This is a genomic window from Collinsella sp. AF36-3AT (assembly GCF_003475205.1).
Lineage (GTDB): Bacteria > Actinomycetota > Coriobacteriia > Coriobacteriales > Coriobacteriaceae > Collinsella > Collinsella aerofaciens_AF.
The window spans coordinates 355156-470498 of the sequence record NZ_QROZ01000001.1 but is presented as its reverse complement, the minus strand read 5'-3'; the positions used below and the strand labels follow the sequence as shown (position 1 = coordinate 470498).

Below are 115343 nucleotides of genomic sequence, written 5' to 3'. Positions count from 1 at the left end.
AAACATGCCCTGCGCAATGGTCGTTGCTTTATGGCGAACGAATACGGGATTACTATGACCTGCGTTCCCGATTGGAATAGCGTTCGCGCGTCAAAAACGGTGGCCGCCGTGCTCCTGGGCGAGCTCTCGATTGGCACGCCCCGCGAGGCTGGTACGCGAGCGGCTGCCGAATATCTCGATTGCCCTCTCGTGACGATTCCGGGCGCGCATAACGGTCTGCGCGATCGCCCGGCAGCGGCTGCCCGGGCTGTCCGTGGCATCCTGGGGCTCTAACACCCGCAATGGCCAAAGCAGGCTTCACCCGCAAACGTTTCGGCCGTGTTAACAAATGTGCTCAAAACCTCACGTCTGCGACTTCAATCGCGCCGCCTGCCAACTCATAAAAATGTAACAGCATTCACGTACTTACCTGCATCGACAAGGTGTTACCCTTGTACCATTTGGAACCCACCGCTACCATGCGAAACTATCGAAAGGGCCCCATATGCTCAATAATCACGAGGTCAATCTAACCGATGAGGAGGCTGCCGCCGAGGTCGCCCGTGTCGCGAAGACCTACCCCGTGGTACGTTTGCTGTCGGCCGATCAGATTAAGAGCGAGCCTAACTGCCTGCTCGCCGGCGATCGCTGCCCTTGTCTGCGTCAGTCAAGTCTTGAGGCCTTGGCAGACTCCGATGAGGTGTCGGAGCAGCTGCTCAATGATGGTACTGAGTACCGCGCTCGCCTGCGCCCTCTGAAGGTCGAGGGCGAGCCTCATGTCCTGCTGATGGTGCGTCCGATCGATGAGCAAGAGGCCGCAGAAGAGGACCTTGTCTACACCGACGTGCTGACGAGTGTGCGCAATCGCCGATATTACGAGGAAAAGCTCCGAAGCGTCCGCATGAATGCCGGCGTTGCGATGATCGACCTTGATGATTTTAGGGTCTTCAACGATACATGTGGCCGTCATGCCGGCGACCTTGCGCTCGGTGCTGTGGCGACAGCCATACGCAGCGGAATCCGTTCGACTGACGAGCTTGTGCGCTATGGCTGCGACAAGTTTGTGGTTGTCATGCCCAATACTCCCTCCGATGACTTCACCCGTCGCCTGCATCAGGTGTCCGATGCCGTTCGTTCCACGATTATTCCGGGCCATGAGTACGTGAGCTTGACGGCATGTGTTGGTGGTGTTCGCATTCATGGCGAGACGGTCGATGAGGGCGTTGGCCGCGCTGTCCAGTTATTGAGCCGCGCTAAGGCAAAAGCCGGTACGGTCGTGACCGACGCCGATTCCATCGAGGCTTTCCAAAGCGAAAAGCCTTTGGTGCTTATTGTCGATGACTCCGAGATGAACCGAGTCATTCTCAACGAGATGCTCAAGGACGAGTATTGCATCCTCGAGGCCGACAACGGTCGTACGGCACTCGACATGGTCGACCGCTATGGCGATGAGTTGTCGCTCGTGCTGCTGGATATTGTCATGCCGGGCATAAGCGGCTTTGAGGTACTGGCCGATCTGTCGCGCCGATCGGGCATCGACAATCTGCCTGTCATCATGATTTCGAGTGAAGATTCCGATGATATGGTTCTGCGCGCGTACGAGCTGGGCGCCTCAGACTATATCAACCGCCCGTTTGACTCCCGTATCGTGCGCCGCCGCGTAAACAACACCATCCGCCTGTACGCCAAACAGCGCCGCCTGACGAGCCTGCTGTCCCAGCAGTACAACGAGCGCGTCAAGAACAGTCGCATGCTCATCGACATCATGGCTGGCGTCATGGAGCTTCGCAACGGCGAGAGCGGCAGGCACGTTACGAACATCGAGAAGCTGACCGAGCTGCTGCTTGGCTGTCTGGTCCAGCGTAGCGGCACGATCTTCCTCGACAATGAGGAACGCTCCACGATCGCCCTGGCTTCGGCGCTGCACGATATCGGCAAGATGTCGATTGACGATGCGATTCTCAACAAGCCCGGACGCCTTACGCCCGAGGAGTTCGAGATCATGAAGACGCATACCACGATCGGCGCCGATATGCTGCTTGAGCTGGGTAGCCATCACGCCGGCAATGCGCTTATGGAATATGCGTACCAGATTGCGCGTTGGCATCACGAGCGCTGGGACGGCAAGGGTTATCCCGATGGCCTCAAGGGCGACGATATCCCCATCGCCGCGCAGGTGGTTTCGGTGGCCGACGTGTACGATGCACTGACGAGTGTGCGCGTGTACAAGGACGCTATCCCGCACGAGGAGGCAATCCAGATGATCCTGGACGGTAAGTGCGGCACCTTTAACCCGCTGCTGCTCGATTGCCTGCTCGAGGTGCAAGACCAAATTGCCGAGACGTTGGCACGCCCCGCCGACGTCGTCGCGTTTCCCACGATTTAGTTTGATCAAAGGAGTTTTTAATCCATGATTTCCATGCGTGAGGCGTATGAGAAGATCGGCGCTAATTATGACGATGCGTGCGCTCGGCTGATGGGCGAGGAAATGCTTGCCCGCTTTGCCCTCAAGTTTTTGGATGACGAGAGCATGGACAAGCTGGAGGCTGCCATGGCGGCAGGAGACGCCAAGAGTGCGTTTATGGCAGCGCACACGCTCAAGGGCGTGAGCCAGAACCTGGGATTCAACAATCTGTACGAGCCGGCGGTCGTGGTGACGGAAGCGCTGCGCGGCGCCGATGCCGTTGACGGCGCTCGCGAGGGAATGCATGCGCTGCAGCAGCAATATGCGGCTACGATGTCGGCCCTGCGCGAGGCGGCCGAGTAAGAGGCTGTGAGCCTTGATGACTATGAGCGTGGATAATCTCCCGTTTTAGGCCCGGTGGCGGCCTCAAAGTGGGAGATTATCCACGCTCGTTCGATACGTGTCCAAAAATCCACGCTCATCTCTTCTGATTAGTGAATGGCCTATGCGCACTGGCGGGGCTTTCCGCATGCAATCCATATCGTTGTTCGATAAACTGTTCGAATAACGATAGAGTCGATGAGGGTGAGTGTATGTCCAACAGCGTTCAGCGTATGGCCAAGGCGGGCGAAAAAATCAGGAAGCTTGGTTTTTGCATGGCAACCGTTTTTGCAGGGATGCTCGTCGCTTTTGCCGCGTTGGTTGTTTACGTGATCTGGTATGCGGTTGCAAACGTTGCTTCTGTCGATTCTTTCGGTGTCGTGACGCTTCTCAATGGCGGGTGCATCGTTATCCCAAGCGGACTGTGCCTGGCACTCGTCGTGGGTATTTCGCTTGTCGTTTTGTGCGGGATCAGCCGTAACATCTCGCGAGGCGTCTCGCCCTTTACCAAGACGCATGTGCGGCTTATCCGTGTTCTCGCGCTTGCCTTTGCTGTTAACGCCGCGGTTTCGCTTGTTGGTGCCTATGGATCGGTCAATCTCACCATTGGCGGACTGGAGCTTTACATCGTGCCTCATTCCTTCGTTATTGAGATTTGCCAAGGCGCTACCTTTGATGCGGGGTCGTTTATCGGCGCAGTTGTCTGTTTGTTTATCTCGGCGATCTGGAGTTATGCCTCGCTGCTCCAAGAGCAGTCTGACGAGCTTGTGTAGGAGGAAACATGAGCTATCTCATCATCGAGCTTGAGACGCAGCTGCTTAAGACCGGAAAGACCAGTGCTGATCTGATTCGGGCGACGGGGCATACTCCGGCTAATATTTCAAAGCTTAGAAACGGAAAGATAAAAGCTATTCGCCTAAAGACGCTCCTCGATATCTGTGATGAGCTTGATTGTCAACCTGGAGATATTATTCAGCGCGTGAGTGAGAAAGAGCTTGAGGAGCTTATTGTTGAGCGTGCAAAAAACGTTGTGAGGCAGATGCGGGACGGCGGAGGCAATGAGGCGTCGCTTCCGACATCAGTCTTTGCTGTCGATTTGAGCGACGAGTAGCTTAAGGCGAACAACTAAAACGAAATATCAGCGTGAAGGGACCCGTGTCTAACACGGGTTCTTTCTTTTAGATTATCTTGACAAATATGTGTTATCGAAAAACAATAACAATTATGTAAAACGATAAAGTAAAGAAGGAACGATATGAGCGGTTTTGCTATCAAGCGGAACGGGAGGCCAATGAACGCATCAACGATAAGGCTATCAAGGGTGTCAAAGCGCTACGGGAAACGGCGCGTTTTGCATGACGTTTCCTTCGAGGTGGATCAGTCTGAGCTTTGTGCCCTTGTTGGTGCAAACGGGGCGGGCAAAAGCACGCTTATTAAAATAGTGCTGGGCCTCTGTGAGCCATCGTCGGGGAGCGTGGAGCTCTTTGGAGGCAAGTCGAAAAAAGAGCTGAGCCTGATGCGGACGCGTGTCGGCTATGTGCCAGATTCCTGCGGAGCATACCAATCTCTCAGTGCGGCTGAGAACCTTCGGATCCGATGTGCGGAATGGGGGCTCGATGAGAAGCGTGAGGTTCCTCGCGTCTTGGGCCTGGTCGGGCTGGACGTCGATGAGAAAAAGAGCGTGAGCAGTTTTTCTCTGGGAATGAAACGGCGACTGGATATAGCTACGGCTTTATTGGGTGACACTGATCTGCTTATTTTTGATGAGCCAGCAAACGGGTTGGACCCGCTGGGCATCGAGAGTATATGGGCCCTTATCGGTCGATTGAATCAAGAACAGGGCAAAACCATGCTTATTTCTAGCCACGACTTGGATGAGCTGGCATCGGTTGCAACATGCTGCCTGTTTCTTCATGACGGCGAACTGCTGAAAAAGGAATCGATGGACATCATAAGGGATGAGGCGTCGTCCTTAAAAGAGTATTACAGGCGCTTGATGAAGGCGGTCTCGCTATGAAGCGGGCGATCCATCCCATAAAGGCAGATATGATGCGTTTGTACAGGATGTTTCCGGCGAAGCTTGGTCTTGCGCTTATGCTGGCGTTCGGCCTTCTCTTCGGTGTCTTTCTAAAAAACGGAACAACGTTGCTCGCCTTTGGCAATAGCGTTTTTGGGGAGGATATTGGTTTCTTCTGGAATGTAATCGATCCTTCTGCACCCGATGAGTCCCTTGTGCGCAGTGCTTTTGCCGGCACCTCTCTGTTCGTTCCACTCATCGTTTGCCTGGCGATTTTACAGGAGCACGGCTATGAAGAGGGATACCGAATTTCTTCAGCAAGAGGTCTTACCCGCTTTTATGGGGCTCTAGCTCATGCGCTTTCGTCTGCTTTAATAATTGGCGCAGCATATAGTGCGCTTTGCTTTCTTCTGTTTGCAATAGCCATAATACGTGGAGGGCATAGCTACGCGCATGGCATGCTGGCTGCATTTTTGCCTGCAATGATAGTCAACACCGTATTGGTGATATCGGTTGCGCTGGAGACGGTGACCATCTATCGGATTACAGGCAGCGCTGTATTGAGCGGGGCTGCAATAATAATCGGATTTGTCATGAGCTTGACGCTCTACGGAGCCTTCCTTCAGGCACCTATACCATCCTTGCGATGGATCTTCTTCCTTCCTGGGCCGTACCTTGGAGTCGGATGCGCCCTTGGGTATAGCGATATGGGGCAACTGGCGCTTCTGGGCTATGGCGTGGCAGCCAGCTGTTTATCGGTATTGATTTACGCTCTCGTGAGCTTTCGTGCTGGGGGTGTGCTCAATGGCTCGTCAGATTAAAAGATTCCTCCATTCAGAATTGAAGCACGTGAGTAAATGGACGTACGCCTTAATCCCGGTAATTTATGCGTGCATGGTGGTATTGCAGCTTAATTCTTTCCCGATGTGGTTCTGCAGCCTCCGTGAGAACAGTTTCTTGGGCTTCTTCCCAGACCCGACGCTTCGGCTATCGGCGGAGGATGTCCTTCTATTTGGTAATGCAGAGGTTTTTCGCGGTCTGCTGTTCAACGTAGCCCCGTTGGCTCATGCATTGTTCTTTCCGTTCATCGCGGCTTGTATTGTGCCGCGCTTTGTCAGTTCGGGCTTTGTCGAGGAACCGTGGGGGCTGTCGGAGGCTCGGGGAGGGAAGCGGGCGTGCGTTACCGTTGCGCGAGCGATGCTGTCTTCTTTCGCCCTATTGGGCGCGTTTATCCTGTCAAGTGTCGTTTTGTACTGTCTTAACTGCGCAATCGTTTTGGATGCTCAACAGTATTTCAACCTGAATATGTTTTGCGATCGACTTCTTCTGGCGAGTGCGGTCTGCCTTGCATACGTGGTCTCTTGCGTGATCGTTGTTTCCTATTTTGGATCCGGCTTCGGTCCTATTGGCATGCTGTTGCTTGTCAACGTCGTAACGATCTACATACAGGTCGGAGCCAATTCCATGCTTCCGTTTCCGTCCTCGATGCTCATGTGGATTTGCGGCGTGACCCCGTTGGAGGATAGTCAATGCACCTCGATTTTAATTGACTGCCTGATTAACGTAGCAAGCGTTCTTGCCATTTGCTTGACCGTCGACCAATTGCGGTCGAGATTTCTTTGATTGTTTGTGAGGGATGAACATACCGAGCGTATCAAATACAGGGGGCGGGCACCGTAGTTGGTGTCCGCCCCCCCGGCTTAGGAGGCTTTAACCTGAGTGGTTCGCGAGCTAGCGGGCCTGCTTTACCTTAGCTGCTGCCTCGACAAACGACTTCCACAGGTTAAAGTCGGTCTCGAGCGTTTGCCAGGTGTACTCGGGGTGCCATTGCACGCCCAGGCAGAACGGCTGGCCCTCGACCTCGATGCACTCGGGTACGCCATCGGTTGCCTTGGCGACCAGGCGCGTGCTCTTGCCCAGGCGGTCGACGCAGCAGTGATGTGCCGAGTTGGTCTGGATGAGCCTGTGCCCGCCAACCGCGCGCTCCAGCAGCGAGCCCGGCACGACCTCGACAGGATGCACGGGGTCGTTGAGCACGTGGGTATGGCGCCACTGCGTGCGGCCCTCGCGAGCGCCCAGGCTCGGCACGTCCATGCACAGGGTGCCGCCAGTGGCGACGTTGAGCAACTGCGTGCCACGGCAGGTGGTAAAGAGCGGCTTTTTGGCGCGGAGCACCTCGTTAACCAGCTTAAACTCAAAACGGTCGCGAATCTCGCAGCACAGCGTGGGATCGTAAGGACGCTCGTCGCCCCAGCGTTTGGGATTGACATCGGGGCCGCCGGGAATGGCGATGCCGTCGGCGATATCGACGTAATGGCGGATGACCTCAATGTCCTCGGTGATGGACATCTGCAGCGGCAGGCCGCCGGCGGCAAGGATGGCATCGACAAAGACACTTGCGATTTCCTCGTTGGGGGAGAGCGTCTCGCTTAAAAACGGCTTCGCCTCTTCCCAGCGCGGCGCGACGAGGATGAGCGGGCGGTCGGCGGGATCGACGTCGACGTGCGGGGTGTAGGACGATGAAGTGCGAGTTCCGATCATAGGTGCTGCTTTCGAGTTTGGATGGTCATGGCGAGCGGATATGGCAATTGGGCTAGTGGCCCTTGATGGAGTTGAGGAAGTCCTGGGCACGCTTGGTCTGGGGATGGTCGAAGAACTCGTCGGGCGTGCCGGTCTCTACAATCTGGCCATCGGCCATAAACACGACACGGTCGGCCACGCGGCGGGCAAAGTTCATCTCGTGCGTAATGACGATCATCGTCATGCCCTGCTGCGCCAAGCGCACCATGACCTCGAGCACCTCATTGATCATCTCGGGGTCGAGGGCACTTGTGGGCTCGTCAAAGAGCATGGCCTTGGGCTGCATCGCGAGCGAACGGGCGATGGCCACGCGCTGCTGCTGGCCGCCCGAAAGCTGTGCGGGAACCTTGTCGGCCTGCTCGGCCACGCCTACGCGGCTCAGCAGGTCCATGGCGCGCTCGCGGGCCTCGTCCTTGGAGACGCCCAGCACATCGACCGGTCCCAGCATGACGTTCTGCAGTACCGTCATATGTGCAAACAGGTTGAACTGTTGGAACACCATGCCCAGCTCGGCACGCATGCGGGCAAGGTCTCTGCCTTCCTGCGGCAAGGGCTCGCCCTCGATGAGGATCTCGCCCGAGTCGATGGTTTCCAGGCGATTGATGGTGCGGCACATGGTCGACTTGCCCGAGCCCGAGGGGCCGATCACGACGACGACCTCGCCGCGGTCGACCGAGAGATTGATGTCGTTGAGGACGTGCAGATCGCCGTAGTGCTTATCGACGTGCCTGAGCTCGATCAGCGGCTGATTGCCGGTGAATGAGGTGCTCTGTGCCATGATGCTCGGCTCCTTATGACTCGAAATGGTAAATCGTTAGCGGATGATGGTCGCGCCGGTCTTGTGCGAAACGTAGACGGCGGCCTTGTTGATCGCGACGTTGATGAGGATATAGATGACCGCGATCACCAGGTAGACCGACACGAGGGCATCGTAGTTGGTAATGAGCACGCGGGCATTTTGCATGAGGTCGGGGTAGCTCACCACGTAGGCGACGGTGGTGTCTTTGACGACGACCACAAGCTGCGAAATCAATGACGGAATGATAAACCGAATAGCCTGCGGCAGCACGATTTTAAAGGTGATTTTAGCTTTGGAGAGACCGAGCGCCTGGGCGGCCTCGACCTGGCCGCGCGGCACGGCGTTGACGCCGGCACGGAAGATCTCGGCCAGTACGCCGGCCGCAGCGAGCGCGACGGGAAGCGTGAGCATCCAAAACGACGGCAGCGCGATCTTGTACTGGGGCAGCACCAAAAAGAAGAAGTAGATGAACAGCAGGCTCGGCACGCCGCGGAAGAAGTCGGTGAGCACGCGGCAGACCAGCTGTAGCGGTTTGATGTCGCTGGTGCGGCCGAGCATAAGGGCCAGGCCCAGCACCAGCGCGATGGCGCCGGCGGTGAGTGCGACTTTAACGGTGCCCTCAAAGCCGGCAAGCAGGAACTTCCAGGTGGTGAGGTGCGTAAAGAAATACCAATAGTGAACCGAAAGCTGGCCGGTCACATAAAAGCGCTGCAACACAAGGGCAACGAGTGCGACGACGGCAACCAGCGAGATGGCGGTGCCGATGCGAATCTTGGCGCGCATCTTGGGGCCGGGAGCCTCGTAGAGCGCATCGCGCATGGTGAGCGCGGGAGAGGAGTGCTTGCTCATCGGAGGATCCTCACCTTCTTATCGATGTAGTTGCCAATGTGGCTCACCACAAAGGCCGTGCCCAGGTAGCCGAGCGCCGAGATAAAGAACGCGGCGACGCCGCCGAGCGAGCGCGTGTTGATATAGCTCACCACGCCGGTGAGCTCCTGCGGTTTAAGCGGCACCTGACTACCGAGCGCGGTGGTGAGCATGACGGCGATAAAGAGGTTGGTCATGGGCAGCACGCTCGAGCGCAGTGCCTGCGGAATCACGATCTTGGCGAGGATGCGGTTGAAGCTCATGCCCAGCGAGCGGGCGGCTTCCACCTGGCCGACGCCGACGGTGTTGATGCCGCTCATAAAGTTCTCGGAGCCAAAGGCAGAACCCAAGAGCACTGTGGCGACGATAACGCAGGTGCGATAGGGCAGGACGACCTTGAGCGGCGGCAATGCGTAGACGACGATGATGAGCAACGCAATGCCGGGGATGTTACGGAAGACCTGGACATACAGGTCGCCAAAGACGCGCAGCGGCTTGAGCGGCGACACGCGCATCACGGTGACGGCGACGGCCAGCACCATGGCGATGGCAAACGACTCAAGCGTCATGCCCCAGGTTGCGAGCAGCGCGTCAATGTAGTTCTGGCCATAGAGCGACCAGAGCTCGGAGAGACTCATGCGGACCTCCCGCCGATAAGGAAAGGGGCTCCCGTGTGTACGGAAGCCCCGACAACTCAGTGAAGAAACAGTTTAGCGCAATAAAGCGCACCGTGCGTTTCCGTATGGTTTCGTTGCGGCCGTTACTAGGCGCGTTGCCTAGGCGCCGATCTCGGGCAGCTCGGGAACATTGGTGTCACCCGTGCGGTCACCGATGCAGATCTGCCACAGCTCGGTCCAGGTGCCGTCGTCCTCAATCTTCTTAAGGAAGTCGTTAACGAAGGCGACGCCGTCGGAATCGAGCGGCAGGCCGATGCCATAGGGCTCCTTGCTGCCGAAGGGCTTGCCGGCGATCTTATACTTACCGGGCTCGCGGACTAGGGCGCTCTGCTGCATGTTGTTGTCGATGACGTAGGCGTCAACGCGACCCTGCTGGAGTGCCTGGCGGGCCTCCTCGTCGGTCTTGAACTCCTGCTGGCTGGCCTTGGGAGCGAGCTCCTCCAGGATGGCAGGGCCGTTGGAGCCGGACTGGACGGCGACGTTCTTGTCGGCCAGGTCGTCGACGCTCTTGATGTCGTCGTTGTCGGCGAGCACCAGGATGGCCTGCTGGGTGTAGTAGTAGGGACCGGCAAAGGAGACGAGCTTCTTGCGATCGTCAGTGATGGTGTAGGTGGCAAAGACGGCGTCGACCTGGCCGTTCTGCAGGACGGACTCGCGCGTGTCCGAGGTCACCTGGGTGATCTCGACCTTGTTCTCGCCCAGAATGTAGTTGGACAGAAGCTGTGCGATACCGGCATCGAAGCCGCGGGTCTGACCGTCTTTCTCGTTGAGGAGGGAGAAGAGCGTGGAGGTCTGAACGCCACCGATCTTAAAGACACCGGCGTCCTTGACGGCCGTGGCCCAGGTGCTGGCGGCGATGGCATCGTCATCGGCCTTGGGGCCGTTGTCGACGAGCTTGTCGAATGCCTTAGCGTCGAGCGTGGTGGAAGCCTCGGCATCTTCGGAGCTCTTGGAAGAGCCGGCGGCGGAACCCTTGTCGGCCTCGGCGCTGGTGTCGGAGCAGCCGGCAAGACCAAGGCCGGCGACGGTTGCGAAGGTGGCGGCGACGAAGCCGCGGCGGTCGAGAACGACCTGCTGGGAGAGGTTCTTGCTCATGGTAGAACACCTTTCTCAATAAAATCCCTAGCGGTTGAGTAGAGTTATACCCTATCGCGCTCAAATGGGTCAACACGAAATAACTCAGAAACATACTTACCTTATGGGTTATTCAACCTACCAAAAAGGGACAGGCACCTTTGTGGTGGTTCTGGCCGATGCAGCGGCATGCCTTGCTGTTTTGTCTCGATCTGTAACATCTGCAGCCATTTTTGCCGAGTAACTGTTACAGATCGAGATCATCTCCTTAGGGGGATTCGAATGTCTCGATCTGTAACAGTTAGGCGGACAAAAGCTCCCTTTCTGTTACAGATTGAGACAAAGGTCAGGGGCAAAGACGGTTTGTCTAGATCTGTAACAGTTAGACGGGAATTCGGGCCCTAGATGTTACAGATTGAGATAATCGCGCCGCGAAAATAAAAACCTCCGCAGGGGTGCTTCCCTTGCGGAGGTTTTTTACTCGTTAAGTAGCCTAACGGCTTCGGCGGCCATGTTCTCGGCCGTCATGCCGTTCTGAGCGAGCAACTCGTTGGGGTCGTAGCGGTCGGGGAAGCCCTTGGCGATGCCAAAGGTGCGCGTGCGCACGGGCGTGCAGGCCAAGTAGCACGCGACGCGCTCGCCCCAGCCGCCGTCCAAGATGCCGTCTTCGAGGGTGACGACAACGCGATGCTTGGCGGCAAGGCTGTCGAGGAACTCGCGGTCGAGCTCGGTTGCATAGCGCGGGTTGACGAGCGTGGCCTCGATGCCGTACTCGGCAGTCAGACGGTTTGCCACGCGCTCGCCCAGCTCAAAGAAATCGCCAAGCGCGAGCACGGCCACGTCGCGACCCTGGCACACCACGTTGTAACGAACGGCGCCGTAATCGGCGTCCTCGGCAGGCGCAAGATCGGGGCGGCTTACCAAGCCAATGCCCGGCACGCGAATCGCCACGGGATGCTCGCGGTGGTCGAGCGACCAGCTCAGCATGGATAGGTATTCCTCCATGCAGGAAGGCGCCAGGTAACGCATATTGGGGAGAGCGCCCAGCATAGAAATATCAAAGAACGAAAGATGCGTCTCGGATGTGGTGCCAAAGATCGATGCGCCAAACACCAGGATGGTTGCGGGGACATCGTTGAGGCACAGGTCGTGCCACAGCTCGTCGTAGGCGCGCTGCAAAAACGTGCCGTACACACCAAAGACTGGCTTGGCACCCGAGCGCGCAAGCGCGGTGGCAAAGGTCACGGCGTGCTCCTCGGCAATGCCCACATCGACGAACTGTTTGCCGGCGGCGGCGCGAAGCTCGGGTGTAAAGCCCATGATGTAGGGCGTGGCGGCCGTGATGCCCACGACCTGCGGATCGTGCTCGATGGCGGCGCTGAGCGCCTCGCCCGTAATGTCGGCATAGGTGCGCGGCGCAGGCTCGCTCGGATGGCCCGGGCAGAGCTTGCGCCCAGTCGCCATGTCAAACGGACCCACATGATGCCAGCGCTCGGGGTCGCTCTGGGCTGGCTCAAAGCCCTTGCCCTTTGCGGTGGAGACGTGCAGCACGATGGGATGATCGATATCGCGCAGCTCCTGCAGCGTGTCGACCAGGGCCAACACATCGTTGCCGGTGTCCAGATAGCAGTAGTCGAGCCCCATCGCGCGGAAAACGTTGCGCTCACAGGTGCCGTTGCTGGCGCGTAGCTCGGCCAGATTGCGATACAGGCCACCGTGGTTTTCGGCGATGGACTGGTCGTTATCGTTGACGATGATGATCAGGTTGCTGTCGAGCTCGGCGGCATTGTTAAAGCCCTCAAACGCCAGACCGCCCGAAAGCGAACCGTCGCCAATGATGGTGATGACGTTGTACGCATCGCCCGCCAGGTCACGAGCGTGCGCCAAGCCGCAGCCCAGGCTCACCGACGTGGAGGTGTGGCCCATGGCGAACAGGTCGTGCTCGGACTCGTCAGGATTGGCAAAACCAGAGGCCTCGCCGTAGCGTGCCGGGTCGATATAAGTGTACGCGCGCCCAGTCAGCGCCTTGTGGGCGTAGGTCTGGTGCGAAACATCAAAGACAATCTTGTCGATGGGGGAGTTAAACACGCGATGGAGCGCAACCGTAAGCTCAACGACGCCCAGGTTGGGGGCAACGTGCCCGCCGACGGCGGCGGAGCTTTCGAGGATGGCGTGGCGGATCTCGCCGCAGAGCAGCGGAAGCTCGGCGCGATCGAGAGCCTTGACGTCCTCGGGCGTTGTCGTTTGCGTAAGCAGCATCGTTGTGGGTTACTCCATGCGAATCGTGCGCCGGCACTCCCTCGGCCGGCACAATTGCACAAGACAGTCTCGCACATTTTGGCGTTTGATATGTGACGGCGGCGCGGTAATTCGCCAACTGGTGGGGCAAAACGTTTTGTCCGATGCCATACTGGTAAATTCGATGATGATTTTATTCATTGCGCGCAGGCCGCGGCTTGCCGCCGAGCGCCGCTGGAAGGAGGCAGCATGTCTGATGCCGTTCGTGCCGAGAAAATCGCGCACGAGGTCGACTATGCCGCCCGTCAGCTGGCCCAGGCGGGCCGCTTGGACCTGACGCACGAGTTTATCCAGCATGGCGACGTGACGGTGTATGCGCATGTGATTTCGGTGGCGCGGGCGAGCCTGTCCTTTGCCGAGTGCTTGGGCCGTGCTGGCATTTCGGTCGACCGTGCCTCGCTGTTGCGCGGGGCCCTGCTGCACGATTACTTTCTCTATGATTGGCACGACCCCGATCCGAGCCATCGACTGCACGGATTTCGGCATCCATTTTTTGCCCTGGCGCGTGCCGAGGAAGATTTTGAGCTGACGCCGCGCGAGCGGAATATCATCGTGCGCCATATGTTTCCGCTGGTACCGGTTCCACCGACGTGTCGCGAGGCATGGATTGTGTGCCTGGCCGATAAATGGTGCGCTCTGTGCGAGACAGTCGCCGGCCGTCTGCCGCGCAAAGGCGGCGCGAACGATTTGAACGAGGGCACGAGTGACGGTTCGAGCAAAGATTCGAGCGAGAAGAGGAGAGGGTAGACGGTGGAAACCGCGATCGACATGGCATTTGACGGCGCGACGCTTGCCGCCTGTCCGCTCTCGGCGCTGATGCTCTCGTTTGCCTTCTACGGTTTTTGCGGCTGGGTGTGGGAGTCGACAGTCTGCGCCATGCTCAACCACGGACGCTTTGCCAACAGCGGTTTTTTGCTGGGGCCGTGTTGTCCTATCTATGGTGTGGGCGGCATAGCCTGCTGGCTTTTGCTGCGTGGGATTCCGGATGCCTCGAGCCAGTTTGTTGCCGCGGCGCTCGTATGCAGCGTGATTGAGTACGGCGTAGGCGTTTTGTTGGAAAAAACAACAGGTGCGCGCTTTTGGGATTACTCGCACCTGCCGTTTAACCTGCACGGACGCATCTGCCTGTACTGGGCCTGCGCGTTTGGCTTGGGCGCGTTGTGCATTTGCCGTTTAGTGGAGCCGGCATTGCTGGGGTTGCTTGGCCATCTGCCGGTGCTGATTGTGCGGTTGTCCGCCTTTATCGTCGCGGTCGCGATGATGGTTGACGCGGTGTGCTCGTTGGCGAGCTGGCGGCGTCTGTCCGATCAGCTGGAGCGCGTGCGCGCCGACCTTGCCGACCGCATCAACGAGTCGCTTGCCGATGCCTCGGACTCAATGCTCGAGCGCATTCCCGAATCGACGATTGACTCGGTGACACAGACGCACATCCGCAGCCGTGCCGTTAACGCGTGGCTGGCCGAGCTGGGTGACGCCGCGCTCGATGCCCTGCGCGAGAAGGCTTCGATGCCGACGTTTATCGCGGATGGTGCTCGCGGCCTGGCACTCGCTGCCCGCCGCGTGGCCGATGCCGCGCCGAGCATGCCGCGTCCGTCACTCAGTCGTCGCCTTGCCGGCAAGCGCATGAGCCGTCCGGTGCCGAGCGTGTCGCTCAGCCGTCGCGACCTGCGCTTCTTTAATGCCTTCCCGCGCTTGCGCATCAACCGCTACGAGGGCGTCATCCGAGCCACCGACCTTCGCGACCGAGCCCGCGAGCTGTTCCGGCGCTAGCTGGGACGGGCGCGCTCACGGCTCCCTTGCTTGCGTATTTCCCGTTCGTTTCGCGCCCGTTGCCGCGCCGTTTCCAAGATTGCGGCACCGTTTCCATTCGACAACGCAGCGTTTAACAACGCCGTATCTGGTCTACACCAGTTGCCCCTCGGCCGCATTATGGGCGCCGACAACGTCCATGCGACCAAGGGGGAGCGAATGTACGATACGGGATCGACAACGTTTATGCTCATCTGCACCATGCTCGTGTTTTTAATGACACCGGGTCTGGCGTTTTTCTATGGCGGCCTGTCCAGGCGCAAAAATGTCATCAACACCATGCTTATGTGCTTTGGCGCTATTGGCCTAGTTGGTGTGCTGTGGATTGTTGCCGGCTGGTCGCTGGCCTATGGTGGTCACGCCGGGCGCGGGCTTTGTCGGGCCATGGGCAGCGCGCTCACGGGCCTGTTCTGCGTGCCGGAACTCTCGTGGACCGGTAAAGGCGGCCTGCTCTATACGGGCGACGCGTCGCTGCTTGTTTCGCAGGTCCTGGGCATTATGGTGACGGTCGCTATCGTGCTGGTGCTCGACGTAGTGATCGCCGCAGTGGTCAAGGAGCTGTTCCACGGCAGCCTGCGCGTGGACGAGGCCGACGAGGCGCTGGGCCTGGACGCGAGCCAGCACGGCGAAAGCGCATATCCATCGTTTAGTGGCTTGGATTAACAAAGGGAGTGATTTGGCATGAAAAAGATCACGGCTATCGTGCGCCAGGAAAAGCTTGAGGTTCTCAAAGACGCACTATTTGCTGCCGATGTTCGCGGCATGACCATCAACCAGGTGCAGGGCTGCGGCGCACAGCATGGCTGGAAGGAATACGTGCGCGGCAACGAACTGCTCGTCAATACCATCCCCAAGGTGCAGTTCACCCTCATCTGCGCTGATGAGCACGTTGACGGAATTGTCGACATCATCTGCAATGCCGCCCGCACCGGTGCCGTCGGCGACGGCAAGATTTGGGTCGAGCCGGTCGAAGAAGTCATCCGCATTCGCACCGGCGAACACGGCCCGGCCGCGGTGTAGAATCGACCGTCTGCCATCCGCAACGTTAAAATGCTGCAATGAGGCATAAGGCTTGCGTTGCGGATGGGCGGATTATGGGTCGCAATAAATATCCCGAGGAGACGGTCGCGAAGATTCTCGACGCGGCACTGGAGCTATTCTGCGCACAGGGTTATGAGGGGACGAGTATTCAAGATATCGTTGACCGTCTCGACGGCATGACCAAGGGCGCTGTCTATCATCACTTCAAGAGCAAAGAAGAGATTTTCAACGCCGCGTTTGATCGGGCGATGACTCCGATTGTTGAGCACCGCCGCTCGATGCTTGGCGTCGGTAATATGACCGGAGCCCAAAAGCTCAGGCGGCTGTACGCGCCCGAGTCCGTTGTTCCGCAAATTGAGCTATGGGCACGCATGCATCCTGCGGCGGATCCGGTAAAAAGCTCGCGTCTACTGGCGATGCAGTACCAGGGCTCGTTTGACGAGTCAGCCGATGGCTGTCTCTTGCCAGTGATCGAGGAGGGCATCGCCGACGGCTCCATTGCGTGCGAATGCCCGCGCGAAGCGGCGGAGGCCGTATCGTTGCTAGCGAATCTCTGGCTGCTGCCGCTGTTCCGTCCGCTCGAGCCCAAGGAGCGAATGCTCGCTCGTGCACAATGTCTGGCGCAGATGGCCGCTGCGGTGGGACTCGATTTGGGCGAGGAAGTGCTCCAGACAACGGCACGGATTTGGGACGTATGGGACCGCGCTGGGTGGTAATATAGATACCAACGGTATGTAATTGATTTGTGAGGGTAGCCACGGCTGCCCTTTTCAAGTCATTAAATACATACTAGTGGTATGTATAGGGGGTGGGCTTATGGCTGGGCTGAGAGACGTCGGCGTCTCGTTGAAATCAAAAACAGTGCGGTCAATCAGGCTCGCGGAACTTCTGGTTGCGCAGCTGTGCACGTATTCGATGCTGTCGGCGCTGTGCTTTGCGTATCCGCTTTACTTGTTCGATTGCAGCGGATCGTCAACGTTATATGGCGCCGCCGTGGCGATAGCGTTCATACCCGGCGTACTCGCAACTCCGATTGGCGGAATCTTGGCGGATAGGGGAAGACATCGCGAGGCCCTCGTGGCCCTCGGCATTGCTCTGATGACTGCATCACTGCTGTCTATCCCCATGAAGCACTCATTGCCTCTTGCGGTCGTCGTAGTAGCGATACTTTGTGTTCAATATGGCGCTCAATCGCTGCTAAAGCCAATACTCCAAATTGAGACGGTGCGCATGGCGGGTGAAAAGAAGGTTGAGCGGGCCACTGCATTGGTTTCGCAGGTGACCATGGTGAGCAATATCTTGGGTCCTGTGGTCGGGACGGCAGTCTATGGGTGCTTTGGCATCGATGCTCTTTGCACAATCGCGTCGGTGGCGTTTGCGATTTCAGCTCTGTTGTTTGGTGGCGTACTCAAGCAAAATGCCTCATCTGAAACGATGGGAGACGGCGCGACTCGTACGACATGCCGAAACGATTTTCGGGAGTCGATTCGGTATCTGTTGCAAAATGCATCATTGGTCGCTGTGATTTTGCTTGCGGCAGTTTTGAACCTTGCGTTGGTTGGGCTAACGATTGGCGCTCCCATTATTGTTACAAAGCATCTCGGCATGCAATCGTCCTGCGTTGGGATAGTTGAGGTTGCTCTGGGCCTGGGTGGTCTTACCGGCAGTGGCTTGGTCGGCATTTGGCCGCATCGTTTTTCTTTCAATGGCATATGTCGATATGTTGCGATGATCTGTTTTGGAGTCGCACCGATCATTGTCACGCTACTGTTCGGCGCAGATGTATGCGTGTTCACCGTGTTTGCGGTTGGTTCGGCATGGGTCATGGTGTGGGCAGCCATTGCGTCGGTTGAAATCATCGCGTTTGTTCAGCGGGCAGCGCCGACTGAGCTCTGCGGAAAAGTGCTTTCGGTCGTTTACATGGTCCTTTCCTGCGCAATACCTATCGGCCAATTGACGTACGGGGCTGCATATGATCGATGGACACCGGCGATTGTATTCGCAGGCATGTTGGCGGTGCTGACGTTGACGACGGCTCTGTTTTATCGGCTGAAAAATCGATTGCGGCGATTGTCTTAACGCGCTGGGGCACCGTGAATTTGTGAAGGCGGTGGTACGCCGCGCCGGGACGGCATTGTTCGGACATGCCTCTCCTTCGTCTACAATATCGGGCAGACGAAGGAGAGGCATGTTCATGATTAAGATGTTCGCGAGTGACTTAGACGGAACGCTGCTGAACGCCCTGCATGAGGCGGATGGGACCATCCGCCGTGCCATTCGTGAGCTGACCGAGGCTGGTCTGCATGTGGTTCCCGCGACTGGACGCTCGACGTTGCCGATCGGCGAGCATGGCTTTACGGGCCTGGCGCTTGACGCCTGCTGCTCCAACGGATCCATCGTGCGCGACAGCCATGGCGAGGTGCTCAAGACTTGGACCATCGATCCGCAGGTCACTGAGGAACTGCTCAAGGCGTTCCCGGACATTTGCTTTGATTGTTCCACGCCCGATGGCATGTACTCGAGCGGTTCGTTCGAGATGCATCAGGCGGGCTTTAAAAAGGACAGCCCCATCAAGCGTATTGTGATGCGCGGTATGCGTGCACGTGGCGGGTATCACGAGGAACAGTATTTTGACCAGTCGATTGGCGACATCCTGCGCCACGATGTGTGCAAGATCAACTGTCGCGTGACCTCACCCGAGCTGGAGCGTGACCTTAAGGCATATTTGGCCGAGCGATCGGACCGCGTGGTCAACGCGCCGTTCGATCCGGTGATGTTCGAGATCACGGACGTAGCGTGCAACAAGGGCGAGAGCGTGGCCTGGTTGGCGGGCTACTACGGTATTGCCGAGGACGAGGTCGCGGTCTATGGAGACGGCGGCAACGACATCGCCATGCTCAAGCGTTTCCGCCACAGCTACGCGACCAAAAACGCTAGCGATGCAGCTAAAGCCGCCGCGAGCGCGACCATCGGCAGCTGCATGGTCCACGCCGTCCCCAAACACATGCTCGCCACCATGCGCAAGCAAAACTCCCGCACCGTCATCGAATAATGTGACAAAGGGACAGCCCCTTTGTCACAGTGGGGACTAGCTTCTTTAAACACGAACATATATTCGCATATTTAACTGCGCTTTGATAGAATTGTTGCTGTTGGCGGCAGTTCCATGTGCCGGGCAGCGCCCTCCATCTGATGGGAGGTGATGCCCATGACCGATTTGATTGATTTCGTGAGGCTCCTGACCGCATTGGTCTCGCTTCTTACGACGCTTATCGGACTTTCCGAGGCACTCAAGCAACGCTCGAAGCAACGAAAGAGGGGTCGCCGCCGCTAAGGCGTTGACCCCTTAAACCAAGCAACGGCGCTGCCCAGCTAACCACAACTTGGGCTGCCGTCGACACTATTCTACCCATGAATGCCATTTTGAACAATCGGTAATACCGCTCCAAAAGCCAGGCACAACTGGCACAACCTAGGCGGTCACTGGATGCGACAAAGGGATAATCCCTCTGTCACATCCCAAATATTGCCTTTACGTGTTGATGCACACGGTGTGCAATAATACTCGCACTGTGCAATAGCGCACGGACTGAGTAACAAGGAGGACGCTTGTCCCAGCTCGAGAAATGCGATCGCCGGTCCCTTCGCTCGCAGCGTGCCCTTCGCCAGGCACTTGCCAACGAGCTTGCCGAAAGCGGCGACCTTTCGCGCATTAATGTCGCGTCGCTCACCGAGCGCGCTGGCCTTACGCGCCGCACGTTCTATTCGCACTACCGCGATATCCCCGACTTTATCAATCAAATCGAGGACGGCTTGCTGGCCGAGATCCGTGAGCGCATTGAGCTCATCACCGCAGCTCAGTTGCCCGATCTCTATCACAACATCGATGAGCTCGAGCCGGCGCCCGGTTCGGTTGAGCTGCTGCGTTATCTTGCAGCCAACCGCGACTTAATCGGCGCGCTGCTGGGTCCGGGCGGCGACCAGGCCTTCATTAAAAGGATTATCGACACCGCGCGTGAGGCCGTAGTGCCGCGTGCGCAGACGGGCATTTTGGGCCTGGCGCTGGGCACGTTCTTTGACTACTACGTTACCTACGTCGTGAGTGCCGAGGTCGGCATGATTCAGCGCTGGTTTGAGCGTGGGCTCACCGAATCGCCTGAGGCCATGGCGCGCATTATGACGGTGCTCGCTTTTGTGCGCCCCGGTGACCTGTATGGCCAACCCATCGATATCAACGTGCCGGAATACGGCATGAAGCTATTGAACTTGCAGCTCGAGGATGCGGTCGACACCGCCGCAACCGTCGAGTCCAACAACTAAGAGGAGAGACAATGAGCAAACTCGTCGAGGGCATCAAGGACTGTGTGGTCGCTGCCGCACGCGAGGCCGCGCCCGCCGTGGTGGACGCTGCGCAGAAGGCTGCGACCGCGGCTGCCGAGAAAGTTGCCGAGGCAGTTGCCGATGCCAAGAACGTGGCAGGGGAGACGTCCGTCGTCAGCGAGCCCGCCACCGCCGCTGAGCCCGTAGCCGCCGCCCAGGCCCCCGAAGGCGCGATCTTCAACCCCGAGGCCGCCCGCGGCAACCTGCACCTGGGCATCGACGTGGGCTCCACCACCGTTAAGCTCGCTGTGCTCAACGACGACAACCAGATCGTCTACGCCAAGTATCAGCGCCACCACACCGATGTCCGTGCCTGCGCCCGCGACTTGTTCGAGGGTGCCGCGACGGTGCTGCCGACGGCCCAGATGACCTGCGCCATCACCGGCTCGGGTGGCCTGCTGCTGTCCCAGTGGCTCGACCTGGAGTTTGTCCAGGAAGTCATCGCCAGTAAGCGTGCCGTCGAGACCCTCATCCCGGCCACCGATGTCGCCATCGAGCTGGGCGGCGAGGACGCCAAGATCATCTACTTCGACAACGGCATCGAGCAGCGCATGAACGGCACCTGCGCCGGCGGCACGGGCGCCTTCATCGATCAGATGGCAACCCTGCTGCACACCGATGCCAGCGGCCTTAACGAACTCGCGGCCAACGCCACCACCATCTATCCCATCGCTAGCCGTTGCGGCGTCTTTGCCAAGACCGACGTGCAGCCGCTGCTCAACGAGGGCGCCCGCCCCGAGGACGTGGCCGCCTCCATCTTCCAGGCTGTCGTGACCCAGACCATCTCGGGCCTGGCGTGCGGCCGCCCCATCCGCGGCAACGTCGCCTTCCTGGGCGGACCGCTGCAGTACCTCTCTGAGCTGCGCCACCGCTTCTACCTCACGCTCAACCTGGACGAGGAGCACCGCATTGTGCCCCAAAACGCCCACCTGTTTGTGGCGAGCGGCGCTGCCATGGCGCACGAGTCCAACAAGCTCAGCACGTTCCCGCAGCTCATCGAGGCCATCGACAGCTTGGGCGACACGCAGGGTGCTGAGGTCGAGCGCCTGGATCCGCTCTTTGCCACCGACGAGGACTTTGCCGAGTTCAAGGGTCGCCACGACACCGAGGTCGTCCCCAAGGGCAAGCTCGACGGCTACACCGGACGCGTGTTCATCGGCATCGACGCCGGTTCCACCACCATGAAGGCCGCACTCGTGGGCGAGGACGGTCAGCTGCTGCACACCTGGTACGGCAACAACAACGGCGACATCCTGGGCACGGCCAAGGTCATCATGGCCGATTTCTACAACCACATCCCCGCGGGCTGCACCATCGGCCACGTGACCACCACGGGCTACGGCGAGGCGCTGCTCATCGAGGCTCTCAAGGCCGATTCCGGCGAGATCGAGACCGTCGCGCACCTGCGCGGCGCCAAGGCGTTCCTGCCCGGCGTCGAGTTCATTCTGGACATTGGCGGCCAGGACATGAAGTGCCTGCGCGTCAAGGACGGAGTCATCGAGCACATCATGCTCAATGAGGCCTGCTCGTCGGGCTGCGGCAGCTTTATCGAGAGTTTCGCCGTCTCTATGAACATGGACGTGCGCGCGTTCGCCGACGCCGCCATCCATGCCAAGGCCCCCGTCGACCTGGGCAGCCGCTGCACGGTCTTTATGAACTCGCGCGTCAAGCAGGCGCAAAAAGAAGGTGCCACGGTGGGCGACATCGCGGCCGGCCTGTCCTATTCCGTCATCAAGAATGCCCTGTTCAAGGTCATTAAGCTGCGCGACCCCCAGGAGATTGGCAGTCAGGTGATCGTCCAGGGCGGCACCTTTATGTCCGACGCCACGCTGCGTGCGTTTGAGCAGCTCACCGGCGTGCATGCCGTGCGTCCCGACATCGCCGGCTGCATGGGCGCCTATGGTGCGGCCCTGCTCGCCCGCGATCGCGCCGGTGCCGACGGCACCTCGACCATCCTTTCGGCCGAGGACATCGCGCACCTCACCGTGACGCAAAAGCATGTCCGCTGCGGCCGTTGCTCTAACAACTGCCAGCTTACCGTCAACGACTTTGGCGGCGGCAGGCGCTTCATTACCGGCAACCGCTGCGAGAAGGGCGCCGGCCACAAAAAGCAGAAGACCGAGGCCCCCAACCTCTTCAAAAAGAAAAACGAGCTGCTCTTTAACCGCGAGGTGCTGAGCCCCGACGAGGCCCCGCGCGGCACCGTCGGCATCCCGCGCGCGCTCAACATGTACGAGAACTACCCCTTCTGGCATGCGTTCTTTACGCGCCTGGGCTTTAGCGTGCAGCTGTCCGACCAGTCGAGCAAGAAGACCTACCAGGCGGGTATCGAGTCCATGCCGTCCGAGAGCGTGTGCTATCCGGCCAAGATGAGCCACGGCCATGTGATGAACCTTATCGACCGCGATGTCGACTTTATCTGGATGCCGTGCGTGCGCTGGGAGCGCAAGGAGGATCCGACCGCCGGCAACTGTTACAACTGCCCCATCGTCATGAGCTATCCCACGGCGTTGGCACTCAACATCGACGAGATCCGCGAGCAGAACATCGAGTTCCTGTACCCGTTTGTGCCCTATCATGACAAGACCGAGCTCAAGCGCCGTCTGTACCAGGTGCTCGCCGTCGACCGTGTGGCCGATGCGCAAGCCGGTCGCGGTCGCGTGCGTGGGCCCAAGATCACGCGCTCCGAGGTCGATGCCGCTGTCAACGCTGCCTTTGAGGCCGATGCGCGTTTCCACGAGGACATCCAGACCATGGGCGAGGAGGCTCTTAAGTGGGTCGAGGACCACGGCGGTCACGGCATCGTGCTCGCCGGTCGTCCCTACCACAACGACCCCGAGATCAACCACGCCCTGCCCGAGCTTATCTCGAGCTTTGGCTTTGCGGTCTTTACCGAGGATTCGCTCGCGCATCTGGTAAAGCCCGAGCGTCCGATTCGCGTCGTCGACCAGTGGATGTACCACAGTCGCCTGTACGCCGTCGCCCGCTTTGTGACCATGCGCAACGACCTGGACCTGATCCAGCTCAATTCCTTCGGCTGCGGTCTCGATGCCCTGACCACCGATCAGGTGCAGGAGATCCTGGAGGCCAGTGGCAAGATCTACACCGTGCTCAAGATCGACGAGGTGTCCAACCTGGGCGCCGCGCGCATTCGCATCCGCTCGCTCATGGCGGCACTCAAGGACCAGGAGGCCGAGCGCTTGGCCGAGGCCACGGCTGCGGGCAAGGTCTTTGAGCAGGGCGACGCTGCGCCGGTGGCGCCCTCCACGGATGCCCCCGCGTTCGCGAGCCGCAAGTACACGTTCGAGGCACAGCGTGAGAGCGCCTCGACCGCATGGCCCAAGGTGCCCTTTACCGAGCAGATGCGCGACGAGGGCTATACCATCCTGTGCCCGCAGATGGCGCCGATCCACTTTGACCTGGTCAAAGAGGTGTTCCGCGGTGCCGGCTACAACTTGGAGCTGCTGCCCTCGACCGACCACGATGCCGTCGAGGCTGGCCTGCGCTATGTGAACAATGACATTTGCTACCCGTCGATTCTGGTGACGGGCCAGATTATGGAGGCCATCGAGAGCGGTCGGTACGACCTGTCCAAGACCGCCGTGGTCATCAGCCAGACCGGCGGCGGCTGCCGTGCCACCAACTACATCGCGCTCATCCGCAAGGCCCTGCGCGAGAGCGGCCACCCCGAGATCCCCGTGATCTCGCTTTCGGCCGTGGCGCTGGGCGAGGACAACCCCGGCTTTAAGCTGACGCCGGCGCTGCTTAAGCAGGCAGTCTACGCGGTGCTCTTTGGCGACGTGATGATGCAGATGCTCTACCGCTGCCGCCCGTACGAGGCCACGCCTGGTGCCGCCAACACGCTCTATGAAGAGTACATGGCGCGTGCCCGCAAGCTGGCGCCCAAGTTTAACCGCCACAACTACACCAAGCTGTGCCGCGAGGCCATCCGCGCGTTCGACACCATGCCGCTCGTGGGCGAGGGCACCAAGCCGCGCGTGGGCGTGGTCGGTGAGATCTTGGTCAAGTTCCATCCCACGGCTAACAACCACGTGGTCGATGTCATTGAGCGCGAGGGCTGCGAGGCCGTGGTGCCGGGCCTGCTCGACTTCTTCCTCTACTCCATGAGCAACGCCGAGCTGCAGAAAGACGAGCTGGGAAGCTCTGCTACTACGCGCGCGGGCATGCAAGCGCTCATCAAGCTTGTGGACTGGATGCGCACGCCGGTGGAGGAGATGCTCGAGAAGTCCCGCCGCTTCGAGGCGCCCGAGCGCATCGGCACCATGGCCGACAAGGCCCGTACGGTACTTTCGGTGTGCAACAACATGGGCGAGGGCTGGCTGCTCACGGCCGAGATGCTCGACCTGATCGACCATGGTGCGCCCAACATCATCTGCACGCAGCCCTTTGCGTGCCTGCCCAACCACGTGGTGGGCAAGGCCGTTATCAAGGAGCTGCGCCGCCAGCATCCCGAGAGCAACATTGTCGCGGTGGACTACGACCCCGGTGCGTCCGAGGTCAACCAGCTCAACCGCATTAAGCTCATGATCAGCGTGGCCAAGGAAAACATGCGCGCCGGCAAGGGCTTTAAGCTCGAGAAGGTGGCGCCGCTCGCGATGGACGAGGTCACCGGTCAGATGCGTGCCCATGACGACTGCGTGAGCTGCGGGCCGGCCAGCGAGGAGGCCGTCACATCGGTCGCCAAGCGTCTGGGACGCGGCATTAAGAAGTAGCTTGCCCGCTATGGGCTAGATATGAGACAAACGGGTGGCAGCCGTGCCGGCTACCACCCGTTTTTGCTGGACATATGTTGCGTAAACGCCCCAACTATCACCCTTTGCGAACTTAGATTTCGGAAGTATGCGGCAAAATCTGAATAGGTCGAGCACACCGGATATATCCAAGCTCTGTACCTGCGGTTTTATTGGCGAAAAACCAGGATGTGCTCAAGAGTTCCGGAATTTGCCGCATACTTCCGAAAACGACGTCTCGGTGGCACCAAAAACTGCCCTCGGAACCCTGAGATAATGAACATATGTAGCCGTTTGCCGCGAAATACCGCCCGTTTATAGAACCCACCCCCAGCGCGCGTCATCCTTACGGTTGAATAAATACACATCTATGGAATTACGTAAGAGAGGACCGTTCCATGAGCTACAAGACCGTTTGTGTTGCCGGCGGCGGCGTGTTGGGAAGCCAGATTGCCTTTCAGGCTGCCTACTGCGGCTTTGATGTAACGATTTGGCTGCGCAACGAGGGCAGCATCGGCCGCACCCAGCCCAAGATCGATCACGTGCGCAAGGAGTACATCGCGGCAATCGAGGGCATGGCGGACGGCACGGGCGAGTGGTGCGCCGGTATCGCCGATGGCACCCAGCCCTTCGACAAGGAAGCGGCGCTCGCCGCCGTCGAGCGTGCCTACTCCACACTCAAGCTGGAGCTCGATCTTGCCAAGGCCGTGGCCGACGCCGACCTGGTCATCGAGTCTATGGCCGAGGACACCCAGGCAAAGATCGGCTTCTACAAGAAGCTCGCCCCGGTTCTGCCGCAAAAGACCGTCATCGTGACCAACTCATCCACGCTGCTGCCGAGCACCTTTGCCAAGTACACCGGCCGTCCCGAGAAGTACCTGTCGCTGCACTTTGCCAACTCCATCTGGAAGAACAACATGACCGAGGTCATGGCACAGGACCAAACCGACAAGCGCTACTTCGACGAGCTCGTCGACTTTGCCAACGATATCCGTATGCTTGCCCTGCCCGTCAACAAGGAAAAGAACGGCTACCTGCTCAATTCCATGTTGGTGCCGTGGCTGCTTTCGGGCCTTGACCTGTATGTTTCGGGTGTGAGTGACCCCAAGAGCATCGACCTTGCATGGACGCGGGGCACCGGCGCCCCCAAGGGCCCGTTCCGCGTATTCGACACGGTGGGTATCCAGACGGCCTACAACATCGTCATGCAGTATCAGAAGGTCCCGGGCCTGGTGAGCCCGCTACTCAAGAAGATGATGATGCCCTACAACTTTAAGGCTATGGCGTCCGTCCTCAAGAAGATGCTCGACGAAGGTAAGCTGGGCGAAAGCTCGGGCGAGGGCTTCTTTACGTACTAAAAATGATCTCTTGGGGGCGGAAGCGTTGAGGATCTACGGTAGTATGCGACAAGATCTGAATAGGTCGAGCAAGAGCTGTAGCGCGCGTTGACGTTTGCCCAATAGAACGCAAAAATGCACCGTTCGCCGATACTCCTCTCGCGAGTGGTTGCCATATGGTTTGATGTTGGAAACATATGATTGCCGACAGGCCGTAGGTGACATTCGCCATGATATCGGAGGTACCAAGTATGTTTCGTGCTCCGTTAAACAAGTATCGGGCTGGCTGACATGAGCCGCCGTTTTGTCTCGATAACCGTTGCAGTGGTTTGCCTGGCGGTGCTTCTGGGCGCTATAGGGCAGTTCGCTATAAGTCGAGAAACATCCTATATGCAGGAATGTGCTTCCGAAGGCTTTGCCATTGACGGTTACTATCGGGATGACGAAACAAGTCGGGAAACCCTGGCTTTTCTTGAGGAGGACAACTGTCGATGGCAGCTGGTCGACCAAGACGGAATCTGCACAGACGGGCAGTTTAAGCGTACGGATGACCCCAACATCCTGATATTAAAGAAGGAAAACGGCGAAGAATTCGGTACGGTCCACGTGGCGTATATTTCGCGCCGACGCGATCAGGGCTTGCTCTACCTATTTAGAGATACCAGGGTGACCCGTTTTTATCTGGTGAGTACCGGTCCGGCGTTTATAGTGGAGTCTGGCGATGTCGATGTGGAAAGTTGATTCACGGCAATAAATCAGCGAGCGGAGCGCGGCCATGGACCGCGTCACGCTATTTGCTCGTGGCCCGCGTCACGTCTGCGCCATGTCGTGACTCGCGGCTGCGCGCATCCATCCCACGTCGCGTATTACTGCACATCAAACTCCACGCGATCGAGCTCGGGCACATTGAGGTCGATGAGCTTGCGGGCTACACGGCGGTCGTGTGCCCCAAGCGCCTCGCTTGTCGTCACATGGGCGACAACCTCGCGCTCGACAAGGCCCTCCTCCTCGCCTTCGGTGGCCGAGGTCTCGACGGCAACGGTGTAATCCTTAAAGCCCGGCAGCACCGCGGCAAGCTCGCGCGTGGTTTCGGTGACGCCATAGCCGTCCTGCACGCCGGCCTGCGCCGAGCCAATGGATCCCGCGGTCATAACGATGCAGGGGATGGCAAAGATCACCGTGCCCACGATGATGCGGCGGCGCACCTTGTGTGACAGCTCATCGACCTCGGCGTTTTCCTCGGCGGTCACAATGCCGTCGCCGTTGAGGTCGCGCTTGAGCGGCACGCGCAAAAGAAGCAGCACGGCTTCGGCAGCCAGTGCGATAAAGACCACGTTGATGCCAAACTCGTAGAGGGCTGAAAGAAACAGCGACCCGCTTGCGATGGCGATGCCATAGCCCGCCGCGCACAGGGGCGGCATGAGCGCGGTCGCCACGGCCACGCCGGCGATGAGCGTGGCGGGTTCCTGGTCGCGCGAGTTGCCCAGTCCGCCCGCAAAGCCGCCGGCGAGCGCGACAGCGAGGTCCCAGACAGTCGGTGTCGAATTGTCGATAATGGCGGCCGTGGTGGTGCCAAGGGGCGAGAGCTTAAAGTACAACGTGGACGTGATTAGACAAAAGACCATCTGCAGCGCGAGGCCGGCAATTGCCTCGACGGCAATCTCGCGGTCGAGCGTGGCGATGCCGTATGCCATGGCAAGGACCGAGCCCATGAGCGGACAGATGAGCATGGCGCCCACGATGGCAATGTCCGAGTCGATATCGAGGCCGATGCTCGCGATCAACATGGCAATGATCAGGATGCATAAGTGTGAGCCAGTCAGGCGCGCCCCGTTTACAAAGCGCTTGCGAATCACGTGATAGGGCGCGCGTCCCTCGCGTATGTTGAACGCCTGCTTAAGGAAACGGGTGGCATTCTCCATGGCCTCGCTGTGTGCAGGGCGTATACCGTGACGACGATGATGACGCTCGCGCAGCCGCTTGATCTGTTGTTTGTCGAGTTCCATGCTTACCTCGTTTAGCTTCTGAGCCGCTTCTTGCGTCTGTCGTCTTTACTCTACACCGCGTTAGGCGAGGTGTCAGACAAGGTTTGTTGACCTGGAAGTCAGGACAATCGACATGGCTAAAACGCCGTGAGGATCATAAGAGTCAAATAGACAAAAAGCGCGGGGCCGGTTTGATTCCGACTCCGCGCTCTGCGCTGGTGCGTTGTTGTTCGGCCTACCCCAGCAGGCTCAGACCAACAGAGACAAACGCCAGGATAACGCCGACGATGGACTCGCCGCCGAGCAGGCCGCTGGCGACAACCAAGCCCTGCTCCTGGAAGGCGGCGTCCTTGGCGGCCTTCTCCTCGTCCGAAAGACCGGCCTCGGCATCGCGGTGGGCTGCCCACTTGTCGTAGGCGAGCTTGACGCAGGAGCCCAGGAAGGCCGTGAGCGACATGTAGAACGGCAGGTACACGCCCAGGCCGATCATCATGGCCGGAATGCCGAGCCAGTACATGACGATGCCGGCGATAAAGCCGCCTGCGAACCACGGCACGCTCGGGATGCCCGAGACCATGGTGGCGACGACGCTTGCCTGCGCGGCCACAAAGCTCTTGTCGGGGCCGAAGGCGTCCGGACCATAGGCGGTGACGAGCGCGACCATGACGGCAGCGGCGACCAGGGCGCCCACGATGCCGCCGATGGCCTGGCCGATCCACTGCGCACGCGGGTTGGTGCCCAGCACGGCGCCGGCCTTAAAGTCGTTCATGACGTCGCCCGCAAGGCCGCATGCCACGGCCACGATGCCGGCGATAAAGAACAGCTTGACCTGGGCGATCTGTGCGAAGGCAGCCACGATGAGCATGACGATGAGGCCGAAGATCTCCATGGGGTCGATGCCCGTCTGGCCGCAGCTCTGCGCGCTCATGATGGTGGTGACAAAGGTGAACAGCGTGACGATGACGGCCGGGACGGGGCCAAGGTCGAGCGCGATGGCGACGATCACGGCGATGGCGGCAGTACCCAGGCCGATGATGCCGGCGTCGAGCTTAAGCGAGCCCGAGATGAGCGACTGCTCGTCGGTGTCGCTGGAGCTGTCGGCGGCGAGGCCGCGGGCGATACCGGCGACCTGCGGCAGGATGTCCTTGAGGACGACGGCGACGCCAAAGCCCATCATGAGGCCCATGCCGAGCGATTTGACGATGCCCTGCGCAGTCACAACGTCGAATAGACCCGCAGCGGTGCCGCCCACGATGATGCCAAAGTTACCTAGCAGCGCGCCGGCAAACCAGAAGGCAACCGGGGCGAAGCCAACCAAAAAGCCGATGGAGAGCAGCATGGGCGAGTTATAGATGGCAAAGGTCACGCCGGGGATATTGAGCGTGCACAGCATGCTGGGCACCACGCCCAGAGCGTCGCGAAGTACGCTGTAGATGCCTGCGATGGCCATGGAGCCAAAGAGCTGCTTGCCGGTCTTGCCGCCGGCCTCGGTGGCGCGCAGTGTCTGAGCTGCGGCATTGCCGGTGGGAAACTCCAGCGCGGCGTCCACGATAAAGTGGCGGTGGATGAGCGCCGTTGCCAGCAGGCCCAAGATGGTGCCGACGAGTGCCACGATAAACATGTCGAGCCAGCTGATCTGGTCGGCATAGCCCAGCATCCAGGCGCCCGGGATGGTAAACGCCAGGCCGCCGGCGACCATGGCGCCCGCGGACATGATGGTGTGGGTGACGTTGGCCTCGTTGAGGCTGGCGTTGCCCATGAGCTTCAGGAAGAACAGCGAGATGACGGCAGCGAAAATAATCGGCCAGGGGAGTGCACCCATCTTGAGGGCCGTGTAGGCCGAGCTTGCCGTGATGATCACGCAGCCAAGGACGCCGATGACGACGCCGCGCAGCGTGAGTTGCCCGCGCATCGAAGCGCGGTTCGAGGGATTGCTCATATAAAACTCCTTTGCGTATATCCGCTTCCCCCGGGAGCGCCGTTACGGATACGGCGCGGGAAGTCGGGTTACCAAGGGCCGCCGCGTGAGCTCGCAAACGACCGCGCACCAGTATAGCCGCAAGCTAGCCATTTTGGGATGACTGGTTTAGGTAGGCGATATACTGCTGGGCAGACGAAAGGAGCGCCGACGATGCTTAATGGGTGCGCATATATATTGACGGTCGACGTGGGCAACACGTTCATTCGCTTTGGCCTGTTTGCAGAGGATTCGGCCGCGGCGCAGGAATGTCCGCTTGCGACATGCGAGATCACGACGCCGTCGAGCATTACGGCCGACGAGGCACGCATGCGACTTGTACAGGTCATGGGCGCGCTCGCCGCCGATGCAGGTGTGCCCGGGGTGCTTGCACCCGCCGCGGCCGTGCTGAGCTGTGTAGTCCCGGCGCTCGAGCGCCCTTGGAAGACGGCGCTTTCCCGCACCTGCACGGGGCGCGTGCTCACCGTGGGGCCGGGTCTCAAGACCGGCATGCCTGTGCACTACGATGACCCGGCCGAGATCGGTCCCGACCGCATCGCCGATGCCGTGGCGGCCCGCGCCGTCTACGGTTCGCCGTGCATCGTGATTGACCTGGGCACGACGACCAATATCGAGGTCATCGACGCGCACGGTACCTTTGTGGGCGGCGTTATCGCGCCAGGCCTGGCCCTCGGCGCCCGTTCGCTTTCGGCGGCAGCAGCGCGCCTACCCCAGGTTGAGCCCTCGGCGCCAACGCACGTCATCGGACGCAACACGCGCGAGGCCATGCGCTCGGGTGTGGTTTTGGGCGAGGTAGCCCGCATCGACGGCATGCTCGACATGGTGCTTGCCGAGATGCGCGCGACCAAGGCCGCGGGGGAGGGCAATGTGCCCATCGTCATTACCGGCGACGATGCCGAGGCACTTGCGGCGCTGGTCGGCCATAGCCTGACGGTAGACGACGCGCTGACGTTGCGGGGTCTCGCCGAGCTCTACCGCATCAACCAAAAGCCCCGCCGCGCGTAGGGCGAGGGGCTGGTGGGATAAGCGCCCCTACCTTTCACCTGCTACAATGGGCCAAACTATTGCGATTGCGGAGGTGTCTGCCATGTCGGACGATCTTCATCAAACCGCGTCGGGCAAGCGCCGCGACGTTATTAGCTGGGACGAGTTCTTTATGAGCGTGGCCATCGCCGCGCAGCGCCGCAGCAAGGACCCCAACACGCAGGTGGGAGCGTGCATCGCCAGCACCAACCACCGCATCCTTTCGGTGGGTTACAACGGCACGCCCTCGGCGCTCAACGACGACTTTTTCCCGTGGGGTACGAGCGATGACCCGCTGCAGGACAAGCACAACTACGTGGTCCATGCCGAGGCCAACGCCGTGCTCAACTACCGTGGCTCGCTCAAGGACCTCGAGGGTTCCACGGTTTACGTCACGCTGTTCCCGTGCCACGACTGCGCCAAGATCCTGGCGCAGGTGGGCGTGGGCGAGGTCGTCTACCTGGACAATAAGTATGCCGACACCGATGACGGCCGTATCAGCCGCCGCATTCTCGACTCCTGCGGCATCAGCTACCGCCAGGTCATCGTCGATGTCCAGATTGGTACCGGGGGACAGGCTCGGCAGTAGCGCGTGCCAACGCCAGCTGGCGGCAAAACAGCCAAAAGAGCCCCGTCCCAAATTGACTGCTCGTGAAAGTCGTGTCCGCACGCATGGCTGGCGCCTAAGCGGGTACATGGCTGTAGTAACATAGCCCCTGTCCGCGGGCGTGCCCGCGTTATTGTGAGAAAGGAGCCCCTGTGGCTGTTAACGAAGAGCTGCTTAAGAAGGTTCTTGAAGAGATTCGCCCCAACCTGCAGGCCGATGGCGGCGATATGGAGTATGTGGGCGTCGACGACGAGGGTGTTGTCAAGCTGGAGCTGCAGGGCGCCTGCGCCGGCTGCCCCATGAGCTCGCTAACCCTTTCCATGGGTATCGAGCGCATCCTGAAGGAGCATGTGCCCGGCGTTACCCGCGTTGAGCAGGTCAATGCTTCCGGCGAGGCCGAGGACCTGTACGACGAGTACGCGCCGTTCTAAGACGCGAAAGCTGCGGACGGTACGCTCCGCATAGACGTTATGTCCAAATATGCGGCTGCGAGCGTAAGGCCCGCGACCGCATTTGTATGTAGGGAGCAGGGGATCGATATGCTCAACGACCTCTACCATATGCTTGATCCCGTCGCGATCTCGGCGGGCCCCATCACCATCTACTGGTACGGCCTGGCCTACGTGGTCGGCGCCCTGCTCACGGCGGTCGTTATGTACCGCACGCAGCGTCGTTGGGGCTTCGACATTACGATTGATGACCTGACGAGCGTCGTGGTCGGCGCGGTCTTTGGCCTCATCATCGGCGCGCGCCTGTTTTACGTCATCTTTTACGGCGATGGCTACTATTGGACCCACCCGCTCGAGATCTTTGCCACCAACGAGGGCGGCATGAGCTTCCACGGCGGCCTGGTGGGCGGCATCTTGGGCGGCATCATCGTGTGCCGCATGTACAAGCTCGACGCCTGGACCATCGCCGACCTTGCTGTGATCGGTGCTCCGCTGGCGCTGTGCCTGGGACGTTGTGCCAATTTCGTCAACGGCGAGCTGTGGGGTAAGCCGACCGATCTGCCCTGGGGTGTGGTCTTTGGCGGCACCGCGGGCGATATGCCGCGCCATCCCTCCCAGCTCTACGAGGCGTTTCTAGAGGGCATCGTGCTCTTCTGTTTTTTGCAGGTGCTCAGCCGCAAAAAGCCACTGCTGCCCCAGGGCACGTTTATGGGCGTGTTCGTGATGGGGTACGGCATCGTCCGCTTTCTCGTTGAGTTTGTGCGCGTGCCCGATGCCCAGCTGGGTTATCTGCTGGGAGGCGTTATCACCATGGGCCAGCTGCTGAGTTTGCCGCTCGTGATCGCCGGCCTGGCGCTCATCATCTTCGCCCGACACCGCAATCGTCCCCAGCGTATCTACCTCGACGTTTAACCACCACAAAGGGGACAGGCACCTTTGTGGTGGTTTGCTGGGCAACGATGACAGAACCGTAACGTTTTCCCAGATAAAACCTGCCAAAATAAACCTGTCCCTTTTTGGCGGGTTTCTAGAAAGGCTCTTTGGACTGTGAAGGATTCCGACCTCTCCACAACGGCTGCGCGCGACGCTGCCCGCATCGTCTGGTTTAAGCGCTACCCCGCCAAGCAGACGCTCATCGCATTTCTGCTCGCGCTGTTGGCGACCACGGCGTTTTCCATCGATCCCGCGCCGGTCTCGAGCAACGCAGTCTTGGCGATTGACCCCAAAGCCTCGGGCATGCTGTACGTGTGCTACGAGGTGCTCCTCTCGTTTGCCGGCCATACCGACGCGGTCATGCTGCTTGCGCTTGCCTGCCTGCTCACTCTGCCGTTTCGCTACGTATTCTTTGGCCGCGGCGATGCTTGGCGTCCTTCGGTGATCCTTCCGTCGCTGTTCTTTGCCGTCTGCATGGTGTTTGGCCGCAGCTACGACCTCACCGATTCTGCCGAGATCGTACTCGGCGACAAGGCTCGCATCATCTGCGCCTGGATAGGCGGTGCGGGCTGGATGCTCTTGGCGGTCGTTGCCTTCTACCTGGCTTTTGAGTGTCTAGATTGGCTGAGCTCTCGGCGCATTCCGTTTTCCGAAGCGCACTTTGGCCGCGTATGGCGTGTGGCTCACGCCGTGCTCTCGGTCCATCCCTTTGCCGGGCCCTTCCTGGTGCTTATGGTCGCCTGGGCGCCCACGCTCATCGCTTCGCTGCCCGGCCTTTTTATGGGAGATACGGGTGCGCAGATTCGCCAGTGGTTCAACTACCCCAACGGCACGAGTGACTACCTGCGTCTGCTCAATCCCAATGTGTTGCTCAACGGACATCACCCCGTGGTGCACACGGCTATCATCGGTTCGTGCGTCCAGCTGGGGCTTTCACTGTTCAACAGCGCCAACGCAGGTCTTGCCATCTACACCTGCGCTCAGTTCCTCATCACGGCCGCCTGCATGGCCTATTCCATCTCGTCGCTGCGCAAGCTGGGCGTGAGTCTGCCGGTCCGCGGCGTGATCTTGCTGTTCTTTGTGTTTATGCCCATGTTCTCCAACTACGCGGCCCTGCTTACCAAAGATGTGCTGTTTGCCGACGCGTTTTTGGTGCTGTTGGTGCAGGCCGTGAAGCTCGTGGCATGCGGCCTGCCCCGTCGCGATGCCAATGCCGAGCGTGCGGGCGAACAGAGGCCCGTGCTCTTTGCGCGCCATGACTGGCTGCTGCTCGCTCTGGGCGCCATGGGTTCCACGTTTCTGCGCAACGGCGGCCTGGTGTTTCCCCTGGCGGCATGCGTAATCGCGGCGGCGTTTTGCGCATGGGACGCGCATGTGGCTCGTCGTGCGGCTAAGCAGACGGGCACCGCGGTCTCATGCGCCACACCGCGCTTCCGCTGGGTTGGCGTCCTCGCGGTACTCGCGCTCTGCCTTGCCTCTAATATGTACTTCACCAAGGTCTTTATGCCGGAGCACGATATCACGCCTGGTTCCAAGCGCGAAATCCTCTCGATTCCGTTCCAACAGACGGCTCGTTTCGTCCAAAAGCACGACGGCCTCAACTCGGGCGTCAACCCTACGGTTAAGGAGGACGGCACTATCGTGGAGGCACCCTGCGACGGTTTGGTGACCGACGAGGAGCGCGTCGTGATCGATCGCGTGCTCAAGTACGAGAACCTGGGCCGCCGCTACAACCCCGACAAGTCCGATGCCGTCAAGAACTGCTTTAACGAGTACGCCTCGCAGGAGGACATCAAGGCCTATTTTGAGGTCTGGGCGCAGATGTTCAAAAAGGATCCCGAGTGCTATATCTCGGCGCTCATCAATAACTATTACGGCTACTTTTATCCGAGTGCCCGCGATGCGTGGGTCTACAGCACGGCGCGCAGTGCCGAGATTATGGCGCGCCCCGATAATCTCAAGTACTTCGACTTCCATCCGGTCGATAGCAAGGTTGTGCGCTGGTGCGACCACCTGATCAATCTGTACCGTGTGGCGGTGCAGCGCATCCCGTTTATTTCGCTCACCATGAGCTCGGCCACCTATGTGTGGATTATGATCGCCGTGGTGGTCTACCTGCTGCGTCGTCATTCATGGCGTGCGCTGGCGATCTGGGTGCCGCTGTTGGGCGTGCTCGCCGTGTGCCTGATTGGTCCGTGCAACGGCTCGACCTACATGCGCTACCTGTATCCGGTCATCGCCTGCATGCCCTTCGCCATCGGCGCCACCGTCACCCGCAGTGACTTCCTCTGGTCCTAACCTGGTGCATTGGGGTCAGGTTTCTTTGCTGCACCAAAGGGGCCATCATCACGACGCCTTCATTTTGGGGTTTATCTTGCAGGCCAGTAGGTATATCATAACGACGTTTGTTTATATTGCCCGAGCATCTGCGCTGGGCTTTAGGTCGAAACCGATAGGAGACACGTATGTCCGGACACTCTAAGTGGGCCACAACCAAGCATCGTAAGGGCGCGCAGGACGCCAAGCGTTCCGCCCTCTTCTCCAAGCTCAGCCGCAACATCACCGTTGCTGCCCGTCTCGGCGGTGACCCGCTGCCCGAGAACAACGCCAGCCTCGCCGCTGCCGTTGCCAAGGCCAAGGCTCAGTCCATGCCTAAGGACAAGATCAAGTCCGCTATCGACAAGGCTTTTGGTTCGGGTGCTGACGCCGCCGTCTACGAGAATATCGTGTACGAGGGCTACGGTCCCGCCGGTGTCGCCGTCTACGTCGACTGCCTGACCGACAACCGCAACCGTACCGCCGCTGATGTCCGTTCCGCCTTCTCCCACGCTGGTGGCAACCTGGGCACCTCCGGCTCCGTCGCCTTCCAGTTTGAGCGCAAGGGCCAGATTGTCGTCGCCAAGGAGATCCTGGACGAGAACGCCAAGAAGGAGACCATGATCGCCAACGGTGCTGCCGGTGACGAGGATGAGTTCATGATGGCCATCGCCGAGGCCGGTGGCGAGGACTACGAGGATGCCGGCGAGGAGTGGATCGTCTGGACTGCTGCCAACGACGTCATGGCTGTCTCCAAGGCGCTCGAGGAGCAGGGCGTCCAGGTCAAGGGTTCCGAGACCACCATGGTCCCGACCACCCCGACCGAGGTCTCTGGTACCGACGCCAAGAAGGTCCAGCGCCTCATCGACCGTCTTGAGGAGCTCGACGACGTCCAGGACGTCTACAGCACCATGGACATGACCGACGAGGTCATCGCTGCCCTCGAGGAGGAGTAGCGCCAGCACGGATTGAGCCGTGCATATCTGGGCATAATGAAGCGAGCATGCAAGCCTCGTGGAGTAGATGAGCCGGATCCGCGTGCGTAGAGCACCGGACCCGGCTCTTTTATAATGATGCGAACCGTTCTGCATTTCGAGAGCCGAGATTTGAAGGGAGCGCCGCGTGCGCGTACTCAAACGAGCCCTAGCGATCGTGTATCTTGCCGCCACCATCGTGGCACTGGGTACGCTTGTCTGCCAGTTTTGGGGGCCGTATACGTATCGCTTTATGCTGCTGATGCGCGACCCCATGCCGCGCATCGTCGTGACGGCGTGCGCCGGCGTCGTGGCGATCGGCGTACTGCTGAGCTTTTTCCGCCTGATGTTCGCCCGTCGCGAACCGTCCTGCGTGCATCCGGCGGGGGAGCGCAATATCGAGGTTACCCTTGCGGCGCTTTCTTCGTGCGCCAGGGTTGCTGCCGAGCGCGACGACCGCGTGATGGTCGAGCATGTCGAGGCTCGCGTCCAAGGCCCCGACGATTCGCACGTCCGTTTTAAGGTCGAGGCTATCGCGCTTGACGATAAGGACGTGGCATCTCTGGCTACCGCGATGCAGCAGCGCATCGAAGAAGCCTGCGATACCATGCTCGGCGCGCCGGGTACGACCGCGCGCGTTCGTTTTTTGCCGTCTAAGACTACCGTCCAGACCGTGGAGGTTTCCGGTGAGTGATACCAATCAAGATAAGACCGCTCGTACGCCGCGCCTGACGATTGACCAGAGCGCCGCGCCGGCAAGCGAACCTGTTGATTCCAAAGCAGAGGCAACCGAGTTACAAGACGCGGCAGCCGTGGATTTTGACGAGGCTATGGGTCTCATCAAGGGTACGGGCGCTGCCATCTGGAGCTATGCTGTGCGTCACCCCAACACCACGCTCGGTGCCGTCGCTGGCTTTATCCTCGCCGTGTTGGTGCTCACGCTCGGCCTGTGGGACACGCTCGTCATTGCATTCTTCGTGCTGATCGGCGCTGTGATCGGCCAAATTCGCGACGGCGAGAACGGCATCGTCAACTTCTTCGGCCGTTTGTTTAGCGGCCGCTAATATGTATTCGACTGTCGCATCCGCGGCAGGCATAAGGAGGAACCATGGCTTTTAATACGAAGGTCGATGTGGCCGATACCGAGCTCGAGGCAGACGAGACCGTCACCGCCGAGGTCGAAGGCGTGACGCTCGAGGACGAGGCGCTTGTCGAGGCCGAGTCCGAAGACGAGGTTGACGAGGATGACGAGGAGGCTGACGAGTCCGAGGACTCGCTGACCTATTCCAACGGCGTGATCGAGAAGATCGTCGCCATGGCCACTCGCGAGGTGCCGCACGTCTTGGGCATGAAGGGCAACCTCATGCACTTTGTACAGGAGCAGTTTGGTGCCGAGAACCTGACCAAGGGCGTGACGGTCGAGGTCACCGATGACAACCGCGTGGTCGTCAACATTTCCGTCATTATCGAGTATGGCGCCTACGCGCCCGCGATTTTCGACGACGTTAAGGCGCGCGTGACCGAGCGCCTCGCCGCGATGACCGGCCTTGAGGTGGCAGGCGTCAACCTGCGCATCGAGGATGTCATCACCCCCGAGGAGTACGAACACCGCACCAACCAGCACGAGTAACCTGCCAAATAGGGACAGGTTTGTTTTGGCAGGTTTTATCTGCGAAAACGTTAAACGGCCGACCGCGCAAGCAAAAGCGTGGCCGGCCGTTATTTGTATGCCCCCCGATGTAGGCATACCGCTCGTCTAACTAGGGGTTGCAATCGTCGCGTTCCGCGTTACCCTAATGGGCGCATTGTTTCCAAATTGTTAACGAGGGGTTGCCGTAATGGCTGACGAGCACGAAACAGAAAGCAAGGCATGGGCGATTGAGGCCGCCGCGGCAGAGGCGGCATCGCGTGCTGCCGAGGAGGTGCATCGTCCTCCCGTGGTGCCGATGGAGCGCGTGGTTGATCGCACCGATATCGAGCGCGGCGAGCGTGCCGGTCAAAAGCGCAGCCAGGAGCCGGGCTTCCCGCGCTTTTTTGCCGAGCTCAATCTGGGCCTGATTCTTACGGCCTTCGCCATCGTTGCGTTTAAAACCCCTAATCACTTTGCTTTTGGCGGCACCTCGGGCGTGTCGGTCATTTTGTCCACGCTGTTCCCGACCCTGCCCGTCGGCGTCTTTATGTGGATTATTAACGCGGTTCTCGTCGTTTTGGGCTTTATCTTTTTGGAGCGCAAGGCAATCCTGTGGAGCGTCTTCGCCTCGTTTGCGCTGTCCGCCTATGTTTCGCTGTTTGAGCTCTTTATTCCGACCGATGTCTCGATGACGGGCGATATGTGGCTCGACCTGTGCTTTGCCGTCATCTTGCCGGCGCTCGGCAGCGCTATTGTCTTTGACATCGGCGCCTCGACGGGTGGCACGGACATTCTTGCCATGATCCTCAAGCGCCGCACGACGCTCGAGATTGGTCGCGCCCTGCTGCTGGTCGATATCGGCATCGTGACCATCGCGGCCTTTTTGTATGGCCCGCGTGTCGGTCTGTACTGCGTGCTCGGCCTGTTTGCCAAGACGCTTGTGGTCGACAAAGCCATTGAGAGCATTCATCTGCGCAAAGTCTGCACGGTCATTTGTTCCGAGCCCCTTAAGGTCGAGGAGTTTATCGTCAAGCATCTCAACCGCACGGCGACCATCAGCCGCGGCTACGGTGCCTTCTCGGGCAAGTGCGTGACGGTGATCATGAGCGTGCTGAGCCGTCGCGAGGCCGTGCAACTACGCCGCTATGCGCGCGAAGTCGATCCGGGTGCCTTTATCACGATTGTCGACAGCTCCGAGATCGTCGGCAAGGGTTTCCGCGGAACGAACTAACGCGGTCGAGCTTATCAAACAATCGAATAGCGCCCTGCGCATTGCAAATGCGTCATGTTGGAGTATTTGTCCCCACATTGGGTGATAATGATGCCAAAGACATCGTTTGCGATCCAGATGATTCGCTCAAGATACGAAGGGATGATCTCGATGTTCTGTTCGCAGTGTGGTGCCCCCATGGGCGACAACGATAAGTTCTGTGGTGCGTGTGGTGCCCCCAATGCCGGTGCCGCAGCCTCTGCCCCTCAGGGTCAGCCCCAGCAGTTTGTTCCGCAACCGCCCGTGGCGAATGCGTCCAAGGGCTGTGTGGCTCAGGCGTTTGAGGACATGACCAAGACGCCGGGCGTGCTGCAGCGCGTGTGCCAGATCGCCTTTTTGCCGGCGCTGATTTGTGTTGTGTCGGTGCTCGTGCTGTTCATTCCCGTTATCGGCGGTATCGCGGCTGCCATCGGCTTTTTGGCAGCTTGCATTGCGAGCGTGTGTGGTTCCGGCTTTGGTATTGAGTGGGGTCGCGATCTGTCGCTCAAGGTTGATGACGGTATGGATCGTCCACTCATGCGTTCCACGTCGTTTGGCCTCGGAGTCTTTTCGAGCGTTATCTCGGTCGTGCTCGAGGTTATTGCTGCCATTCCCGTTATCGGTGTAGTGCTTTCGCTGGTGGAGAGCGTGGTAATTGGCGCCGCGGGTTCGTATTCATATTACGGCTCTTATGCACTCGAGGCAGCGCTGTTCGGCTCGCTTGGCCTGCTTGTCCTGGCTATGATTGCCACGGCGGTCTTGGGGGTCTTCTTTAAGATGTTCGCCGACATTGCCGTGATGCACTTTGCGGTGACCGGTCGTGTCGAGAGCGCGTTTTCGCTCGATAAGGTCTGGGCGGCCTTTAAGCACAACAAGACCAAACTGTTCTGCGCTTCGTTCCTTCCCGAGTTTTTGACGGGCCTGGTCGCCAACGTTGTCACATGGATCCTGACGCTCGTCTTTGGCACCATTGCCTCTGTCGGTATGTATAGCTACTACTACCGTCCTTCGGCTATTGAGGCGCTTGTTACCGGCGGTGGCATCACGCTCGTATTGTTCTTGGTGCTGACGGCGTTTGTCACGGTATTCCTCACGGTCTTTGGCAAGATGCTCAAGCATCGTGCCGTTGGCTATTGGGTAGCGCGTTATGCAGCTGAATGGGCTGATGAGGATAAGGATGACGTCCTGACCTTTGTGCTGCCGTTTGAGAAGAAGTCTGCTCCGGCTGGTTTTAGCGCCGACGCAGCGCCCGTATCCGATTCCGCTGCGGCGCCCGAGTCCGAGCCCGCGCCCGAGCCCGAGCCCGCGCCTGAGCCCGAGCCTGCGCCTGAGCCCGAGCCCATGCCGGAACCGGAGCCCGAGCCCATGCCGGAACCGGAGCCCGAGCCCGAGCCTGCACCAAGCTCCGACGAGGACCCGCAGGACGAGTAGCCCTGCCGCCTGCCATTTGGGGACGGGGTAGAAACGGTAGAAATAGCGCTTGACAAATGAGCGGGGGCGGACGTGTCGAAACGTCCGCCCCCGCTTTGATATCGCGATGTGGCTATGACTGCGAGATGGCCGCGAATCGACTACTCGCCGCGCTTCTCCTCGCGGCGAGCGGCGGCACGTGCATCGTGGATGCCCTTGATCGCGGCATGGCGTGCCGTGCGGGCGTCATGGATGGCGTCGCGAGCCTCGGCGGTCGTTGCCTTGGCAGAGCGCAACTTGGCGGCCAGGTCGGGGTTGGTTTCGGCGACCGCGGCAATCGTGGGGCCGTCGAGCTCCTCTTGCGTGGGCTCGGCCAAAAAGTCGATGGCATACTGGGCGGCCACCATGGAGCCCTTTGCCAGCACAGTCTCGTCGATCTTGTAGAAGCAGGAATGTTGGGCGTACGTGGCACCAATCTTGGGGTTGCGCGTACCTACAAAGGCGAGCACGCCCGGTACACGGCGCAGGTACTCCGAAAAATCCTCGCCCGAAAGTGTGCCGCGATAATGGCCTTCGCCGGCTGCACCCAGGCACTTGACCACGGCCTGACGACAACGCTCGCTCGAGGCGGCTTCGTTTTCGACTTTGTAGTTGGCGATGGTGTAGTCGGTGAGCTTGGCTTCGGCGCCCAGGGCTGCCGCGGTATGCTCCACGATGCGGCGCATGAGCTCCGGCATTTCCTCGTGGGTCGAGTCGCCGTAGGTGCGCACCGTGCCGGCGAGGTAAGCCGTGCCGGCGATAACATTGCGCGCGGTGCCGCCATGCAGCTCACCGACGGTGATAACGGCCGGCTCGTAGGGGCTAATCTCGCGCGAGACGATAGTCTGCAGTGCGTTGACGATCTCAGCGGCAACCATAACGGCGTCGTGGCCGCGCTGGGGCATAGCGCCGTGGCACGAGGTGCCGCGGACGTCGATGCGGAACCAGTCGGTATTGGCCATGCGCGGACCGGGCTCGCAGCTTACGGTGCCGGCGTCAACCTCGCTCCAGATATGCGCGGCGTAGGCACCATCGACGCCGTCGAGCACGCCCGTGCCGATCATGAGCTTGGCGCCCTGGCCGTTTTCCTCGCTGGGCTGGAAGACGATGCGGACTTCGCCGTGGATGTCGTCGGTCATATGGCGCAGGATTTGCAGCGTGCCGAGCATCATGGCGATGTGGCAGTCGTGGCCGCAGGCGTGCATGCAGCCTTCGTTGACGCTGGCGAACTCCTCGCCGGTCTGCTCGGTGACGGGCAGGGCGTCGATGTCGGCGCGCAGCAGGATGCGGCGGCGTGGCGTGCCGTCCTCGCGATAGGCGTCGGGCGCGGTGCCGCGAAGGGTCGCCACAAGGCCCGTCTTAAGGGGACGCTCGTAGGGGATATTCATGGCGTCGAGCTGGTTGGCGATGTCAGAAGTCGTGCGCTCCTCGGCAAGGCTCAGCTCCGGGTGCTTATGGAAGTGGCGGCGCTGCTTGATGATATAGGGTTCAAACTCTGCGGCGATATCCTGAATGGCTGCGGTGACGTCGTCAGCCGCTCGTACCTCGGTTGCCGCCATAATCTGCTGTGCCTTGGTCTTCGTCATGGTCGATTTGCTCCTTGCTGTGCCATCGCGCAATTCGTACAAGCTCTCTCCAGTATGCCACCTGCCACTTGGCCTGGCAAAGATGCCGTTTGCCGCTTGGCGTTTTGTAACAGGGGCGGGGGAGTACACTCGGGAGTGTTGAATTTCCTGCCAGAGACGGGGATGCCCATGCAACATATCGATCGGATTATCCGCTCCAAGAACGTCTTTACCGCGCAAGACGGTATCGATACCGCCCGCGAGCTGGCGATTGCCATTGCAGGCGACCGTATCGTCGCGGTCGGTGCGCCCGATGACGTGATTGCCGCCGCTCCTGCCGCCACGTCGGTTATCGACTACGGCGAGCAGTTTGTCTGCCCCGGTTTCCATGACGCTCATCTGCACTTCTTCCATACCTCGGTCGGTTCCTCGCCGTACATGCTCATGGATATGGGCACGTCCGAGGCGGCGCTGGTACAACACGCGCTTGAGTTTTCCCAGGACCTGCCCGACGACGCTTGGGTTGTAACGCAGGGTTGGCGCGACTACCGCTGGGACCCGCCCGAGCATCCCACTAAGGCGTCGCTCGATGCGGCATTTCCCGATCGTCCCTGCGTTATGTACTCGGGCGACGGGCACACGCTGTGGCTCAACAGCCGCGCACTCGAGGCGCTCGGCGTTACGCGCGACAGCGAGCCTCCGGTGGGTGGCAGTTACGACAAAGATGCAAATGGCAAGCTTACGGGTATCGCCCACGAGGCGGCTGCTATGCAGCTGCTGCCGCGCTGCCTGGAGTGGCTGGGCGAGGACCGCATCGCGAGCGCTTACGCCGACCAGATGAAGCGTATGGCCGAGCAAGGCATCACCTCAATCTGCGATATGTCGCTCATGCCCATGCCGGGCTGCGACTTTATTCGCGACGATGTTTACGAGAAGCTACAGGCCTCCGGCAAGCTGGGCATCCGCGCCCATCTGTTTCCCACGCTGCTGGATGACCAGTCGCGCTTGGAAGAACTCCAGACCCGCTACGCGAACAACGCGCTGCTCTCGGCGCCAGGCTTTAAACAGTTCTTCGACGGCGTGTCGAGCGAGCATACCGCATACCTCACTGAGCCCTATACCAACCCGCGCTTCCCGGGCGACCAGGGCCGCCTGACGGTCCCTGTCGAGCGTATGCGCAAGTTGGTTTTGGCGGCAGCCGAGCGTGACCATACCGTGCGCATCCACGTCATCGGCGACGGTGCCATCCATGCCGCACTCGATATCTTTGAGGAGGCGGCAGAGCTCTACGGCTTGCCCCAGCACGGCCATAATACGCTTGAGCATTTGGAGAATCTGCTGCCCGAGGACATCGATCGTCTGCGCAAACTCAACGTCATTGCCTCGAGCCAGCCCTGTCATATCACACTCGACCCGGGTGGTCCGGAGCGCGACCTGGGCTTGGAGCGTAGCCGCATCATGTGGCCGTTTGCGACCTATAAGCAGCGCGGCATCCGCCAAGCCTTCGGCACCGATAGCCCCATCACAGCTGTTACCAGCATGAACGTGCTCTACACGGCTATTACGCGCCAAGACCCCCGCAGCCACTGGCCCGAGGGCGGCTGGTTGCCGAGCGAGCGTATCGATGCGGCAACGGCTCTGCGCAACTACACCCTGGGCAGCGCCTATGCAGCGGGCGACGAGCAAAACCTCGGCAGCCTGGAGCCCGGCAAATACGCCGATCTGGTAGTCCTGGACCAAAACCCGCTCACCGTTGACCCCCAAGAGCTCCAGGTCACCAAAGTTCAGGCCACCTACCTGGCGGGCAACATGATTTACGAGCGCTAAGTATTCATGCCGTACCGTTAAACGCGGCTCGGGCAGCCTATTTTGGGATGGCGCTCGAGCCGCGTTTGTTTGCCTATGGGGTCCGTTAGGAGCGCCCCCGCTCTGCTTGATTTGGGCGCGGGGCGGAGGCGCCGCTGCCCCGCGCTCAATTTGGACATCAGTAATGCCGTCTCTTGGTGTTTTGCATACTTCCCATTGCAGATTGCATAAAAAGGTTGGATTGATTTTTCTGGTCCTGATGTACCCCCGCCTGGGCCGTGCAAAAAACGGAGTATTCAGCACCGCAAGCCCCGCCGGTGCCGCTACAGTCAGGTAGCATCGCGGAGCTCGACGTTATTTTGCGGTCCGGTGCGGCGCGAAGCAAGCCTTTTTGTCCTGACGGGGTTTGTCTGCCGACTCAAATCGCCGGTCGAAGGCGTCCTTGGGACCAATATGGTTTGTCCGGCGCGTATGCAGCCGTCCTGGCCTGTTGAATACTCGAAAAAATGCACGGTGCTCCCCAGGGGACCCGTGTGCGCGGCGAAAACCATGCCCATGTCGCTATCCGCATCGCCATTTTGCTGCACTGACTTTTCCGAATGCCGGGCCCGAATTAGTCAACCTGGCTCCCGGGGCGGACCGGAGGGCATGAAGTTTGTCGCGAGTTCCGCACGCAAAGGAAAGCACTTAATGTGCTTTCCGTCTTGCGCAGGACTGTAGAGCAGCAAACTTCATGCCCTCCGGTCCGCCCCGGGAGCCACCGCTAAGTTATCCCCCGGCATTCAGAAAATCTAAGTGCCAAAAAATAAGATTTTTTGACTCCGTGTTGTATAACCCGCCATTCGTGGGTACCATTCAACGCGTACGCAAACAAAAAGGGTTAATTCGCGTGGCATAACCACGCGGCCCAAAAAGGAGGAGACAAGCATGTCGTCTTTGAAGCCGCTTGCAGATCGTGTTCTGGTCAAGCCCGACGAGGCCGAGCAGAAGACCGCTTCTGGTCTGTATATCGCCAGCAACGCTCAGGAGAAGCCGCAGCGCGGCACCATCGTTGCCGTTGGCGCCGGCAAGGTCAACGACAAGGGTGAGCGCATCCCCATGGACGTCAAGGTCGGTGACGTTGTCATCTACGGTAAGTTCGGTGGCAACGAGGTCAAGGTCGACGGCGAGAAGTATCTGCTGATGCGCGCCGACGACATCTACGCCGTCGTCGAGGCCTAGTCTCGTCAGAATCTCTGATTCGTCTTTGAACGCGCCCGCCGCATAGGACTCGGAAGCGGCGACGCGAGTCACATTTCTTTTGGAGGATTACCTACCATGGCAAAGAACATTACGTTCAACACCGATGCCCGCGCTAAGCTCGCCAAGGGTGTCAACACTCTGGCCGACGCCGTTACCGTCACCATGGGCCCCAAGGGTCGCTACGTTGCTCTGCAGCGCACGTTTGGTGCCCCGACCATCACCAACGACGGCGTTTCCGTCGCCAAGGAGATTGAGCTCGAGGACAACATCGAGAACATGGGTGCCCAGCTGGTGAAGGAGGTCGCCACCAAGACCAACGACACCGTGGGTGACGGCACCACCACCGCAACCCTGCTCGCTCAGGCTATCGTCAACGACGGCCTGCGCAACGTCGCCGCTGGCGCCAACCCGCTGGCCATCCGTCGCGGCATCGACAAGGCCGTCAACGCCGCCGTCGCCGAGATGAAGAAGCAGGCCAAGCCGGTCGAGACCAAGGAGCAGATTGCTTCCGTCGGTACCATCTCCGCCGGTGACCCCGAGGTCGGCGAGAAGATCGCCGAGGCCATGGAGGTCGTGGGCAAGGACGGCGTCATCACCGTCGAGGATTCCCAGACGTTCGACATCACCATCGACACCGTCGAGGGCATGCAGTTCGACAAGGGCTATGTCTCCGCTTACTTCGTCACGGATAACGACCGCATGGAGGCCGTGATGAAGGATCCGTACATCCTCATCACCGACCAGAAGATCTCCAGCGTCCAGGACATCATGCCTGTTCTCGAGGCTGTCCAGCGCGCTGGCCGTGGCCTGCTCATCATCGCTGAGGACATCGATGGCGAGGCTCTGCCGACCCTCGTCCTCAACAAGATCCGTGGCGCCCTCAACGTCTGCGCCGTCAAGGCCCCGGGCTACGGCGATCGCCGCAAGCGCATCCTGGAGGACATCGCCGTCCTCACCGGTGGCCAGGCTGCTCTGGACGAGCTGGGCGTGAAGGTCGCTGACATCACCGCCGATATGCTCGGTACCGCTAAGTCCGTCACCATCTCCAAGGACAACACCGTCGTCGTCGGCGGCGCTGGCTCCAAGGAGGCCATCGACGCCCGCATCGCTCAGATCAAGGGCGAGATGGAGAACACCACCTCTGACTTCGACCGTGAAAAGCTCCAGGAGCGCCTGGCCAAGCTCTCCGGTGGCGTTGCCGTCATCAAGGTCGGCGCTGCTACCGAGTCCGAGCTCAAGGAGATCAAGCATCGCGTCGAGGACGCTCTGCAGGCTACCCGCGCTGCTGTCGAGGAGGGCATTGTCGCCGGTGGCGGCGTCGCCTTCATGGACGCTGCTCCTGCACTCGACGCCGTTGAGCTTGACGACCCTGAGGAGAAGATCGGTGTCGACATCGTCAAGAAGGCTCTGACTGCTCCGGTCGCTACCATCGCCAAGAACGCTGGTTTTGAGGGCGCTGTCGTGGTCGACAAGGTTGCCGAGCTGCCCGCCGGCCAGGGTCTCAACTCTGCCAACGGCGAGTGGGGCGACATGATCGAGATGGGCGTCCTCGACCCCGTCAAGGTCAGCCGCGTCACCCTGCAGAACGCTGCTTCTGTCGCCAGCCTGATTCTCATCACCGAGGCCACCGTCTCCGATGTGCCCAAGAACACTCAGCTTGAGGACGCTATCGCTGCTGCTACCGCTGGTCAGCAGGGCGGCGGTATGTACTAAGGCCGACAAGGTCTAGAACTCCCACCGGGAATCCGGGGGCGTGACGGGGTTTCTCTCCGGAACGTCCTCGGACATGCAAAGAGGCTCCGCATCGCGCTTCGTGCTGCGGAGCCTCTTTGCGTCCTGCGGAATGTTCCGGAGAGAAACCCCGTCACGCCCCCGGATTCCCTGCGTTTACGGCCTTGAGGTCGGCGGGCGGAGAAGGACGTGGTTGTGGGGGATGCGTGTCCCGGTCGCTGTTTCGCGGCTCTGCCGCGAAAGGCGCGCTACTTTGGGGCGGATGGAGGACGTGGTTGTTGCGCTAACTTGTCCCTACCGCATTTCTGGAGCGTTTCCCCACCACAAATTACCCTTGGCATACTTGCGCGAACGATTGCTCGTGCTACACTTGCAAGTGCTGTTTCAGGGCGGGGTGGAATTCCCCACTGGCGGTAAATCGGGCGGTGCCAAAGGGGTGCCGCGGAGCAGGCGAGATGCCTGCGGCCGAGCCGATGAGTCCGCGACCCGTGTGTGCGTTGGTTCGCATGCCGGCTGAACTGGTGAGATTCCAGTACCAACGGTTAGAGTCCGGATGAAAGAGGCAGGTGATCTTATGTCTGAACAGTCGCAGCATATCCATTTTGAGAACACGAATAGGTGGAGCACCAAACAGCTCGTTACCATGGCGCTGATGTGCGCCTTGGGCGCCCTGTTTATGTATGTGCAGCTGCCCATCCTTCCTTCGGCGCCGTTTTTGACGTATGACCCGTCGCTGGTGCCGGCGATGGTGTGCGGGTTTGCGTATGGTCCTGGTGCCGGCACTGCTGTTGCCGCCATGGCGATCGTTATCCATGCGCTCACCACGGGTGACTGGGTCGGCGCGCTTATGAACCTGGTTGCCACGCTGGGCTACATTCTGCCCGCGGCTATCGTCTACCAGAAGATGCATACCTATAAGGGTGCCGTGATTGGCCTGGTGCTCGGCGTCATTGCCGCTACAGCGCTGTCTATGGTCGCAAACCTTACCATTGGCGTATGGTTCTGGTATGGCTCGGTCGATGTGATCGCCCCGCTCATGATTCCTGCCGTACTGCCGTTCAACCTTATCAAGACCGTGCTTAACTCGGTGTTGACGCTTGCGGTGTACAAGGCGGTCTCCAACCTCATCACGCCTAAAAAGGACCAGGTCAAAGGCCGCGCATGATTGAGTGTCGGGGCGTTTCCTTTAGCTATGACGGTGCCGTACCGGCGCTCGACGGCGTCGATCTGAATATCGAGGACGGCGAGTTTTTCTGCATTCTCGGTGGCAATGGGTCGGGCAAGTCGACGTTTGCCAAGCATCTGAATGCGCTGCTGCAGCCCGATGCGGGCACGGTACGCATCAACGGCATGGATGCGTCCGATCCCGAGCTGGTCTACGACATCCGCTCGACCGCGGGCATGGTATTCCAGAATCCCGATGACCAGCTGGTGGCAACGCTTGTCGAAGATGACGTTGCGTTTGGTCCTGAAAACCTTGGCGTGCCATCGGCACAAATTGCGCAGCGCGTACGCGAGGCGCTGAAGGGCGTGGGCCTGGTGGGCTTTGAGCGCCGCGAGACCCACGCGCTTTCGGGCGGCCAAAAGCAGCGCGTGGCGCTTGCCGGTGTGCTCGCCATGGAACCGCGCGTGCTCATATTGGACGAGGCTTCCTCGATGCTCGATCCGCGTGGACGCAAGGGCCTCATGAAGGCTTGCCACGCGCTCCACGATTGCGGCATGACCGTCGTGATGATTACGCACTTTATGGAAGAGGCCGCCGAGGCCGATCGTGTCGCGGTGTTTCGGGCAGGGCGCGTTGCCATGCTCGGTACGCCCGAGGAAATCTTGACGCGGGCGGACGAACTCGCGCGGCTGAACCTGGATATGCCGGCATCGTGCTGTCTTGGCAGGGCGCTTCGCGCGAAGGACGTGCCCATTTGCGCACGGGTGCGCGAGGCGGATATGGTCGCCGATATAGCGCAGACTTATGCCGAGCGGAGTGGGACAGGCATCGCCGGGCGGCCTTTCGCATCCGATTCTCGTATTCCCGACAACGTCTCCTCTGCAATCGATGGCGCAGACGCGCTGGAGCCCGTCATCGAGATTTCGCACCTTTCGTATAGCTATTCGCTGAGCGCCCGCGAGCGCCGTCGCTGGCGCAAGCGCTCGGCCACTACGGACGCATCGAGTAAACAGGCTCTGTGGGGCAACGATCCAAACAGCCCCTGGGCGTTGCGCAATGTGTCGCTAACGGTGCGTCGTGGTGAGTTCCTGGGCCTTGCGGGCCATACCGGTTCGGGTAAGTCGACGCTGGTTCAGCATCTCAACGGCCTGATTCGTCCCCAGGAGGGATTCGTTCGCGCGCTGGGGCTCGATCTGTCAAACAAGAAAGACGCCGCCGCGGTTAAGGCCAAGGTCGGCGTGGTGTTTCAATATCCCGAGCGTCAGCTGTTTGCCGAAACCGTGACGCAGGACGTGGCGTTTGGCCCGCACAACCTTGGCTTGCCGCAAGATGAAGTCGACCGTCGCGTCGAGTCGTCGCTCTCGCGCGTGGGCCTCGACCTTTCCACGGTCGGCGACAAGAGTCCCTTCGAGCTTTCGGGCGGTCAGCAACGGCGCGTGGCATTCGCCGGCGTGCTCGCCATGGAGCCCGAAGTCCTGGTGCTCGATGAACCCATGGCGGGGCTCGATCCGGCTGCGCGCAGGGATTTCCTTGAGCTTATCGATCGACTTCACCGCGATGGCCTGACCGTTGTCATGGTTTCGCACAGCATGGATGACCTGGCAAATTGTTGTGACCGTATTGTTGTGATGAACGAGGGCGCGGTGTTTGCCGAGGGAACGCCCGTGCAGGTTTTTGCGCACGCGAACGAGCTCAAGTCGATCGGCCTGGGCGTTCCTGCCGCCCAGCGCATGGCGCTGGCGCTCGCGCAAGCCGGTGTGCCGCTCCGCTGCGACAAGCTTTATACGGTTGAGGCGCTGGCCGACGAGCTGGCCGGCTTGCTGCTGGGCTGCGCGGACGTGCCTTTGAGGGTTCCGTGTCAGGCTGGTTCCAAGGCGCCCACGCGAGAGGAGGGCTACTAATGGAGGCGTTCTCATTTGGCAGCTACTATCCCGGGGATAGCGCGGTGCATCGCCTGGATCCGCGCACTAAGCTGCTCCTAGGTTTCGCATTTCTGATCACTGTGCTCACTGTCGGGATCTTCCGCGGGTTGGTTCCGGTCGCAATGTTTGTCGTGCTGGTCTATGTCGCAGCCCGAGTGCCGTTGCGCCGGGTCCTATCATCGATGGCGCCACTGCTGGCGATTGTCGTAGTGGTCGCGGTACTCAACCTGTTTTCCGACCAGAGTGGCCGCACCCTGTGGCAGCTTGGCTTTTTGCAGGTGAGCGAGGGCTCGCTGCGTTCTGCGGCGTTTATGGCGTGCCGTCTGACCCTGATGATGGCCGGCATGAGCGCCATTACACTCACCACGCCGACGCTCGACCTCACCGCGGGTTTTGAGCGCCTGCTCGCACCATTTGCGCGCGTGGGGCTTCCGGCGCACGAGCTCGGCATGATTATGGGTATCGCGCTGCGGTTTATGCCGCAATTTGCCACCGAGATGAAACAGACGGCGGACGCGCAGGCAAGCCGCGGTGCACGCGTAACGGGTGGCCCGCTCGGCGGCGTGCGTATGCTCGGCAGTGTGGCGATTCCACTGTTCACGGGCGTGTTCCGTCATGCCGAGACGTTGTCTGCCGCCATGGATGCACGCTGCTATCACGGCGAGCAGGGCCGCACGCGCCTGCATGCGCTTGCATTTCGCCGCGGGGATGCGCTGGCTGCGGTGGTGACGGCGCTGCTGGTGGTATGCGTTGTCGTTATCAATCTTCAATTTGTCTAAGCTCGATTCGAGCGCAAGAAAGGGGTCTCTATGACCGACATCGATCGCACGGCTCAGCTCGAGCGCGTCTGCTCGTATCTCAGGCGCATTCCGGCGTGGTATCTTGCTACGACCGATGCGAGCGACGGGCATCAGCCCCGCGTGAGGCCGTTTTCGTTTGCCATGGTCGATGACGGCAAGCTGTGGTTTTGCACGTCGCGCGACAAGGACGTGTGGGCGGAGTTGAGCGCGAATCCCAAGTTTGAGGTATCGGGCTGGAAGCCGGGGGAGTGCTGGATCGTGTTAACCGGTGAGGCCGCGCTCGAGGACGATGCAGTCGTGAGCGACAAGGTGCGCCAGGCGGGCTTTAGGCACATGGTGGGCATTGGCGAGCAACACGATAGCGCCAACGACGGTCGCCTTGCATTCTTCTCGGTCCGCAACATCGCCGCACGGTTCTGCGATATCGACGGCAGCGAAGAGCGCCTCGAGCTCTGATTTCCCAAATTGACTACCCATTGCAAAAAGACTGGTCAGGCGACAGGAGGAAACGTGGACGGATTGAATACGGTGCTGGAGTATCTGACGTCGGTGCCGGCGTGGTATCTGGCGACGAGCGTGGACGGGCAGCCGCATGTGCGTCCGTTCTCGTTTGCACAGATTCAGGACGGCAGGCTGTGGTTTGTGACAGCGCGCACCAAAGATGTGTGGCAGGAGCTGCTGCAAAACCAGCGCTTTGAGGCCACGAGTTGGTGGCCGGGCCACGGTTGGTTGATCCTGCGCGGGCGTGCGGGACTGGAAGACCGGGCTTCGAGCGAAATGCGCGAAGCCGGGTGGAAGCATCTAGAGCGCCTGGGCGAGCACTATGAGGGGCCTAACGACCCCACGCTCGTCTTCTTTAGCGTCGAGGATCCCGAGGCTTTTATCTGCAATCACGACGAATGGGTGCCGGTCGAGCTCTAGCCAGCTGGCTTATCCTAACAACTTGGTTTTCGCATGGGCGGGCCCCGTATTGCCCGGCGCCGTTAGGAGCGCCGGTCAATACGGGGCCCGCTCCATTTGTCAATTCCTTCAAGCGAATGTGTCGGGAATGTTTCAATGCATGAATATGCAAGCCATTTACGTGTTAATGCATCTTTTGGTGCTAAAGTTTCAACCCACTTCATAACGACCGCTGCGAAATGCGCATCGGTGCATAAATCGCAGACAAGGAGTCTGATATGTCTTTGAAGGTTGGAATCGTCGGCGCGGCTGGATATGCCGGAGCCGAGCTCATTCGCCTCGTGCTCGGCCATCCCGAGTTTGAACTTGTTGCCATTACGTCCAACGCCGATGCCGGCCAGCCGTTGTCTGCGGTGTACCCGAGCTTCACCGGCGTAAGCGATCTTGTCTTCACGACGCATGATGCCCCCGAGCTCAAGAACTGTGACGCGGTATTTTTGGCCGTGCCGCACACGGCTGCCATGGCTCAGGTGCCCGCCCTGCTTGCCGCGGGAGTCTCCTGCATTGACCTCTCGGCCGACTATCGCCTGAGCGATCCGGCCACCTTTGAGGCCTGGTATGCCGCCGAGCACACGAGCCCCGAGTTGCTCAAGACCCGCGCCTTCGGTCTGCCCGAGCTGTTCTGCCAGGACTTAGAGACCGCTGCTTCCAACCATGCCGCTGGCAGGCCCGTGTTGGTCGCCTGCGCCGGCTGCTATCCCACCGCAACGAGCCTTGCTGCCGCTCCTGCCGTGCGTGCGGGCTGGGTGGCCGAGAACGGTCCCGTGATTGTCGATGCCATTAGCGGCGTGACGGGCGCCGGTAAGTCCTGCAACGCCCGCACCCATTTTTGCAGCGCCGACGAGAACTTGGAGGCCTACGGCGTGGGTAAGCATCGTCACACGCCCGAAATCGAGCAAATCCTTGGTCTAACAGATCGCGTCGTCTTTACCCCGCACCTGGCACCGCTCAAGCGCGGCCTGCTTTCCACGGTGACGCTGCCGCTCACGCCGCAGGCCATCGACTCCCTGGCTCTTGAGGATGTCGTCGACTATTACAAGCAGTTCTACGCTGGACGCACCTTTGTGCGCGTGCTCGATGCCGACCAGCAGCCCAAGACGGCTTCGGTCGTCGGCACCAACGCCGCCCAGATTGGCCTTGCGTTCAACAAACGCGCGGGCGTGCTGGTGGCGACGGGCGCCATCGACAATCTGTGCAAGGGCGCTGCGGGCCAAGCGGTCCAGTGCGCCAATATCGTCTTTGGCTTTGACGAGCGACGAGGCTTGCCCACAGTGGCGTGCCCGGTGTAGCACATTCGATTGTTAACGATTTGGTAGTCGGGCATCGAGTGGGGCGCCACTCTTAAGCTGGTCTCATGATCACGACTGGCATGGCGCACCAACCGATGTCCGTTTTTTGTTTGACATAAGGAGTCATAAAGACGATGAATACCGAGCTGTTTGATATCAAGATTCGCGCCGTCGAGGGCGGCGTTACGGCTGCGGCTGGTTTTAAGGCTGCGGGCATCCATGCTGGGTTCCGCAAGAACCCCGAGCGCCTGGATTACGCGCTCGTCGTGCCCGATAAACCCTGTCCCGGTGCCGGCGTGTTTACCACCAATCGCTTTTGCGCGGCGCCCGTGCAGGTGAGCCGTGCCAACCTGGGCGGTGCCGACAAGGGCTACGGAACCATCGCCGGCGTTTCGGTCAACTCTGGCAATGCCAACGCCGCCACGGGTGAGACCGGCCTTGCATGCGCGCGCGAGACGTGCAGCATCGCATCGCAGGTCATCGGCTGCGAGCCCCAGCAGATCCTAGTTGCATCCACAGGTGTGATTGGACAGATTCTGCCCATCGACACATTTGAGACGGCCGTTCCGTCCGCCTTCGAGGCGCTCTCTGCCCATGGCGGTGCCGATGCCGCTCGCGCCATCATGACGACCGACACGCACTCCAAGGAGTACGCCGTATCCTACGTCAGTGAGGCTGCGGGTCATGCGGGCAATGTCTATACGGTAGGCGGAATGTGCAAGGGCTCGGGCATGATCATGCCCAACATGGCCACCATGATCGCAGTTATCACCACCGATGCCCCCGTCGAGCCTGCGGCACTTCATGCCCTGCTGCTCTCGACCGTCAAGCAGACCTTTAACAAGGTAACGGTCGATTCCGACACCTCGACCAACGACACCTGCATCATGCTTGCCTCCGGCGCCGCTGCCGCAGATGCCGAGCCTATCGTCGAGGGCTCCGATGCCTTTGACGAGTTGGCATTTGCCGTGCACGAGGTGTGCGAGAGCCTGGCGCGCAATATCGCCGCCGATGGTGAGGGCGCATCCAAGCTCGTTACGGTCAACGTTACCGGCGCCGCCAACGACGAGGAGGCCGATATCGCCGCCCGTGCCGTTGCCAACTCGCCGCTCGTTAAGACCTGCATCGCCGGCCACGACTGCAACTGGGGCCGCGTTGCTATGGCGCTTGGCAAGTGCGGCGTGAAGTTTAATCAGGAAGACGTTTCCATCGACATGATGGGCATGCCTGTCTGTCGCGACGGTCTGACTGTTCCCTTTGACGAGGACGAGGCTCTACGACGTTTCGAGGCGCCCGAGATCGTGATCTCGGCCGACCTGGGCGCAGGCGACGCGGCAACGACCGTGTGGACCTGCGACCTCACGCACGAGTACATCTCCATTAACGGCGACTACCGTTCCTAGATTCCAGGCACGCTGCGCATCTTGCCGCGATTGCGGACAGCGGAGCACGGCGCGATAACGATACGAAAGACGAGGCAGATTATGAAATTCGCACGCGATTGTCGTTCGAGCGAATCCAACGAAGCAACCGCGCAGCTGCTGTTCGAAGCGCTGCCGTGGATTAAGAACCTGACCGGCAAGACGGTTGTTATCAAATATGGCGGAGCCGCCATGGTTGATGAGCAGCTGCGCCGCGACGTGATGAGCGACATCGTTTTGCTCAAGATCATCGGTATGCGCCCCGTCATCGTGCACGGCGGCGGCAAGGCTATCAACGAGGCGCTGAGCCATTACGATATTCCCGTCGAGTTTAAGAACGGCCAGCGCGTGACCACGCCGGCGACGATGGATATCGTGCGCGAGGTGCTGGGCGGCAAGGTTAACCAGGAGCTGGTTGCTGCCATCAACCACCACGGCAACCTGGCCGTGGGCGTGTCGGGCAGCGATGCCGGCACGCTCATCGCCGAGCCGCTCGACCCCGAGCTCGGTCGCGTGGGCAAAGTGACGCACGTCAACACCGACTATATCGAGCGCTTACTCGATAGCGAGTACATCCCCGTCATCGCTACCGTCGCGGCGGGGGAGGACGGCGGTTTCTTCAACATCAACGCCGATACCGCCGCCGGTGCCGTTGCGGCAGCGCTCCACGCGCACAAGGCGATCTTTTTGACCGACGTCGACGGCCTGTACAAGGACTTTAGCGATAAAGACTCACTCATCTCCAACCTAACACTCGACGAGGTTAACGAAATGCTCTACGGCGGCGAGGTCGATAAGGGCATGATTCCCAAGCTGCACGCGGCCGTCGATGCGCTTGCCGGCGGCGTATTTCGCGCTAACATCATCAACGGCACCACGCCGCATTCGCTGCTGCTGGAGCTGCTGACCGATGCCGGCGTCGGCACCGTGATCCATTCCACCGAGACGGCTTACGAGTTCGATACGCATCCGCATCCGCTTTCGACGTTTGCTGCGCGTCTGACCGAGAACCTCGACGAGGTCGAGAAGCTTCAGACGGTCTAACTGACTCGCAGCCGCCCCATTCCTGCACCCATAGGCCTGCGCCGTCTGGCGCCCAACGAAAGGCATCCCATGTCACTTGCAGCTCAGCAATCGCTTGAATCCCATTACGTTATGCATACCTTTGGCCGCTCTCCGGTCGAGTTTGTCGAGGGTCACGGCATGAAGCTCACCGGCGACGATGGCCGTGAGTACCTCGACTTTCTTGCCGGCATCGGCGTGTGCAGCCTAGGTCATGGTGACCCGGCCGTGCTCTCGGCGCTCGAGGCACAGACCAAAAAGCTCATGCATGTCTCCAATTACTTCTACATCGAGCAGCGTGGGCAGGTCGCGGCGCTGCTGTCCAAGCTTGCCAACGACGACTTAGATGGTGCACGCGTGCTTGCCGATGCCATTGCCGCCGGCGATGAGACCACGGCAGCTGCTCTTGGTGCCCCGGCTGCGGATGAGCAGGTTTGGGAGACCTTCTTTGCCAACTCCGGCGCCGAGGCCAACGAGGGCTCGATGAAGCTCGCGCGCCTGTACGCCAAGCGTGCCGGTAACGGCGGCAACACTATCGTGTGCATGCGCGGCGGCTTCCACGGCCGTACGCTCGAGACCATTGCCGCCACCATGCAGGATTGGCTGCAGGATAGTTTCCGCCCGCTGCCGGGTGGCTTTGTGGCCTGTACGCCCAACGATATCAATGAACTGCGTGCGATCTTTAAGCAGCTGGGGAGCGAAATATGTGCCGTGATGCTCGAGCCGATCCAGGGTGAGAGTGGCGTGCACCCCATGACCGAGGAGTTTATGGCGGCAGCGCGCGACCTGGCACACGAAGTGGGCGCCGTGCTTATCGCCGACGAGGTCCAGTGCGGCATCTTCCGCTGCGGCAAGCCGTTTGCATTCCAAACCTATGGCGTGGAACCCGGCATCATGAGCCTTGCCAAGGGCATTGCTGATGGCGTGCCCATGGGTGCCGTCGTAGCAAAGAAGGAGATTGCCGACGTGTTTAAGCCGGGCGACCACGGTTCGACTTTTGGCGGTAGCTGCTTGGCCATCGCGGCGTGCGCCGCGACGCTCTCCGCGCTCGTGCACGGCGATTATGCCGACCATGTTGCCAAGGTAGGCGCCTATATGGAGGCAAAGCTCGCCAAGCTGCCGCACGTGACCGAGGTGCGTGGCCGCGGCTTGATGTTCGGCTGTGATCTGGATGATGCCGCGGGCGACGCGCATGATATTGTTGCCCGCGCGCTGGCCGCCGGTGCCGTGACTAACGCTACGGGTGCTCATACGCTGCGTTTCCTGCCGCCGCTCGTCTGCGAGGAATCCGACGTGGACAGTCTGATCGAGATCCTGTCGGACGTTTTGGCCTAACACAGCGAAATAACTTAACTTTGACCGGGTTCCGGACTGCGGACGTGCCCTATGTGGCATGATTCAGCGGTCTGGAGCCCGTTTTGCCTTAGATTTGCTAAGGCGGGGAGACCTGCTGGTCAAAAAACATCAAATATGAGTACTGTTATCGATTTGGTAGCAGCAATTTTGGACTAATAAGGCCAGATAGCTAGTCGAAATGGCGATGAATGTACGATTTTGATCCAATTGTTAGTCCTTATAATGGACATATGTTGCGTAACTTAAGCAAATACTATCTTTTGATATGTTGTAAGCAAGGTAGCAGTACTCATTTTTGCCATTTTCTGGCCACGGCCTTTGTGACAGACGTGCTGGTGGGTTCGAATCCCATGCGCTGGGCCTGAAAAAAGGAAAGGCCTCCATCGCTGGGGGCCTAACAATTCAGTGGTGGGCGATGAGGGATGTCGCGTGCGGCTGACGCCGTCCGCTCTCGCTTCGGGCCTACGGCCCTCGCGTGCTGCGCTGGAAAACGCTTCGCGTTTCCTCAGCTCCGCACCCTTTCGGGTTCGAATCCCTCTGCGATGGGCCCAAAAATGAAAGGCCCCCATAGCTGGGAGCCTATCAAATCAGTGGTGGGCGATGAGGGATTCGAACCCCCAGCCTTGTGCGTGTAAAGCACCTGCGCTAACCGTTGCGCCAATCGCCCGTGCGGAGAGAGTATAGCAAAACAATCGCCTCATTCATCTCATATCCATTAAAGGTAACCGTCGCGTGTCACAGCGGAGCTGATTCAGTTGAGATTGCCTGAACATTCCGCCCCTCTTTACGCCCTCGGGTATACTCAAAAGCTACTGATTCGATTTGATGCCCAGCAACAGCAGAGGGGATAGTATATGTGCGGTTTTGTCGGTTTTGTCGGTGGGACGGATAACCAATCCGAGGTGCTCACCAAGATGATGGACCGCATCGTCCATCGCGGTCCCGACATGGGCGGTCAGTTTATCGACGGCCGCGTTGCCCTGGGCTTCCGCCGCTTGTCGATCCTCGACCTGACCGAGGCCGGCGCTCAGCCCATGGCCAATGAGGACGGCAGCGTCGTTATCGTCTTCAACGGCGAGATCTACAACTTCCAAGAACTCCGTTCCGAGCTCGAGGCCAAGGGCTACAAGTTCCACTGCGGCGCCGACACCGAGAGCCTCCTGCACGGCTACGAGGAGTGGGGCGAGGCCGTCCTCGATCGCCTGCGCGGTATGTACGCCTTCGTCATCTGGGACAAGAAGAAGAACAAGCTTTTTGGCGCCCGCGATATCTTTGGCATCAAGCCGCTCTACTACTATCCCATGGCCGATGCGGGCGACGGCGCTCCGGGCGTGCTTTTTGGTTCCGAGATCAAGAGCTTCCTGGACTACCCGCACTTCCACAAGGCGGTCAACAAAAAGGCCCTGCGTCCGTACATGACGTTGCAGTATTCGGCAACCGAGGAGACCTTCTTCGAGGGTGTCTACAAGCTGCCGCCGGCGCATTACTTTACCGTAGACATCCCGACCGGCAAGATGAGCATCGAGCGTTATTGGGATTGCGATTACTCCGCCGTCGAGAAGCCGTTCGAGGAGTACGTCGACGAGCTGGACGAGGTCGTGCACGAGAGCGTTGAGGCCCATCGCATCGCTGATGTTAAGGTCGCGTCGTTCCTCTCCGGTGGCGTCGACTCCAGCTACATCGCCGCTTGCCTCATGCCCGACAAGACCTTCTCGGTGGGCTTCGATTACAAGAATTTCAACGAGACTAACTACGCCAAGGAGCTATCCGACAAGCTCGGCGTCGAGAATGTCCGCAAGATGATTACCGCCGACGAGTTCTTCGGTGCGCTCGAGGACATCCAGTATCACATGGACGAGCCGCAGTCCAACCTGTCTTCCGTGCCGCTATGGTTCTTGGCCGAGATGGCCCGCAAGGACGTCACCGTCGTGCTTTCGGGCGAAGGTGCCGACGAGCTCTTTGGCGGCTACGCCTACTACGAGGACACGGTCCCGGTGCGCAAGTACAAAAAGATGGTGCCGCTGCCCATCCGTCGCGCGCTCGGTAACCTGGCGCTGCATATGCCGTACTTCAAGGGGCATAACTTCCTGGTCAAGGGTGCCGAGATCCCCGAGAAGTCGTTCCTGGGACAGGCTCTGGTATGGCCGGAGCGCGAGGTCGACGGCGTGCTCAAGCCCGAGTACAACACCGGCGATGGCGCCTTCGAGCTCGCCGCTCCCATCTATGCGCGCGTGAAGGGTCAGCCCGAGCTGGTCAAGAAGCAGTACCTGGACATGAACATGTGGCTCCCGGGCGACATTCTGCTCAAGGCCGACAAGATGTGCATGGCACATTCGCTGGAGCTGCGCGTGCCCTTCCTGGACCGCAAAGTCATGGAGTTCGCCGAGCACATTCCCGACCGCTACCGCATCAACGAGAACGGCAACAAGCAGGTACTCCGCCACGCTGCCAACAAGTCGCTGCCCGATGAGTGGGCCACCCGTCCCAAGGTGGGCTTCCCGGTGCCGATTGTCTACTGGCTGCGCGAGCAAAAGTGGTACGACTATGTCAAGGAGTACTTCACCGCGCCGTGGGCAAGCGAGTTCTTCGATACCGACGAGCTCATGCACCTGCTCGATCTGCACTTTGCGGGCAAGGGCGATTTCCAGCGCAAGATCTATACGCCGCTCGTGTTCCTGGTGTGGTACAAGCGCTTCTTTATCGACGAGGACCAGCCCGCTGTTCAGGCTGCCTAGCCTCGGCTTACGAACGCCTGCGCGTAACGGCTCCTCCGGGAGCCGTTTTTGCATGGCGCGTTTCAGTTACTATAAAAGCCGTCCCTGCCAATGGCTGAGAAAGGTGAAAGATGCACCATTCGGATTCCGCAACCGTGACCACGGTCGATACGCTCGCCAAGCTACTCGATGCGTGCGGCGAGCTGCGCGCATCGGAGCAGGTTGACGAGCGCGCGGTGACCGGCTGCTCGTTTGATTCGCGCGCGGTCTCGGCAGGTGACGTGTTCTTTTGCAAAGGCGCTGCCTTTAAGCCCGCGTTTTTGAGCATGGCGCTCGATGCGGGCGCTGTCGCATTTGTGTGCGAGGAGTCGCTGGTCGAGTCTCTGGAGCCGCTGGCGCAGGAGAGCGGTGCTGCGATGCTGGTTGTTGATAGCGTTCGCACGGCCATGGCCCTGTTGCCGCCGGAGGTCTACGACCGTCCCGACCACGACGTCAAGATCGTGGGTATCACCGGTACCAAGGGAAAGACCACGGCCGCTTTTATGCTCCAGTCCATCATCAAAGCGGCGGGCGAGTCCTGCGGCATGATCGGCTCGGTGAGTACCGACGATGGCATCGAGTGCTATGAGAGCACCAATACTACGCCCGAGGCCCCCGAGGTCTGGCGCCATATCGCCAACTGCCGCACTTCCGGTCGCCAGTCCATGGTCATGGAGGTCTCGAGCCAGGCGCTCAAGTACCAGCGCGTCGAGAATCTGCCGTTTGACGTGGCGTGCTTCCTCAACATCGGCCGCGACCATATCTCGCCGATCGAACACCCTACGTTTGAGGATTATTTTGAGAGCAAACTCAGGATCTTTGACCAGGCAAAGACCGCCGTGGTGAATCTGGGCACCGAAGAGGTCGACCGTGTGCTGGAGGCAGCGTCGACGGCCGAGCGCTTGGTGACCGTTGGCGTCGAGCATCCCGAGGCAAGCCTGTGGGCGAGCGACGTCCGCATGGTTGGCTTTAACATCGAGTTTAACCTGCACGGCATGAGCGCCGACGAGCCCGAGGCGGGGGAGAAGGTCCTGCTGGGTATCGCGGGAGACTTTAACGTGGAGAACGCGCTGGTCGCTATCGCCGCCGCGCGCGAGATTGGCATCGGTATCGATGTCATCAAGAAGGGCCTCTCCAAGCTGCGTGTGCCGGGTCGCATGGAGGTCGTGGAGTCGAAGGATGGCCGCGTGATTTGCGTTGTGGACTACGCGCACAACCAGCTTTCATTCCGTTCGCTGTTCTCGTCGGTCAAACGTGCGTTTCCTGCCAGCCCCGTCATTGCGCTGTTTGGCGCCGCCGGCGGCAAGGCCCAGGAGCGCCGCGAGCAATTGCCGCGCGAGGCCGCACCATATTCCGACCTGATGATCTTTGCCAACGAGGACCCGGCTCACGAGGACCCGATGAAGGTCTGTCGCGAGCTTGCCGAACATGTTCCCGACGATACGCCGAACAGGATCATCCTCGATCGCGAAGCCGCTGTGCATGCGGCGTTCAAGGCGGCGCGCGAGGAGTACGTTAACCCCGATGCCCCCACCATTGTCTTGCTGCTGGCAAAGGGTGACGAGGAACTCATGCACGTGGGCGACGAGTTCGTGCCCATCGAGAGCGATCTTTCGTTGGCCAATCGCCTGATCGATGTTACCCAGTTTGACTAATGAACCATGATGGCGGCGGCGCCCTGAGCGCGCTGCCGTTGCAAGCGCGTTCCCCCTCAAGCGAGGCGCGCCGCCTAAGACCAGAAGCCCCTTCTACGTAATGGAGTGACCATGTCCCACAATACCCTGCCGACCGTCGCTGAGCTTTCGGGCGAGATGCGCGAGCGCCTTGCCAAGGTTAAGTACGTCTTTACCGACCTGGACGCCACCATGCTCGCGCCCGGCTCGTGCGTGCTGCGCGACAACGACGGCAATCCCTCGACCAAGCTCGTCGAGGCTGTCGTGGCACTTGCCCGCGCCGGCATCCAGGTGGTCCCCACCTCGGGCCGCAACCGCACCATGATCCACGAGGATGCGCGCGTGCTCGGCCTCAACTCCTACATCGGTGAGATGGGCGGCCTGGTCATGTATGATCTCAAGGCCAACGATTGGGAGTATCTGACCGGCGATATGCCCTACGACCCCGCCTGCGGCCTCACGCCGCATCAGGTGATCGAGCAGACCGGCGTGTGCGAGAAGATTCTCGCCCGCTGGCCGCATAAGATCGAGTACCACAATGACATGTCGACTGGCTACAAGTACCGCGAGGTCACCGTCGGCATGCGCGGCGATGTGCCCGACGACGAGGTCCAGGCCATCCTGGACGAGGCCGGCTGCGGCCTGGTCTGGGCCTGTAACGGTCACCTGACGCATCTGTCCAAGCCGACGACGCTCGAGCTCGAACGCGTCGAGGATGGCCGCGCGTTTAACATCAATCCCTCCGGCCTCAACAAGGGCGTTGCCATCGCACGTTTCTGCGAGCACCTGGGTATCGAGCGCGAGGAGACGCTGGCACTCGGCGATTCCGAGTCTGACTTCTACATGGCTGACCACGTGGGCACGTTCTGCCTGGTCGAGAACGGTTTGACCAGCGCCGGCGCGCCCGAGTTCCTGGCTGCTTGCGAGAACGCTTTCGTTACGCGCGGCAAAATTGTCGACGGTTGGGCGGCGACGGCAGAGCTGCTGGTCGCGGCGCGTTCGTAGCGCGGCGTCGCCGCACTTGGATATGTCTTTTCGAGAGAGACTGGTGAGGTAATGTCCGATATCGAGAATCCGGCAGGCGACACGCGCCCGATCGGTGTGTTCGATTCTGGCCTGGGCGGTCTGACGGTTGCGCGCGCCATCGCGACGGCGCTGCCGCACGAGTCCGTCTACTACTTCGGCGACACCAAACGCTGCCCCTACGGCACGCGCACTGAGGATGAGGTGCGCTCGTTTGCGTTGCAGGCGGGCCGTTGGCTGTCGAAGCACGACGTCAAGATTATGGTCATCGCCTGCAACACGGCGACAGCTGCGGCCTTACGTCTGGCCCAGCAGGTGCTCGACGTTCCCGTGATCGGCGTGATCGCGCCGGGTGCCCGTGCGGCAATCAACAGCACCCGTTCGCGTCGCGTGGGCGTGCTCGCCACCAACCTCACCATTCGCTCGGGCGCTTACACGCGCGCCATTCAGGATCTAGATGCCGGCGTCGACGTATACGGCTGCCCCGCCTCGAGCTTTGTCGAGGTTGTCGAACACGAGCTCGCCTCGGGTGCGCATCTGCAAGAGCAGTGGCTTGAGAACGAGGACATCTTCGATACGCCTGCCGTGCGTGCGCTGGTGGGTGCCACGGTTGAGCCGCTGCGCGACCACGGTATCGATACCGTGGTGCTCGGCTGTACGCATTTTCCGCTGTTGGTGGGACCTATCCGCCATGCGCTGGGGCCTGGGGTACGCGTCGTGAGTTCCGCCGAGGAGACCACGCGCGAGCTGACCGATATCCTCACGCGCCGCGAGCAGCTGGCGGGCGTCGCCGCCGAGCCGCAGCATCGTTTTGCCACGACGGCCGATAACATTGCCGAGTTTGCGGTGGCGGGCAGCTTTATCTTTGGTCAGCCGCTCAAGAGCATTGAGCATATCGATATCGATGAGCTGAAATAGATGTAAGGCCGCCGTCAGAGCCTTCGCCACACCTTTTGCCGAAAGGATTTTTCTATGGAGTACATGCAGGTCAACCGCGCCAACGGTCGCGCCGCCAACGAGTTGCGCCCCGTTAAGCTCGCCCGTGGCGTCATGAAGCACGCCCACGGCTCGTGTTTTGCCGAGTTCGGTGACACGCGCGTGTTGTGCGCCGCCACAATCGAGGAGGGCGTGCCGGGCTGGCGAAAGGGAGCTAAGGCCGGCTGGGTGACCGCGGAATACGCCATGCTGCCGGCGTCGACCGGCAAGCGCTGCAAGCGCGAGCACGCCAACCGCAAGGGCCGCTCCATGGAGATCGAGCGCCTCATTGGCCGCAGCCTGCGTACCGTCGTCAACATGAAGGCGCTCGGCGAGTACACCGTCACCGTCGACTGCGATGTGATTCAGGCCGATGGCGGCACGCGTACAGCGAGCATCACCGGCGCCTGGGTGGCGCTGCACGACGCCCTCGCCATGTGGGTCGAGGCGGGCAAGATCGAGCGCATCCCGCTTACCGGCCAGGTGGCTGCAATCTCCATGGGCGTTGTCGACGGCAATACGCTGCTTGACCTCGATTATTCCGAGGACAGCCATGCCGAAGTCGACATGAACCTCGTCGCCACCGACACCGGTGAGATGATCGAGCTCCAGGGCACTGGCGAGCAGGCGCCCTTTGACCGTAAGCGCCTCAACGCCCTGCTCGACTTGGGCGACAAAGGCATCGCCGAGCTCATCGAGCTTCAGCGCCAAGCCATCGCCTAACCTGCCAAAAAGGGACAGGTTTATTTTGGCAGGTTTTATCTGGGAAAACGTCGAAGTATAAGACTGCCGTTGATTGAGAGGGGAGAGGCGGAGGCCCTCGTCGCCCTCGGCGCGGCATTGCTATAGAGACAAGGAGACCACTCATGGCACTTGAGAAGATCGACATCGACACCCTCGACCCGGCGGCGACCATTGTCGTGGCAACGGGCAACGCCCATAAGCTCACCGAGATCGAGGCCATTTTAGGCAAGGTCATGCCCGAGGTTCGCTTTGTGGCGCTCGGCCAGCTGGGCGATTTTGAGGACCCCGAGGAAAACGGCACGACGTTTTTGGAGAACGCCATCATCAAGGCGCAGGCTGCCGTCGAAGAGACGGGGCTCATGGCCATCGCCGACGATTCTGGCTTGGTCGTCGACGCGCTTGACGGCGAGCCGGGCGTGTATAGCGCGCGCTATGCGGGCGTGCACGGAGACGATGCCGCCAACAACGCCAAGCTTCTCGTTAACCTGGAAGGCGTGGCCGACGAGGACCGCACTGCGCGCTTTATGAGCGTCGTCGCGCTCATCGACACGGACGGTTTGGTCACCTATGGCGAGGGCGCCTGCGAGGGCGTTATCGCGCACGAGGGCCGCGGCGATCACGGCTTTGGCTACGACCCGCTGTTCCTGCCGGTCGACACGCCGGGCAAGACCATGGCCGAGCTGACGGCGGACGAGAAGAACGCCATCAGTCATCGATTCCATGCGCTCGAGCACCTATCCGCCAAACTGACGGGCGAGGAGTAGTCGTGCGTGCGGTAGTGCAGCGCGTGCTCAACGCCGGCGTGACAGTCGACGGCGAGTGCGTGGGCCGTATTGGACGTGGCTACCTGGTGCTGCTGGGCGTGGGCCACGGCGATACGCGCGCCGAGGCCGATAAGCTGTGGGGCAAGCTCCGGGGCTTGCGCATTAACGAGGACGAGAACGGCAAGACCAACCTGGCACTTGCCGATGTCGACGGCGAGGTTCTCGTGGTGTCGCAGTTCACGCTGTTCGCCGATTGCCGTCACGGCCGCCGCCCATCGTTTACGGATGCCGGCGCCCCCGATGTCGCCAACGAGCTCTACGAGTACTTCCTGACGCTCGTTCGCCAAGATGTCGAACACGTGGCGCACGGCATCTTTGGCGCCGATATGAAAGTCGACTTGGTCAACGACGGCCCATTCACCATCGTCCTCGATACCGACAATCTGTAAGTAGCCAAATTAGCTACTTGCGCGTGGTCGCAACAGGGTGCTATAGTATTAGAGTTTTGTCTATCTTAGGGGTATTATCCCCTTTTTGAATTGCACCTTCTGGAGGCCCTGTTCATGGAAGAGATGGAAGTCAATCACGTCGACGACATCCACGAGAAGCTGACCGATATGGTGGGCGATCGCGTCAAGGTGAAGGCCAACATGGGCCGCACCCGCGTCGTCGAGCGCATGGGCACCATCAAGAGCGTCCACCCCGCTGTCTTTATCGTCGAGGTTGACGAGCGCCGCGGCCGCAAGTCGCGCCAGTCCTACCAGTATATCGATGTCCTCACCGGGCAGGTCGAGCTGTTCGACCCCGAGAGCGGCGAGCACATTTTTACCCCGCTCGGCAATCAGCTCGAGGAGCACTAGCGGTGACCGATTGGTCCCTGACCCTTTCCGCGCCGGCAAAGATCAACCTCTATCTGGGGGTTCATACCGAGCGCGACGCCCGCGGCTACCATAAGGTTGATTCCCTGATGGCAGCCGTCGGTCTTGCCGATACCGTGACGGTCGCGCCTGCGTCGGCGCTGACCGTCCAGACGGTTCCGGCATCAGATTTTCCCATGCAAAAGAATACGGCGTATCGGGCTGCGGTTGCTATGGCCGAGCATTATGGTCGCGACGCCAACGTATGCGTTACGATCGAAAAGCGCATTCCGCTATGCGCCGGCCTGGGCGGCCCCTCGACGGATGCGGCCGCGGTCATTGTCGCCTTGGCGGAGCTCTGGGGCATCGATCGCACTGACCCCGCGCTCGATGACATCGCCCGCGGCATTGGCGCCGACGTGCCGTTCTTTCTGCACGCGAGTCCCGCATTCTACGTGGGCGGGGGAGACGTACTGGCCACTGAGTATCCTGCGCTTCCGGCGACACCCGTCGTATTGGTCAAACCGCGCGAGGCGAGCGTTTCAACGGTTGAAGCGTATCGGCGCTTTGACGAGGCCCCGGTGCCTGCAGACAAGCCCGGCGCGATAGCTTCTGCCTTGCGTGCTGGTGATGCCGAGACGGCATATGCGCTCATCCATAACAACCTGGGTGTCATTTCCGCACAGATGGAGCCGCAGATACAAACGGTTCTCGATTGGCTGCGTAAACAGGACGGCACCGTTGCTGTAGATGTGTGCGGATCGGGCGCCTGCTCGTTTGCCATTTGCGACACCGCCGCCACGGCCGAAAGGCTTGCTGACGCTGCCCAGCAAAATGGCTGGTGGGCCTGCGCGACTGAGCTTATTCCCAACACGGTTCAAATCGACGCGCCAAAGAAATAAAAATTTCTCTAGCACGCGGCGAAAATCTTTGTTACTATAGTCGAGCTAACGGGTTGTGGCTCAGTTTGGTAGAGCACTGCGTTCGGGACGCAGGGGTCGCTGGTTCAAATCCAGTCAACCCGACCAGAGCATGAGGAGGGACCGCTTCTTGCGGTCCCTTTTTTTAGCTATTGTTGTGATACCGCGATACCCGCGGTATACTCATTCGAGCTTGTCTCGCTGTATTGTGGAGGTCTACATGTTTGGACTGAGGGCTCCTGAGCTCATCATTATTCTCGTCGTTGTCCTGATTATCTTCGGGCCCAAGAACCTGCCGAAGCTCGGCAAGTCCCTCGGCTCTACCGTCAAGAATATCCGCGAGGGTATGGAGGGCGACGATAAGGCCGAGACCAAGCAGGCCGAGGAGGTCGTGGTCGAGCAGTCCGAGGAGGACAAGGAGATCGCTGAGCTCGAGGCCAAGCTCGCTGCTGCCAAGAAGAAGCAGGCAGAGGACAGCGACGCGGACGCAGAGTAGTCCCATCCCTTTGGGGTGAGCACCTGACCGGCTTGCCCGCAGGCTAGCCGGTCTTTTTCGTTTTGTTGACAGTTGATTGTTTGATCAGAGTTGGGGAGATATCCGTATGGACGCAAGCCAGATCGTACTGACCGCTGAGGGCCGCCAGAAGCTCGTCGAGGAGCTCGCTTGGCGTGAGGGCGATTACGCCAAGGAGATCGTCGAGGACATCAAGGAAGCCCGCGCGTTCGGCGACCTTTCGGAGAACTCCGAGTACGACGCCGCTAAGGACAAGCAGGCCCAGAACGCCGCTCGTATTGCCGAGATCCAGGCCATCCTTGCCAACGCTCAGGTTGCTGCCACCACAGGTGATCTGACCGTCTCCATCGGTTCCACCGTTTCTCTGATTGATCCCAACGGTGAGGTCATGGAAGTCACGCTCGTCGGTACCACCGAGACCAACTCGCTCGAGCACAAGATTTCCAACGAGTCTCCGGTCGGCCACGCCATCATCGGTCACGGCGAGGGCGACTCCGTCGAGGTCGTTACGCCTTCCGGCAAGACTCGCGTCTACACCATCGCCAAGATTGCACGCTAGACCACGGTCCCGCGTAAAGGTATGTTTTCGCTCCCTGGGACCGAATCCTGGGGAGCGTTTTAGTTTGAGGAGCTAACTTATGGCAGAGAACCAGAACGCCGCAGATCAGGCATCGACGCTCAACGACGAGCGCGCCACCCGCCTGGCCAAGCGCGCCGCCCTGTTCGAGGCGGGCCAGAACCCCTATCCCGAGCACTCTGAGCTTGAGGACTACGTTGCCGATATCGAGGCTAAGTACGCCGAGCTTGCCGATGGCGAGGACACCGAGGACGTCGTGAAGATCGGCGGCCGTGTGGTCGCCAAGCGCGGTCAGGGCAAGATCATGTTCATCGTCGTACGCGATGCGACTGCCGAGATTCAGCTGTTCTGCCGCATCAACGACATGGACGAGGCTGCCTGGAATACGCTCAAGTCCCTCGACCTGGGCGACATCCTGGGCGTGACCGGCGTGGTTGTGCGCACCCAGCGCGGCCAGCTTTCCGTTGCCCCTAAGAGCGCGACCCTGCTTGCCAAGGCCGTTCGTCCGCTGCCCGAGAAGTTCCACGGTCTTTCCGACAAGGAGACCCGCTATCGCCAGCGCTATGTTGACCTGATCGCCAACGACGACGTTCGCGAGACGTTCCGTAAGCGTTCGCAGATTCTCTCCACCTTCCGTCGCTTTATGGAGTCCGACGGCTACATGGAGGTCGAGACCCCCATCCTGCAGACCATCCAGGGCGGCGCTACTGCCAAGCCGTTCATCACGCACTTCAACGCGCTCGATCAGGAGTGCTACCTGCGCATTGCTACCGAGCTGCACCTCAAGCGCTGCATCGTCGGCGGTTTTGAGCGCGTGTTCGAGATCGGCCGTATCTTCCGTAACGAGGGCATGGACCTTACCCACAACCCCGAGTTCACCACGATGGAGGCCTATCGTGCCTTCTCCGACCTCGAGGGCATGAAGGCGCTCGCCCAGGGTGTCATTAAGGCGGCTAACAAGGCCATCGGCAACCCCGAGGTCATCGAGTACCAGGGCCAGACCATCGACCTTTCTGGTGAGTGGGCCAGCCGTCCCATGACCGACATCGTCTCCGACGTGCTCGGCAAACAGGTCACCATCGATACGCCGGTCGAGGAGCTTGCTGCTGCCGCGCGCGAGAAGGGCCTGGAGATTAAGCCCGAGTGGACCGCCGGCAAGATTATCGCCGAGATCTACGATGAGCTGGGCGAGGACACCATCGTCAACCCCACGTTCGTGTGCGATTACCCCATCGAGGTCAGCCCGCTTGCCAAGCGCTTTGAGGACGACCCGCGCCTGACGCACCGCTTTGAGCTGGTTATCGCCGGTCACGAGTACGCCAACGCGTTCTCCGAGCTCAACGACCCGGTCGACCAGGCCGAGCGCTTTGCCGCCCAGATGGCCGAGAAGGCTGGCGGCGACGACGAGGCCATGGAGTACGACGAGGATTACGTGCGCGCCCTCGAGTACGGTATGCCTCCTGCGGGCGGCATCGGCATCGGTATCGATCGCGTGGTCATGCTGCTCACCAACCAGGCTTCCATCCGCGACGTGCTGCTGTTCCCGCACATGAAGCCCGAGAAGGGTTTCCAGTCCGGTGCCGCTGCCGCCAAGGCTGCCGAGGCCGGCAACACCGCGAGCCCCTTCGTCAAGCCGCTCAAGCCCACGGTTGATTACTCCAAGATCGCCGTCGAGCCGCTGTTTGAGGAGTTCGTCGACTTTGATACCTTCTCCAAGAGCGATTTCCGCGCTGTGAAGGTCAAGGCGTGCGAGGCCGTCAAGAAGTCCAAGAAGCTGCTGAACTTTACGCTCGACGACGGCACCGGCACCGACCGTACCATCCTCTCCGGCATTCACGGTTATTATGAGCCCGAGGACCTGGTCGGCAAGACCTTGCTCGCCATCACCAACCTGCCTCCGCGCAAGATGATGGGCATTCCCAGCTGCGGCATGCTCATCAGCGCTATCCACGAGGAGGAGGGCGAGGAGCGTCTCAATCTGATCCAGCTCGACGCTTCCATCCCCGCCGGCGCAAAGATGTACTAGGGGGTTACGGCGTTTTACCAAACGCCGTAACCGCTCGACGCTGCGCGCCGCCCAGAGCGACAATTTGTCATTCAAAAGGCAAGGCATGACCAGAAGGTCTATGCCTTGCCTTTTTCATGCCAACTTGTTCGCTCTGGACGTCGCTCGCTGTCCGTCCTCTATCTGCGGTGTTGCCCTGGTTGGCACTTAGGGACGTTCCTTTTCTGCCGGCACTTGGGGACACTCCTTGTCAAGCGATTGGAATAGTCATTGGGGAATAGTCATTGGGGGTACTCATTGGGGACGTACTTAAATGAGTGCTCGAAGAATGAGAGTGGATAATCTCCCACTTTTGGCTCGTATGCGGGCTCAAAACGGGAGATTATCCACTCTCGTCTCGCCGAGGGTTTATCGGCTCGTTGGCTATGTCGCGCCTTCCATGCATGACAGTCGTCTCTTTTATGTTTCCTTTAGCTGTCGCTGCCTAGGATGGGGGTTAGTCGATAGGAAGGGAGCACCGGGATGGACGATGCGAGCGAGCGCGCAATCGAAAAGGACATGCTCGATCAGTTCAATTACTTTGATGATGAGGACGAGGAGCTGATCGACCGTCGCGAGCCAGCGCCGCTTGATTCCTTTGATCTGGTCGATGAAGAGGCTGATGAGGTTGAGGGTGAATCAGTGGAGCCCCCACAGCCTTCGCGCCTTGACTCGTTGCTTTCGAGAGCCCCCATGCACCACGGTGTCCGTGCCGGCGCGCTCCATATGAAAACTGACTGGCGCCAGATCGTGACTTCAGGCGATGAGCTTGCCGTCGATGCGCCGCTCACTGATAAATCATCCATCATCTGCCGCACCGGCATGCTTATGCTGGCAAGCGGAACAGGTGCCTGGCGCGTGCGCGATACCATGAATCGCGTCGCCGCCGTACTCGGTGTCACCGTCCACGTTGACTTAAGTCTTCTGTCGTTTGAGTGCACCTGCATCGAAGATGGCCACTGCTTTAACGAGGTTGTCAGCCTGCCCACAACGGGAGTCAATACCCATCGCATTTGGATGATGGAGAGTTTCCTCAAGGAAATCGAGACCTATGGTCGTCGCTTCACGGTACACGAGTATCACGAGATGCTCAAGACCGTTGAGAGCTCAAAGCCCGATTACTCTTCCTGGCAACAGGGCCTTGCGGCGGCCTGTGCTTGCGGCGCCTTCGTCTTTTTGCTCGGCGGCGGCCCTATCGAGATGGCCTGTGCATTTGTGGGCGCTGGTGTTGGCAACTTTGCTCGCTCCCATATTCTCAAGCAGGGTCTTGGCCAGTTTAGCGCGCTGACGATTGGCGTTGCGCTCGCTTGCGTTTCGTATTTGCTGGCATTGCTCGGCCTTGGCCAGGTCATTCCGGGGGCAATGTCGCATCAAGAAGGCTATATCGGCGCCATGCTCTTTGTGATTCCCGGCTTTCCCCTCATTACGGCAGGCCTCGACATCGCAAAGCTCGATATGCGAAGCGGCATCGAGCGTCTTTCGTATGCCGTGTCGATTATTGTGATGGCGACCCTCGTAGGCTGGATGGTTGCCGAATGTGTGGGGCTGGCACCGGATGATTTTGCCCCGCTCGGCCTTTCGCCGCTTGCCCTTACGCTCCTGCGCGTGGTGATGAGCTTCGTTGGCGTATTCGGCTTCTCGGTGATGTTCAACAGTCCGGTAAAGATGGCCGCGGCAGCTGGTCTGATCGGCGCCGTGTCCAATACCTTGCGTCTTACGCTCGTCGATGCGCCGACGATGCTTCCCTTCCTGGGCCTCAGCGCGGGAATGCCTCCCGAGGCGGCAGCGTTTATCGGCGCGCTGGTATCGGGGCTGCTGGCAAGCTTGGCCGAAATCAAGCTCACCTATCCACGTATCGCCCTCACGGTGCCATCGATTGTCATTATGGTGCCGGGCTTGTATCTGTATCGCTCGATGTACTACATGTGCACCTTCGATACGGTCAATATGCTCGGCTGGTTTGTGCGTGCAGTGCTCATTGTGGCGTTTCTGCCCGTTGGCCTGGGTGTGGCGAGAACCCTCACCGACCCCCGCTGGCGCCACACCAGCTAATTGGTGCAAATGAAACTGATCCGCAAAACATGAACGTGGATAATCTCCCGTTTTTGGCCTGTTTACGGGCTCAAAACGGGAGATTATCCACGCTCGTGGAATGGGTGTCCGAAAATCCACGCTCGTTGGGCCGATGCAGAGGCACCTGGCAATTCCTTTTTTGTAGACGTTGTCGTATGGCTGCGCGTGGAAAAGGCTCCAACGGTTAACATATACTCCATATGGGTAAAGAGACCAAAGCGCCGCCACGAGTGGCGCTTTGCGTTTGAAAAAACTAGCTCGTCTAAGAGGAACTAGCATGTTAGACCGTTTTACCGATCGCGCGCGCAAGGTCATGTCCATGGCCAAGCAAGAGGCGCTCGATCTTCATTCAAATAAGGTGGGTACCGAGCACCTGCTGCTCGCGCTTGCCAAGGAGGACGAGGGCATTGCCGCCGAGGCACTGCGTTCGCTCGACATCTCCTACGATGACATCATGGATACTCTCAAAGAGGTCCAGACCACGGTTCCCGAGCCCAGTGAGGAGACCGAGGCGGCCAAGCTCGCCTTTACGCCGCTCGTCATTAGCGTGATGGAGCGTTCGTTCCGCGTGGCGCGTGAGAACAACCAGACCTACGTGTCGACCGAGCACTTGCTGATCGGCATCGTCGAAGAGGGCAACGGCATGGCCATGGACATCCTCATGCGCTTGGGTGTGTCGTCCGCCTCCATCAAAAAGGCTATCGAGAAACTCACCGCCAAGGACCAGGACAAGAAGCGTCCGCTCGCCGGCGCCGGTGCTGGTCGTCCCGGTGCGGGCCTGCCGTTCTTTAGCGGCTCGGATGCCTCTCAGCAAAAGGGGAGTGGCACCGATACGCTTAAGCAGTTCGCGACCAACCTCACGCAGAAGGCACGCGACGGCGAGCTCGACCCTGTAATTGGTCGCGAAAAGGAAGTCCAGCGTATGATGGAGATCCTTTCGCGCCGCACCAAGAACAACCCGCTCATTCTGGGCGACCCCGGCGTGGGCAAGACGGCCATCGTCGAGGGCCTAGCTCAGCAGATTGCAGCCGGCAACGTGCCCGAGAACCTCATGAACCAGAACATCTGGACGCTTGACCTGCCGGGTCTTGTCGCGGGTGCCAAGTATCGCGGCGAGTTTGAGGAGCGCCTCAAGAACGTGATCCAGGAGGCCACCGAAGCCGACGACGTCATCCTGTTTATCGACGAGATGCACACCATCATCGGTGCCGGTTCTGCCGAGGGCTCCATCGATGCGAGCTCCATGCTCAAGCCCGTGCTCGCGCGCGGTGCCTTCCAGATTATCGGCGCCACCACGGCCGAGGAATTCCGCAAGTACCTCACCAAGGACCCGGCCTTTGAGCGTCGCTTCCAGACCATCGATGTCGAGGAGCCGAGCGTCGAGGACACGGTCAAGATCCTGACCGCGCTCAAGCCGCGCTACGAGGAGCACCACCATGTGCTCTATACGCAGGGTGCTATCGAGGCCGCCGCGAACCTTTCCAACCGCTACATCCAGGATCGCTTCCTGCCCGATAAGGCCATCGACCTCATTGACGAGGCCGGTGCCCGCGCTCGAATTGCCGCGAATCGCGCGCCCGAGCCGGTGCGCGAAGCCGAGCATCGCATCGAGGAGCTCAAGGCTGCTGCGCAGGAGGCCACCGAGAGCGACGACATGAACAAGGCCGCCGAGATCACCGAGCAGCAGAAGGCCGCCGAGATTGAGCTCGCCGAGGCCAAGGCTGCCTGGACCGCCGAGCTCGACGCCAGCCCGCTCACCATCGACGTCGCCCAGATCGCCGACATCGTCTCCGTGACCTCGGGTGTACCGGTGTCTTCGCTCACCGAGAGCGAGAGCCGTCGCCTGCTGCAGACCGAAAGCGTGCTCAAGACCCGCATTATCGGCCAGGACGAAGCCGTCGAGGCCGTGGCCAAGGCAGTGCGCCGCAGCCGCTCACCCCTCAAGGACCCGCGTCGCCCCGGCGGCAGCTTTATCTTCCTGGGTCCCACCGGCACAGGCAAGACCGAGCTCGCCAAGACGCTTGCCGAGTACCTCTTTGGCAGCAAGGACGCGCTCATCAGCTTCGACATGTCGGAGTTCGGTAGCGAGTTCGAGGTCTCCAAGCTCATCGGTAGCCCTCCGGGTTACGTCGGTCACGACGAGGGCGGCCAGCTCACCAAGGCCGTTCGTCGTCACCCGTACTCGGTCGTGCTGTTCGACGAGATCGAGAAGGCGCACCCCGATATCTTCAACATCTTGCTGCAGGTGCTGGAGGAGGGTCGTCTGACCGATAGCCAGGGCAAGACGGTCGACTTCCGCAATACTGTGATCATCATGACGTCCAACGTGGGCGCCCGCGAGATTGCGCAGGATGCGAGCGTTGGCTTTGGCACCACCGGCGAGCAGGGTCTCACGTCGAGCGAGATCCGCGGTCGCGCGATGGGTGAGCTCAAGCGCCTGTTCCGCCCCGAGCTGCTCAACCGCATCGACGACATCGTGGTGTTCCAGAAGCTTTCGGGCGAGAACCTGACCAAGATTGCGCACCTGCTGGTGGACGATCTGCGCCAGCGCCTGATCGCAAACGGCATGAACATCAAGCTTACCGATGCGGCCTATGACAAGATCGTGGCCGAGGGTACCGACCTCACCAACGGTGCGCGTCCGCTGCGCCGTGCTATTCAAAAGCTCATCGAGGACCCGCTGTCCGAGGAGCTTCTGGCCGGCGAGTGGGGCGAGGGCGATACCGTCCTGTGCGATGTGGCCGACGGCAAGTTTGTCTTTAGCCATGGCACGGGCGAGATCCCGGCACCGCGTCCGGCGGGCACGCTCGGGGGCGATACCGCTCCGGCGGCGCCGCACACCGGAAACGCCGCGCCTGTGAGCAGTGGCGTGACCTCGGGCCCCGGCGGCATGATGCAAGCCGGCTCTGGTGCGCTGTAGGCATTAACATATCTTGTATAACGGGGGCGTTTCCGATAAGGAAGCGCCCCCATTTCTATTGAAATGCGCTTTAATCTGCCGTGCTATACTAAAATTGAGATACCGTATAGCAAAGGAGCTGATATGCCTACATCAATGCTCGACACGCGGCCAGTTCAGATGAACGTGCGTATAGATCGTCAGCTCAAAGAGGCAGGAGACGCCGTCCTGACTCATATTGGCATGACGCCGTCACAAGCTGTTCGGACACTTTGGGAGTATCTGGTCGTTAACGGACGCATGCCCTCGAAGGGAGACGCGGCGGCTCCGGTTTCTGACGGAGTGGAGCCCCAGCGCATGGAGTCAAGGGCCGCGCAAGGCAGCCATATCGTTCGCGATTCGTGCCTCAAATACGGCATCCCCATCCCTGAGTTCTCGGGAGACTATGACGACCTCTATGAGGAGGCCATGGCGGAGCGCTATCCCGAGTGGGTGGAACTATGAGCACAGAAGGCGTCCTCAAGCTGTTAATCGATACCAACGTATGGATGGATTATTTTTCTGGCAGGTCCGACCGTACGGCAAATGTCGTCCATCTGATCGAGATTGCCGACGCCTCGGAGCGGATTGCCCTGTTTGCCTCGTCGCTTTCGGTCAAAGACGTTTCATATCTTGTCTCGGCGGCAATCAAGCAGGAGTGCCGAAGAAAGACTGGCTCACTGAGCGATAACGCCATTGCGGCGGCGGACGAAACGGCCTGGGCATGCGTTCGGCAGATGCGCGAGCTCGCCCTCATCGCGCCGGTCGGTGCAGACGAGGTCTTTGATTCGTTTGTGTTCAAGTATCATCACAACGACTTTGAGGACGACCTGATGCTGGGCGTCGCCAATCGCATTGATGCCGATTACGTCGTGACGGAGGACAAGAATCTTATTAAACATACCAATGGTGTATGCATTAACGTTCAACAGGCGTTGAGGTTGGTTGAAGAGTCCAACGTCCGTTCGGCGCGGCCCGTCTAACCTGCTTTATCTTAATAAAGTGGCGTTTCCCCACCGTTAGCCGATGATGCAAGGGCGCTCGGCGTTTTCGACTGGTTTATGCACGCAAAGTCTGGGAATATACAAGTCGCATATCTTACTGTCTAACCAGTTGCGCCAAGGAGGCACCATGGACTACAAGATTACCGGCTACGAGCCCGCCCAGCTGTTCCATTTCTTTGAGGAGGTCAGCGCGATCCCCCGCGGGTCTGGCAACGAGAAGGGTATCAGCGATTTCCTGGTTGCGTTTGCCAAGGAGCGCGGCCTCGACGTGTATCAGGACGAGGTCTACAACGTCATCATTCGCAAGCCCGCATCTGCCGGTGCCGAGAATGCCCCGACCGTGATGCTGCAGGGCCACATCGATATGGTGTGCGACAAGTTGGGCTCCGTTGAGCACGACTTTACGACTGACGGTATCGACCTGGTCGTCAAGGACGGCGTCCTCACCGCTAACGGCACCACCCTGGGCGCCGACAACGGTATCGCCGTCGCTCTGATGCTTACCGTGCTCAACGACGATTCGATTGCTCATCCGGCCCTCGAGTGCGTATTCACCACCGACGAGGAGACCGGCCTGGTCGGCGCCGAGACGCTCGACAAGTCCCAGATTAGCGCCCGCACCATGATTAACCTTGACTCCGAGGAAGAGGGCGTTGCCACCGTCAGCTGCGCCGGCGGCGTCGTCGTTACCTACACCTGCCCGATCGCGCGCGAGCACAAGACCGGTAGCACTCTCACGCTCGACATCTCCGGCCTGCTGGGCGGTCACTCCGGCTCCGACATCAACCTGGAGCGCGGCAACGGCAACCTCATCATGGCCCGCATCATCGACCGCCTGATGGTCGCCGGCGAGCCCGCCATCGTCAGCTTTAACGGCGGCACTAAGGACAACGCCATCAACCGTGAGTGCAAGGCCGAGCTGGTTTACGCCGACCACGCTGCCGCCGAGGCCGCGGCGCAGGTCGCCAAAGGCATCATCGCCGACGTCACTGCCGAGCTTGAGGTCTTCGACCCCGGCTTTACCTGCACCGTCGAGATTGCCGACGACGCCGAGGTCGAGGCCATGGACGAGAAGTCCGCACTTGCCCTCATTCGCGCTCTGCGTCTTGCCCCCAATGGTGTGATCCGCCGCAACGTCGCCACCGACGGCTCCGTCGAGGTTTCCTCCAACATCGGCGTGGTTGCCACCTCTGACGACGAGGTTAAGATCATGCTGTCCCCGCGCTCCTCGATCACCTCGCTGCAGAACGAGTTCAAGGACCGCCTGCAGACGCTGGCCGATGTCTTGGGCTTCGATGCCAAGTTTGAGTTCGAGTATCCCGGCTGGAGCTATGCCGAGCATTCGCCGGTCCGCGACGTCTTTGTCGAGAGCTATCGCGAGCTCTTTGGCTCCGAGTTGCGCATCGAGTCCATTCACGCCGGCCTTGAGTGCGGCCTGTTTGCCGAGGCCCTGCACGGCCTGGACGCCATCGCCGTGGGCCCGACGCTCTCCGATGTCCACACCCCGGACGAGAGCATGGAGCTCGCTTCTGCCGAGCGCTTCTACGAGCTGCTCATCGACGTGCTCAAGCGCCTCGCCGCGTAAAGGTTGCGCTAGCAGCAGTCCGAGCCACGTGCTAGCGGATTGCAAATGACATTACGAGAGGGGGTACCGGTCTTTTGCGACAGGTGTCCCCTCTCTTCTTTTAAGAAATGGGAAATTGATTGGCGTCTAGCCCATATCCGCCCTGATGAGGTCGAGGGTTCGCTGGCAGTTTTCGCGGACGGGGCCGAGCATATGCTCGCGCAGGTCCGCCATGCCGGGCAGGTCGGCGTATTCGTCCATGACCTCTTCCATGCAAATGGGTACCTCGTAGGCGAGGTCCATCATGGTCGCAAAGCAAGACTTCTCGGATAGCCCGGCATCGGTGAGTGCCGTCTCCAGCGCGGGGTCGCCCATACCGTGGTATCGGCGGATAGCACCTGGACCGATGCGCCCCACACGATTTTCGCCGCCAACGCTCATGGCAAGGCGTGCCCGACGTCGCATGCTCTCATACGCCAAGCCCGATGCGACATCGTACATTCGAGCCATCATGGCTGCGCCGTCGTTTCCAAGGAGCAGGGAATAGTTTTTCGCATGCGCATCCGGTGCGCCGATAATGGCGTTGAAGAACAGTATCTGCGTAAACAGATGCAGGTTAAGTTGATGGTGGCTCGTAGTTACGAGGAGCTCTTGAATGTCGCGTGTGGTCGGGCCGCCGTCTGCCGTGTACTTTTGGGCGGGCATCACCCCAAGTGCCTGACAGAGGTCTTCTTGATGTAGGCGCCTGATCGTTCCGTCTTCGACTTTCACGCGGTCATAGCGCTCAACAATGAGGGTAGGTTCGTCCTCAAACATACGATATTCGACGTTTGCCGTTGCGATACCGGCTCGCTGGGCGCTTTTCATGCAGACAAACTCATTGAGAGCCTCGAGTTTAAATCCGTTAACGCCATTTTTGAAAATATGCGTCGTGGGTGAGGAGCCCATGCATTCGCACCAGCGGCCGTTAATGAACGCGAGCGCGAACTTGCCCTGGTTGCCTCCAAGTGACCAACTTTCATCTAGACCCATCCACGATGCATCGCGGTCATCTCTGATCGACTTGAGGCGGAGAGCAATTTCGTGGTCGTCTATAGGGCGGTAATCGCCAGCGCGATGCAGGACGGCGTCGGCATCTTCTTCGGCATAAAACTGCACTCCGCCCGGACAGTCGAGTCCGATATGGCTGAGCAACGCAACGGGATTGTTGGGCCTAACGTCGAATTCGGCGGCAATCGCTTTTCGCTGGTCCTCGCTGTCGGGTAGAAGGCCAAACAGGTACGGATTCATGACCTGTTGTCCGTATGTGCGATTCGATACGGGTATGTTGGTCGATAGGGCTGGCCCGTCATAGTCATGATCGTAGGTAAAGCTGATAAGACCGTTCTCATCTTGCGTGAGCGTTCCCGCAGGTACGCCGCAAATAATGGTCCGAAGTGATGTTCTGGCCATTGGCTATTTCCCTTCGGGCTTGGTTTGGTTAGATGCGTTTGCGGCAATCGAGACTCCGAGATTGGACATGACGAAATCGGCGAAGATCTCGTCGTAAAGTGCGGATGTAAAGGGGGCATCTGCAAGAGCCGGAATGGCGGTACTACGACTGTTGCGATGATGGGGACGTTGAGTGTGATGGCGCCTGGGGATGCTGCGAGGCAGCGGATTGGCATGCGGAGCGTCGACTGGTCGCTCATTTTTTGCTTCGCCGATATCCCCTTGAGCGGCGAGTGCCAGTCCAAGAGCATTGAAAATCGTCAGCAGCTTGTCGAGTCGAATGCCAGTGGCGTCTCCTAGCTCGAGCGATGCGAGCAGGCGCTCCGAAACACCGGCTTTTTTAGCGAGGGCGGCACGGGTGAGACCCTGAGCCTCGCGTGCCTGACGCACATAGATGCCAGCTTGCCGCGGTGTGGTGATGGGAAGGGTATCCATGGCGATCTCCTAACGTGCAGACTTTTGCATATCAGTATGACATGCAAAAGCCTGCACGAAAAGGTATTATGCAAAACTCTGCATGAGACCTCTACATTGACGTTGAGCTTATGAGAGGCGTTTTTTATATCGCGAGAATCCCCAGATGCTCAAGCAAGATCTTAAGCCCGATGAAGACGAGCACGACGCCGCCCACGATGGTGGCAGGCTTTTCGTAGCGCGCGCCAAAGGTGTGGCCGATCGCTACGCCGGCGACGGAGAAGATAAAGGTCGTGATGCCGATGAGCGACACGGCGGGCATGATGTCGACCGAGAGCGCGGCAAATGAGATGCCTACGGCTAGGGCGTCGATTGAGGTGGCGATGGCGAGGATCATGTACTCGCCCAGGTCAATCTTTTCGGCATCCTTGCCGTCGCCTTCATCCTCGTCCTCGGTAAAGGCCTCCCACAGCATTTTGCCGCCAATGAAGGCGAGCAGGATAAAGGCGATCCAGTGGTCGATGGGGCCGATGATGCCCATAAACTGGCTGCCAAGCGCCCATCCGATCACGGGCATGCCGGCCTGGAAGCCGCCAAAGAACAGGCCGAGCACTACGGCGACCTTAAGGTTGATCTTCTTCATGCCAAGGCCCTTGCAGATGGATACGGCAAAGGCGTCCATCGAAAGGCCAACGGCGAGCAGCACGAGCTCTGCGAGTCCCATAGTCTGGCTCCCTCTCTGCGGGCGGGCCCGCGTGTACCTCTTGGGGGAGCAACAAAAAGACTATCCTTGGCACATGGTTGATTGGGTAGTCAAAAGAGCCCGTCCCAAATTAGCTATCTTAGCGGTGTTCGCTCATTCTGTAAGCATCGGATTTCGCGAGCGCCGCGGGGACAAACCGTGAGAAACTATTTAGCGTTTATGGAGCGTATACGATGGGAGCGATGCCTTGGATAAGAACGAGCTGCAAAAGCGTATGGAACAGGCCATCCGCCTGACGGCACCTGGTCAGCCGATCCGCACTGCCCTCGACATGATCATCGCCGGTCACCTGGGCGCCCTTATCTGCGTTGGCGACACCGAAAACGTGCTCGCTGCCGGTAACGACGGCTTCCCGCTCAACATTTCGTTCACCTCGAACCGTCTGTTCGAGCTCTCCAAGATGGACGGCGCCATCGTCATCGACGGCGACCTCACCCAGATCCTGCGCGCCAACTTCCATCTCAATCCCGATCCCTCGCTTGCCACGAGCGAGACGGGCATGCGTCATCGCACCGCCGCTCGCATGTCGGTGCTCACCGATGCCATTGTGATCTCGGTCTCGGCCCGTCGTGCCGTCGTCAACGTGTACGTTCACGGCAAGAGCTACGAGATCCAGCCCGTCACCACCATCATGAGCTCGGTCAACCAGCTCGTCGCCACGCTCCAGACTACCCGTCAGTCGCTCGACCGCTCCTTGCTGCGCCTGACGGCCCTCGAGCTCGACGACTACGTTACGCTCGCCGACATCACCGGTATTTTCTCGAGCTTCGAGATCATGCAGCAGGCAAAGACCGAGCTTAAGGATTGCATCGTCAAGTTGGGCAACCAGGGCAAGCTCGTGCAGATGCAGCTCGAGCAGCTCGCCGGCTCCAGCATGGATACCGAGTACGACTTGATGATCCGCGACTATGCGAGTGATTCCTCCGAGGCCAATGCCGAAAAGATCCGCGCCAACCTGAGCCGTATGACGCCTAAGGACCTGTCCGACCCACAGCATGTGGCGGCGGTTCTGGGTTACGACGACCTGGACGAGGACTCCGTCATGACGCCACTGGGCCTGCGCACGCTTTCGCGCGTGTCCGTCGTGCGCGACGGCGTGGCCGAGAAGATCGTCGACGAGTACGGCTCGTTGCAGGAGCTCATGGACGACATCAGCGAGGATCCGGAGCGCCTGGGCGACTTTGGCGTCAACAACCCTGCCATTCTTGCGGACTCGCTGTACCGCATGAAGGGCACCAAACAGGGGAACGCATAATGGCGCCCGTATGCGCCGTGGTCGTTGCCGGCGGCAGCGGCCAGCGCTTTGGAAATCCCGGCGGTAAGCAGCTCGTTAACGTGGCGGGCCGTCCGCTCATGAGCTGGTCCATCCGTGCGTTCGATCGTAGCGACAAGGTCGGCCACATCGTGGTGGTGTGTCCTGCCGAGCGCCGTGCCGAGATGCGCCGCCTGGCCATCGATCCGTTTGACTATGACACGCCCATCAGCTTCGCCGATGCCGGCGATACCCGTCAGGATTCCACCCGTGCCGGTGTGCATGCGGTTCCGGCGGGTTTCGAATATGTCGCCATCCACGACGGCGCCCGTCCGCTCATCACGACCGAGGCCATCGATCATGCGATCGACGTGCTTGTGGGCGACCGTGCCCTCGACGGCGTCGTGTGCGGCCAGCCTGCCATCGACACGCTCAAGATCGTCGATGGCGACAACATCGTCGAGACGCCGCCGCGCGAGCTCTATTGGGCCGCGCAGACGCCGCAGATCTTTAGCGTCGACGCCATGAAGCGCGCTCACGCCGCTGCTATCGCCGAGGGCTTTATCGGCACCGACGATTCATCGCTGGTCGAGCGCATGGGCGGGCGCGTCCGCTGTGTCCAGAGCCCGCGCGATAACCTTAAGGTGACGGTGCCCGAGGACCTGCGTCCCGTAACCGCGATTCTGCTCGGTCGTATGGCCGAGGGAGAGGACCTTCCCCATGTTCAGTAACCTGCGCATTGGCCACGGCTACGACGTCCACCGTTTGGTGGAGGGGCGTCGATGTATCATCGGCGGGGGTGACATTCCCTACGAGCGCGGCCTGCTGGGCCACTCTGATGCCGATGTGCTCGCGCACGCCTTGGCCGACGCCATTCTGGGCGCCTGCCGCGGGGGAGACATCGGCAAGCTGTTCCCCGACACCGATCCCGCCTACGAGGGTGCCGACTCGATGGTGCTACTTGCCCGCGTGATGGACTATGCACGCGAGCTGGGCTTTGAGTTTGTCGATGCCGATTGCACCATTGCTTGTCAGCAACCCAAGATCACTCCGCACCGCGATGCCATGCGCGCCAACCTTGCCCATGCCCTGGGCGTCGACGTGGAAAACGTGGGCGTCGCCGCCACCACGACCGAAAAGCTCGGTTGGGAAGGCCAAGGCGAGGGAATTGGCGCCTGGGCCGTCTGCCTGCTACAGAAAACCGTTAAGGAGTAACGAATGCGTATCTACAACAGCGCTACCCATAAAAAGGAAGAGTTCCAGCCCATCGAGTCCGGCAAGGTCCGCATGTACGTGTGTGGCCCCACGGTCTACGACAACATCCACATCGGCAATGCCCGCACGTTCATCAGCTTTGACGTGATTCGTCGCTGGCTCATCGCGAGCGGCTACGAGGTCACGTTCGCCCAGAACCTCACTGATGTCGACGACAAGATCATCAAGCGCGCCAACGAGCAGGGCCGTACGGCCGCCGAGGTCGCGACGGAGTTCTCGGACAAGTTCATCGGCGTCATGCGCGCCGCCAACGTGCTCGATCCCGATGTGCGCCCCCGCGCCACCAAGGAGATCGGCCCCATGATCGCTATGATCAAGACGCTTATCGAGCAGGGCCATGCCTACGCCGCCGATAACGGCGACGTGTACTTTGCCGTGCGCAGCGATCCCAACTATGGTCAGGTCTCGGGCCGCAACATCGACGATCTGATGGTTGGCGCGCGCATCGAGGAGAACGAGGACAAGAACGACCCGCTCGACTTTGCCCTGTGGAAGGCCGCCAAGCCCGGCGAGCCCAGCTGGCCGAGCCCCTGGGGCGAGGGCCGTCCCGGTTGGCACACCGAGTGCGCCGCCATGGTGCACCGCTACCTGGGCACTCCGATCGACATCCACGGCGGCGGCTCCGACCTTGCCTTCCCGCATCACGAGAATGAGTGCGCCCAGGCTACTTGCGCCTGGCACCAGGGTTTCTCCAACACCTGGATGCACACGGGCATGCTGCTGGTCGACGGCGAGAAGATGTCCAAGTCGCTCGGTAACTTCTTTACGCTGGCCGAGGTGCTCGAGCAGCACTCTGCCGCGGCCCTGCGCCTGCTGATGCTGCAGACGAGCTATCGCTCGCCTCTCGATTTCTCTTGGGAGCGCCTGGAGGGTGCCGAGAACTCGCTCACGCGTATCGCCGGTACGGTCGAGAATCTGCGTTGGGCTGCAAACCACGCGACGGCCAACGCCGATGAGGCTGCCGCCGAGGCGTTTGCCGCCAAGGCCGCCGAGACCCGCACCGCCTTTAAGGAGTGCATGGACGACGACTTTAACACCGCAGGTGCCATGGGTGCCGTCTTTGGCTTTGTGACCGAGTGCAACCAGTATCTGGAGCAGGCGGGCGACGCTGCCGACAAGGCCGCCGCGCTTGCTGCCGCCGATACGCTGGTCGAGCTGCTCGATACGTTTGGCGTTGAGCTCCCCGAGCCCAAGGTCGAGTTGCCGCTGGGCCTGCTGGGCGTTGCCGCCGGCCTGGTCGCCTACACGGGTGACGACGTGGACGAGGCCGCTGTCAAGATTCTCGAGGCCCGCGCCGAGGCCCGCGCCGCCAAGAACTGGGATCTGGCCGACGCCATCCGCGATCAGCTCAAGGACCTGGGCCTGACGATTGAAGATACTGCCGCCGGCACTCGTATTAAGACTCTCTAATCCCCGCGGGTTTCCCAAGCACCCGACCTTGCCGTTCAAACCGTCGCTCGCGTACTCAAGTACGCGTCGCTCCTCTTTCACGGCAATCTCGGGCACTTGGAAAACCCGTACCGACCGCCCGAGCCACGGCACCTTGCCTTTCAATCGTCGGGCATGACCTTAAGGTCTATGTCCTCCTCTTTCAAGGCAATCTGTCGCACCTCGGGCGGTTGGTCTATTTGTTTCGTTTGATAATTGTGTTAAGGAGGCCGTTTTATGGCCGACAATCGCAAGCGTGCTCCGCGTGGTGGCAAGCAGGCTGCTTCTGGCTCGCGTCCGATTCGCCGCAATGATCGCGCTGCCACTCCCAAGGGCCAGCGCGAGCACTCCCAAGCCCAGGCTGCGCGTTCGCAGCGAGATCGCAACCGCGACAACGTTCAGGTTCCCAAGGGCGAGTTTATCGAAGGTCGTCGTGCTGCCGCCGAGGCACTGCGTACCGGCTTTCCCGTCAAGTGCGCGCTCATCGCCGAGGGCGGGGAGCGCGATGCCGCCTTGTCGCGCCTGGTCGACGACCTCAACGTCGCGGACGTCCGCATTAAGTATGTGCCGCGCACGCAGCTCGATGCGCTGTCGAGCCATGGCGCTCATCAGGGCATTGCGCTCGAGGTGGGCAATTTCCCCTATGCCGATGTCGCCGATATTCTCGATCGCGCGGGTGAAGGACCGGCGCTCGTCGTCGTGCTCGACCATGTGACCGACGATGGCAACTTTGGTGCGATCGTGCGCTCCGCCGAGGTCGTGGGCGCGGCGGGCGTCATCATTGCAAACAAGCGCGCCGCCGGTGTGACCGTGGGCAGCTACAAAACCTCTGCTGGTGCCGTCATGCACCTGCCCATCGCGCAGGTTCCCAATATCGCCCGAGCGCTTGACGACCTCAAGGCCGCCGGCTTTTGGGTGGGCGGTGCTTCCGAGCACGCCGAGGGCAGCTGCTGGGATGCTCCCTTCGAGGGCCGCGTTGCGCTCGTCATGGGCTCCGAGGGCGACGGCATCTCGCGCCTGGTGCTCGAGAAATGCGACTTTTTGACCAAGCTTCCCCAGCGCGGCATGACCGAGAGTCTCAATGTGGCCCAGGCGACCACCGCGCTGTGCTTTGAGTGGCTGCGCCGCAATGCCGGCGAGCTCATGGGGGAGGAGTAGCGCATGTCCAAGAAGAACCGCGCCAAGTCCAAGGCCAAGCGCTTTGGCGAGGGCTCGGCCAAGCCAATTGTTTCGGCCGCGACCTATGGCGTGGGCGGCAATGCGTTTGCGCAGGCTATCGCCGATCCGGTCTCGACGGTGCACTCCAATAAGCCCGAGCTGCTGGTGGTCGACGGCTACAACGTGATTCACTGCACGCCGCGCTACGAAAAGCTCGTGTACGACCATTCCGACGATCCGTATTCCAGCGACGTCCACGATATGGCTCGTACTGCGCTCATCAACGATGTCGCGGCGTTTGCCCAGGGCCGTTACGAGGCCGTGATCGTGTTCGACGGCGCGGGCAACATCTCCAGCGAGCGCCCCAACCTGCCGGCCCGCGGCGTGCGCATCGAGTTTTCGCCGACGGGCGTCTCTGCCGATACCGTGGTGCAGAAGCTCTGCATCGAGGCGCGCGAGGAAGGTCGCGCGTGCTCCGTGGTGTCGAGCGACGGCACGATCCAGGCCGTCGTCATGGGCAAGGGCGTCACGCGCATCTCGAGCCGCATGCTGGTGGACGAGATCAAACAGATCGATAACGACGTTCACGAGGCAGAGGAAGCCCCGCAGATCAAGATGACTCTGGGCAGTCGCCTGAGCCCCGATGCCCTGGCCAAGCTCAAGGCCCTGCGCGGCCGGTAGGGGAGTATCCATAGAGACCCGTTTCCCAATTGGCCGGCCCGTTGATTTGTAATCAATGGACTGTGGGTTGCCGTCGCCAATACGAATAGTTTTTGGTTTTGGCGAACGGATAAAACTATTCGTTCTGACGAATAGTTTTGAGATGTGGTCGGTCGAAGGGTCTGTTGCGCCCCGTCCGTAATTCCTTTATTCTTAACTGGCTTCGCGCGAAAGCGCCAAGTGTGCCAGTGTGGCGCAACGGTAGCGCAACTGATTTGTAATCAGTGGGTTGCAGGTTCGATTCCTGTCACTGGCTCCATGAAAGTTTCGGGCTCTGTCCCCCTGAGGGACAGGGCCCGTTTCTATTTATGTCGATAAGTCGGCGTGTTTGGCGCCAACCAAGCTTCAGGTTTGTCTCGATCTGTAACACGAAGAGGCTGAAAACCGTTCTTACTGTTACAGATTGAGACGTAAGCTGGGGTCTCTGCGTAATATCTCGACCTGTAACAGATAGGGGAGAAAATGTTCTCTATATGTTACAGATCGAGACAAAAGCCGTGTCGAGCTCGGCTGCCCCCCCCCTGAGCGTGGATTATCGGACGTACGAGCGTGGAAAATCTCCCGCTTAGTGAATGATCGTGGATAATCTGCCACTTTGGCCTTGGGGGCACGCCAATAGTGGGAGATTGTCCACGCTCGATTTCAAACGGAAGAAAATCCACGCTCGAATCTGCCACGGAAGCCCGATCTCGACCTATATATAGGTGCAAATAGGCTGTTATCGAAGTTCGATCCTGAAGGTGTACTCCACTACGCCAAAGTGTTACCTTGGGAAATGTCACCTCTGTATCCAAAACCACCGTCCTTCATATCCAAACTCAATAAAACCGCAGGTCACGGCTATATAGATACGCCCGGAACCGTGTATCTAGAGGTTTTCGTTGACAGCCCCCAAGGTTGCATCGTATTATCTTTTTCGTTCGCGGGGGCGGCGGTCCAAAAGACCAAAGGACCTGCGGATACTTGAACGATTGGGAGTTTGCCCGAGTGGTTAATGGGGACGGGCTGTAAACCCGTTGGCTCTGCCTACATAGGTTCGAATCCTATAGCTCCCACCCGTCAAGTGCCTGTATAGCTCAGTCGGTAGAGCACTTCGTTGGTAACGAAGAGGTCACCAGTTCAAGTCTGGTTGCAGGCTCCATCCGGCGGTGTAGCTCAGTTGGTTAGAGCACACGGTTCATACCCGTGGCGTCACTGGTTCGAATCCAGTCACCGCTACCATAGGTAACACGGTGGCTTCTCAATAGTATGTTGAGAGGCCACTATGGTATAAAGGCAAAGTCCCGTCCGGGGACGACCTGTTAAGAGGAGGGCTTTATGGCCAAAGAGAAGTTTGAGCGCACTAAGCCGCATGTTAACATCGGCACCATTGGTCACGTCGACCACGGCAAGACCACGCTGACCGCCGCCATCACCAAGGTTCTCTCCGAGACCGAGGGCTGCAAGGCTGACTTCACTGCGTTCGAGAACATCGACAAGGCTCCCGAGGAGCGCGAGCGCGGCATTACGATCTCCGTCTCCCACGTCGAGTACGAGACCGCTTCCCGTCACTACGCTCACGTTGACTGCCCGGGCCACGCTGACTACGTCAAGAACATGATCTCCGGCGCTGCTCAGATGGACGGCGCTATCCTGGTCATCGCTGCTACCGACGGCCCCATGGCTCAGACTCGCGAGCACATCCTGCTCGCCCGTCAGGTCGGCGTTCCCTACATCGTCGTCTTCCTGAACAAGTGCGACATGGTCGACGATGACGAGCTTATCGACCTCGTCGAGATGGAGACCCGTGAGCTCCTCTCCGAGTACGATTTCCCCGGCGACGACATCCCCGTCATCCGTGGTTCCGCTCTGGGCGCTCTCGAGGGCGACGCCAAGTGGATGGACGCTATCCGCGAGCTCATGAACGCCGTCGACGAGTACATCCCGACGCCTGCTCGTAACAACGACCTCCCGTTCCTGATGGCCGTTGAGGACGTTATGACCATCTCCGGCCGTGGTACCGTTGCTACCGGCCGTGTCGAGCGCGGTGAGCTCAAGCTCAACGAGCCCGTCGAGATCGTCGGCATCAAGGATACCCAGAACACCGTCGTTACCGGTATCGAGATGTTCCGTAAGTCCATGGACTTCTGCGAGGCTGGCGACAACGTCGGTCTGCTGCTCCGCGGCATCAAGCGCGAGGACATCGAGCGCGGCCAGGTTCTCTGCAAGCCCGGTTCGGTTACCCCGCACACCAAGTTCACCGGTGAGATCTACGTTCTGACCAAGGAGGAGGGCGGCCGTCATACCCCGTTCTTCGATGGTTATCGTCCTCAGTTCTACTTCCGTACCACCGACGTTACCGGTACGGTCAAGCTCCCCGAGGGCACCGAGATGGCTATGCCTGGTGACCACATCACCATCGAGGGCGACCTCATCCACCCGATCGCCATGGAGGAGGGCCTGCGCTTCGCTATCCGCGAGGGTGGCCACACCGTCGGTTCGGGCATCGTCTCCACGATCATTGAGTAAATTAGCTCTTTGATATAGCTGACTTAGAGAACCCGGCACTTATTTGGGTGCCGGGTTCTTTTCTGCAATGGATATTGAGCCGTTGCTGGTGTCGAGAGGATCGATAATGGTCCTGGATGCACCGTCGATTAGATCTCGATGGCTTCATTGATGTGTTCCAAATATGAATGGATCCACCGAGAACCAATTGACTCGAGGTTTTCATTGACAGCACTTACGTGGAGCTGATAAAGTAACAACTCGTGCCCGTACGGGGCGGAAATGAAAGGTTCAGGATACATGCGTACTCTAGTTACTCTTGCGTGCACTGAGTGCAAGCGCCGCAACTATACGACCACCAAGAACAAGTCGACCATGCCTGATCGTATGGAGATCAAGAAGTATTGCCCCTGGTGCCGTCACCACACGCTGCACAAAGAGACTCGCTAGTCTCTAGTCATATACGCCAGTAGTTCAATTGGTAGAGCATCGGTCTCCAAAACCGAGTGTTGAGGGTTCGAGTCCTTCCTGGCGTGCCAGTCATTATTCCGTAAGCTCCCACTTGGGGGCTTACGGTTTACTCATGTATAAGCGCATTGCGCGGAGGTAACCCAAATGGCCAACAAGAAGAACAAGAAGAAGGCACAGCAGCAGGCGCCTGCCAACAACGCTGCCGCCAACTCCAAGGTTGAGGCCAAGAAGGCCGTTGCCAAGAAGAGCGAGAAGGCTGCGAAGTCCAAGAAGAACGAGAAGCCTGGTTTCTTCGCCCGCACCAAGAAGTATTTCGCTTCGGTGAAGTCCGAGATGAAGCGTGTCACGTGGCCCGATAAGAAGGAGCTCGTGAACTACTCGGTCGTCGTTTGCGCTTCTCTGATCGTCGTCGGCGTCGTCATCGCTCTGCTCGATGCTGGCTTTGGCGAGGCTCTTGCTCTGTTCTCTGGATTGAGGGGCTAAACCATGTCTAAGCGTTGGTACGTCGTTCACACTTACTCTGGATACGAGAACCGCGTTAAGTCCGATCTCGAGCATCGCATCGAGACTATGGGCATGCAGGACCGTATCTTTGATATCGAGATTCCTATGGAGCGCGTCACCGAGATTAAAGAGGGTGGCAAGCGTGAGACCAAGGATTCCAAGATCTTCCCGGGTTATGTCCTGGTCCGCATGGAGATGGATGACGATGCTTGGACGTGCGTTCGTAACACGCCTGGCGTCACCGGTTTCCTGGGCGGCAACGGCAAGCCCGCTCCGCTTTCCCGCGACGAGTACAACAAGATGACTCGTCGTCCCGGTAAGGGCGATTCGCCCAAGCGCACCTCGGTTGATATTCAGGTCGGCACGTCCGTCCGCGTCACCGATGGCCCGCTTACCGACTTTGATGGCAAGGTCTCCGAGGTTAACACCGAGGCTGGCAAGCTCAAGGTCACGCTGATGATCTTTGGCCGCGAGACGCCGGTCGAGCTCGACTTTAACCAGGTCGCTGTCATCGCTTAAGTTTTCGTCCGTTCGCGCGAGCGTGCTTCTTCTGTGACTGCTCATCTCAGGAGTGCTTCTAACACGTGCGTGCTTACGATATAGCAAGTACTTCACACTCGTGATTCGAAAGGAATGACCATGGCTGAGAAGAAGGTTGCCAACGTCATTAAGCTCCAGATTCCTGCTGGTGCAGCTAACCCCGCTCCTCCCGTCGGCCCCGCCCTGGGCGCTGCTGGCGTGAACATCATGCAGTTCTGCCAGGCCTTTAACGCCGAGACGCAGGACAAGAAGGGCGACATCATCCCCGTTGAGATCTCTGTCTACGAGGACAAGTCCTTCTCCTTCATCACCAAGACCCCGCCGGCGGCTCACCTCATCAAGAAGGAGCTGAACCTCAAGTCTGGTTCCGCTAAGCCCCAGGCCGACAAGGTTGGTCAGCTCTCTCAGGAGCAGCTCACCAAGATCGCCGAGATCAAGATGCCGGACCTCAATGCCAACGACATTGACGCCGCCAAGAAGATCATCGCCGGTACCGCCCGTTCCATGGGCGTCACCATCGCTGAGTAGCGATTTCTTTAGGTAATGACGGGTGCTCCGACCGGGGCGCCCGTTATATGTGTGCAATAGGGCACACGATACGATGTGGGAGGGCTCACGCCCGTTTAACCACAGGAGGTAATGCACATGGCTAAGCATGGTAAGAGCTATAACGCCGCTGCCGAGAAGATCGACCGCGCCACGCTCTACACCCCCCTTCAGGCTGCCAAGCTCATCAAGGAGCTCGACACCGCCAAGTTCGACGAGACCGTCGAGGCCCACTTCCGTCTGGGCATCGATACTCGTAAGGCTGACCAGAACATCCGTGGTTCCATCTCCCTGCCTCACGGCACCGGCAAGACCGTTCGTGTTGCTGTCTTCGCCGAGGGCGAGAAGGCCCGCGAGGCCGAGGCTGCCGGCGCCGACATCATCGGTTCCGACGAGCTCGTCGCCCAGATCCAGAAGGGCGAGATCAACTTCGACGCCGCTATCGCTACGCCGAACATGATGGCCAAGGTTGGCCGCATTGGTAAGATCCTTGGTCCCCGTGGCCTCATGCCGAACCCCAAGCTCGGCACCGTGACCATGGACGTCGCCAAGATGGTCTCCGAGCTCAAGGCCGGCCGCGTTGAGTATCGCGCCGACCGCTACGGCATCTGCCACGTGCCCCTGGGCAAGAAGTCCTTCTCCGAGCAGCAGCTCGTCGAGAACTATGCTGCCCTGTACACCGAGATCCTGCGCGTCAAGCCCTCTTCTGCTAAGGGCAAGTACGTCAAGTCCATCTCCGTGTCTTCCACCATGGGCCCTGGCGTCAAGGTCGATCCCGCTATCCAGCGCGACTTCCTGGCTGAGTAACTAACAGTTACTGCCTGAGCAAAGCAAGCATTGCTAAAGAGACCCGGTTCTGCCTCGTGCAGGACCGAGTCTCTTGCTTTTGAGTCAACGAAACCACCACGAAGGGGACAGGCACCCTTGTGGTGGTTTTACTTGTGTTGTACTTTAGCGCGATGTAGTACTACCCGAGGCCGAAGGGAGCCCAACATGTTTAAGAACACGCAACAGCTCCTAGGCCTAGCGCTACTAGATTGGATAGCGCGCTAGGGTTGTAATCTCGCTATAACGATTTGTTGTACCCGGGTGCGCTATCGTCTGCCGCTTTCAGGCGTGATGAGCGACACGGGTATTTTTCTATCTCTAGGCCTTCTCTCTCTCCTGAAAGCCATCTGTCATAAAACGGTCAATCAGGAGGAACATATAAGCCGCAAAATCACAATCTTTGACGCCACCCTGTGCGACGGTGAGCAGTCGCCGGGCGCCAGCATGAATACCGAGGAAAAGCTCTTCATCGCCCGCCAGCTGGTGCGCATGAACGTGGACGTTATCGAGGCGGGCTTTCCCATCTCGAGTCCTGGTGACTTTCGCTCCGTACAGGAGATTGGCAAGATTGCGGGCGACCGATGCACGGTATGCGGCCTGACGCGCGCTGTCGACAGGGATATCGAAGTGGCTGCAGAGGCGCTCAAAACGGCCCAGAGGCCCCGTATCCATACAGGGCTGGGTGTGAGCACCAGTCACCTGCGCGACAAGCTCCATATGACTGAGGAAAGGGCAATTGAGTGAGCGATCCATGCCGTCAAACATGCTCGCAAGTTCGTTGACGATGTTGAGTTTTATGCCGAGGATGCCGGCCGCTCCGATCAGGAGTTTCTGGTGCGCATTATCGAGGCGGCCGTAAAGGCCGGTGCCACGGTCGTGAACATCCCCGATACGATGGGCCACAACATGCCGTGGGACTTTGGCGTCCGCATCCGTGACCTGCGCGGGCGCTGCGGGTGCGGCCGGTCAGCGTGCGGTCGACGTGATGGAGTATCGCGAGTACGAGATTGAGCGCATTGCGCGCCAGGCATTTGAGGCGGCGCGCAAACGTCGCGGCAAGGTGACGAGCGTCGATAAGCGCAACGTGCTGGAGACGAGCCGCATGTGGCGCGAGATCGTGCATCGCGTGCAAGACGAGGAGTACTCCGACGTGGAGCTTGAGGACCTGCTCGTCGACAACGCCGCCATGCAGCTCATCAGTCGACCGGCAGACTTTGACGTCGTGGTGACGGAGAACATGTTCGGCGACATCCTGTCCGATGAGGCGGCTCAGATTACCGGATCGCTCGGTATGCTTGCCTCTGCCTCGCTGGATGATGGCGTATCGCTGTTTGGGCCGAGCGCTGGCAGCGCTCCTGACATCGCGGGGCTCGGCGTGGCCAATCCGCTGGCTCAAATCTTGTTGGTGGCGATGCTGCTGACCTACGCGCTCGACATGGGCGAGCAAGCCGCGTGGATCGAGAGCGCCGTGGCGCGCGTGCTCGATGAGGGCTGGCGCACCCGTGACATCGCCGATGTCAACACCCCGGCAGATAAGATCCTCGGCACCACGACGATGGGCGACAAGGTCGTCGCCGCGCTGTAGGCGATGCCGATTCAAGCTGTCAAATATCTCAATCTGTAACATCTAAGGGGCAAAATCGTTCCTACCTGTTACAGATTGAGATTTTCGGCTGAGCATCCGTGGTCTGTCTCGATCTGTAACAGCTAACCGATTATTTGGGCCCTACCTGTTACAGATTGAGACAAACCGTTGGGACAGGTCGGACGAGTCAGCAAAACCACCACAAAGGTTCCGGTCCCCTTCGTGGTGGTTTTTAGCGCAACGAGGTGTTCCCAGCCGACCATACGGGCGGCCTTGCGCTCACGCTGCTCGATGACAGCGCATCTTTAGACGCGAAGTGCGGAACCGGGTGCATATACGAGCCGCGTAGCGTTACGAATTCATGGGAATGACCGTATCGCCAATTTGTGCGCTTGCAATCTTGTCTGTGTCACAAACTTGCGAGAACGGCCAGGTCTTGTGGACATCAGTGGTGCCGTTATCCAGTTTATTTGCGAAATAGCCGCTGTGGCTGGTTGCGTCCTCAACATGACCGTCTTTGAACGTCACGATGAGGGGTATGTTGCCAACGGCATCCATAGACTCCTTCATGTTTTGAGACATCTTGCCGCTGTTGTTGTCGTGTTCGATGGAACGATCTATGTTGTAGCGGACTGAAACGCCAACGCAGGATACGGTGGCCTCTTGAATCGTCGCCTTGGTGCCGTTAAAGTTGACCGATTTGGGCGCGGGAATCGTAACGGATGTATCTTCGTAATTCAGCTGGAACTTAAGATCCCATGGGCCCGTAAGTATTTTCTTATACTCGGGAAGCTCTTTGCCAGCACGTGGCACAACGAGAGAGTTGATATGCGTGCGGACGGTCCTGCCCATAAGGCCGGGTGATTCAACGCTGAACTGTGCAAAGTATTGAATGCTGGAGTCATTGGGGTTCTTGTCAATGAGCCATGATTGGCCTTGGCCGCCATGCTCGCCATCAACGTATACGTTTCCATCGACACTTCCGGCGATAGTTCCGTTCTCGCCCGGCTCGGAAAGCTTTTTCAGGGCAGCGGGATCGTCGAACGTAAGCGTATAGGCGATGGTAACCATATCCTTGTCGCCCATGATGGCGTCGGCGGTCACGGTGACTCCGTTGTTGGAGCAGCTAGCACCGACGGGCCGGCCAATACGGTCGATGATCTCGGTTTGAGAAGCAGGTCCGTCAAAGATGTCGGAAAGCATGTCAGAAGGAAGCGGCAGGACGCCTGTTGCCATAGCCGTGCCAGCGCCTCCAATGACGATAGCGAGGACTGCCGTTACAGCGGCAATGCGAGCGACTGTTCTTACGGGATGGCGGGCGATGCGCGGCTTGCGTCGCGTGCCATTAAAGTTGCTTTGAGCGGTCGCCGCATCGCTCGAGGCGACGGACTGAGCAATCGAGTTTGCCATGTGCTGCTTCGCATTATCGGTAAACGAAATGTGCTCCAGGGCGTGGCGATAGTCATTCGAATTCGTAGTCATTGTGGTCTCCTTTCAAGGAAAGCCGAAGTGACGCACGTCCGCGGCTAAGGTGCTGGGCGGTTGCAGCTGGCGTCGCGTGAACGGCGTCTGCGATTTCCCTGATGCTCATGCCTGCGTAGTAGTGCAAAAAGATGGCGATGCGCTGTGCTTGAGGCAGGGCCGTGACAGCGGAAAGAATGGCGCAGTCGCGTTGCGCGAATTCTTGCTCGGTATGTGTTACGGGTGCGCAGAAATCGGGGAGCGAATCGAGGTCGACAACCGGGTGATTCGCGTGCGTACGGCCGATATCGCGACATGCGTTCAGTGCGACTCGGATCACCCAAGCACGTTCGTGTTCGAGCGAGTCGAACGGTTGAGTGCGTTGGAGAATCTTGATCAGCGTGTCCTGGCAGATGTCTTGAGCGTCGTCAGCGGATCCAAGGGCCGAATAGCACAATCGAAGGATGAGGTCGGAATACGTGTCGACCAAGCGCTTTGCTTCCCGCTCGATCTGATCGGCATCGCATCGGAGCGTGCTATTGCGGTTACGGCGTGCAGGCATAGTGTCACCTCCAATTGGTCGTGGTGGATATAGGGAAGGCGTCTCGCGAGGTCCCTCTACATACAACACGGTCGAGACTGCATAAGTTGACAAAAAAAGACGGCACGTGAGCGCCGTCCTTACAAAACAATGAGTGTTCTCGTTAATTACACAAGCACCGTGATGGACAGGTCGGACGAGTCAGCAAAACCACCATAAAGGTGCCTATCCCCTTCGTGGTGGTTGTTGGCAGTTACCAGGGTGTTCTGGCGGTTGAGGACTCGATGGCCTCGTGGCGCTTGAGCTCGCGGCGCATGGTTTGCGAATTGAGCCAAGCGGCCTTCCAACCGCGCGTGGGGTAGCGCGCCTCGTCAATTTCGATCTTGGTATAGCCGCAGGCGTTGACAATCTTCGTTCCGCATGGGTGTTGGCGCTCGCGTTGAAAGTTGGGGCCGTAGCTTTGGTGCACATGCCCGTGAATCATATAGTCGGGACCCCAAGACTCAAGAGCCGCATTAAAGCACTCGAATCCTCGATGCGGCAGGTCGTCCAGGTCGCCCATGCCTGCGACGGGTGCATGGGTAAGTAGAATATCGCATCCGTCTACCAGTGCGATTTTTCGCGATAGCTTGCGCATGCGTTTTGCCATCTCGCGCTCGGTATACATGTTCGCGCCGTCGCGGTAGCGCATGGAACCGCCCAGACCCGCAATGCGAATACCTCGGTACACATATACGCTGTCCTCAACACAAATGCACCCGCCCGGTGCATGGCGCGCGTAGCGGTCGTCGTGGTTGCCACGAACGTACACAAGCGGTTTGTTGATGACAGTGACCAAAAACTCAAGATAGTCCGGATCCAGGTCGCCTGCGGATAGAATCAGGTCAACGTCCTCAAAGCGCTCCTTGCGAAAGCACTCCCACAGGCATCGCTCTTCGGTATCGGCTATGGCAAGGATTTTCATAGGGCGCGGACCTTCGGCTCGTTATCGAGCTGCGGAATCGAGCCTATAACGTTGTCAGCCAGCCAGTTCATCTCGACAATCTGCGTACTCGGCAGGGGAGGGAAGCCCTCAATCTGAACCACGCCGTCCTGGCTGTGGAGCTCGCCGCCAAATGGGTTGATGGAGCCCTCGACAATGCCGTTGCGAAGCAGCTGCACAAGTTTACGCGTCTGATAGGGTAGGCCCGGAGCGTAGCGAATATCGATGACGCCGGAGCTCATACCGTACCAGTAGTTGACGGCGCGCACCTGCTGGTCATCGGCGGTCTCGTCCCATGTGCCGTGCAGTAGGCTGCGTACGATGAGTTCGTAGTAACGGCCCCAGTTCCATACCGGCATAGCAATACCGGTAACTTCCTTGCCGTTTACCAGACGGTGAAGCCCGTAGGCGGTGGGGTCCTCGAGAGACTTGGACATATCGGCGCCGGTCATGACGCTCACGCCCTCGCGACACATGGCTTCGGCAAGACCGCCGGCGGGTACATCGCCCCAGGTGAGGATTACCTGCGCACGAGGGTCGAGCAGCGAGGCGCCGATGGCAAAGGCGTTGATCTCGCTAAGCGCTCCCGACGCAAAGACCGACGCGTGGTAGCCAATGCGATGGTTGTCCGCCATGCTGGCCGCAAGGGCGCCCAGGAGAAACTTGGCCTCGTACATCTTGCCAAAGTACGAACGGACGCTTTGGTGGGGAAGGCCGATAGAGCAGTTGAGGAATCGCACCTGGGGATACTCAACGGCGGCTCTGAGCGTATATTCCATCAGGCGGTGTGAAGTCGAGAAGATGACGTTCACCCCGTGCTTGACGGCGGTCTCCACGGCGGCGTAGAACACGTCCGGATCGTGGCAGTCCTCGAACGCCTCGGTGCGCACGATGCCGCCAAAGTGCTCATCGAGATACTGACGCCCTTGGTCGTGAAGGCTGTCCCAGCTCGACGTCGCACAGGGGAACTCATGGATAAAGGCGATGCGCAGGGGATTGGCCGCCGAATAGACGGTCTTGCCCATAAAGAAGTTGAGCACACCGGAGGTGGACTTGGCGGGCGACTCCTCCTCATCGACACTCGGCGCTTCGACAAGATCGACCTTGTCCTCGTCACTTTTCCCGGCGATGACCAGCTCGCGCCAGATCTTGCACAGGCGGTTTACGACGATATCCGTTGGCGTATCCAGCAGGCGGTCCTGGTTGTACACATTGAGGTAGACGAGCATGGCGTCGGCGGGCGTAATGTCCAGGTGGTCGCCGCCCGCGCGAAGGTAGGCACGCTTAAAGAGCAGGAAGGTGTGGCGCAGGTAGTCGACCTTTTTCTGCGGCCATTTTTCGATAAGGTTCTGACCGAGCATCTTGGCGAGCGTTTCGTAGCTTCCCTCGCGAGAGAACTCGATCTCGTATAGGGGGCAGACGCGCCAAAACGCGCAGAACTCGCCGTACAGGCGGCTTTCGACGGAATCCCATGTGCCGGGGTAGAGACGGGTAATCTTGGCCGAAACCGTCGGGGCGTCCAGGAATTTGAGGACACTGACACGTTTGTTGCCTTCCTGGACATAGAACCGATGCATGAACTCGGTGACGATGATGGGGTCGCGATAGCCCTCGGTCACCTGGATGTCGTAGAGGTTGGACCATTTGCGGGCGAACTCGGTGCCAAACGGCAGCAAGGGCATAAAGTTGCATGAAAAGGCGGACTGACGGCCCTTGGTAACCGTGCCGACGACCATTTCGAGCGGAATGTCTCTCAGGCCGACATTCTCTCGCTGGCCTAAGGGGAGCTGAGCAACTAAGCTATCGAGGTCCGTGAGGTACGGATGCTCGCTTTGACTAATGGCGCGTCGACGTCCTTGCTCGCCGCGCTTGCGTGCTTGACGATAGGCCTCTTCCATAGTTTTGCTCCCTTAGTCGTTTAAACAACTATATGAATCATGGTACCACGAATGAAAACCACCACAAAGGTGCCTGTCCCCTTTGTGGTGGTTTAGGCGATGATGGGGGCGATGGCGCGGATGCAGGCGTCGGCTGCCGTGAAAGTAGTGCTGTCGTCGCTGACGATAAAGATGATCTTGCCCTTGATGCCAAAGTCGCCGATCTCGCTAAAGAGCACATAGGGCTCCTTGTCAAAGCCTGAGATGGGCGAGACAGCCGTTTTGGTGGCGCTGGCGAGCTCGCCTGCTAACGCATCGAGCGACGCCCATTTGGAGGGGTCTTTGACCGCGACGGGGACGGCCACGCGCCCAAAGGGCATCAAATGCACGAGTGTGTTCTTAGAGATGCTGGAGTTGGGGACGATGATGGTCTGCCCGCAGGCATCTTCGATGGTCGTGTGGCGCCAAGTGATGTCCTGGACCACACCCGACACGCCGCCGACCTCGATATTGTCGCCGGGCTTGATGATGCCCATAAAGGTCACTTGCATGCCGCCGATAAGGTTTGATAGCGTGTCCTGAAAGCCGAGCGAGATGGCGATGCCGCCGACGCCAAGAGCGGCGACGAGCGCGTTTGCGTTAATGCCAAAGCAGTTGTCGAGGATAAAGCTGCCGCCGATCATCCAAATGACGGCACGCGCGATGTTGATGAAGATGCTCGATGCGGGAAGCGGGTTGTCGTCTCGGTTGAGTAGGTGGCGCAGGGTCTTGGATGCCACCTTGGCGGCGATGGCGGTGACTATTACCAAGATGACGGCCCAGATGATGTTGTGGACCCAGCGCTGCTCAAAGAAATGAAGAATCGGTTCAAACAATTCCATGTAGGGAAAACCTCCTAATGATCATTCAACCATGATACCCACCAAAAAGCCCGTCCGATCACATCGGACGGGCCGATAACTTGAGATGGGGTGGCCGCGGTGGCGTAAGCTGGGCCGCCGGCGAGCACGCCGGCAAGGAGTGCGGCGGTCAAGCAAGACGGGGAAGGAGTCTTCTCATGGCAGTTTCCTTAGTTCTTAACCAGTGGTTCCTGCTGACGCTGGATTATCGACATGATATGCGAAAACCGTCGCAAAGGTATCTGTTCCTTTGCGGCGGTTTTGACGTTTGCGCAGATAAAACCTGCCAAAATAAACCTGTCCCTTATTGGCAGGTTTTAGCTCAGCAGCATGCGGTCGTTGGCGAGCTCGCCGCCCGAGACCTCCTCGAACTTCTGCAGCAGGTCGGCGACGGTGAGCGACTTCTTCTCGTCGCCCGCCACGTCGTAGATAACGTGGCCCTCGTGCATCATGATCAGGCGATTGCCCAGACGGATGGCGTCATTCATGTTGTGCGTGACCATGAGCGTGGTCAGGTGGTTCTCGTCGACAATCTCCTCGGTCAGATTGAGCACCTTAGAGGCGGTCTTGGGGTCGAGGGCCGCCGTGTGCTCGTCGAGCAGCAACAGGCGCGGCTTGGTGAGCGTGGCCATCAGCAGGGTGAGTGCCTGGCGCTGGCCGCCCGAGAGCAGGCCGACCTTAGCGTTAAGGCGCGTATCCAGACCAAGGTCCAGACGCTTGAGCAGCTCAACGTACTCGTCCTTTTCGGCCTTGGTGACGCCCCACGAAAGACCTCGACGCTGGCCGCGGCGCTTGGCGAGGGCTAGATTCTCGGCGATCTGCATGTCGGCTGCAGTGCCGCGCATGGGGTCCTGGAAAACACGGCCCAGGTACTTGGCGCGCTGCGACTCGCTCAGACGCGAGATATCGTTGGCGTCGAGCTCAATAACGCCCGAATCGAGCGGATACACGCCGGCGATCATATTGAGCAGCGTGGACTTGCCGGCGCCGTTGCCGCCAATCACGGTTACAAAGTCGCCGTCGTTAAGGGTGAGGTCGACGCCGGTGAGTGCGCGCTTCTCGGTGACGGTGCCCTTGTTAAAGGTCTTTTTGACGTGCGAGAGCTTAAGCATCTGCCTCATCCCCCTTCGTGTAGGAGCTGCGGAGCTTATAGCGCTCCCAAACCACGGGCACGCACAGGGCCACGGCAACGATCACGGCGGAGAGCAGCTTCATGTCGTTGGCGTCCATGCCCAGCTGCAGCACGATGGCGCGAATGAGGAAGTACACCACGGAGCCAAAGACGGCAGAGGCAAGACGGACGCTAAACTGCGTCAGACCGCCGGGCAGCAGACGGCCGAGCACCTCGCCGATGACGATGGCGGCAAGACCGATAACGATGGCGCCGGTGCCCATGCCAATGTCGGCATACTTTTGGCTCTGGCAGATGAGTGCACCCGAAAGGCCAATGAGGGCGTTGGAGAGCACGAGGGCGATCATCTTGGTGGAGTTGGTGTTAACGCCCAGGGCGCGGATCATGTACTCGTTGTTGCCGGTGGCACGCAGCGCCGAGCCGATCTCGGTGCCAAAGAACCAGTACAGGATGGCGACGATGGCCACGGCCAGCACAATGCCCAGGATGATGGCAACGGTGGACTGCGGCAGGCCCGTCATGTGGCTGACGGATGAGAAGATGGTGCCCTTGGCAAGGATGGGCGTGTTGGATTTGCCCATGATGCGCAGGTTGATGGACCACAGACTGATCTGTGTAAGGATTCCGGCGAGGATTGCAGGAATCTCAAAAACGGTGGTCAAGATGCCCGTGACAGCGCCCGCGATGGCGCCGGCGCACATGCCGGCAAGCACGGCGAGCAGCGGGTCGACGTTGTTATTGACGATGAGCACGGCGCAAACACAGCCGCCGAGGGCAAAGCTGCCGTCGCAGGTCATATCGGGGATGTCGAGCAGGCGGAACGTGATAAACACGCCGAGCACCATGATGCCCCAGAGGACGCCCTGCGAAACGGCGCCCTGCAATGCAATGAGCATGCTTCATACCTCCTAGGATAGGGTGGACACGTGATGTTCCATAATAGCGGTACCAATGCATAAAAGAGCGGTGGACAGACGTTTTGTTTTACCTGAAACAAGCAGGGCGAACGCCGGTCTTTAGCGTTCGCCCCAATGACTCAGATATTGAATAACGCAGTAGTGGCGCGCGTGCGGGCCCTAGACGCGTTACCGCGCATGGCGCTACGCGTCCAGAGCGGAAAGGTCGATACCCAGAGCCTCGGCCATCTCGTCGTTTTTGACGACGACCAGGTCCTTGCTCGAGAGTTGCTCAATCGGCATATCCTCGGGCTTGGCCTCGCCCTTCAAGATCTTGACGGCCATCTCGCCTGCAGCGTAGCCCAGGTCCTCATAGTTGATGGAGAGGGTGAACAGACCGCCGGCCTTGCACATGCCCTCCTCGCCAGTCACAAAGGGGAGCTTGTTCTCCTTGCAGATCTGGCCGACTTGCGAGGCGCCCGCGGCGATGGTGTTGTCGGTGGGGGAGTAGAGCGCGTCGACCTTGCTCACGGCGGACTCGACGACGGACTGGATCTCGTTGGAGCTCGAGACGGTGAAGTCGGTGTACTCCAGGCCCAGCTTGTCGAGCTCCTTCTTGGCGGCCTTGATCTGGACGTCGGAGTTGGACTCGGCGGTGCAGTAGAGCAGGCCGACCTTCTTAACGTCGGGCAGGACCTTCTGCATCATCTCGAGCTGCTCGGCGACCGGGGTGAGGTCGGAAGCGCCCGTGACGTTGGTGCCGGGCTTGTCGTTGTCCTGGACCAGGCCGGAAGCGGCGTAGTCGGTGATGGCGCAGCCAACGATGGGGATATCAGCGGTGGCGCCGGCGGCAGCCTGCGCGGCGGGCGTAGCGATGGCATAGATCAGGTCGACGCCGTCGCCTACGAACTTGTCGGCAATGGACTTACACGTGGACTGGTCGTTCTGGGCGTTCTTCTGGTCGATCTTGACCTTAAGGCCACTCTTCTTGATGGCCTTGACAAAGCCGTCGTTGGCGGCATCGAGCGCGGAGTGCTCGGTGAGCTGCAGAACGCCGATGGTGTAGTCGGAACCGGCGGCAGCGGAGCCGGAACCAGAGTTGCCGCCGCATCCGGCGAGCGGAGCGAGCGCGAGCAGGCCAGCGGAGACAAGAAGGCTCCTGCGGCTGATGGTGATGTCCTTCATATCATTACCCCCAGTATAAAAATGGCTGGAAACACTGCACTAGGAAAAAGTGCAAGTGGGACTATAGTAACGCCGTTGTCCATTTTTACAACATCCTGGCGAGTTTTTTAATACTGAACTGGACGGGCGGTGCTGAGGAATGACGGACGGTAACGGGGCTTACGCTGCGGGCGCGGGGCTGTCTTCTTCGTCTAGCGCGGCAAAGAGTTTCTTGCCGTCGAGTAAACGCGTGCTGACGTTTCTCATGCGGCTGACCTCAACGGTGCGCAGGGTGTCGTCGGCGCCTCGGGTGTCGTAGACCGTTCCCAGCAGATACGAGACGCCATCGCGCTGCCTGATTGCAAAGGGCCGGACCGTCATCCGCACCACCTCGGTTTCGCCCCGGGTCAGGACGTTTGAGATATCAAAGCTGACGGTTGTTCCATGGTCGATGGCCTGTTCGACGAGCTCGCACGTGTCGATACGCTTGGCGCGCGGACGCGTTGTCTTGACGGGCGCGTCGTTGGCGGCCGGTGCCGGTTCGGGCATATCGAGGTAGCCGCGAACATCGGCGCTCGCCATGGCGACCAGGTGCTGCGCCATGCTCTTTCGAATGGCTATGGGCGTCGATCGGTTGCGCATGACCATGCCGTGGAGCCGTATGATTTCCTCGTCAGCAAGTGGGCGGGTGAGGAGCCGATAACCCACGCCGCGTTTATAGTCGATTTCGTATCCGGCGTGACGAAGTGCCGATATCGAGGTATAGATGCTGCGGCGTGCCGCCGAGATGGGCATGCGGGCGGGGTCGTCAGGATGGGCGAGGAGCTCGACCAGCTCGTCAGAAAGCAGCGCTTTGTCCTCGCCGGTGTTCTCGCTCAAGAGCTGCAGGATGCGCACGGCGCGATAGGCTGCCATCGAGGCGGAGCCCCTGGTCGTGGTCTCGTAGTTTTCAACAACGGCTTCGGTCATGGCGCCCACGTCCTTTCCTTTTTTGGTGATGGCAGATCAGAGCCTAGGGCGCGGAGCCTGGCCAAGGACGCGTGGCGCCTTGGACGGTCGGTGGTTGCCGGCAAACGGCGGGTCGAGTTTTCAACAACCCTGCCTAACTGACCAAAACCTTGCCAAAAGCTTGACGAATGCTGTTGAAAAAGCGCCCCTCGGCGGATGTCGAGAGGCGCTTGTGCGATGAGCGTTGGCGCGTGGCGACGAGAGCTAGTGCCCGATGATTAGAAGTCGGCGTTGCCCACGGTGCGCGGGTGCGGCAGGACGTCGCGGATGTTGCCCACGCCGGTGAGGTACATCACCAAGCGCTCGAAGCCCAGACCGTAGCCGGCGTGCTTGCAGGAACCGTAGCGGCGCAGGTCAAGGTAGTACTTGTACTGCTCGGGATTCATTCCCAGGTCCTTGATGCGGGCCTCGAGCAGATCCAGGCGCTCCTCGCGCTGGGAGCCGCCGATAATCTCGCCGATACCGGGAACCAGACAGTCGGCGGCGGCGACGGTCTTGCCGTCCTCGTTCATGCGCATGTAGAACGCCTTGATTTCGGCCGGGTAGTCGGTCACGAAGGTCGGGCGCTTAAAGTGCTCCTCGGTTAGGAAGCGCTCGTGCTCGGTCTGCAGGTCAATGCCCCAGTTCACGGGATAGTCAAACTTGTGGCCGGCGGCGACGGCCTGCTCCAGGATCTCGACGGCCTCGGTGTAGGTGACACGGGCAAAGTCGGAGTTGGCGACATGGTTCAGGCGCTCGAGCAGACCCTTGTCCACAAACTTGTTGAGCATATTGAGCTCGTCGGGGCAGGTTGCCATGACGTCCTTGAGGACATACTTGAGCATGGCCTCGGCGTTATCCATGTAGTCGTTCAGATCGGCAAATGCCATCTCGGGCTCGATCATCCAAAACTCGGCGGCGTGGCGCGTGGTGTTGGAGTTCTCGGCGCGAAAGGTGGGGCCAAAGGTGTACACGTCGCCAAAGGCCATGGCGAAGTTCTCGGCATTGAGCTGTCCGGAAACGGTGAGGCTCGCATGCTTGCCAAAGAAGTCCTGGCTCCAGTCGACCTCGCCGGACTCGGTGAGGGGCGGGTTTTTGGGGTTGAGCGTGGTCACGCGGAACATCTCGCCGGCGCCCTCGCAGTCACTCGTGGTGATGATGGGAGTGTTGACGTAGACAAAGCCCTGCTCCTGGAAGAAGCGGTGGATAGCGGCAGCCGCGACAGAGCGGATGCGGAACACGGCGCGGAACAGGTTGGTGCGCGGGCGCAGGTGCTGCTGGGTGCGCAGGAACTCGACGGTTGCGCGCTTCTTCTGCAGCGGGTAATCCGGGGCGCTCGTGCCCTCGACCTCGATGGAGGTGGCGGAAAGCTCGAAGGGCTGGGGTGCATCGGGGGTCAGCTTGACGGTGCCGGTGCAAATGAGTGCGGCCGAGACGTTTTGGTGGGCGATCTCGTCGTAGTTGTCGAGCGCCTCGCGGTTCATGACGACCTGCAGGTCGCGGAAGCAGCTGCCGTCGTTGAGCGTAACAAAGCCAAAGTTCTTCATGTCGCGGATGGACTTGACCCAGCCGGCGACGGTGACGGTCTGGCCGCCGAGCGACTCGGCATCGGCATAGAGCTGCGCGATTTTGGTGCGGTTCACGTATCCTCCCATAACGGTTGAATGATAGTTATCCATACAGTTCGATATTCTAGCAGCTCGGCTCATTTGGGCTATACAGATAAGGCATTGGCGGGATGGTTTTTCAAACGAAAAGCGCCCGCGGCCAAATGGTCGCGGGCGCTTGACGAGGTGCCTTTTGGCTGTGTGGCGCGGGGCCTGGCTACTTGGTCTTGGCAACCAGCAGCGGGTCGCCAAGCTTGACGAGCGGGTTGCCGCCGATAAGCGTTCCAGACTCGCCGACATGGTCGATGCTCTTAAGACGATCGAGCTCGGAGACGATGACGGTCACGATGTCCTCGTGGCCGGCGGCCTTGATGGCCTCGCGATCGAAGCTGATGAGCGGCTGGCCGGCCTTGACCACATCGCCCATCTCGACAAAGCGGGCAAAACCCTTGCCGTTCATTTCCACGGTGCCCAGGCCAACATGGATGAATACGCGCAGACCGTCCTCGGTAATCATGCCGATGGAGTGGTTGGTGACAGTGGTGGCGCCGATGCGGCCGTTGGCGGGCGCATAGATGGTGCCGGTAATGGGCTCGATGCCATAGCCCTGGCCAAGCATGCCCGAGGCGATCGTCTCGTCGGGAACCTCGTCCAGGCTGACGAGCACGCCGTTGACGGGGGCATAGATGACGCCTTCGCGGGTGGCGAAGCTTGCTGCGGGCGGAACGGACGCCTCGCCGGTCGAGGTGAAGGTGGACTTAAGCGAATCGAGCAGACCCATAGTTGCCTCCAACTTAAATAGGCGCATATCGCGCGTTTGGTTTGCCGGAAACGTTTCATATCTGTTTCGCGGCTTGGTCAACACCCCCTATTCTACGCTGCTCAGCGATACCTCTGAGCTGGGATTATGTGATATATCAGTTGAAGGGAAACTTATTGCTGGCGTGTTTCTGCGTCACGGGTTCAAGTGGGGTACGCTTGAAGGCGAAAAACAATGGCGCTTAATTTGCACGGAGGGAGCACCTATGATTATTGAGAACCATGCGCTGTGGGGCGAGGAGCCGACCGAGGATTATCCGGCGACGTTTACGTATCTGGGTGCCGAGCCGCTGCCCGACAAGCCCAATGGCCGCCGCCCCGCGGTGATCATCTGCGGCGGAGGCGGGTTTACGCATATCGCTCCGCACGAGCAGGATCCCGTGGCGTTTGCGTTTTTGGATCACGGTTACCAGGCCTTTGTGCTCAACTATGTGACGAGTGGCACGGGTGACGTGAGTTTTCCGCACCCGCAGGCGGACCTCGCCAAGATGGTTGCTACCGTGCGCGCCAACGCCGACGAGTGGCATGTCGATCCCAAGCGCGTGTGCATCGTGGGCTTCTCGGCGGGCGGCATGATTTGCGCTTCGCTGGCAACGCAATGGAAGACTGGTCCCTTCGCGGGCCTGGCAGGGGCGCGCGCGGAAGATATTCGCCCCGATGCCGTGGTGCTGGGCTATCCGTTGCTCGACCTTGCCTATGTGCGCGATATGCAGACGCGCGACCCGCGCATCGACCTGCGCGTGCCCAAGACGGGTGGCAAGACGGGGCGCGATTTGCTCAACGACTATCTGTCGATGGTGACGGGCGGCGAGGCGACCGATGAGCACTTGACCGACATTTGCCCTACCACGCACGTTTCGCGCCAGATGCCCCCGACCTTTGTGTGGGGCGTTTCGGACGACAAGACGGCGCCGGTCGCGCAGGTCTACCCGTTTGCGCAGCGCATGGCCGAGGAGGGCGTTGCATGCGAGATGCACGTCTTTGACCAGGGTGGCCACGGCCTTTCGCTCGGCAACGCCAACACTGCGGTCGACAATGAGGACAAGCAAGTGGCGGTCCGTCCCTGGATTCGCCTAGCCTTCCGCTTCCTGGAGCGCCATATGTAAAAGTAGACTACTTACCCGTTTCAAAAAGTCTGCTTAGAGGAGGAGCCATGCTTGAGGGTACGTATGTGGTTTCGGCCCAGACGCCGGTGGGGAGTAGACGCGGCGAGGTGACGTTTTCACATGGGGTGAACGGCGCGCTCAGGGCAGTACTAAACGTCAGGGGTCTCAATATTGCTCTCTCGAGTGCCCGTGCTGAGGGCGATTTCTTTGAGCTCTTGGGTACTATCTCCCACGTCTTGATGGGCAAGGCGCCCTTTACATGCACGGGGTCGGTCGAGGGTGATCGACTCACTGCTACCGCGCGGTCGGGTTCCGTTTCGATCTCGCTGAGCGGTATGCGCAAAGAGCTTTCGGGGCGCATCGCATAAAGTTTGCGCAGGTAAACATCGGTATTTGACTTTATAAAATAGTTCAGAGCGCTATCATTTGTCGTTACGAGTTGGTTAGCCCCGGTAAACGGTTAACCGCGTCTAACGAAAGGATGAGCGCGTGAAGCTCGATACACTCGAGATTGGAAAGGACGCCGTTGTCGCATCGGTGACATCCGATGATCAGGCGCTCCGACAGCATATTTTGGACATGGGACTCACGCCGGGCACCGAAGTCACCATGATGAAATACGCCCCTATGGGAGATCCGCTCGAGATCCGTCTGCGTGGCTACGAGTTGACACTGCGCAAGGACGATGCCGCCCGCATTGAGCTCGTGGATGTGCACGACACCGATACCGGCCCGCGCGTTAACGCCGCAATCGGCACGACAGATCACCCGGCCCTGGGCGAGGGGACGTATTCGCCTCGTGCTGCCAAGACGGCCGTGCCCGAGGGCGCACCGCTGCACTTTGCCCTCGCCGGCAACCAAAACTGCGGTAAGACCACGCTGTTCAACCAGCTTACGGGCTCCAACCAGCACGTCGGTAACTTTCCCGGCGTGACGGTCGACCGCAAGGACGGCACTATCCGTAACCACCCCGAGGCGAGCGTTACCGACCTGCCCGGCATTTACTCCCTGTCGCCGTACACGGGCGAGGAGATTGTGAGCCGCCAGTTTATCCTTGACGAGCATCCCGATGCCATCATCGATATCATCGACGCCACCAATATCGAGCGCAACCTGTACCTGACGCTGCAGCTTATGGAGCTCGACTGCCCCATGGTCATCGCGCTCAACATGATGGACGAGGTGACGGCCAACGGCGGCGCCGTGGACGTCAACCTGCTCGAGAGCCTGTTGGGCGTGCCTGTTGTCCCCATTAGCGCTGCCCGCAACGAGGGTATCGGCGAGCTGGTGGATCATGCCTTGCACGTGGCGCGGTTCCGCGAGCGCCCCGGTCGCCTGGACTTCTGCGCGCCCGATGGCTCGGACGGTGGTGCACTGCATCGCTGCATCCACGGCATTGCCAACCTTATCGAGGACCATGCCGTGACGGCGCACATCCCGGTGCGCTTTGCAGCGACCAAGCTGGTTGAGGGCGACGAGCTGGTGACCGAGGCGCTTCACCTGGATCGCAACGAGCTCGACGCTATCGAGCACATCATTACCCAGATGGAGGGCGAGGCCGGCACCGACCGCCTGTCCGCGCTGGCCGATATGCGCTTTAGCTTTATCGGCGACGTGTGCGGGCGTTGCGTCGTCAAGCCGCACGAGAGCCGCGAGCACGTGCGCTCCGTCAAGATCGACCGCATCCTGACGGGTCGCTACACGGCCATTCCGGCGTTTCTGGTGATCATGGGCCTCGTCTTTTGGCTGACGTTTGGCGTGATCGGTGCGGCGCTGCAGGGACTCATGGAGGACGGCATCGCGGTCATCATCGCCTCGGCCGATGCGGGCCTCAAGGCGTTCGGAACCAACGATGTGGTGCGCTCTCTGGCTGTCGACGGCGTGCTTACGGGCGTGGGCAGCGTGCTGACCTTCCTGCCGATTATCGTCGTGCTCTTCTTGTTCCTCTCCATTCTGGAAGACTCCGGATACATGGCGCGCGTGGCCTTTGTCATGGATAAGGTGCTGCGTCGCTTTGGCCTGTCGGGCCGCAGCTTTGTGCCCATGCTCGTCGGTTTTGGCTGCACCGTGCCGGCAATCATGTCAACCCGTACGCTCCCATCCGAGCACGACCGCAAGATGACGGTCATGCTCACGCCGTTCATGAGCTGTTCGGCCAAGTTGCCGGTCTACGGTCTGCTGTGCGGGGCGTTTTTCCCGCAGGCGACAGTTCCCGCCATGGTCTCGCTCTATCTGATCGGCATTGCGGTTGGCTGTATCGCGGCTTTGGTGCTCAACCGCACGGCATTTAAGGGCGACCCGGTGCCGTTTATCATGGAGCTTCCCAACTATCGCCTGCCAAGCGTCAAGACGACGGTGATGCTGGCATGGGATAAGGCCAAGGACTTTATTACCAAGGCCTTTACCATTATCTTTGCCGCTACGGTGGTCATCTGGTTCCTGCAGACGTTCGACATCCGCTTTAATGTGGTCGCCGATCAGTCGCAGAGTCTGCTTGCCGGTCTGGGTAGCATCATCGCGCCGGTGTTGGCCCCGCTCGGCTTCGGCGACTGGCGCGCCTCGACGGCGCTCGTCACCGGACTTATCGCCAAGGAGAGCGTCATTTCGACCCTCACGGTGCTTTTGGGCGCAACGTCGCCCGCGGTGCTGTCAACCATGTTTTCGCCGTTTACCGCTTACGTGTTCCTGGTCTTTACGCTGCTGTACCCGCCCTGCGTGGCGTCCATCGGTGCCGTCAAGAGCGAGCTGGGCGCGCGCTATGCCGTTGCCGTGTTCGCGTTTCAGGTGACGGTCGCCTGGATCGTGGCGTTTGTCGTGCATTCGGCGGGCATATTGCTGGGGTTGGCTTAGCTATTTATTGACGGCGCAACCCCTGTGTATTGAGTTGATTGCGGCCCCGCATCTGTTGCTGACGGATGCGGGGCCGTTGCTATATAATCGCCTCCGCTCAAAATGATTGGAGACGTTATATATGAGTCAGGCAAGACAAGATGGCATCTCACTCAAGCAGTGGCTCCCTCTTATCGGGCTCGCCTGTTGTGCGTTCGTGTTCAACACGTCGGAGTTTATGCCCATCGGCCTTCTGACTGATATTGCCGCGTCGTTCTCGCTCACCGAGGCCCAGGCCGGCATCATGATCTCGGTCTACGCCTGGGGCGTCATGCTGCTGTCGCTGCCACTCATGGTGTTTGCCTCGCGCTTTGAGTTCAAGCGTATGCTGCTCGGCGTGCTCGCCGTGTTTTCTCTGGGTCAGTTCCTGTCCACCGTGGCGCCCACCTATCCTATTTTGGTCTGCGCGCGCCTGGTGGTCGCCTGCGCGCATGCCGTGTTCTGGTCAGTCGCCTCGATCATGGCCTCGCGCCTTGTCGACACCCGCCACGGGGCGCTCGCCATCAGCATGATCGCTACGGGCTCGTCCATCGCGCAAATCTTTGGCCTGCCGATCGGTCGCGCCATCGGCCTGGCCGTGGGCTGGCGCATGACGTTTGCCGTGGTCGGTGCCTTCTCTGCCGCCGCGGTGGTGTACCAGGCCGCGGTGTTCCCGGCCATGCCGGTGGGCGAGCGCTTTACCGTTAAGCAGCTGCCCGAGCTGCTCAAGAATCCGTTCCTCATCGCGCTTTATGCGGTCACGGTGTTCATGGCAACCGGCTATTATGCGGGTTACAGCTATATCGAGCCGTTCCTGGCGCAGGTCGCGCACGTCGACGCAAGCGCTATTACCATGACGCTGACGGCGTTTGGCTGCTCCGGTCTGCTCGGAAGCTGGCTGTTCGGCCGCCTGTTCGATGGGCATCGCTTCCCGTTCTTGGCTATCACGCTCTCCGGCGTGCCGGTGGCTCTGCTGCTCATGGGTCCGGTCGCATCGTCGCTCGTAGCAGTGCTTGCCGTCTGCGCGCTATGGGGCTGCTGCTCCACAGCCTTTAACGTGGCGTTCCAGGCCGAGCTCATCAAGTACACGCCGGCGGATTCGTCGGCCGTCGCCATGTCGATCTTCTCGGGCCTGTTTAACCTCGGTATCGGCACGGGCACCGCAATCGGCGGCGCCGTGGTTTCGGGTCCCGGTATCGCTTGGATTGGCTTTGCGGGCGGGGCGATTACCGTCGTGGGCGTCATCCTCGCCATTACGGTGCTGTTCCCGGCCATACGCCGCGCAAAGCCCGTCGCCTAATCACGTTCCCTCATCAGTTGCGGTGGAATAGAGACTGTTTGCCCGGTTTATTGGTCTCAACAGTCCCTATTTCACCGCAACTTATTTTGGGGGAGGGGATGCGCGGCGGGCATACAATGGATGGCGTTGCGTGAAAGATTGCCGGGAGGTTGCTATGTGGGCATACGAGACGACGTTCTACCAGATCTATCCGCTGGGCTTTTGTGGAGCTCCGCGCGAAAACGCCGCGCCCGTTGCCGAGGATGAGCTCGCCCAGGCTGCCAACGCTGCGCCCAACCCCGATGCGCCCATCATGAAGATCGCCCAATGGGCCGGCTACCTGCAGGAACTCGGCATCGGTGCTGTGCTCATTAACCCGCCACTCGAATCCGACAGTCACGGTTACGACACGCGCAGCCTGCGCCATATCGACCGTCGCCTGGGTGGGGATGCCGACTTTGCCGCCGTGTGCGAGACACTGCATGCCCATGGCATCCGTGTGGTGCTTGATGCCGTCTTCAACCATGTCGGTCGCGGTTTTTGGGCCTTCCGCGATGTTCAGGAGCGCAAGTGGGACTCGCCCTACAAGGACTGGTTCCGCATTAGCTTTGACGGCGACTCCTGCTATGGCGACGGCTTTTGGTACGAGGGCTGGGAAGGTCATTTTGAGCTTGTGAAGCTCAACTTGCAAAACCCCGCCGTGGTCGATTACCTGCTTGAGTCCGTGCGTCGCTGGGCCGAGGGCTTTGGCATCGACGGCCTGCGCTTGGACGTCGCCTATATGCTCGATCGCGATTTTATGCGCCGCCTGCATACTTTTACCCGTGAGCTCAAGCCCGACTTTGTGCTGATTGGTGAGACGCTCCACGGCGACTACAACCAGATCGTCAATGACGAGATGCTTGACTCCTGCACCAACTACGAGTGCTACAAGGGCCTGTACTCCAGCTTTAACTCGGTCAACATGTTCGAGATCGCCCACTCGCTGCATCGCCAGTTTGGCGGTGACCCGTGGTGCATTTATCGCGGCAAGCATCTGCTGTCGTTTGTCGACAACCACGATGTGCCGCGCCTGGCGAGCATCCTTACCGACAAGTCCTGTCTGCGCCCCGCTTATGGCATGCTCTTTGGCATGCCGGGCATTCCGTGCGTCTACTATGGCAGCGAGTGGGGGATTCCTGGCGAAAAGGGCGGCCCCGATGGTGACTGGGCGCTGCGACCTGCGCTCGATGAGCCTGCGCCCAACGAGCTGACGGCCTTCATCAAGCAGCTCGCGCACCTGCGCTCGGCAGACGATGCGGCGGCCCGTGCCCTCAACTATGGTGCCTATCGCAACGTGGTGATCCAGAACAAGCAGCTACTGTTCGAGCGCGCCTGCGACGACGCGACGGTGCTCGTGGCGGTCAATGCCGTGAACGAGCCCTATACCTTTGGAGCCGGCGAGCTCAACGGCTCCTTTGCCGACCTACTTGCCGACGGCGCGCCCACAGTCGAGCTAACGGGTGCCCTTGAGCTTGCACCCTACGAGGTGCGCTATCTGTTGAGGGCCTAGGCCATGGCTGCGTCCGATGAGGGCTATCAACATATTGAGCATGGGTTTGAGCCCGTGTTCGACCAGCACTCGCGCGTTTTGGTGCTCGGATCGTTTCCCTCGGTGCTTTCGCGCGCCAACGCCTTTTATTACGGCAACCCTCAGAATCGCTTTTGGCGTGTGATGGCCGCGTGCCTCGGTGTGCCCGTGCCGCCCAACGAGGGAGACTCTTTGGCGAGCGGCGAGCCCGCGACGCTCGACGCCTCGGTTGCTGCCAAGCGGGCTATGCTGCTCAACGGCGGCGTGGCCCTGTGGGACGTGATCGAGAGCTGTGACATCAAGGGCTCAAGCGACGCGAGCATCAAAAACGTCGTTCCGGCGCATGTCGAGCGCATTACCGATGTCACGCCGATTGAGGTCGTTATCTGCAACGGCGGCGCGGCCGGGCGGCTCTACAAACGCTATCTACAAGAGCGGACGGGGCTACCCGCCATCGTGCTGCCGTCGACGAGTCCTGCCAACGCGGCGTGGCGTTTGGAGCGGCTTGTCGAGCGTTGGAGTGAAGCCGTTGACTGGGCTGTTATTTAATTTAGATTTTTGTTTGAGCGTGGGCGCCCAGACGTTTCAGAACGCCTCGCCAGATCGGCGCGGGCACGGCTGGCTCGGTGCAAATCATGCCGTCGGCGTCGACGTCCTCGGCATTACCACCACCAAGTCGCTGCGCATGCTCAACCGAACAGCCCATACGAACGGCGCCTACGAGCTTGTCCATCGCTTCCGAAAACGGTCGCCGCAAGAGTCCCATGCGCGGTGAGTGACGAAGCGCCGCGAAGCCGCTGCCGGTACAGACGACAACGCCGCCGCACCATGACAGCCCACGAAGGTCGCACGTCGCTCGCAGACGCACGACGAGCCCGTGTGCTCGCTCGAGGCCGCCGACGTCGGCCTGGACAACAACATAGGCACGCGTCCCTGCGCCGCCAAAGCGGTCGAGCATCTGCTTAATGGGCGCCATCGCTTCATCATTGGGTGCATCTTCAATGGCGAACACAATGCCATCGGCGGCACCGGCAACGCTGCCGGAATCATCCGCCTCCAAAACGACCGGGTGGGGGAGCACAGTGCCGGAAAGCTGTGCATAGGCGGCGATGGCATCCTGCAGGTCCCAGAGCAAAAACTCAAGATCGGCGCTCTCGGAAATACTGACAAACGCGATGTTATGCAGTGTTTTTGGTACATCGCCGCGTGCGGTCGTCTCCATGCCGCCTCCTTTCCGGTCGGTTTCCGTTTAGGTTACACCGTATGACGGCGCTCCGCCGCGCTATCCTAGTGCAACCCTCACGAAAGGAATGCCATGCGTCTGCCCATGAATACCTCGCTTGCCACGCTCAAGCCCTCCGGCATCCGTCGGATTAACGCACTCGCCGCGCAGCATCCGGGATGCATTGCGCTTGCGCTCGGTGAGCCCGATTTTCCCACGCCCGATGTGGTTAGCGCCGAGGTGACTGCTTCGTTGGACCGCGGCGACACGCACTATCCGCCCAGCAACGGCCGCCCCGCCCTGCGCGAGGCACTGTCCGAATATATGGGTGACGCGGGTCTGGCGTTTTCCGCCGATGAGGTCATCCTGACCGACGGCGCGACCGAGGCCCTGTCGGCAACATTTATGGCTATGCTCAACCCCGGCGACGAGGTCATTATCCCCACGCCCGCCTTTGGCCTGTACGAGAGCATCGTCGTGGCCAACCACGCCAAGGCGGTCTTCTTGGATACGGAGCCTGCGCAATTCCAGATTGACGAGGATGCGCTTCGCGCCTGTGTGACCCCGGCGACCAAGGCCGTCGTTATCTGCTCGCCCAACAATCCCACGGGCTGCATTCTCAACGCGGCATCGCTCGACGTCGTGGCGCGCGTGGCAGAGCAGGCGGGCATCTACGTAGTCTGCGACGACGTATACAACCGTCTGGTCTATGTGGATGGCTACGAGCGCTTTGCCCAGCGCCATCCGGAGCTGCGCGACCAGACGGTGGTCATCGAGAGCTTCTCCAAGCCCTGGGCCATGACCGGCTGGCGCTTGGGCTGGCTCGCAGCGGCAGCCCCCGTCATCGCCGAGATCGCAAAGGCTCACCAATACTTAGTATCGAGTGCTGTCTCCTTCGAAATGGACGCCGCAGCCCGAGCCCTGACCGTCGACCCAACCCCCATGCTCAAAGTCTACCGAGCCCGCCGCGAACGCGTACTCGCAGCCTTAAACGCCATGGGCCTCGACGTAGTAGAGCCCGCAGGAGCCTTCTACACTTTCCCGAGCATCAAAAAGTTCGGCCTAACCAGCGAAGACTTCTGCATCAAAGCCATCGAAGAGGCAAACGTAGCCCTAGTCCCGGGCGACTGCTTCGGCACCGAAGGCCACGTCCGCCTCAGCTATTGCGTTTCCGATAAGGACCTGGACGAAGGCCTCCGCCGCCTGTCCACCTTCCTTTCAACCTTGTAGCCATCAGGGACGCAACATATCAGCTCACCGACTTAAGGCTTATGAGTGGGGGCGCCGGCCAACGGGAAACCGGGCTGCCCCAAAGTCACCGCAGGCCGCGCCGCCGAAGGCCAGGCGCAAGGTTTTCGTAGATTCCGCACGAGCCGAAGAGCACTTAATGTGCTCTTCGTGCGAGCCCAGGACCTGACCGAGCGAAAACCTTGCGCCTGGCCTTCGGCGGCGCGGCCGGATGGTGGAATTGTGTGCAGCCCGGTTTCCCGTTGACCGACGCCGGGGTCCCCGCCATAATACTTTCGGTTCACGCACGAATCCGCTGCCAGAGACAGCCGGTGCAAACGGGCATCGCCCGCGAGCTTAATGGGATATCCCGCCAGCCGAGGTGGTCGAGTAGATATGTCTTCTCGCCCCCGTCGCTCATGCAGCGCGGGGGCTTTCTTTTTGGACATGCCCCCGTCACGTCCTTGTGGCGGACCGTGCCCGGAAAGAATTTGAGGAGGTGTAATTCATGCCCC

At 60.0% G+C, this 115343-nt stretch carries 105 protein-coding genes, 7 tRNA genes, 1 pseudogene and 1 riboswitch (2 of these 114 only partly in view); of the genes and pseudogenes, 88 read left to right on the top strand and 25 right to left on the bottom strand.

All coding sequences use genetic code 11. The features are described from left to right. The 8 genes from DW003_RS02080 to DW003_RS02045 all read left to right on the top strand — a co-directional run. Positions 1–273, top strand: partial view of an alpha/beta fold hydrolase gene (locus tag DW003_RS02080; RefSeq protein ID WP_118387246.1) — the 3' end only. Its footprint begins 525 nt before the window's first position; 273 of the gene's 798 nt are visible here — the last part of the coding sequence; its start codon lies beyond the left edge, outside the window; it ends in the stop codon at positions 271–273. A gap of 211 nt (positions 274–484) precedes the next feature. Continuing rightward, positions 485–2365 carry a diguanylate cyclase gene (locus DW003_RS02075; RefSeq protein ID WP_118387244.1) on the top strand — a complete coding sequence of 627 codons (1881 nt, stop codon included), beginning with the start codon at positions 485–487 and terminating at the stop codon, positions 2363–2365. 24 nt (positions 2366–2389) lie between these two features. Continuing rightward, positions 2390–2746: an Hpt domain-containing protein gene (locus DW003_RS02070; protein ID WP_118387242.1), complete on the top strand. Its 357-nt coding sequence runs from the start codon at positions 2390–2392 to the stop codon at positions 2744–2746. A gap of 251 nt (positions 2747–2997) precedes the next feature. After that, positions 2998–3537 (top strand): hypothetical protein, encoded by a 540-nt coding sequence (locus DW003_RS02065; RefSeq protein WP_147326439.1) that lies wholly within the window; start codon positions 2998–3000, stop codon positions 3535–3537. A gap of 8 nt (positions 3538–3545) precedes the next feature. Then, positions 3546–3875, top strand: a complete 330-nt coding sequence (locus tag DW003_RS02060; RefSeq protein WP_089572320.1) for a helix-turn-helix transcriptional regulator — start codon at positions 3546–3548, stop codon at positions 3873–3875. Positions 3876–4019: 144 nt separating this feature from the next. Next, on the top strand, positions 4020–4781 hold the full coding sequence (locus DW003_RS02055) for an ABC transporter ATP-binding protein (protein WP_118387240.1): 762 nt from the start codon (positions 4020–4022) through the stop codon (positions 4779–4781). Beyond that, positions 4778–5602 carry a hypothetical protein gene (locus DW003_RS02050; RefSeq protein WP_118387238.1) on the top strand — a complete coding sequence of 275 codons (825 nt, stop codon included), beginning with the start codon at positions 4778–4780 and terminating at the stop codon, positions 5600–5602. The genes DW003_RS02055 and DW003_RS02050 overlap by 4 nt, the downstream gene beginning before the upstream one ends. Then, the gene (locus DW003_RS02045; protein ID WP_118387236.1) at positions 5586–6404 is read left to right on the top strand and encodes a hypothetical protein; all 819 of its coding nucleotides are present in this window, start codon (positions 5586–5588) and stop codon (positions 6402–6404) included. Before DW003_RS02050 ends, DW003_RS02045 begins: the two co-directional genes overlap by 17 nt. 108 nt (positions 6405–6512) lie before the next feature. Here DW003_RS02045 and DW003_RS02040 read toward each other — a convergent pair whose 3' ends face one another. The 6 genes from DW003_RS02040 to DW003_RS02015 form a co-directional block, all read right to left on the bottom strand. Then, complete coding sequence (locus DW003_RS02040) at positions 6513–7322, bottom strand: gamma-glutamyl-gamma-aminobutyrate hydrolase family protein (RefSeq protein WP_118387234.1); 810 nt, start codon at positions 7320–7322, stop codon at positions 6513–6515. 52 nt (positions 7323–7374) lie between these two features. Further along, positions 7375–8139, bottom strand: coding sequence for an amino acid ABC transporter ATP-binding protein (locus DW003_RS02035; protein ID WP_118387232.1), 765 nt, complete (start codon positions 8137–8139; stop codon positions 7375–7377). Between the two features lie 36 nt (positions 8140–8175). Continuing rightward, a complete protein-coding gene (locus tag DW003_RS02030) occupies positions 8176–9009 on the bottom strand; it encodes an amino acid ABC transporter permease (protein WP_117775915.1) in 834 nt (277 codons plus the stop codon). Then, positions 9006–9665 (bottom strand): amino acid ABC transporter permease, encoded by a 660-nt coding sequence (locus DW003_RS02025; protein WP_006234894.1) that lies wholly within the window; start codon positions 9663–9665, stop codon positions 9006–9008. Before DW003_RS02025 ends, DW003_RS02030 begins: the two co-directional genes overlap by 4 nt. A gap of 138 nt (positions 9666–9803) precedes the next feature. Next, positions 9804–10799 carry a glutamate ABC transporter substrate-binding protein gene (locus tag DW003_RS02020; protein ID WP_117785902.1) on the bottom strand — a complete coding sequence of 332 codons (996 nt, stop codon included), beginning with the start codon at positions 10797–10799 and terminating at the stop codon, positions 9804–9806. Positions 10800–11255: 456 nt separating this feature from the next. Further along, positions 11256–13037, bottom strand: a complete 1782-nt coding sequence (locus DW003_RS02015; RefSeq protein ID WP_117584136.1) for a 1-deoxy-D-xylulose-5-phosphate synthase — start codon at positions 13035–13037, stop codon at positions 11256–11258. A gap of 228 nt (positions 13038–13265) precedes the next feature. Here DW003_RS02015 and DW003_RS02010 point away from each other — a divergent pair, with 228 nt between their 5' ends. The 12 genes from DW003_RS02010 to DW003_RS01960 all read left to right on the top strand — a co-directional run bounded on the left by DW003_RS02010 (position 13266) and on the right by DW003_RS01960 (position 27135). Then, positions 13266–13823 (top strand): HD domain-containing protein, encoded by a 558-nt coding sequence (locus tag DW003_RS02010; protein WP_117802883.1) that lies wholly within the window; start codon positions 13266–13268, stop codon positions 13821–13823. 3 nt (positions 13824–13826) lie between these two features. Then, positions 13827–14846, top strand: a complete 1020-nt coding sequence (locus tag DW003_RS02005; protein ID WP_233545451.1) for a putative ABC transporter permease — start codon at positions 13827–13829, stop codon at positions 14844–14846. A 198-nt stretch (positions 14847–15044) separates the two neighbouring features. Then, complete coding sequence (locus DW003_RS02000) at positions 15045–15548, top strand: ammonium transporter (RefSeq protein ID WP_118387230.1); 504 nt, start codon at positions 15045–15047, stop codon at positions 15546–15548. An 18-nt stretch (positions 15549–15566) separates the two neighbouring features. Continuing rightward, complete coding sequence (locus DW003_RS01995) at positions 15567–15905, top strand: P-II family nitrogen regulator (protein WP_099432138.1); 339 nt, start codon at positions 15567–15569, stop codon at positions 15903–15905. Positions 15906–15979: 74 nt separating this feature from the next. Beyond that, positions 15980–16642, top strand: a complete 663-nt coding sequence (locus DW003_RS01990; protein ID WP_158548909.1) for a TetR/AcrR family transcriptional regulator — start codon at positions 15980–15982, stop codon at positions 16640–16642. Between the two features lie 100 nt (positions 16643–16742). Beyond that, positions 16743–18005 carry an MFS transporter gene (locus DW003_RS01985; protein ID WP_118387226.1) on the top strand — a complete coding sequence of 421 codons (1263 nt, stop codon included), beginning with the start codon at positions 16743–16745 and terminating at the stop codon, positions 18003–18005. 115 nt (positions 18006–18120) lie between these two features. After that, a complete protein-coding gene (locus tag DW003_RS01980) occupies positions 18121–18978 on the top strand; it encodes an HAD-IIB family hydrolase (RefSeq protein WP_118387350.1) in 858 nt (285 codons plus the stop codon). A 156-nt stretch (positions 18979–19134) separates the two neighbouring features. Continuing rightward, on the top strand, positions 19135–19260 hold the full coding sequence (locus tag DW003_RS10090) for a hypothetical protein (protein ID WP_255413571.1): 126 nt from the start codon (positions 19135–19137) through the stop codon (positions 19258–19260). Positions 19261–19535: 275 nt separating this feature from the next. Next, positions 19536–20246 (top strand): TetR/AcrR family transcriptional regulator, encoded by a 711-nt coding sequence (locus DW003_RS01975; protein ID WP_118387224.1) that lies wholly within the window; start codon positions 19536–19538, stop codon positions 20244–20246. 11 nt (positions 20247–20257) lie between these two features. Next, on the top strand, positions 20258–25039 hold the full coding sequence (locus tag DW003_RS01970) for a 2-hydroxyacyl-CoA dehydratase (protein ID WP_118387222.1): 4782 nt from the start codon (positions 20258–20260) through the stop codon (positions 25037–25039). A gap of 416 nt (positions 25040–25455) precedes the next feature. After that, positions 25456–26415, top strand: coding sequence for a 3-hydroxyacyl-CoA dehydrogenase (locus DW003_RS01965; protein ID WP_118387220.1), 960 nt, complete (start codon positions 25456–25458; stop codon positions 26413–26415). Between the two features lie 270 nt (positions 26416–26685). After that, entirely contained in the window at positions 26686–27135 is a 450-nt protein-coding gene (locus tag DW003_RS01960; RefSeq protein WP_118387218.1) for a hypothetical protein, read from the top strand. Positions 27136–27260: 125 nt separating this feature from the next. Here DW003_RS01960 and DW003_RS01955 read toward each other — a convergent pair whose 3' ends face one another. Both DW003_RS01955 and DW003_RS01950 read right to left on the bottom strand, forming a co-directional pair. Continuing rightward, on the bottom strand, positions 27261–28400 hold the full coding sequence (locus tag DW003_RS01955; protein ID WP_117756877.1) for a DUF389 domain-containing protein: 1140 nt from the start codon (positions 28398–28400) through the stop codon (positions 27261–27263). A 214-nt stretch (positions 28401–28614) separates the two neighbouring features. After that, positions 28615–30318 (bottom strand): OPT/YSL family transporter, encoded by a 1704-nt coding sequence (locus DW003_RS01950; RefSeq protein ID WP_118387216.1) that lies wholly within the window; start codon positions 30316–30318, stop codon positions 28615–28617. A 192-nt stretch (positions 30319–30510) separates the two neighbouring features. Between DW003_RS01950 and DW003_RS01945 the strand changes: the two genes are divergently transcribed. The 11 genes from DW003_RS01945 (at position 30511) to DW003_RS01895 (ending at position 40969) form a co-directional block, all read left to right on the top strand. After that, positions 30511–31362 (top strand): type III pantothenate kinase, encoded by an 852-nt coding sequence (locus DW003_RS01945; protein ID WP_118387214.1) that lies wholly within the window; start codon positions 30511–30513, stop codon positions 31360–31362. Between the two features lie 82 nt (positions 31363–31444). Continuing rightward, positions 31445–31969: a dCMP deaminase family protein gene (locus tag DW003_RS01940; RefSeq protein WP_117584124.1), complete on the top strand. Its 525-nt coding sequence runs from the start codon at positions 31445–31447 to the stop codon at positions 31967–31969. A 170-nt stretch (positions 31970–32139) separates the two neighbouring features. After that, positions 32140–32418 (top strand): NifU family protein, encoded by a 279-nt coding sequence (locus DW003_RS01935; protein WP_035137589.1) that lies wholly within the window; start codon positions 32140–32142, stop codon positions 32416–32418. 108 nt (positions 32419–32526) lie between these two features. Beyond that, positions 32527–33348: a prolipoprotein diacylglyceryl transferase gene (lgt, locus tag DW003_RS01930; RefSeq protein ID WP_118387212.1), complete on the top strand. Its 822-nt coding sequence runs from the start codon at positions 32527–32529 to the stop codon at positions 33346–33348. Between the two features lie 135 nt (positions 33349–33483). Next, entirely contained in the window at positions 33484–35667 is a 2184-nt protein-coding gene (locus tag DW003_RS01925) for a DUF6020 family protein (protein ID WP_233545448.1), read from the top strand. A gap of 167 nt (positions 35668–35834) precedes the next feature. Next, a complete protein-coding gene (locus DW003_RS01920) occupies positions 35835–36641 on the top strand; it encodes a YebC/PmpR family DNA-binding transcriptional regulator (RefSeq protein ID WP_055251993.1) in 807 nt (268 codons plus the stop codon). A gap of 166 nt (positions 36642–36807) precedes the next feature. Next, on the top strand, positions 36808–37353 hold the full coding sequence (locus DW003_RS01915; protein ID WP_117640268.1) for a hypothetical protein: 546 nt from the start codon (positions 36808–36810) through the stop codon (positions 37351–37353). Continuing rightward, complete coding sequence (locus DW003_RS10025; protein ID WP_233545445.1) at positions 37346–37723, top strand: DUF2273 domain-containing protein; 378 nt, start codon at positions 37346–37348, stop codon at positions 37721–37723. The genes DW003_RS01915 and DW003_RS10025 overlap by 8 nt, the downstream gene beginning before the upstream one ends. Positions 37724–37767: 44 nt before the next feature. Further along, on the top strand, positions 37768–38289 hold the full coding sequence (locus tag DW003_RS01905) for an Asp23/Gls24 family envelope stress response protein (RefSeq protein ID WP_118387210.1): 522 nt from the start codon (positions 37768–37770) through the stop codon (positions 38287–38289). Between the two features lie 208 nt (positions 38290–38497). After that, positions 38498–39520 carry a YitT family protein gene (locus DW003_RS01900; protein WP_117821081.1) on the top strand — a complete coding sequence of 341 codons (1023 nt, stop codon included), beginning with the start codon at positions 38498–38500 and terminating at the stop codon, positions 39518–39520. A gap of 150 nt (positions 39521–39670) precedes the next feature. Then, positions 39671–40969, top strand: a complete 1299-nt coding sequence (locus DW003_RS01895; protein WP_158573169.1) for a zinc-ribbon domain-containing protein — start codon at positions 39671–39673, stop codon at positions 40967–40969. Positions 40970–41109: 140 nt separating this feature from the next. On the opposite strand, the gene DW003_RS01890 is transcribed toward DW003_RS01895, so the two are convergent. Beyond that, complete coding sequence (locus DW003_RS01890) at positions 41110–42573, bottom strand: M20 family metallopeptidase (protein WP_118387206.1); 1464 nt, start codon at positions 42571–42573, stop codon at positions 41110–41112. 168 nt (positions 42574–42741) lie between these two features. Between DW003_RS01890 and DW003_RS01885 the strand changes: the two genes are divergently transcribed. The 12 genes from DW003_RS01885 (at position 42742) to DW003_RS01830 (ending at position 57285) form a co-directional block, all read left to right on the top strand. Next, positions 42742–44379 carry an amidohydrolase gene (locus DW003_RS01885; RefSeq protein ID WP_233545444.1) on the top strand — a complete coding sequence of 546 codons (1638 nt, stop codon included), beginning with the start codon at positions 42742–42744 and terminating at the stop codon, positions 44377–44379. A 906-nt stretch (positions 44380–45285) separates the two neighbouring features. After that, positions 45286–45579 carry a co-chaperone GroES gene (groES, locus tag DW003_RS01880; protein WP_022094351.1) on the top strand — a complete coding sequence of 98 codons (294 nt, stop codon included), beginning with the start codon at positions 45286–45288 and terminating at the stop codon, positions 45577–45579. Positions 45580–45675: 96 nt separating this feature from the next. After that, complete coding sequence (gene groL, locus DW003_RS01875; protein ID WP_022094352.1) at positions 45676–47313, top strand: chaperonin GroEL; 1638 nt, start codon at positions 45676–45678, stop codon at positions 47311–47313. 394 nt (positions 47314–47707) lie between these two features. Then, positions 47708–47900, top strand: a riboswitch (FMN riboswitch). A gap of 5 nt (positions 47901–47905) precedes the next feature. Then, on the top strand, positions 47906–48496 hold the full coding sequence (locus DW003_RS01870) for an ECF transporter S component (protein WP_055252299.1): 591 nt from the start codon (positions 47906–47908) through the stop codon (positions 48494–48496). After that, positions 48493–50397 (top strand): energy-coupling factor transporter ATPase, encoded by a 1905-nt coding sequence (locus tag DW003_RS01865; protein WP_233545443.1) that lies wholly within the window; start codon positions 48493–48495, stop codon positions 50395–50397. The genes DW003_RS01870 and DW003_RS01865 overlap by 4 nt, the downstream gene beginning before the upstream one ends. Then, complete coding sequence (locus DW003_RS01860; RefSeq protein ID WP_118387204.1) at positions 50397–51197, top strand: energy-coupling factor transporter transmembrane protein EcfT; 801 nt, start codon at positions 50397–50399, stop codon at positions 51195–51197. The genes DW003_RS01865 and DW003_RS01860 overlap by 1 nt, the downstream gene beginning before the upstream one ends. A 30-nt stretch (positions 51198–51227) precedes the next feature. Further along, the gene (locus tag DW003_RS01855; protein WP_118387202.1) at positions 51228–51674 is read left to right on the top strand and encodes a pyridoxamine 5'-phosphate oxidase family protein; all 447 of its coding nucleotides are present in this window, start codon (positions 51228–51230) and stop codon (positions 51672–51674) included. A 54-nt stretch (positions 51675–51728) separates the two neighbouring features. Beyond that, positions 51729–52139 (top strand): pyridoxamine 5'-phosphate oxidase family protein, encoded by a 411-nt coding sequence (locus DW003_RS01850; protein WP_118387200.1) that lies wholly within the window; start codon positions 51729–51731, stop codon positions 52137–52139. A gap of 257 nt (positions 52140–52396) precedes the next feature. Next, a complete protein-coding gene (gene argC / locus DW003_RS01845) occupies positions 52397–53467 on the top strand; it encodes an N-acetyl-gamma-glutamyl-phosphate reductase (protein WP_118387198.1) in 1071 nt (356 codons plus the stop codon). Between the two features lie 134 nt (positions 53468–53601). Then, on the top strand, positions 53602–54870 hold the full coding sequence (argJ, locus tag DW003_RS01840) for a bifunctional glutamate N-acetyltransferase/amino-acid acetyltransferase ArgJ (protein WP_187361871.1): 1269 nt from the start codon (positions 53602–53604) through the stop codon (positions 54868–54870). Positions 54871–54951: 81 nt separating this feature from the next. After that, complete coding sequence (gene argB / locus DW003_RS01835; protein ID WP_118387195.1) at positions 54952–55932, top strand: acetylglutamate kinase; 981 nt, start codon at positions 54952–54954, stop codon at positions 55930–55932. 69 nt (positions 55933–56001) lie between these two features. Further along, positions 56002–57285, top strand: a complete 1284-nt coding sequence (locus DW003_RS01830) for an aspartate aminotransferase family protein (protein WP_118387193.1) — start codon at positions 56002–56004, stop codon at positions 57283–57285. A 612-nt stretch (positions 57286–57897) separates the two neighbouring features. Here DW003_RS01830 and DW003_RS01825 read toward each other — a convergent pair. After that, positions 57898–57973: transfer RNA gene (locus DW003_RS01825), tRNA-Val, on the bottom strand. 187 nt (positions 57974–58160) lie between these two features. Between DW003_RS01825 and asnB the strand changes: the two genes are divergently transcribed. The 18 genes from asnB to DW003_RS01735 all read left to right on the top strand — a co-directional run bounded on the left by asnB (position 58161) and on the right by DW003_RS01735 (position 77750). Next, positions 58161–60041: an asparagine synthase (glutamine-hydrolyzing) gene (gene asnB, locus DW003_RS01820; protein WP_118387191.1), complete on the top strand. Its 1881-nt coding sequence runs from the start codon at positions 58161–58163 to the stop codon at positions 60039–60041. A gap of 110 nt (positions 60042–60151) precedes the next feature. Then, positions 60152–61714 (top strand): Mur ligase family protein, encoded by a 1563-nt coding sequence (locus tag DW003_RS01815; RefSeq protein WP_118387189.1) that lies wholly within the window; start codon positions 60152–60154, stop codon positions 61712–61714. Positions 61715–61825: 111 nt separating this feature from the next. Beyond that, positions 61826–62737, top strand: a complete 912-nt coding sequence (locus tag DW003_RS01810) for an HAD family hydrolase (RefSeq protein WP_117637588.1) — start codon at positions 61826–61828, stop codon at positions 62735–62737. Positions 62738–62788: 51 nt separating this feature from the next. Next, entirely contained in the window at positions 62789–63673 is an 885-nt protein-coding gene (gene murI, locus DW003_RS01805) for a glutamate racemase (RefSeq protein WP_117637589.1), read from the top strand. 54 nt (positions 63674–63727) lie between these two features. Further along, positions 63728–64453 carry a ribonuclease PH gene (gene rph / locus DW003_RS01800; RefSeq protein ID WP_118387187.1) on the top strand — a complete coding sequence of 242 codons (726 nt, stop codon included), beginning with the start codon at positions 63728–63730 and terminating at the stop codon, positions 64451–64453. A 143-nt stretch (positions 64454–64596) separates the two neighbouring features. Further along, entirely contained in the window at positions 64597–65238 is a 642-nt protein-coding gene (gene rdgB, locus DW003_RS01795; RefSeq protein ID WP_022094898.1) for an RdgB/HAM1 family non-canonical purine NTP pyrophosphatase, read from the top strand. 2 nt (positions 65239–65240) lie between these two features. Beyond that, positions 65241–65687, top strand: coding sequence for a D-aminoacyl-tRNA deacylase (gene dtd, locus DW003_RS01790; RefSeq protein WP_055286755.1), 447 nt, complete (start codon positions 65241–65243; stop codon positions 65685–65687). A gap of 114 nt (positions 65688–65801) precedes the next feature. Then, on the top strand, positions 65802–66098 hold the full coding sequence (locus tag DW003_RS01785; protein WP_006234957.1) for a Veg family protein: 297 nt from the start codon (positions 65802–65804) through the stop codon (positions 66096–66098). 2 nt (positions 66099–66100) lie between these two features. Beyond that, on the top strand, positions 66101–66997 hold the full coding sequence (gene ispE / locus DW003_RS01780; protein ID WP_222847408.1) for a 4-(cytidine 5'-diphospho)-2-C-methyl-D-erythritol kinase: 897 nt from the start codon (positions 66101–66103) through the stop codon (positions 66995–66997). 49 nt (positions 66998–67046) lie between these two features. After that, positions 67047–67123, top strand: a tRNA-Pro gene (locus DW003_RS01775). Positions 67124–67235: 112 nt separating this feature from the next. Continuing rightward, positions 67236–67511, top strand: a complete 276-nt coding sequence (tatA, locus tag DW003_RS01770) for a twin-arginine translocase TatA/TatE family subunit (RefSeq protein ID WP_022094895.1) — start codon at positions 67236–67238, stop codon at positions 67509–67511. Between the two features lie 106 nt (positions 67512–67617). Further along, on the top strand, positions 67618–68088 hold the full coding sequence (gene greA, locus DW003_RS01765) for a transcription elongation factor GreA (protein ID WP_006234960.1): 471 nt from the start codon (positions 67618–67620) through the stop codon (positions 68086–68088). A gap of 79 nt (positions 68089–68167) precedes the next feature. Next, entirely contained in the window at positions 68168–70132 is a 1965-nt protein-coding gene (gene lysS, locus DW003_RS01760) for a lysine--tRNA ligase (protein WP_117635963.1), read from the top strand. A gap of 501 nt (positions 70133–70633) precedes the next feature. Then, positions 70634–72202, top strand: coding sequence for a threonine/serine exporter ThrE family protein (locus DW003_RS01755; protein WP_199665650.1), 1569 nt, complete (start codon positions 70634–70636; stop codon positions 72200–72202). 298 nt (positions 72203–72500) lie between these two features. Then, positions 72501–75143 (top strand): ATP-dependent Clp protease ATP-binding subunit, encoded by a 2643-nt coding sequence (locus tag DW003_RS01750; protein ID WP_118387185.1) that lies wholly within the window; start codon positions 72501–72503, stop codon positions 75141–75143. 123 nt (positions 75144–75266) lie between these two features. Beyond that, positions 75267–75626 carry a type II toxin-antitoxin system RelB/DinJ family antitoxin gene (locus DW003_RS01745; RefSeq protein ID WP_199665649.1) on the top strand — a complete coding sequence of 120 codons (360 nt, stop codon included), beginning with the start codon at positions 75267–75269 and terminating at the stop codon, positions 75624–75626. Next, positions 75623–76144 carry a PIN domain-containing protein gene (locus tag DW003_RS01740; RefSeq protein ID WP_118387183.1) on the top strand — a complete coding sequence of 174 codons (522 nt, stop codon included), beginning with the start codon at positions 75623–75625 and terminating at the stop codon, positions 76142–76144. Before DW003_RS01745 ends, DW003_RS01740 begins: the two co-directional genes overlap by 4 nt. Positions 76145–76292: 148 nt before the next feature. Then, positions 76293–77750, top strand: coding sequence for an aminoacyl-histidine dipeptidase (locus DW003_RS01735; RefSeq protein ID WP_118387181.1), 1458 nt, complete (start codon positions 76293–76295; stop codon positions 77748–77750). Positions 77751–77876: 126 nt separating this feature from the next. On the opposite strand, the gene DW003_RS01730 is transcribed toward DW003_RS01735, so the two are convergent. From DW003_RS01730 to DW003_RS01720, 3 genes are all read right to left on the bottom strand, one after another. Next, positions 77877–79181: a type II toxin-antitoxin system HipA family toxin gene (locus DW003_RS01730; RefSeq protein ID WP_118387179.1), complete on the bottom strand. Its 1305-nt coding sequence runs from the start codon at positions 79179–79181 to the stop codon at positions 77877–77879. 3 nt (positions 79182–79184) lie between these two features. Then, positions 79185–79655 (bottom strand): helix-turn-helix domain-containing protein, encoded by a 471-nt coding sequence (locus DW003_RS01725; RefSeq protein WP_117655053.1) that lies wholly within the window; start codon positions 79653–79655, stop codon positions 79185–79187. 124 nt (positions 79656–79779) lie between these two features. Beyond that, positions 79780–80358 carry a manganese efflux pump MntP family protein gene (locus DW003_RS01720; protein WP_118387177.1) on the bottom strand — a complete coding sequence of 193 codons (579 nt, stop codon included), beginning with the start codon at positions 80356–80358 and terminating at the stop codon, positions 79780–79782. A 253-nt stretch (positions 80359–80611) separates the two neighbouring features. Between DW003_RS01720 and disA the strand changes: the two genes are divergently transcribed. The 19 genes and pseudogenes from disA to DW003_RS01625 all read left to right on the top strand — a co-directional run bounded on the left by disA (position 80612) and on the right by DW003_RS01625 (position 93191). After that, positions 80612–81652, top strand: coding sequence for a DNA integrity scanning diadenylate cyclase DisA (disA, locus tag DW003_RS01715; RefSeq protein ID WP_369831362.1), 1041 nt, complete (start codon positions 80612–80614; stop codon positions 81650–81652). Beyond that, positions 81652–82380 carry a 2-C-methyl-D-erythritol 4-phosphate cytidylyltransferase gene (gene ispD / locus DW003_RS01710; protein ID WP_117646055.1) on the top strand — a complete coding sequence of 243 codons (729 nt, stop codon included), beginning with the start codon at positions 81652–81654 and terminating at the stop codon, positions 82378–82380. The genes disA and ispD overlap by 1 nt, the downstream gene beginning before the upstream one ends. After that, positions 82370–82864: a 2-C-methyl-D-erythritol 2,4-cyclodiphosphate synthase gene (ispF, locus tag DW003_RS01705; RefSeq protein WP_118385095.1), complete on the top strand. Its 495-nt coding sequence runs from the start codon at positions 82370–82372 to the stop codon at positions 82862–82864. The genes ispD and ispF overlap by 11 nt, the downstream gene beginning before the upstream one ends. Positions 82865–82867: 3 nt before the next feature. Further along, the gene (gene cysS, locus DW003_RS01700; protein WP_118387175.1) at positions 82868–84334 is read left to right on the top strand and encodes a cysteine--tRNA ligase; all 1467 of its coding nucleotides are present in this window, start codon (positions 82868–82870) and stop codon (positions 84332–84334) included. 255 nt (positions 84335–84589) lie between these two features. After that, positions 84590–85510, top strand: a complete 921-nt coding sequence (gene rlmB, locus DW003_RS01695) for a 23S rRNA (guanosine(2251)-2'-O)-methyltransferase RlmB (RefSeq protein ID WP_118387173.1) — start codon at positions 84590–84592, stop codon at positions 85508–85510. A gap of 3 nt (positions 85511–85513) precedes the next feature. After that, on the top strand, positions 85514–86191 hold the full coding sequence (locus DW003_RS01690) for an NYN domain-containing protein (RefSeq protein ID WP_006234978.1): 678 nt from the start codon (positions 85514–85516) through the stop codon (positions 86189–86191). A gap of 223 nt (positions 86192–86414) precedes the next feature. Continuing rightward, positions 86415–86489: transfer RNA gene (locus DW003_RS01685), tRNA-Thr, on the top strand. A gap of 714 nt (positions 86490–87203) precedes the next feature. Next, a tRNA-Tyr gene (locus DW003_RS01680) sits at positions 87204–87285 on the top strand. Between the two features lie 10 nt (positions 87286–87295). Continuing rightward, positions 87296–87371 (top strand) — tRNA-Thr (locus DW003_RS01675). Positions 87372–87374: 3 nt separating this feature from the next. After that, positions 87375–87451, top strand: a tRNA-Met gene (locus DW003_RS01670). Positions 87452–87547: 96 nt separating this feature from the next. Further along, the gene (tuf, locus tag DW003_RS01665; RefSeq protein ID WP_089572520.1) at positions 87548–88738 is read left to right on the top strand and encodes an elongation factor Tu; all 1191 of its coding nucleotides are present in this window, start codon (positions 87548–87550) and stop codon (positions 88736–88738) included. A gap of 279 nt (positions 88739–89017) precedes the next feature. Continuing rightward, entirely contained in the window at positions 89018–89167 is a 150-nt protein-coding gene (rpmG, locus tag DW003_RS01660) for a 50S ribosomal protein L33 (protein WP_022093895.1), read from the top strand. A 13-nt stretch (positions 89168–89180) separates the two neighbouring features. Continuing rightward, positions 89181–89256 (top strand) — tRNA-Trp (locus DW003_RS01655). Positions 89257–89332: 76 nt separating this feature from the next. Next, positions 89333–89671, top strand: a complete 339-nt coding sequence (gene secE, locus DW003_RS01650; RefSeq protein ID WP_089572519.1) for a preprotein translocase subunit SecE — start codon at positions 89333–89335, stop codon at positions 89669–89671. A 3-nt stretch (positions 89672–89674) separates the two neighbouring features. Next, on the top strand, positions 89675–90211 hold the full coding sequence (nusG, locus tag DW003_RS01645; RefSeq protein WP_006234984.1) for a transcription termination/antitermination protein NusG: 537 nt from the start codon (positions 89675–89677) through the stop codon (positions 90209–90211). Positions 90212–90331: 120 nt separating this feature from the next. After that, positions 90332–90760 (top strand): 50S ribosomal protein L11, encoded by a 429-nt coding sequence (rplK, locus tag DW003_RS01640; protein WP_022093893.1) that lies wholly within the window; start codon positions 90332–90334, stop codon positions 90758–90760. Between the two features lie 117 nt (positions 90761–90877). Next, a complete protein-coding gene (gene rplA / locus DW003_RS01635) occupies positions 90878–91585 on the top strand; it encodes a 50S ribosomal protein L1 (RefSeq protein WP_089572518.1) in 708 nt (235 codons plus the stop codon). 312 nt (positions 91586–91897) lie between these two features. Beyond that, positions 91898–92617: pseudogene (locus tag DW003_RS01630) on the top strand (hypothetical protein). Further along, positions 92526–93191 (top strand): isocitrate/isopropylmalate family dehydrogenase, encoded by a 666-nt coding sequence (locus tag DW003_RS01625; protein WP_233540848.1) that lies wholly within the window; start codon positions 92526–92528, stop codon positions 93189–93191. The pseudogene DW003_RS01630 and the gene DW003_RS01625 overlap by 92 nt, the downstream one beginning before the upstream one ends. A 351-nt stretch (positions 93192–93542) precedes the next feature. Here DW003_RS01625 and DW003_RS01620 read toward each other — a convergent pair whose 3' ends face one another. The 11 genes from DW003_RS01620 to DW003_RS01570 all read right to left on the bottom strand — a co-directional run bounded on the left by DW003_RS01620 (position 93543) and on the right by DW003_RS01570 (position 105518). After that, positions 93543–94673, bottom strand: coding sequence for a DUF4179 domain-containing protein (locus DW003_RS01620; RefSeq protein WP_118387171.1), 1131 nt, complete (start codon positions 94671–94673; stop codon positions 93543–93545). Further along, positions 94654–95214, bottom strand: a complete 561-nt coding sequence (locus DW003_RS01615; protein WP_117583099.1) for an RNA polymerase sigma factor — start codon at positions 95212–95214, stop codon at positions 94654–94656. The genes DW003_RS01620 and DW003_RS01615 overlap by 20 nt, the downstream gene beginning before the upstream one ends. Positions 95215–95446: 232 nt before the next feature. Continuing rightward, positions 95447–96157, bottom strand: coding sequence for a metallophosphoesterase (locus tag DW003_RS01610; RefSeq protein WP_117635372.1), 711 nt, complete (start codon positions 96155–96157; stop codon positions 95447–95449). Continuing rightward, a complete protein-coding gene (locus tag DW003_RS01605) occupies positions 96154–98073 on the bottom strand; it encodes a BMP family ABC transporter substrate-binding protein (protein WP_118387169.1) in 1920 nt (639 codons plus the stop codon). Before DW003_RS01605 ends, DW003_RS01610 begins: the two co-directional genes overlap by 4 nt. Before the next feature lie 92 nt (positions 98074–98165). Next, the gene (locus DW003_RS01600) at positions 98166–98933 is read right to left on the bottom strand and encodes a mechanosensitive ion channel family protein (protein WP_118387167.1); all 768 of its coding nucleotides are present in this window, start codon (positions 98931–98933) and stop codon (positions 98166–98168) included. A 335-nt stretch (positions 98934–99268) separates the two neighbouring features. Further along, positions 99269–100063: an ABC transporter ATP-binding protein gene (locus DW003_RS01595; protein WP_118387165.1), complete on the bottom strand. Its 795-nt coding sequence runs from the start codon at positions 100061–100063 to the stop codon at positions 99269–99271. Further along, the gene (locus DW003_RS01590) at positions 100056–100979 is read right to left on the bottom strand and encodes an ABC transporter permease (RefSeq protein WP_022093886.1); all 924 of its coding nucleotides are present in this window, start codon (positions 100977–100979) and stop codon (positions 100056–100058) included. The genes DW003_RS01595 and DW003_RS01590 overlap by 8 nt, the downstream gene beginning before the upstream one ends. Before the next feature lie 204 nt (positions 100980–101183). Beyond that, positions 101184–102164 carry an ABC transporter substrate-binding protein gene (locus DW003_RS01585; protein ID WP_118387163.1) on the bottom strand — a complete coding sequence of 327 codons (981 nt, stop codon included), beginning with the start codon at positions 102162–102164 and terminating at the stop codon, positions 101184–101186. 159 nt (positions 102165–102323) lie between these two features. Further along, on the bottom strand, positions 102324–103112 hold the full coding sequence (locus DW003_RS01580; RefSeq protein ID WP_147352172.1) for a WYL domain-containing protein: 789 nt from the start codon (positions 103110–103112) through the stop codon (positions 102324–102326). Positions 103113–103369: 257 nt separating this feature from the next. Further along, positions 103370–104773 (bottom strand): asparagine--tRNA ligase, encoded by a 1404-nt coding sequence (gene asnS, locus DW003_RS01575; RefSeq protein WP_118387159.1) that lies wholly within the window; start codon positions 104771–104773, stop codon positions 103370–103372. A 181-nt stretch (positions 104774–104954) separates the two neighbouring features. Beyond that, positions 104955–105518: a PTS glucose transporter subunit IIA gene (locus DW003_RS01570; protein ID WP_118266321.1), complete on the bottom strand. Its 564-nt coding sequence runs from the start codon at positions 105516–105518 to the stop codon at positions 104955–104957. A 244-nt stretch (positions 105519–105762) separates the two neighbouring features. Between DW003_RS01570 and DW003_RS01565 the strand changes: the two genes are divergently transcribed. The 6 genes from DW003_RS01565 (at position 105763) to DW003_RS01540 (ending at position 112928) form a co-directional block, all read left to right on the top strand. Then, complete coding sequence (locus DW003_RS01565; protein ID WP_118387157.1) at positions 105763–106662, top strand: alpha/beta hydrolase; 900 nt, start codon at positions 105763–105765, stop codon at positions 106660–106662. Positions 106663–106709: 47 nt separating this feature from the next. Continuing rightward, on the top strand, positions 106710–107030 hold the full coding sequence (locus DW003_RS01560; RefSeq protein WP_118387155.1) for a hypothetical protein: 321 nt from the start codon (positions 106710–106712) through the stop codon (positions 107028–107030). Between the two features lie 121 nt (positions 107031–107151). Then, the gene (gene feoB, locus DW003_RS01555; protein ID WP_118377403.1) at positions 107152–109512 is read left to right on the top strand and encodes a ferrous iron transport protein B; all 2361 of its coding nucleotides are present in this window, start codon (positions 107152–107154) and stop codon (positions 109510–109512) included. 121 nt (positions 109513–109633) lie between these two features. Further along, the gene (locus DW003_RS01550) at positions 109634–110830 is read left to right on the top strand and encodes an MFS transporter (protein WP_118387153.1); all 1197 of its coding nucleotides are present in this window, start codon (positions 109634–109636) and stop codon (positions 110828–110830) included. Between the two features lie 154 nt (positions 110831–110984). Next, on the top strand, positions 110985–112361 hold the full coding sequence (locus DW003_RS01545) for an alpha-amylase family glycosyl hydrolase (RefSeq protein ID WP_118387151.1): 1377 nt from the start codon (positions 110985–110987) through the stop codon (positions 112359–112361). A 3-nt stretch (positions 112362–112364) separates the two neighbouring features. Beyond that, positions 112365–112928, top strand: a complete 564-nt coding sequence (locus DW003_RS01540) for a DNA-deoxyinosine glycosylase (protein WP_117639553.1) — start codon at positions 112365–112367, stop codon at positions 112926–112928. A 1-nt stretch (position 112929) separates the two neighbouring features. On the opposite strand, the gene DW003_RS01535 is transcribed toward DW003_RS01540, so the two are convergent. Next, positions 112930–113601: a hypothetical protein gene (locus tag DW003_RS01535; protein ID WP_117639555.1), complete on the bottom strand. Its 672-nt coding sequence runs from the start codon at positions 113599–113601 to the stop codon at positions 112930–112932. 93 nt (positions 113602–113694) lie between these two features. On the opposite strand from DW003_RS01535, the gene DW003_RS01530 reads away from it, so the two are divergent. Both DW003_RS01530 and rplJ read left to right on the top strand, forming a co-directional pair. Further along, positions 113695–114831 (top strand): pyridoxal phosphate-dependent aminotransferase, encoded by a 1137-nt coding sequence (locus tag DW003_RS01530; protein WP_118387149.1) that lies wholly within the window; start codon positions 113695–113697, stop codon positions 114829–114831. A gap of 505 nt (positions 114832–115336) precedes the next feature. Continuing rightward, positions 115337–115343, top strand: partial view of a 50S ribosomal protein L10 gene (gene rplJ, locus DW003_RS01525; protein ID WP_055250258.1) — the beginning only. Its footprint extends 515 nt past the window's final position; only the first 7 of its 522 coding nucleotides appear in the window; it begins with the start codon at positions 115337–115339; its stop codon lies off the right edge, out of view.

What these genes read in the sequence shown, in the direction of transcription:
- DW003_RS02075 (WP_118387244.1), top strand. Translation starts at nt 485, where the DNA reads ATGCTCAATAATCACGAGGTCAATCTAACCGATGAGGAGGCTGCCGCC.
- DW003_RS02070 (WP_118387242.1), top strand. Translation starts at nt 2,390, where the DNA reads ATGATTTCCATGCGTGAGGCGTATGAGAAGATCGGCGCTAATTATGAC.
- DW003_RS02065 (WP_147326439.1), top strand. Translation starts at nt 2,998, where the DNA reads ATGGCCAAGGCGGGCGAAAAAATCAGGAAGCTTGGTTTTTGCATGGCA.
- DW003_RS02060 (WP_089572320.1), top strand. Translation starts at nt 3,546, where the DNA reads ATGAGCTATCTCATCATCGAGCTTGAGACGCAGCTGCTTAAGACCGGA.
- DW003_RS02055 (WP_118387240.1), top strand. Translation starts at nt 4,020, where the DNA reads ATGAGCGGTTTTGCTATCAAGCGGAACGGGAGGCCAATGAACGCATCA.
- DW003_RS02050 (WP_118387238.1), top strand. Translation starts at nt 4,778, where the DNA reads ATGAAGCGGGCGATCCATCCCATAAAGGCAGATATGATGCGTTTGTAC.
- DW003_RS02045 (WP_118387236.1), top strand. Translation starts at nt 5,586, where the DNA reads ATGGCTCGTCAGATTAAAAGATTCCTCCATTCAGAATTGAAGCACGTG.
- DW003_RS02040 (WP_118387234.1), bottom strand. Translation starts at nt 7,322, where the DNA reads ATGATCGGAACTCGCACTTCATCGTCCTACACCCCGCACGTCGACGTC.
- DW003_RS02035 (WP_118387232.1), bottom strand. Translation starts at nt 8,139, where the DNA reads ATGGCACAGAGCACCTCATTCACCGGCAATCAGCCGCTGATCGAGCTC.
- DW003_RS02030 (WP_117775915.1), bottom strand. Translation starts at nt 9,009, where the DNA reads ATGAGCAAGCACTCCTCTCCCGCGCTCACCATGCGCGATGCGCTCTAC.
- DW003_RS02025 (WP_006234894.1), bottom strand. Translation starts at nt 9,665, where the DNA reads ATGAGTCTCTCCGAGCTCTGGTCGCTCTATGGCCAGAACTACATTGAC.
- DW003_RS02020 (WP_117785902.1), bottom strand. Translation starts at nt 10,799, where the DNA reads ATGAGCAAGAACCTCTCCCAGCAGGTCGTTCTCGACCGCCGCGGCTTC.
- DW003_RS02015 (WP_117584136.1), bottom strand. Translation starts at nt 13,037, where the DNA reads ATGCTGCTTACGCAAACGACAACGCCCGAGGACGTCAAGGCTCTCGAT.
- DW003_RS02010 (WP_117802883.1), top strand. Translation starts at nt 13,266, where the DNA reads ATGTCTGATGCCGTTCGTGCCGAGAAAATCGCGCACGAGGTCGACTAT.
- DW003_RS02000 (WP_118387230.1), top strand. Translation starts at nt 15,045, where the DNA reads ATGTACGATACGGGATCGACAACGTTTATGCTCATCTGCACCATGCTC.
- DW003_RS01995 (WP_099432138.1), top strand. Translation starts at nt 15,567, where the DNA reads ATGAAAAAGATCACGGCTATCGTGCGCCAGGAAAAGCTTGAGGTTCTC.
- DW003_RS01990 (WP_158548909.1), top strand. Translation starts at nt 15,980, where the DNA reads ATGGGTCGCAATAAATATCCCGAGGAGACGGTCGCGAAGATTCTCGAC.
- DW003_RS01985 (WP_118387226.1), top strand. Translation starts at nt 16,743, where the DNA reads ATGGCTGGGCTGAGAGACGTCGGCGTCTCGTTGAAATCAAAAACAGTG.
- DW003_RS01980 (WP_118387350.1), top strand. Translation starts at nt 18,121, where the DNA reads ATGATTAAGATGTTCGCGAGTGACTTAGACGGAACGCTGCTGAACGCC.
- DW003_RS10090 (WP_255413571.1), top strand. Translation starts at nt 19,135, where the DNA reads ATGACCGATTTGATTGATTTCGTGAGGCTCCTGACCGCATTGGTCTCG.
- DW003_RS01970 (WP_118387222.1), top strand. Translation starts at nt 20,258, where the DNA reads ATGAGCAAACTCGTCGAGGGCATCAAGGACTGTGTGGTCGCTGCCGCA.
- DW003_RS01965 (WP_118387220.1), top strand. Translation starts at nt 25,456, where the DNA reads ATGAGCTACAAGACCGTTTGTGTTGCCGGCGGCGGCGTGTTGGGAAGC.
- DW003_RS01960 (WP_118387218.1), top strand. Translation starts at nt 26,686, where the DNA reads ATGAGCCGCCGTTTTGTCTCGATAACCGTTGCAGTGGTTTGCCTGGCG.
- DW003_RS01955 (WP_117756877.1), bottom strand. Translation starts at nt 28,400, where the DNA reads ATGGAACTCGACAAACAACAGATCAAGCGGCTGCGCGAGCGTCATCAT.
- DW003_RS01950 (WP_118387216.1), bottom strand. Translation starts at nt 30,318, where the DNA reads ATGAGCAATCCCTCGAACCGCGCTTCGATGCGCGGGCAACTCACGCTG.
- DW003_RS01945 (WP_118387214.1), top strand. Translation starts at nt 30,511, where the DNA reads ATGCTTAATGGGTGCGCATATATATTGACGGTCGACGTGGGCAACACG.
- DW003_RS01940 (WP_117584124.1), top strand. Translation starts at nt 31,445, where the DNA reads ATGTCGGACGATCTTCATCAAACCGCGTCGGGCAAGCGCCGCGACGTT.
- lgt (WP_118387212.1), top strand. Translation starts at nt 32,527, where the DNA reads ATGCTCAACGACCTCTACCATATGCTTGATCCCGTCGCGATCTCGGCG.
- DW003_RS01920 (WP_055251993.1), top strand. Translation starts at nt 35,835, where the DNA reads ATGTCCGGACACTCTAAGTGGGCCACAACCAAGCATCGTAAGGGCGCG.
- DW003_RS01905 (WP_118387210.1), top strand. Translation starts at nt 37,768, where the DNA reads ATGGCTTTTAATACGAAGGTCGATGTGGCCGATACCGAGCTCGAGGCA.
- DW003_RS01900 (WP_117821081.1), top strand. Translation starts at nt 38,498, where the DNA reads ATGGCTGACGAGCACGAAACAGAAAGCAAGGCATGGGCGATTGAGGCC.
- DW003_RS01895 (WP_158573169.1), top strand. Translation starts at nt 39,671, where the DNA reads ATGTTCTGTTCGCAGTGTGGTGCCCCCATGGGCGACAACGATAAGTTC.
- DW003_RS01890 (WP_118387206.1), bottom strand. Translation starts at nt 42,573, where the DNA reads ATGACGAAGACCAAGGCACAGCAGATTATGGCGGCAACCGAGGTACGA.
- DW003_RS01885 (WP_233545444.1), top strand. Translation starts at nt 42,742, where the DNA reads ATGCAACATATCGATCGGATTATCCGCTCCAAGAACGTCTTTACCGCG.
- groES (WP_022094351.1), top strand. Translation starts at nt 45,286, where the DNA reads ATGTCGTCTTTGAAGCCGCTTGCAGATCGTGTTCTGGTCAAGCCCGAC.
- groL (WP_022094352.1), top strand. Translation starts at nt 45,676, where the DNA reads ATGGCAAAGAACATTACGTTCAACACCGATGCCCGCGCTAAGCTCGCC.
- DW003_RS01870 (WP_055252299.1), top strand. Translation starts at nt 47,906, where the DNA reads ATGTCTGAACAGTCGCAGCATATCCATTTTGAGAACACGAATAGGTGG.
- DW003_RS01865 (WP_233545443.1), top strand. Translation starts at nt 48,493, where the DNA reads ATGATTGAGTGTCGGGGCGTTTCCTTTAGCTATGACGGTGCCGTACCG.
- DW003_RS01860 (WP_118387204.1), top strand. Translation starts at nt 50,397, where the DNA reads ATGGAGGCGTTCTCATTTGGCAGCTACTATCCCGGGGATAGCGCGGTG.
- DW003_RS01855 (WP_118387202.1), top strand. Translation starts at nt 51,228, where the DNA reads ATGACCGACATCGATCGCACGGCTCAGCTCGAGCGCGTCTGCTCGTAT.
- argC (WP_118387198.1), top strand. Translation starts at nt 52,397, where the DNA reads ATGTCTTTGAAGGTTGGAATCGTCGGCGCGGCTGGATATGCCGGAGCC.
- argJ (WP_187361871.1), top strand. Translation starts at nt 53,602, where the DNA reads ATGAATACCGAGCTGTTTGATATCAAGATTCGCGCCGTCGAGGGCGGC.
- argB (WP_118387195.1), top strand. Translation starts at nt 54,952, where the DNA reads ATGAAATTCGCACGCGATTGTCGTTCGAGCGAATCCAACGAAGCAACC.
- DW003_RS01830 (WP_118387193.1), top strand. Translation starts at nt 56,002, where the DNA reads ATGTCACTTGCAGCTCAGCAATCGCTTGAATCCCATTACGTTATGCAT.
- asnB (WP_118387191.1), top strand. Translation starts at nt 58,161, where the DNA reads ATGTGCGGTTTTGTCGGTTTTGTCGGTGGGACGGATAACCAATCCGAG.
- DW003_RS01815 (WP_118387189.1), top strand. Translation starts at nt 60,152, where the DNA reads ATGCACCATTCGGATTCCGCAACCGTGACCACGGTCGATACGCTCGCC.
- DW003_RS01810 (WP_117637588.1), top strand. Translation starts at nt 61,826, where the DNA reads ATGTCCCACAATACCCTGCCGACCGTCGCTGAGCTTTCGGGCGAGATG.
- murI (WP_117637589.1), top strand. Translation starts at nt 62,789, where the DNA reads ATGTCCGATATCGAGAATCCGGCAGGCGACACGCGCCCGATCGGTGTG.
- rph (WP_118387187.1), top strand. Translation starts at nt 63,728, where the DNA reads ATGGAGTACATGCAGGTCAACCGCGCCAACGGTCGCGCCGCCAACGAG.
- rdgB (WP_022094898.1), top strand. Translation starts at nt 64,597, where the DNA reads ATGGCACTTGAGAAGATCGACATCGACACCCTCGACCCGGCGGCGACC.
- DW003_RS01785 (WP_006234957.1), top strand. Translation starts at nt 65,802, where the DNA reads ATGGAAGAGATGGAAGTCAATCACGTCGACGACATCCACGAGAAGCTG.
- tatA (WP_022094895.1), top strand. Translation starts at nt 67,236, where the DNA reads ATGTTTGGACTGAGGGCTCCTGAGCTCATCATTATTCTCGTCGTTGTC.
- greA (WP_006234960.1), top strand. Translation starts at nt 67,618, where the DNA reads ATGGACGCAAGCCAGATCGTACTGACCGCTGAGGGCCGCCAGAAGCTC.
- lysS (WP_117635963.1), top strand. Translation starts at nt 68,168, where the DNA reads ATGGCAGAGAACCAGAACGCCGCAGATCAGGCATCGACGCTCAACGAC.
- DW003_RS01755 (WP_199665650.1), top strand. Translation starts at nt 70,634, where the DNA reads ATGGACGATGCGAGCGAGCGCGCAATCGAAAAGGACATGCTCGATCAG.
- DW003_RS01750 (WP_118387185.1), top strand. Translation starts at nt 72,501, where the DNA reads ATGTTAGACCGTTTTACCGATCGCGCGCGCAAGGTCATGTCCATGGCC.
- DW003_RS01745 (WP_199665649.1), top strand. Translation starts at nt 75,267, where the DNA reads ATGCCTACATCAATGCTCGACACGCGGCCAGTTCAGATGAACGTGCGT.
- DW003_RS01740 (WP_118387183.1), top strand. Translation starts at nt 75,623, where the DNA reads ATGAGCACAGAAGGCGTCCTCAAGCTGTTAATCGATACCAACGTATGG.
- DW003_RS01735 (WP_118387181.1), top strand. Translation starts at nt 76,293, where the DNA reads ATGGACTACAAGATTACCGGCTACGAGCCCGCCCAGCTGTTCCATTTC.
- DW003_RS01730 (WP_118387179.1), bottom strand. Translation starts at nt 79,181, where the DNA reads ATGGCCAGAACATCACTTCGGACCATTATTTGCGGCGTACCTGCGGGA.
- DW003_RS01725 (WP_117655053.1), bottom strand. Translation starts at nt 79,655, where the DNA reads ATGGATACCCTTCCCATCACCACACCGCGGCAAGCTGGCATCTATGTG.
- DW003_RS01720 (WP_118387177.1), bottom strand. Translation starts at nt 80,358, where the DNA reads ATGGGACTCGCAGAGCTCGTGCTGCTCGCCGTTGGCCTTTCGATGGAC.
- disA (WP_369831362.1), top strand. Translation starts at nt 80,612, where the DNA reads ATGGAACAGGCCATCCGCCTGACGGCACCTGGTCAGCCGATCCGCACT.
- ispD (WP_117646055.1), top strand. Translation starts at nt 81,652, where the DNA reads ATGGCGCCCGTATGCGCCGTGGTCGTTGCCGGCGGCAGCGGCCAGCGC.
- ispF (WP_118385095.1), top strand. Translation starts at nt 82,370, where the DNA reads ATGTTCAGTAACCTGCGCATTGGCCACGGCTACGACGTCCACCGTTTG.
- cysS (WP_118387175.1), top strand. Translation starts at nt 82,868, where the DNA reads ATGCGTATCTACAACAGCGCTACCCATAAAAAGGAAGAGTTCCAGCCC.
- rlmB (WP_118387173.1), top strand. Translation starts at nt 84,590, where the DNA reads ATGGCCGACAATCGCAAGCGTGCTCCGCGTGGTGGCAAGCAGGCTGCT.
- DW003_RS01690 (WP_006234978.1), top strand. Translation starts at nt 85,514, where the DNA reads ATGTCCAAGAAGAACCGCGCCAAGTCCAAGGCCAAGCGCTTTGGCGAG.
- tuf (WP_089572520.1), top strand. Translation starts at nt 87,548, where the DNA reads ATGGCCAAAGAGAAGTTTGAGCGCACTAAGCCGCATGTTAACATCGGC.
- rpmG (WP_022093895.1), top strand. Translation starts at nt 89,018, where the DNA reads ATGCGTACTCTAGTTACTCTTGCGTGCACTGAGTGCAAGCGCCGCAAC.
- secE (WP_089572519.1), top strand. Translation starts at nt 89,333, where the DNA reads ATGGCCAACAAGAAGAACAAGAAGAAGGCACAGCAGCAGGCGCCTGCC.
- nusG (WP_006234984.1), top strand. Translation starts at nt 89,675, where the DNA reads ATGTCTAAGCGTTGGTACGTCGTTCACACTTACTCTGGATACGAGAAC.
- rplK (WP_022093893.1), top strand. Translation starts at nt 90,332, where the DNA reads ATGGCTGAGAAGAAGGTTGCCAACGTCATTAAGCTCCAGATTCCTGCT.
- rplA (WP_089572518.1), top strand. Translation starts at nt 90,878, where the DNA reads ATGGCTAAGCATGGTAAGAGCTATAACGCCGCTGCCGAGAAGATCGAC.
- DW003_RS01620 (WP_118387171.1), bottom strand. Translation starts at nt 94,673, where the DNA reads ATGACTACGAATTCGAATGACTATCGCCACGCCCTGGAGCACATTTCG.
- DW003_RS01615 (WP_117583099.1), bottom strand. Translation starts at nt 95,214, where the DNA reads ATGCCTGCACGCCGTAACCGCAATAGCACGCTCCGATGCGATGCCGAT.
- DW003_RS01610 (WP_117635372.1), bottom strand. Translation starts at nt 96,157, where the DNA reads ATGAAAATCCTTGCCATAGCCGATACCGAAGAGCGATGCCTGTGGGAG.
- DW003_RS01605 (WP_118387169.1), bottom strand. Translation starts at nt 98,073, where the DNA reads ATGGAAGAGGCCTATCGTCAAGCACGCAAGCGCGGCGAGCAAGGACGT.
- DW003_RS01600 (WP_118387167.1), bottom strand. Translation starts at nt 98,933, where the DNA reads ATGGAATTGTTTGAACCGATTCTTCATTTCTTTGAGCAGCGCTGGGTC.
- DW003_RS01595 (WP_118387165.1), bottom strand. Translation starts at nt 100,063, where the DNA reads ATGCTTAAGCTCTCGCACGTCAAAAAGACCTTTAACAAGGGCACCGTC.
- DW003_RS01590 (WP_022093886.1), bottom strand. Translation starts at nt 100,979, where the DNA reads ATGCTCATTGCATTGCAGGGCGCCGTTTCGCAGGGCGTCCTCTGGGGC.
- DW003_RS01585 (WP_118387163.1), bottom strand. Translation starts at nt 102,164, where the DNA reads ATGAAGGACATCACCATCAGCCGCAGGAGCCTTCTTGTCTCCGCTGGC.
- DW003_RS01580 (WP_147352172.1), bottom strand. Translation starts at nt 103,112, where the DNA reads ATGACCGAAGCCGTTGTTGAAAACTACGAGACCACGACCAGGGGCTCC.
- DW003_RS01570 (WP_118266321.1), bottom strand. Translation starts at nt 105,518, where the DNA reads ATGGGTCTGCTCGATTCGCTTAAGTCCACCTTCACCTCGACCGGCGAG.
- DW003_RS01565 (WP_118387157.1), top strand. Translation starts at nt 105,763, where the DNA reads ATGATTATTGAGAACCATGCGCTGTGGGGCGAGGAGCCGACCGAGGAT.
- DW003_RS01560 (WP_118387155.1), top strand. Translation starts at nt 106,710, where the DNA reads ATGCTTGAGGGTACGTATGTGGTTTCGGCCCAGACGCCGGTGGGGAGT.
- DW003_RS01550 (WP_118387153.1), top strand. Translation starts at nt 109,634, where the DNA reads ATGAGTCAGGCAAGACAAGATGGCATCTCACTCAAGCAGTGGCTCCCT.
- DW003_RS01545 (WP_118387151.1), top strand. Translation starts at nt 110,985, where the DNA reads ATGTGGGCATACGAGACGACGTTCTACCAGATCTATCCGCTGGGCTTT.
- DW003_RS01540 (WP_117639553.1), top strand. Translation starts at nt 112,365, where the DNA reads ATGGCTGCGTCCGATGAGGGCTATCAACATATTGAGCATGGGTTTGAG.
- DW003_RS01535 (WP_117639555.1), bottom strand. Translation starts at nt 113,601, where the DNA reads ATGGAGACGACCGCACGCGGCGATGTACCAAAAACACTGCATAACATC.
- DW003_RS01530 (WP_118387149.1), top strand. Translation starts at nt 113,695, where the DNA reads ATGCGTCTGCCCATGAATACCTCGCTTGCCACGCTCAAGCCCTCCGGC.